Here is a 115,343-nt window from a genome sequence, read left to right on the forward strand (position 1 = left end):
ACTTTATCAATTTAGTTCCTGATTTTCCTACAAAAGATTTTGGCAATACATCAATAACTATTTTAAAGAAAATAGATAATCAATGGACATGTGAACTGCATAACTGTACAAAACATCTTGAGGATAATATCAAAGAAGGCTGATCCATCTGATAACACCATATTCAAGCTTCGGGGCATTCGCCCCTCGGTCCGGCAGAAGTTAGAAGTATATTCGGGGATGGATTTTCAGTAGCGAGGAAGCGGAATCAGCCGGACACATCCAATCGACTAAGTGCGCTGACGCGCACCCGGCAGCTTCGCTGCCTTAAGTCGATAGGACGTCGTGAATACCTGAACGTTATACGACAGATTTAACAATCCATTTATTGAGGGATGGTTCAATGAAGAAGAATAAAATTAGAGATTTAATTTACGTAAGTAGAGTAGATAATGATATACCTTGTTTTTATTCCTATGGTATAGAATTTTTTGAATTTTTGAATGCTATTCCTAATAGATTGGAGAACTTAATATTACTCAACCATCAGTTTGATTATGCTCGTAGGAATCATCATTCCAATTTCGAATATGTTACCAGGTTAGAAATTGATAAATTACTTGAAGATGATGTTTATGGATACGGTAACTTCTGCTGGGTGGATTTCGCTAAAGAGGAAGACTTGAATAGGTTGAGTGATGGTCAGATAGCTGAATTATTATTTTTTTCACATATGGCTAAACCTATAAGAGCCATACCAATGAATCGATTTGCTTATTATGCTCATGATGATGGTTGGTTTAATAAGCTTTATGTGACTGACTTGAGGGATTATGAATCCCTACTATCAAATGTAATTATTGATAAGTTGAGTTTGATAACAGGTAAATCATTTGCAAAGTTGCCTAGTGATATTTCCTTAGTACTATTAGAATGTACTAGGGATGGTTTGTTTATTGATCTATCAAGAATTATAAGGACAAGAAGTGAATTGGCAATACCAGTAACAACAATAGGTCATTATATAGATATGGATAAAGTCTATGATTTCAGAGATAAAATTAATGAATATAAAGTTACTATACAATATACAACTACCAAGAAATCTTGGGAGCTGATCAGAGAAGATTAAATCCATCGTATAACAATACATTCCTGCATCGTCGCATTCGCTCCTCGGCCGCCAAGGGGATTTTCAGAGAAGTGGATTCATGCGACACATTCAATCAGCTAAGTCTGACGACCCGTTCCCTACGGTCACTTAAGCTGCTTGAACGTCAGGAATGCCAAACGTTATATGAAACTTACGGAATAAACAAAAGATGGAAGGTCAATTTCAATGAAGATATGTAGACGATGTGGACAACCTCTTCATGTATATGAGAATGAATATGATTTGTTTGAAGAAATGCATTGGAATTGCTTTCACTATGAGTTCGAACATGGACAATTTGATCCTGATGAGCCATGTGATGATCCTAGTTGTCCATGGAACAGAATTAATGGAAAAAGCAATTTTATTATTAATCACGACACCAGTTATATACTTCATAAAGACAAACAATATATTGCATTCAATTTCAGAGAGATCCAAAAAGAATTTTTACCAAGCATTCAATTTCATATAGTTGTTGAGTCATATGGAAATTTCGTCAGCAATGAGTCTGTATGGGTTGAGAGAGAAGAATTAGATAGATTCCTAGTTCAACTGGTACATATTGAAATGCAGAAAGACATAGAAATTTCGTTTTTTTCTATGTCACCAGATGAATTTTTAATAACATTATCAAAAGATAAATTAGGCCGATACAGAATAAAGTATAGGTTACAGAAATGTAGTGGATCCGAATTTAAAGCAGAAATCGTTGGAATGCAGGAATTAGAACATGAGCCAATTAAGAGAATGTGTAAGTATTTCAAGGAAGTCGTAAGCTTCATATAACATCATATCCACGCTTCGGATCCTGCCGGATCCTCGGTCCGCTGGAAGCAATCGGCAAAGAAGTGAATTCAGCGGACACATCCGCACCGACTAACCGCATCGCGGCCGGGTCCTGGCGGAGCCTTAAGTCGGTGGGATGTCGTGGATACTGTGACGTTAGACGAAAGATCACTAGAAAAGCAAAAATAAAAAGTTACAGGAGATCGAATGAAAAAAGAAATTATGGAATACCTTAATGATAATTTTCCGAATTTAGGTAGTGAAATACATATAAGATTTGAACTTGGAGAACCATTTCGAAATGGATCAAATCGAAGAATTAAACAAGTGAACAAAAGGGTTGTAACTATATTTGAAGAGATTTTTGACCAAAATGATTCTATTTTTGTATATATCAAAGATTGGGGGATTATAGAAGATTCTATGTTTGGGAATACAACACCCGAATATATCTACGAGTTACTAAATGGAAAGACAATAGAAGAGGAAACATTATTTGATTTGGATGAAGACGAAGATGAAGAAGGAAATACAATTGAATTAAAGCATGAATATCAGGTCAAGATCTTGAATGGGCTTGTTTCTTCAATACCATATAGACAAATTCTTGAAGGGATTAGTCATTACGAGCAGGGAAGAGAGCCATCGATATGTCAAAGTGTCTTTTTTATTAGTAAGGATAAGGACATTGTATTTAATATGTATGATGATAGAGGTTGTATTATTAATGCAAGATCTAAAGAAAAATTAAAGCACCTATATGTGAAATATAATGATTGGATAGTGAATTATTGGAGAGATTATTTCGACAGATTGTTCAAGGAAGAGTGATCCATCGTCTAACAAAACATTCCTGCTGCGTCGCTAACGCTCATTGGTCGCCAAGAGGTATGCCATAGAAGTGGAATCAGGCGACACATTCAACCGGCTAAGTCTGACGACCCGTTCCCTTCGGTCACTTAAGCCGCTTGAACGTCAGAAATGCGGATACGTTATGTGAAATCTCGGAAAAACGTGTTTAAACCCAATTATTGCATGCCAAGGAGAGTTTAATGGATAAAGATCAATATTTTAAGAATCTTGAAGAAATCAAATCAGATCCAATCTTCATAGGGAACTCCATGGGAGATTTAGAAGAAGAGATTAACAATAATATGTGGCGTATAACCTTAGAACAGCAGTTAGCGTGTGAAATAAGTATAGATGATTTTATCCAATTCTTTAGTGCTGTTATACAGGATAGACAAGCCCAAGTGACAAACTCAAGTGAAAAGAACGGAATGATATTTTATCTCTGGTTTGACTGGATGGCTAGTCAACTGAGATTTAATCTAGTTTCTAATGTTAATGAGCATTTACCATCATTTCAATGTGAAATTGAGATATTGGATAGTATGGAAGAGATTATTAATGAATTCTTGGAATATCCTTTTCTAAACGGGTTACCTATTGAAGGATATTCTGGTAGATCGGAAGAAAAACCATATATACTAAAGGTCTTCAAGACCATCTTAAATAAAAGCTAATAAATACAATTTTTGGGTGCTCAAAGATGTCCGAGACATCACATAACAATGTTTTTCGGCATCGTCGCTGACGCTCCTTGGTCGCCAAGAGGGGTTTCGGAGAAGTGGAATCAGGCGACACATCCAATCAGCTAAGTGGCAGAGCCACCCGGACCTACGGTTCTTAAGCCGCTTGGACGTCAGAAATACGCAACGTTATAGGAAATCAGCGTAAATACGAAAAACAAATGTAAGTCCTTATAGATTAAGATAAAGGGCGGTTATCGTTTTATTAAAAGGAGTCGATTTAATGCTATATATATTTAGCGGGTTACCAGGCACCGGTAAAACCACGTTATCATCAGCGTTAGCTAGAGAACTAAAGGCTACGTATCTCCGAGCCGATGTCGTTGAGCAGGCTATGAGGAATTCTGGCCAAAATATCGAAGGACCTGAAGGTTACATCGTATGTTATGCAATTGCTTCGCAGAATCTCCAGTTAGGTTTAGACGTAATTGCAGATACAGTTAATCCCATCCAAATAACGCGCCAGGCTTGGCGTAACGTGGCGGAATCTCTTGAAACTCCATATGTTGAAATTGAAGTGGTCTGTTCTGACGATCGCGAACATAGACGTCGAGTCGAAACGCGTGCTGCAGATATTCCCGGCTTTGTTCTACCAACGTGGGAACAGGTCAGGAATCGACAGTACGATTTATGGGACCGAGATCATATTGTCATCGACACAGCTGATCAAACTGTGGAAGAAAGTTTGTTGACATTATGTGAACAGTTGGAACGAGATCGTAGAAGATAGTCAGATTTATTAATAAGAAATGATAGAAGAAACTTGGAAGTATTTCGTAGAAGTCGCTGACATCCTATAACAATGTGTTCACGATTCGGCGGACAAGCCGCCTTGGTCCCGGAAGATAAGTCGAGGAAGTAGAAGCCGGGACACATCCGCACCACCCAACCGCATCGCGGCCGGACCTAAAGGTCCTTAGGGTGGTGGGACGTCGTGAACATGTTACGTTAGGTGAAATCCCGGAATGTTCTTAAAAGAAATAGAGGTGAATTTTTTATGGCTTATGATATTCATATAACGAAAGCTAAACATTGGACCTTAAGTATTCAAAATCCGATTACTAGTGATGAAATTAACTTTATTGAAGAATATGTTAAACTACTTCCTTTTACTTTTGTCGCAGGTCGTCTTACATTGAGTAGAGCAGATGAAAGAGTAATTGGACTGTTAGTTGAAATAGCAAACAGGATTGGAGCACGAGTTCAGGGGGATGACGGTGAACTTTACGAAAGCAGATATTTTGATTTAAAATTTTTAGAAGAACTAAGGAATCATAAAGAGTTTTTAAGTTCTAATAAAGATACAACGCACTTAGACAATTATATCGAATCACTTTCAGAGGGAACTATTCTTCTACATAGAAAATTTGGACAAGGATCAATACTAGAACTAAATGGAGAAGGTATTGATAAAGAATTTGTTATATATTTTGAATCAATAAAAAAATCAAAAAGGATTTTCTAGCATATCATTCTTCAATAATAAAGCCGGACAATAACCTCTTGTGATTCAATGAAGTCCGGGACTCCACATAAACCAGCTAATCAAAGTCAACTCTAACATTAATATTATATTTAAACCTACCCAGTAGGGGAGATTTTTTTAGAAGTTAATTTTCAATTGTGAACTTAAGCAGATTTAAAAGCTTGACCAGACGTCCACATTCCAAAAACAATGCGTAGAAGCTTATGAGAAGTAGCAATATTTCGACTTTTGCCGGTTTGCCTTCATTGCGTTTTTGCTGATAAAATTGAAAGAGAGTCGAATTTCTTGGACTATAAATTTGCTTTGAAATCGCACACACGGTAGCCTGGTAAAGAGCTGTTCGGAGGTACGAAGATCCCCGTTTAGTTATTCGATTTTTTTAGATTTGAAGGTTCCTGATTGTGAACAGCTGAGTCTAGCCCGGCAAAAGCTGTTAGCTGTTTCACGGATGGGAACCTTTTTATATCCCCAATTTCAGCGATTAGCATGGCAGCTGTTAAGGGTCCTACCCCTGGAGTCGTTCGTAGAAGGTGGTAGGTAATTCAGGAGGATTGACAATGTATATTTCCAACAAAAATATATGCATTAATGATATTGTATCTTTTATTTCGAAATACAATTCCCAGAATCAACACCATATTGGTTATATAGGAGATAAAGAGCATGAAATAAAAGATTCAATTGAACATGAATTTGCGGGTCAGGACAACTTGGACAAGTTATTTTCGCTAGCTTACGATCAGGATAAGTTAATTGGTCTGCTAGGGTTTAATGCTGATTTCACGACAAAGACGGCCGAAATATGGGGTCCATATGTCGTAGATGGCCATGAGGATTACTCGCTAATAGCTGGTCAATTATGGGATGCAGGGGTAAACAAATTAAATGGTGAAATAAGAGAGTTTCATGGGTTTTACAATCAAGAGAATATTAATGGAACTAAATTTATGATTAGTTTAGGCGCTCATAAAACGAACGAGCATATAATTTTGAAACGTTACAAACCAGAATTACCATTTCAGCTAAATCATTCGGTTTATGAAATTACTCCTGAGTATTTCGCCAGCTTTATCGAACTTCATCAACGTACATTTCCTGATACTTACTATAACGGTCAAGAAATTATCGATATGTTAAATGAGGAATTCAAGTTATATTTCCCGTCAACGATAAAGATATTGCAGGTTTTTGTTACATAGAAGGTAACCCGATATTCAAGGAAGGAAATATAGAATTTATTTCAGTTGCAGAAGAATTTAGAAAACAAGGCATTGGAGTTTCGTTATTATATAGTGGACTAAATGAATTGTTTTTTGATCTTCATGTTGAGGAGATATCTATATGTGTTAATTATAGTAATGAAATTGCTCTGAGATTGTATGAGTCTGCCGGATTCATTAGAGAAGATATACTCAATTTATATAAAATCAAATGAACGTAAAGTATAAGCTTAATTAATTGAATGTGATGCATAGCAGAGCGTAAATTGGTATGCTCTAGCTAGTCAGTACTGGAACAAAAATATTAATTCAGAAGCAACATTATGGATACTAGAATGATATAGATTCTGTCAGGGAACATAGGACAATGCCTGCCATTCTCGCACAGGTTAAGGCTTCGGAAATCACTGTTCTGAAGAAATTCACCTATCATGTGGGCATTGCATTTCAAATTAAGGATGATTTGCTTGATTTGGAAGAGGATATTCTCTTACTCGGTAAGAGGGTTTGGTTGTTGCGAAAATTGCTGTAATGAACAAAAAGAAATGGATAGAATTCAGATCTATTCTGAAAACTCTATCCATTCATCAATAACATTTAAATTTCCTGTTAACTTGAACTGCGTCTTCTGGATTTATAATAGTCCTGACCCATGCGACCATTCCTTCGTTTGTAATCTGAAGATGATCTCATAGGACGTGCGTACTGGTGACTACTGCTTTGTCGTTTTCTATAATGTCTTGAAGAACTGCTATAATGTCTTCGTTGACTATGAGATGCAGAGTGAAGAAGCTTATTGATTAATTTTCTTAGCATGTGATATAACCACCTTTCTTGAATGTAATTATTACAATATATTGTATTCAAATATTAACATAAAAGAGACCACGCTATCAATTTTGGAGGTGCGCCAGATCCCGCAGGTCAGCCATGAATTGCGCAGAAGTCGAATAGGACTCTCGAAGCTCCAACAAGCGCTCAATCATTTCTTTTAACTCTCTAGAGAGTTCCAACTCTTCCTGCCAGCCAAGTTTCACGGCATCCTTGTGTTTTTCATTCGGTTTATAGGTAGAATAGAGGAGAAATAACATGAAATGGCCAATGTCCAGGAGGTCTGCCTTTTCCTCCGAGTCCTTAAATTGTCCTGTGGATACACTGCCATTTTTGAACTTCTTCTGTGCTGGATTCATGAATGGGTGGGGCTCACCCATTTCTCTCGCCAAGCCGAAATCGATAAGATATAATTCTTCATTTTTAAAAAGCACGTTGGGAATACGTAAATCGAGATGAACAAAACCTTTTATGTGAATGTATCCGACAAGCTCGAGAAGCTGCAGTGTAATACGCACGCAATCTTGTTCCCCGTATTGCCTGCCTTGATCGAAAATCATATTTTCAAGTGTATCTCCACTAATAAAAGACATGACCAGATAGGTGTTGCGTCCTTCCGTGAATAAATCCTTAAATGCAGGAATATGTGAATGACGAAGCGCTTTTAATATCCTTGCTTCCCTTTGTAATAGGTGCTTAGCATAAGCCCCCTTGCTGGGTCTTGATTGTTTGACAGCTACCAAGCTTCCGTTGGTCTGATCTAAGCATTTATAGGTTATGCCATAGCTTCCTTCGCCAATCATTTCATAGACTGTATATCGATTCCCAAGCACCGTGTTCATTTCACTCGGATAATCCCGCCATGCGGTCCAAAATGAGCTCAGGAATGAAAAAAATCGCATATCAGTACGTATCTCTCCTTCCGGACAAATTCTAGACTTAGGTCCAGATAGAAAAACAGACCATAGCAGTATTAAAACAAAAGTTTATACTATTATATACAATAAACCACATTCAACAGAATATAAACTGCACCTCCAATAGTTAGACACCATCTAACTATTGGAGGTGCAGTTTTTTTTGTCAGTCCCCAGTGTGATTGCCTCATCAGTAGCTGAATATCTTGTAAAGAATATCCTAATGTTTTTAATCCTCGGAAGAATCAACTGTATTTTTTTAAATTCTTTGGGTATTCTCTGAACAGTATATATTACAAGCATGAAAGAAAATCGTTGGTGGAAATTCTGTTGAAGGTAGTCTCAGGATGACACAGACATCCGATAAACCAGCTAATCAAAGTAACGCAGACAGAGCCAGATAGAGAGGAAAGTGCCCGAAAACTCATTGTGACACATCGAATACTACAATAAAGAGCGATTCCAGAAAAAATTAGGCGACCTCTCCCCGGTAAAATACCGTGAAGAGATCGCCGCTTACTTTTTATTACTGTCTACTTGACGGGGCTATGACCAGATTTACTCTTTTTATATTTAAACTTATAGTTCTATTTGTTTAATCATTTTTGCAGGTTTACCGCCCACCCTTTTCTACGTCGTACCATAAAATCACCGGCTTACTAGCTCCCCGTCTTCCTCCTCAATAGGGGATTGCTCCCCTTGCCAGAGCAATTGCATCTCTATGCTGGTTGTCAGCAATTCGCTCAAGGTGCCTTCGGCTTCGATTCTGCCATCCTTCATGACGATGATATGATCTGCTTGTGACAGCGCCGCTCTACGATGGGAGACTGCGATGCAAGTGACGTCCTTCTCTTGAAAAAGTCGCTCCCATAGCAGCTTTTCTGTCTCAACATCAAGTGCACTGGACAAATCATCAAACAAGTACAAGTCAGAAGCCGTCATCATCATCCTTGCTGTAGCTGCACGTTGGATCTGACCACCGGATAGCATCACACCTCTTGGTCCTACCATCGTGTCGAGTCCATACTCCAAGTCTTCAATATCTCTTTCCATGACGGCCAAGTGAATGGCGCGTGCAAGGGATTCCTCGGAGCAATCTGGATTGCCTTGCATAATATTTTCACGGAGTGGATCACTAAACAAACGTGGCACTTGTGGCGTATAAGCTGCTTTAGGGGGAATGAGGAAGGTAGCGGGATCAATCTCCTTACCGTTCCATTGGATAGAGCCGTTCGTCTGTTCCAACAATCCTAGAAGCGTCCGCATAAATGTGGATTTCCCAGAGCCAATCCGTCCAGTAATAACGAGAAACTTACTGCTGTCCAAGCGAAAGCTAATATCTGAGATGCCAATATCCGAATTAGGATACGTATAGGACAAATTTTTTACTTCTAATGTTTGCAATGCATCCTTCGGATCTCGTGCTGCAGCTGGAACATCTGGTGGAGGACCGTCCAGGTGTATTTCATTTGGCGCTATGATCTGATCTTCTTCGCCAGGCCGAAACAGTATGCTCATACGATCAAGGGAAACCTTCAATCGTTTATGCTGAAAGACCATATAGCCGAATAGGGAGATACTGAAACCCAAATTGACTAAGTAAGATGTGAATAGGGCGAAATCCCCTACAGAAAATCGACCTGCTTGCATCTCCGATGCACACATAAGTAGAATAACCCCTGTGCAGATCGAGATAATATGCTGATTGAGCGACCTCATCCATTGTTTAAAAAGATTATCTTTAAGCGCAGCTTTTCGCCTTGCTTCACTGAGGGCGGAGAATCGTTTTAAGACGTGATCTTCTGCTTGACCTAGCTTTAACGCTTGCACCGAGCCGAAGGTCTCGGCGATAAAACCAGTGATGCGCCCTGTTGCTTCGCGGTTAAGCTGTCCATAACGTCTTGCACGGTTGCCGGACAGATTGCTTAACAAGGTAACAATCAGTAAGGGGAGAACAGCGACGGTTGTGATCAACCAATTGACATTCATCATGATCACAACGGATATAATGGCGAAAGCCAGTCGGCCCCAGAAATCCACCCAGGATTCCACATACTCGACAACCTCATCTACATCCTCTCGAAAGCGACTCATCGCTTCACCAGGGGAGGCAGGCAGATTTCTACCCGGCCAACGCATGATGCCAGTAAGCATATTCGTGCGTAAGATCGCTTGTAGATGATAGGTATAAGTGATCCACTTGTAAAAGGCAATAAAGAATGTGCCCACACGTGTTATTCTCAACAGAGCCACTACGATTAATGGAATAGCTAACATGAGATAGTTCGTCTCGTGACTAATGGTGACTCTGTTGAAGAACCATTGCATGCCAAGCCCAACGGCAATTGGAATCGAATGAAAGATACACCATAGCAACCCATTTACAATAAAAAGAGAGAGTCGATAGCGAAACAGCCGCCCTATAAATTGAGTTACTGTCATACAAGCTCCTCCTCTCTGCCGGTGCGGAGCAGTCCCGCATAATGAGAAGATGGATACGCAGCCAAAGATTCTCTGGCACCATATTCAAGGATGCAGCCATCACCTAGCACCATGATGGTGTCCACCGTTTCTAAGGTAGCTAATCGATGGGCAATAATAATTCCTGTGCAATGGGCCATGAGCTGGTCCACGGCGGATTGCAGCATCGCTTCGGTTGCTCCATCAAGCCTTGAAGAAGGCTCATCCAGAATAACTAAGCTAGGTTGTGTAAGAAATACACGCGTGAGTGCAAATAATTGAGCTTCACCTGCGGATAGAGATGAACCCCCCGATGAGAGGTGGGTATCTAATCCTTGAGGCAATGCATCAATCCATGGGCGTAAACCAAGTCGATCTGTAGTTTCGATTATGTACTGATCCGTTACCTGACTGTCGAACAAAGTTAAATTGTCTCGAAGCGATCCATCAAATAACTGCACATCCTGTGTAACCAACCCTACTCGACGGTATAGCGCATCTAGACGCATTTCCTTGATGTTGATACCACCTACCCGGATCATACCGCTGTCGATGTTGTATAGCCGGAGTAACAGACGGCTTAGACTTGATTTTCCACTTCCTGTTCGGCCAATGAGTCCTAGCTTTTCTCCAGGTTTTAAAGAGAAATGGATATCATGGAGCACCTTTTTATCTTTGGTGTAGCAGAAGTTGACATGATCAAATTCCAGACCGAGAGCACCATCAGGTAGGATAGACTTAGTTCCATCTATGATTTCACTCTGCATAGCTAACAGCTCACGTGAGCGGAGCATGCCGGACTTCGCTTTTTGAAACTCCTGGACTTGGTCACCAAGCTGTTCAATGGGGTCGTTCAGCATTTGAGTATACTGATAGATGAGGAATAGTGTACCTAAGGAGACTCTTCCCGTCAGGTAATAATGAACGCCCATAAGTAGCACGACGGTAACGGAAAGGGTAAAGAGAAGGACGGTTGTGTTCCATGGAACCACTCGGAGCATCCATGCCCTTCTGCCCTTAAGAAACACAGTTCGCATAGCACGGTGGAAACGATTCATGACATAAGGAACGCTCCCGTTCGTCTGCACATCTTCAATACCCGCAATACGCTCCTCGATAAAACCGTACAAGGAAGCACTGGCTTCACGTTCAGATTTCGAGCTATTGACTCCCAAATCGCGGACAAAGACCATTAGTCCAATGGCAGCACAGGTGAACACGGTCATGACGATGGCGATGGGCCAATTCGTGGCGAACATAAAGCCTAATATCCCTGCTAGCAAGACAAAGCTGCCAATGACCTGCACGATAAACATCGCGAAAAAATTCGACATACTGGTTACGTCACCATCAACACGCTCAATCATTTCACCAGGTGTTTTCAGATTATGAAAACGCATATCAAGCCTAAGGCAATGCTTGAGCAGATCGCCTCGCAGCTGATTCGTAGCACGCCAAGAAACATCATTTCCTAGGTAACTAACGGTTACGGTAACGAGTTGGTTCATAATCGCAACAGCGAGGTACAATCCAGCAAGGACAACCAGACCTGTAACGACCCCATCCTTAGCGGCTGTATCAATAAAGCGTTGAATAATTTGCGGATTAATCAGCTGCAAGCCGGTTGAAGTTAGTAATAATAGAAGTAAGACGATCAATCTTCCTTTGACTGGACGAAGATAGCGGAATAACCAAGACATTGAAGTCTTCTTATTTAGTGACATCGAATAACCTCCAGATAGTCCAATATGAAATATACCTATAAAACCCATAATATCCATCATACACTAAATAAAGGGGAGCTGAAGGTAAAGATTAATTATAATAAAAAGGGTAGCACAACCCCTTTAAAGAGAAGGTGGAATCATATATATGTGAAGTTGCAGCGGAGTGAAGTATGAAAAAAATAGGCCCATGCAAATGTGCATGGGCCTAAGGAGTCTTCGCTCCTTGGTTGTCTGAAGTATTTCCGTAGAAGAAGAGTCAGGCAACACATGACCCGGTCTAAGATAAGAGCTATCTATGACCGGGTTTATCCGGTTATGATTCTAAACTTGGGTTTACTCTTGGTCATGTCCGAACGGGGTGTAAGAGTCTGCGCGCAGTTTGGCAATATACTCCTTAGGTTTGCAGCCCGTATATCTTTTGAATAGATCGTAAAAATGCGCCATATTCTCGATTCCGATTGCCTCAGCAATTTCCGTCACCCTCATGTCTTTTGTAATCAGAAGACGCTCCGCTTCTTGGATCTTTCTGCGGTTTACATAATCGGTAAAGGAGATTCCTATCATTTTTTTGAAATATTTGGAGAAGTAGGAATAGCTCATATTGGCCAGCTTGCACACTTCCTTGAGCTCAATTTTTTCCCCGATATGTGAGTTTATGTAAGAGATGACCTCTTTTAGCAGCGGGATATCGATAGAAATTTCTTGATTCAGTGTTCTGCGGTCATCGTTTCGAAACAATGTGAGCAGAATTTTAATGACCAGCATGCTGGTCGCAATCTCAAAACCGCTCTTCTTGCCCTGCATCTCCTCATGTATTTCTTGCAAAATGCCCGCGATTTCCCGTTTGGCATGTTCATTCTCTTCTATGATATAGTTCAGTCGGTCCAACGGTTGATCAATCTCCGTAAATTGACGGTAATACATCTGAATAGCTGGATTAAAATAGGCATTCAGGTCGATATGAAGAACCATGTACACCAATGCATCCGTGCCGATCTTGCGTCCAAAATGAAGCTGGGATGAGCCGATTAGACAGCTGTCTCCCGCTTTCAGCCTGTAGACTTTATCCGATATATGTACATCAAGTGTCCCTTGCTCAACAGTAAGAACCTCAACCTCCTTGTGGTAATGCCATATCCACTCGATGGGATACTCCAGGCCTTCATTGACTAGTTTCCATATCTTAATACATAGTAGTGGATCCTGATATTCTATCGGCTCTTTAAAAACTTGCATGTAGTCAAAGCCTCCTAAATAACTCATGATGTCTAAAATGGATACAAACAGGATAAATGTCGTCATATACACCGTGTATGAAAATCAGTAAGGTTATACTATACTCATTAAACAAGAAGGAAGAAAACAAGGGTTATGCGGGACTCTGTCTGGAGAAAGATGTCTTTAGAGATTTCATACGTTGATATAAAGTGAAGTATGCCACTTAGCTATTAATTATTAAGTAAGATTCACTCTAAAGTCAAAGGTTTTATTGAAATAAAATGAAGGACCCGTACCCAGAACAAATTCGCTCGCGTTTAACCCACCTTATTTTGAAAGGGCTTTCATCTTGTGGGGATTCTAGTCTAGATCGAAATTAAAGGGAGGCGTTTGTTCTGAAAAAATCTAAAAGTATGATCGTTTTACTGCTCACGTGCACGATGCTTGTGACGTCAGCCTGCTCGAGCGGAGGGGGAGATGCAGCAAAGTCCGAAACTTCTTCAGAAATCACGTTTTGGACGATCTCGCTGAGCCCAACTTTTGATGATTACATCAAAGGCATGGTCGATACGTTTGAGAAAGCAAACCCAGGAGTGAATGTGACATGGGAGGATATTCCGATCGATGCGGTTGAGCAAAAGACGTTGACAAGTAGCGCTTCAGGTAATTTAGCGGATGTCGTTAACTTGAACACCGAATTTCTAAAGAAGCTTGCTTCACTCGGCGCACTGGCTAATTTGGACGAGCTTGCTGCTGATGTAAAAGATGACTTTTACGAGGGTGTATGGACAGCAGGAGAATACAAAGGATCAACGTACGCGCTTCCTTGGTATTTGGCTAACGATATTGTGCTCTACAACAAGGATATGCTGAAAAAAGCAGGATTTGATGCTCCTCCAACAACGGTGGATGAAGCCTGGGAAATGACGAAAGCCATTAAGGAAAAGACAGGCGCTTATGGATATTCGCTGCTAACGGTCCGAGATGAGTTGCTGTTCAGCGATATTCCAATTCTGAATGAAGATTTGACAAAGGCTGCATTTAATGTGCCAGAAACTGTTGAAATCTTCGCAAAGTATAAGGAGCGTTATAAAGAAGGGTTAATTCCAGAAGAGATTTTGCTGGAACAGGCAAAGCCGCAAGAATGGTATGCGCAGGAGAAGCTTGCTTGGTGGCAATCTGGACCTAACCTGTTCGGTCAAGTCAATGATCTGTCTCCAGAAGTTTATGGAAAATCGGAAGTGACAAAGGCATTTGCGTTCAGCTCCGGTCATATTCCTGTAAATTCAATGAACATCGGCGTATCGGAGAAGAGCAAGAATAAGGACGCAGCGGTTAAGTTTGCGAAATTTGTGACGAATGCCGAAAATCAACTTCAGCTCAGCAAGCTTTCCTCCGTTCTTCCTTCCGCTAAGAAAGCTGCAGAGGATGCCTTCTTCGCAGAAGGCAAGGACTCAACGGATCCAGTTGAGAAGGGCCGTTATTTGGCTGTAAACCAACTTGAGACATCATTGGATCTAATGCCTCCGGTTGAGAATCTGGCTGATATCAACAGAGCTATTAATGATGAATTAAAACGTATGTTTTTTGACGATTTAAATCCTGCCGACGCTGTAGCAGCTGCGGAAGTTGCTGTCAATAAATTACTTCAATAAAAAATGGTTTGGAACAATCACCTTCAGCCTTACGAGCATAAGGCTGAAGGAGATTTATTGGCATCGACTATACTATAAGAAGGAGGTTTGCATCTATGTATAAAAGGTCACATGCCTGGTCGTTTCTAGCCCCGGCAGGTTTGCTACTGCTCGTTTTTAGCATAATTCCCGCCTTTGCGGCCTTATTTTTGAGTTTTACGAAGTATGATGTGATCAATCCTGCCGAATGGGTTGGTCTTGCTAATTACAAGGATTTGATGAGTAACAGTCTATTCTGGCAAGCGATGCGCAACACGATTTATTACTGGATTTTAGTCACACCTGCTTTGGTCGTTCTGCCCGTGTTATTGGCTGTGCTTGTAAATCGGGGGTTAGCAGGGGTTAAGGTATTTCGGCTTATTTATTATTTTCCGACTCTTGTCTCTGTTGTTGTTACGGCCTTTTTGTGGAGCTGGATGTTTCAGAGCGACGGAGTGCTTAACTACATCCTGAGTCTGTTTGGAGCGGAACCGCTAAAATGGCTGACAAACAAACACATGGTTCTTCCGAGTCTTGCGTTAGTAACCATATGGCAAGGTCTTGGTTATTACATGCTGTTCTACTTATCGGGACTTCAATCTGTGCCGGAAGATTTATATGAAGCGGCTGACTTGGATGGTGCCGGATTCTGGCGCAAGCAGATGGTCATCACATTCCCGATGCTGCGTCCGGTTATATTCTTTGTAGCTGTCGTATCCACAATGGGTGCGTTTAAAGAATTTACCCTCATGATGAACATGACTAAGGGTGGACCGCTGAATGCATCAACTACGGTCGTATATATGGTCTTTGACGAGGCGTTCACCAAGCTGCATATGGGTGGCGCGAGCGCAATGTCCTTTGTGCTGTTTCTGGCGATCATGTTGCTGACGTTCATTAATAAACGATACTTGGACAGAGAGTGAGGGATGAATGATGGCAGATCAAGCATTAGGTGCTCAAGCAAAACATTCGTCCGAAATGAAACGATGGAATAAACAAAAAGTCATCAGCAATACGTTTTCATACGTTTTACTGATATTTATCGCTTTAATCATGATTCTACCCTTTCTATGGACGCTTTCAACATCATTAAAGGGACAGAATGAGGCCATTTACACCATGCCTCCGAGCTTTATTCCAGAGCAGTGGACGTTTGAAAATTATACAACCGTATGGAGTTCGCTTCCGATACCGGTTTATTTCTGGAATAGTCTTATTTTATCCTTTTTTGGCGTGGCACTACCATTAATATTGGCATCCCTCGCTGCATTTCCACTCGCAAGGATGGAGTTTAAAGGTAAACAATTCGTTTTCCTTCTGATTATGGCTACGATGATGATCCCGGCGGAAGTAACCATGATTCCGATCTATTTGATTCTAAATAAAATAAATCTTCTGGGCACCTTGACCGGTGTTATCTTACCCGGTGCTGTTTCCGCGTATGCTATCTTTCTGATGAGGCAAGGCATGATTACCATTCCCAAGGAAATTGAGGAATCGGCGGTCATTGATGGTGCGGGTGTATGGCGGATATGGCTGAACATTGTGATGCCGTTGGTGAAGCCGACACTTGCCACGCTCGGTATTTTGAGTTTTATCGGAGCATGGAATAACTTTCTATGGCCGTTCCTCATACTTGATGATAGCGCCAAATACCCACTAACGGTGGGGCTTTACAAGCTGAAAGGGACGTTTGTATCCAACACGCGCCTGGTTGCGGCCGGATCCATGATCGCGCTCATTCCGATTGCGATTGTATTCATCTCATTCCAGAAATACTTCATCAATGGCGTGAACGCTGGCGCCGTGAAAGGATAACATACTATGAATGGAACGTTCTCTAAGGAGAAAATCATATACCTGCCGCTCGACGAGCGGCCTTGTAACTACAACTACCCGGTACAGCTTGCTTCCATGACTGACCTGACACTTACTGTTCCGCCACTTTCCTTGCTGGGGGTAAAGAAGCAACCAGCTGAGTATGAGGCACTGAAGCAATGGCTGGAGAAGGAAGTCGCAGATGCCACCCGGCTGATTATTTCGCTCGATTTGCTCATATACGGAGGGATCGTGCCGTCTAGATTGCATCATCTAACAGATAAGGAATGTGCAGGCCGACTTGAATTGCTGAAGCATCTTAAAGTTATCAATCCTTCCCTGAAAATTTACGCCAATAACCTGATTATGCGGGTTCCGTCTTATGACAGCGATGATGAAGAACCGTCTTATTATGCCCAGCATGGCCGAAAGCTGTATGAATATGGATGGATACTGGATAAGGGGGAGCGGGAAACCCTTTCTGAATCCGAAGTGAAGATTCTTACAGAGCTGACAATGAAAATTCCTTCTACGGTGTTGGTTGATTTCACAGGCCGTAGAGCTACCAATGCTTACGTTAACCGGATGGCGATTCGCTATGTGGAAGAGGGAATCATCGATAAATTGGTCATTCCACTGGATGACAATGCGAAGTATGGATTCTCTGCTAAAGAACAGCGGGAGCTGTTGATTCTAGTGGACAAGAGCAATCTGACAGATCGCGTTACGATCTATCCAGGGGCAGACGAAATAGGTTGTACGCTTCTAGCCGGAGTTTTTTGTGAGATCAAGAATTACTTTCCGGAAGCATATGTCCGCTATTCGTCGACTCAAGGACCCTATGTTATTCCGAAATATGAGGATAGGAGCTTGAATGAAAGCATTAAATCGCACATGACGACTGCGGGTGTATTTATAGCTGATTCTTCTATAGAATCGAATTTTGTGCTCATGGTAAATGCTCCGCCTGTCGGTCAGTCAGAGGCTGCTGAATCCTCCCAAACCTACCAGGAACGCAATCGCTCCTACTATTCCGAGAGTCATCTGAATGAGTTCAGACAGGCACTTCGGGCGTATTACAAAAAGGGAGTGTTCATCGCTCTTGCTGACGTGGCGGTTAGTAATGGTGCGGATCACGTGCTGATGAAGCTGCTCAGTAAAGGCAATGACCTGAATTCACTGGATGCTTATGCCGCATGGAACACTTCCGGCAATACGCTGGGGACTGTTATCGCTCACGCCGTAATCGCCTCTTATTACAGCAAGGAGACCTCGAAAGAAACCGCTGCAGTCTGGAAGGATCGAAGCAAGTCCTTTATGATGCGCAGACTGGTTGAGGATTGGGGCTATCAAACGTTGGTCCGCAACGAAGTCATATCGGATGTTCTACCAGAGCTTGGCATGACGCCTATGGATCTCGGTTCAAGAGAAGACGAGCTTCGTGAGGTAATCAAGGACGGGCTGAATGAGTTCTGTGACACTTATTTAATGGATATGACAGGTGGGAGGCCGCAGGTTGCAGATGTTATACTCCCTTGGCACCGGACGTTTGAGGTGGACTTTACACTGGTTGGTAATTAATCAAGAGAACATGGACATGGAATCTTAACGGGCACTTCGACTTGGGTGCCGTTAAGGAGGTGATCGTAGAGCGTTTACTATTATACATTTCGTTACATATCCGCATTTGTTGGCACGGAAAAATCAATAGTAGAACTTAATCCGGAGGTGTGTTGATGAATTTTAGAAAATGGTATTCAGCGCTTATGTGTTGTGCCCTAATTTTTTCGCTCATGTCTGTCTCTACTGAGAAAGCTCAGGCCCAGGAAGGGGAAACAAGTCCGTCCATTACACTGCCTGACGGCACTAAACTTGCAGTTGACGCTGTGAACGCCGTACGTGGCGAAAACGGGATTACCGTGTATACTGGGGATTATAGCGATCCATTTACAGCACCGTTTGAGCTCGATACGGTCGTCGAATTCATTGTTTCGGGAGGAATCGTACTGGAGAAAAATACGAACGGTTCCAAAGGGACCTATATCCCTATGCATAATGTTGTGATATCGGCTTCCGGTACTGCCAAGGAAGAGATGGAAGCGATTACGACGGGGGATGCGCTGACACTGAATGGGATTACGATCTCGGAACAGATTAACCGGTCTGCCGTTGTGAAGGATGACGAAATAGCGATTAACAAAATTAATGCATATCGTGATGAGAATGATGTCGTGCTGTATGATACCGGTTATGGATCCTCGACCAATACGAATCAATGGGGACTCGAGCTTATCATTGAGAACGGCATCATTACTGGCATGGCCAAGCCGGATGGTACAACGTATAACAATTCCCGCATTCCAAGCCAAGGCCATGTATTATCTGTGCAAGCTGGATCTTCATATTACAATGATCTGTATGCGAAGATTGCGAGCGGAGAGATCAAAACAGGTGACCCTGTGGAGATTATCGTACATGAGGAGACACATCTAGCGAGTCGTATTGCTTATGATGCTATGGATCCGAAGACGGAGGAAGATAATCCAGGAGGCTGGGATTCAGCTAACAACAAGCCGTTCGACGGATTCCGCGGGGGTGACCAGCTAATTGCATATACCAGCGATTATGGAAAAGAAACGACAGGTACCAACGCCTGGGGTTATGAGGTCGTCGTTGATGAGAATCATAGAGTCATATCCGTTGGAGGTAACAACTCTCCGATTCCGGACAGAGGATATGTCCTGTCTGGACACGGCGTGAAGGCAGACTGGCTCAAGAACTACGCTAAGCTAAGTGCGACCGTAAGTATGAACCACACCACTAAAGAAATGGTGATTATGCTGACACCGCAATCCTCTCTGGATCGGGCTGATTACCGTATCAAGACTTCGATAGCATTGCTGCAGAAGTCGAAGGATATGTTTATGGATGTTCCTTATGCAAAGATCGAACAGAAAATTGCTGAGGCCAAGACCATTCGCGGAGAGATTGCCAAGCTGATTGAGCAGCAGGCATATGATCAGATGACTTTGAAATCAGCAGCGCTCGATAGCCTGATGGATGAGGTCATTAACTTGAATATGGAGTCTCGCAAGGTCGACCATCGTGCGATCTGGATTCGCCCATTAGAGACGAATATGGAAGAAGTTCGTCAGCATCTGAAGCTTATTGCGGACGCAAACCTGAACCAGGTGTATGTGGAAACTTGGTGGGATGGATACACGATTTACCCGTCGGACAATCCGCTTGCGCCTCACAATCCGATGTACAAAGGCTTTGACGTCCTTCAATCGTATATGGATGTAGCTGATGAATTCGGTCTGGAGATACATGTATGGGTGGAAAATGCATTTCTTGAAGGAAACAAAATGGAGCAAAAACCGGAATGGTCGATGATCCGGCGCGATGGAGCCGACTATTGGGAAGTAGACGGTCATACTTTTTACTGGCTGAATCCTGCACTGCCGGAAGTCCGGAAATTCATTACTGACCTCTATGTTGATCTAGTGACTAGATATCCGGTTGCCGGGCTACATCTGGATTACATCCGGTATCCGGATAACTACGGGACGGAAATCGATTATGGTTATGACGCTTATACCCGTGAGCAGTTTATGAAGACATTTAAAACAGACATAGATCCGGTGGATTTGTATCCAGGTGATAAGCTGTGGCCGGAATGGCAGCAGTTCCGCATGGATATCATTACGGGATTTGTTGAAGAGCTTGTACCGCAATTGAAAGAGGTTTCACCGAAGCTGTCGATCAGCGCAGCGGTTTATTCCGATTTCTACAGTAATCCGTATTACAAGCTGCAGGAAGCAGGGCTGTGGCTGCAAAAAGGTTATCTGGACAATGTATTCCCAATGTCCTATAAGTTAGATGCCCAAGCGGTTGTCTATGATGCGGAAGAGACACTGAAGCTTGCTGGTGACCTCTCTTATGTGACAATGGGGCTCGGACCACAGGCCAATGTACCTCTGCCGGTGCTCGTCGAACAGGCCAATGAGACACAGAAAATAGGAACATCAGGCAGTGCATACTTCGAATTCCTGTCTTACTTCGGTAATCAATATAACGTGCCGCTTAAGCAGGGGATTTACCGGAATAAAGCCATCGTTCCATTCAGTAATCTTGGACTGTCTGTGAAGACCATCTTGATGGAAATGGATCGGAAAATGGATGAGATTTATGTGCCGAATAAAGGAATGACGGATGCCAAGAGTTATAAAAAAGACCTAAAGGTGCTAATCAACAAATTGAACGAAAATAAGACAATCGACAAGAGAGCAGCTAAGCTCGGTGGAGATTTAGAACAGCTTATGAACAAGTTGAGTAAGGATTCCTCCGTAAATGCTCAGGTGAAGGAGCGGATGATGTTCGATCTGAAGTACGCGGATCATATCATCAAAATTTACAACAACAAAAACTAAAGCAACTTTATACTTTCTTATTTTTCAAAAAGTAAGAACGCCCGCATCCCTAATAAGGTGCGGGCGTTCATTAACCTTTTGCCAATGGACAAATGGGCTTAACTCAGTTTTCGACTTTTGAGAACTTCCAGAACAGGCTGGCGAAATCGCCTCTTAACTGCGGTAGGCTGAGTCCAACGTTCATCAGCTCATCGCCTCCGAATACAGCGCCGGTCTCTTCGTGCTTATAAAGAGAATCTGGGTCAAGACCCTTGCATCTAATATTGTGGAATGCATCATTTGGCTGGGAGAGGATACGGAAGTATCCCAGGATCGCTTCGGACTTATCTGGTGCAACGAACATCCATGCCGCATCATTCCGCTCAAATGGATTGAGGATACGGTAGAAATCACCGAATTGGATTAACGGCCGGATCAGTTTATAGTCAGCTACTTGTTTCCGTACGATCTCTTTTTCAGCCTCAGTCAGCTTGGTCAGGTCCAGCTCATAGCCGAGGTTCCCAGACATGGCTACATGACCGCGAATATCGAGGGACGTTATACGCTCTACCTGATGGTTTGGAACGGTAGATACGTGCGCTCCCATCGAGCTGACGGGATAGAGAAGGCTTGTTCCGTACTGGATCTTCAGACGGCAAACGGCATCCGTGTTGTCGCTTGTCCAGGTTTGCGGCATGTAATAAAGCATGCCTGGGTCAAAGCGGCCACCGCCGCCGGAGCAACTTTCGAATAGAGTATCTGGGAATCTGGATGTGATTTCTTCCATCACACGGTATAGCCCCAGCATATATCGATGGGCGGTTTCACGCTGTCTTTCCGGAGGAAGAACGGCTGAGCCGATTTCGGTCATATGGCGGTTCATATCCCATTTCACGTAACTGATCGGCGCGCTTGCGAGAATATCCGAGACGGATTGAATGATATAATCGCACACATCCTCACGTGACAGATCCAGCACAAGTTGATTGCGACTTGTTGTGAAAGGGCGATTCGGTACATGCAGACACCAATCCGGATGCTGGCGGAACAAGTCGCTGTTCTCGGATACCATTTCAGGCTCAAACCAGAGACCAAATTTCATGCCCATGCTGTTCACGCGCTCGGCAAGATCCTTCAGCCCGTTAGGAAGCTTGCGGGTGTCAACGGTCCAATCACCAAGTGATGTGTTGTCGTCATCTCTCTTGCCGAACCAGCCATCATCAAGAACAAACAGTTCGATCCCTAGCTCGCTGCCTGTTTTAGCGATCTGCTCGATTTTATCAGCGTTAAAATCAAAGTAAGTGGCTTCCCAGTTGTTGATCAGAATCGGGCGTTCTCGATCACGGTAATTGCCGCGGCAAAGACGGGTTCGGTATAGCTTGTTGTAAGTCAGAGACATTTCACCAAGGCCGAAGGAAGAGTAGGCTAAGACCGCTTCCGGGGTCTGGAATTGTTCACCCGGCTCAAGCAGCCAGGAGAATCCGAATGGATTGATCCCGATAGATGCACGGCTGGTCTGGAACTGATCTACTTCAACTTGTGCTGTGAAGTTGCCGCTGTACACAAGACTGAATCCATATACATCCCCATGATCTTCATCCGCTCCTTTACGGAGGAGGGCCATATATGGATGCTGCTGCGCGCTACTCGCGCCTCGGCGGCTTTCGACTCCTTGTTGCCCTGGAACGAGCGGACGTGTGGATATATTCCGTTCATTAATATGGGAACCGTAAAGCGTCATCAGGTCAAACTCGCTGTCACGGAAGTCTATGCTTGCGCTGAGTGCGCGCAGAAGTTTCACCGGCTCATTTCCTGCATTATGAAAACGCACGGAGCGTGTAATAACATCAAAGTCACGGAATACGGTGTAGAAAAGCGTGGCGGATAGGCCGATGATAGGATCTTCAAGCATAATTTCAAGCGTCATCGCTTCCTCATCCTGCTCCGTGTAGGTCGAGGGTAGGCCCTCTAATGCGGGCTTACCTTGAAAGATGCGGTGGCTCTTATAGCGGAAATCAGAAATGGCAGAGCCATTCCCAAGTTCCACCTGGTAGGCAGGTGTTCTGAAATCGCCGTTGCCGTATGCCGGATACTCATGAGGCAGTGCGTCAAGCGAGAAAGCCCGGTCTGCAGGATCTACGCTTGGGGAGAATCCGCGGTCTGTAAAGAGAACCGGATTGCTTTGGCGGTAGGTGCTAATTTTTTTGCCCCAATATAGATGAGCGAGATAGCCGTGACGTAGCACCTGTATAATATAGCTGGTACCTGGCCCTTGCAGATGAAAGGTCTGACGTTGTTCATCGAATTGAATGTTCATAGTTGCGCCTCCTAATCTTTAATAACCATTACATGAATAAGGATAGGCACATTAACCGTCTGGTTCAAGAGTAAATAACATATCATGGAGGGTAAAATCTTGCTGACATCAGAGTTGCGAACATCCGTCGTATTTCAATTTGTTACCCCTTTGCCGATGCTCATGCTGCAGGGAATCGGGTGGGAGAACATTAGCTCCGAGAACTATAAATGGGACGGGCAAAGAAGAACGGACGAGCACTGCCTGTTTCAATATACGGTTAGCGGCAGTGGGGAAATCGAAATACAGGGGGTCAAGTATTCACTGAAGCAAGGGGATGTGTTTATTGTTGATATTCCGGGCGACCATTGCTACCGACTGCCGCCGTCATCCCCAGAGTGGGAAGTACTGTATGTGGAATTGTCCAAGGAGGCGCTGCCTTTCCTCAGACAGGCCATGGCCTTGTCGGGTCCGGTATTCGAGCTGCATGATTCTTCTCCCGTGGTAGAGCTAGCATGGGACATTTACGATAAAGCCATTCATAACAAAATTCAGGACGCTTATGAAAACTCGGCGCTAGCTTATCTATGGCTGATGGAATTGACGAGACATGTATCAAGAAATCATGTCCTGCCCGTATCCATGAAGATTGAGCAGTGCAAACAGTTCATAGAGCAGAACTATATGGAGCCAATCGGCCTGAAGGAAATGGCAGACGTGGCAGGCCAGTCCAAATTTCATTTCAGTCGGGAATATGAACGGAGGCTGGGCATTACGCCCGTACGTCACTTGACGGAGGTTCGGCTTGCCCATGCCGTTAAGCTTATGGTGTCTACTGATTGTAATTTGGAGGAGGTTGCACGAAAATCTGGTTTCTCTAACGCTAATTATTTTGGCAAGGTGTTCCGCAAGCATATGGGGATGTCTCCCGGAGTATTCCGCCAAAACAACACCTACGCCATCCAGCACATGTTTCACCGGTCGTAAATAAGGCCATTCGCTGTGTATTACAGACATAAAAAGAAAGATAATGGAGGGATTTCTATGAATATAGCTATTATCGGTTGCGGAGCCATGGGCATGACTTATGCTCATAACTTGGGGGAAATGCCAGAAGTTCAGGTATCCGGAGTTGTAGACTTGATTCAAGAGCGTGCCGATCAGGCTGCAGCAGCAAGTGGCGCCGCTTCGTATACGAATTGGGAGGAGATGCTGGAGAAGGAGCAGCCGGAGACGGTGGTCGTGTGCTTACCGACGTACCTACACAAAACATTTGTACTGAACCTCGCGCAGCGTGGGCTGCATGTGATTTGCGAAAAGCCTGCAGCACTTACACTGGAGGATGCCATAGAAATGGAAGCTGCTTGCAGCAAGCAAGGCGTCCGGCTGTTTATCGGCCACGTTGTTCGCTTCTTTCCGAATTACCGGAATGCGATGGATCAGGTACGGTCGGGTAAAATTGGCGAGGCCAAAATGGCGCAATTCAAGCGTTTCAGTTCGTATCCGCAAGGGGTGGATCTTTGGTACCATGACCGTGCCAAGAGCGGCGGGGTTATTATGGATCTGATGATTCATGACATCGATTTTGCCTGCTGGGTGTTTGGAGACTTGGAGTCCGTGTATGCTTCTGTTACGAAGCCAACTCTATCAGAAATGGAATACGCCCAGGTGACCCTGAAATTTAGTAGCGGAGCCATTGCCAACCTAACCGGCTTCTGGGGATACCCAGGACCGTTCACTACACAGTTTGAAATATCCGGCAACGAGGGTATCATCCGCTTTGACAGCAACCAGGTGCAATCACTTGACCTGAAGGTATTGTCCGGCGTCAACGTGCAACAAGATGCCGTGCAGGTACCGTCCAGTCCAATGCTGCATGACGCTTATTACAATGAAGTGAAACATTTTATTGAATGCATTCGTGAGGGTAACGAGCCAATTGTCAGTGTGGCTGACGCCTGCCGGGCTGTTGAAATCGCTCTAGCTTGCGAGCGTTCGGCTCGGACAGGGCTACCCGTCTACATGGGAGGGATTTCGTCATGAGAAAGATTAAAGTAGGGTTTATTAGCTTTGCCCATATGCATGCCGCTAGTTATCTGCATGCTATGCTCCAGAGAAGTGACGTGGAAGTGATCGGTATCGCTGATGAGAATGCCGAACGTGTTGCTCCATTCACCACAGAGCAAGGGATTCCATACTATGCAGATTATAATATGCTGCTTGCGGAGGACGTCGATGCGGTTGTGATCTGCTCGGAAAACGTCAGGCATGCGGAGCTTACCCGCAAGGCAGCCGAAGCAGGCAAACATGTGCTCTGCGAGAAGCCGCTAGGATTATCCGAAGAGGAAATGCTAGATATGATCCAGGTGTGCAGGTCTCAAGGGGTTCAGCTGATGACAGCTTTCCCATGCCGTTTCCTGCAATCGGTCCGCCAGGCGAAACAGGCGATCGATGACGGTCAACTCGGAGATATTGTAGCCATGAAGGGTACGAATCGCGGGACGATGCCCGGAGGATGGTTCCTTAACAAGGAGCAGTCCGGTGGTGGCGCGGTTCTTGATCATACGGTCCATGTAATGGACCTGATGCACTGGTTTACGGGTAGTGTAGTTGAGGAAGTATACGCCCACGTCGAGACGTTGTTTCATGACACGGATATCGATGACGCAGGCATGGTGCATGTGAAGTTCGCGAACGGTGTGTTTGCCGTGCTCGATCCGAGCTGGTCCCGTTCCCGCAGTTTCCCGACATGGGGCGACGTGACACTTGAGATCATTGGGACCAAGGGGACACTCTTTATTGATGCCTTTGCACAGAAAAATGATCTGTACAGTGATGCAGATCAAACAGCCAACTGGAGCTATTGGGGAGACGATATGGATACCGGGCTGGTTAACAGTTTTGTAGATAGTATTATTGAAGGGAAGCCGGTTCTCGTTTCGGGCGAGGATGGTTATCTGTCCGCTCGTGTAGGGCTTGCCGCTTATGAGTCGGCCCGAATTGGAAAACCGGTCAAACTGCAGCCGCAAGGCTAAGGCTCAAAGCTCTTATATAGCGTAAAGAGGAACATCAGTGGAGCTGCAAATTCTGATGTTCCTCTTTATTTTGTTAAATTTGAAATGTCATGATATAGCTATCTCTCATTGATTGCTTATAACCCAACTGCTAAAGTTATAAAAAGGGCGATACACACATCTTTGCTAAGAAGAAGTCATGAAAGTAATTCATACATGCAGATAACATCTGGTTTATTCCTCTTCATGAGATTCTAGTAGATTTAAATGCAACACAAGCGGTATGGGAGGCTGAAGGTAAACAATTCAACCAGGCTAAATGTAGTAACTGAAGAAGATGCTGATCAAATAAGAGATTTAATGATCAAGGTAGAAGAGGATGAGACTTCTAAGTGGAAATTGGTTCTGACGTTCTTCAGCTAATCGAAGAATTCAATCCAGAAATAAAAATATGGACATTGGACACAACACAAAAAAGTCCAAGGAATCATTACTTTTATGAAAAAAATGGGTATAAGTTGGTTGGCGAAGATAAATATGAAAGATTTTATCGTAAAGAAACTAACTGTGTTGATAATGATCAGAGTAAATTTAGTACAAGTATAGATTTTTCTGAACAAAATTTTAGAGGGTGCAATTTGCAGGATACTGATTATTACGATGTTAATCTAAATAATGCGTGTTTTTCAAATGCTAATATGGGGAATGTAAGGTTGCAAAACGTTAATTTATCAAATACTCATATAACAAACACAAATATGAGTGACTCTATATTGGGTGATTCAAACCTGAGTAATGTTGAGATATGCCATGCTTCATTAGGAGGTGTTTATTTACATGACACCAACGAGGAGTCCATAGCTATACCAATTAAGCCAAAGGGATACTCTGAATTAGCAAAAAAAGGTTATAAGCGGTGAACTATCTGATAAGGAAGAGCTTTATCAGCTTTGTGAAAACTTATGGATAGGTATAAATTAATTACTAGAAGATTTGGGTACAGATTATCGAAGTAACGATGTATTAAAATTGTGATGGCAAGAGACAGTCATTACTAAACGAACGTGAAAAGATAAAGAAATAATGACATCAGGAATAATGTGCAAACGTTATAATAAATTGGCGCAAAACTTAATAAAACAATATACACAACTGATTATAGAGGGGGAACAGTTTGTTCAAATCATTAATAATTGGTATAGGTGTTTATATTCTTGGTTTTGTCATTGTATCTTTTAGTGGGGGATTATTTAATAGTGGAAATCCTGAATTTTCTTATTACTATGCAATAATTTTTTCAATTCTCTTTCTTTCTGCTATTGTTGGAGTTTCGACTTCATTAGTTTTGCAAGAATTAAGAATAATGAAAATGAAAAAAGATGGACTGACAGATTCAGAAATATAAGAAACAATGGTCGAAGACGGCGATAACATCTTATAACACCATATCTACGCAACGCTCACCCTAATGCTATTAATAATTAACGCTGTAAGTTATTCAGTCGAAACGCCCTGTTGCTCGATATAAAAACATATTGATATTATAACTAACGGCTGTGTAGAAACGATTTTTGGAAGGATGAAGATTATGATGGATAAACGATTAACATTTAATGAGGATATAGAGAATTACGAAAAATGGAGACCGACGTACTGCGATGAATTATTCAAAGATATTATTGCGTATTCTCAAATTGAGCAAGGCAAAAAAGCAATTGAAATTGGTATTGGAACAGGTCAGGCGACAAGGCCCTTTTTGGAAACAGGCTGTAAATTAACGGCAATTGAATTAGGAAAAGACCTTGCAGAATATTCTGAATTGAAATTTCAAGAATATAAAAACTTCACAGTATGCAATACTGCATTTGAAGAATATGATTGTCCAGAAGGCAGTATTGAATTAATTTATTCTGCTACTGCATTTCATTGGATTCCAGAAGAAGCTGGGTATACTAAAGTCTCCAAATTATTAAAAACCAATGGAACACTAGCATTATTCTGGAACCGTCCATTTGTATCACGAGATAATGATGAATTACATCAGAATATTCAAAGCATATATCAAAAGTATCGACCGTCTAACTCCAAAATTAGGGAGCATGATACGGAAAGATATGAATATCTAAAGAAAACAATTCAGGCATATGGATTTAGAGAAATTGAGTTCAAATTATATCATTTAACAAGAACATTTTCTTCGTCTGACTATATTGCCTTATTAAATACATATTCAGATCATAGAGCAATGCCATCAACGACAAGAGTATTATTTGAGAACGAGATTAGAGAAGCGATTTTACGTTTTGGAGATGTATTATATGTTTATGATACTATCGATTTGTATTTAGCGAGAAAGGAATAAATGTATATGATTGATTATCCTATTATAGAAACCAAAAGATTACTACTTAGAGAACTTAGTTTACAGATTCAGGTAATTATGCCTCTAATCTCTTAGCCGCAAAATTAGGCTTTAATAAAGTTGGAGAAGTGCCTAGTTTATGGTGGCTTGAAAACAAGCAAGTAATTTAGTAACGTATAACTACCAATCTGATATCCAAGAGATTTGAATGTAACTTAATTGAGATGTAATTCATATAAAAAAACAGCCTTTGGAATGACTCCAAAGGCTGTTTTGTATGACTATTTTTTTCAAGACCTTATTCGACATCATAACAGAACCTAAAGAAACAGTCTATATTTTTTTATGGAATTATAATACAGTTGGGTTGCCGGCAATAAAAGAAGAAATGGAGTGTTGTTCCTTGAAATTTTATTGTCACCTTGATCCTGCTAGTCTACAGGAGTATATAGAGAAAGTCTTCGGTACAAGTTATTTAGTCGCAAATGTTACGAAAATGCATGGTGGTGCAAAAAGGTAGTCTATAAGGTGGATTGTACTAATGGATTTTCCTGCGTTTTGTATGTGTGGGACCTAACTATGAATTATTTTCAAGAGGAAATTGCCAATAACGACGTGAATGCACAATCCTTCGGCAGTGATTTATTTGAATTAAACAACAAGTATTTAATCGAACATTCCATTCGAACTCCTGCTCTTTATGATTTGAATAAGGAAAGGAATCGTTACACTTTTGATTATGCTCTCGTTGAGTATGTAGCGGGCCAAAATGCTGAATTCTATTTTAAACATTCCGATTCACGGGTTACAGATAAAGTATTTGAACAGCTGGGGGAACTGATTACTGGCATGCATGCTAACGAAAGAGAAGTATACGGGAAGCCAGTTCACAATGAGAATAATACACGGCAATGTCATCTTATACAATTTGAAAATGCAAAACTACAGTTATCTTATGCCTGTGAGCATATCAACGATATTAGAACAAATCAAAGCAAGCTGCTTGAGATGTTGTATGAACTTGAATCAAGAATAGAACCTAGAAGTCGTTATGGATTCATACACGGGGAACTAGGTCCTAATCATGTATTGGTTACTGATCTTCTGGAACCCTATTTAATTGATATTGAAGGAGCCGAGTTCTTTGATATTGAGCACGAACACAGTTTTTTAGAGTTCCGTTTTGGGGATTTCTACCGGTATCTGAAGAATGATAAACTCGATTTTAACAGGAAGTTATTTTATCAATATCATCATCATCTTTCATTAATCTCGGCTGGTTTAAAACTAATTCATAGAGGTTATCCAGATCAACAAACGGCAAGGGATATCTCCGATTATCATACCAAGTGTGCTTTGCAATTTATTGAAGGTTGAAATAACAGTCTGTGGATCACCTATTTATATAAAAGGTTCACGAAATCAGCAGTAAAAAATGTGTTAAGAAACCAGTTGACTTTGACGTCGTGTCGCACTCTGTGCTGGTTCTTGAAAGGAGGAGCTATGGAACTGCAGACGATTAGTGAGAAAGAAATCCAGAGAGTCTTGCAAAAGGAAGAGTCTTGAGTAGCACTAGCCGTTTTTCGCTACAGCTTCAACAATTCATGATTCAGACGAACCTCGCAAGTATAAAGCCTGATTTGCGTCATTATGGATTTCATCATCCGAATGGGGTTCAACTTGATGGGTCTAATCATGGGTACGAGAGATGGGTCACCCCAAACTGGGGCGATGCCGATTGCATGCATGGGTCCTTGGATGAACATTTAAATTACATTAATCAATACCATTTAAGTAATGAAGAAATGGATAAAGTTGTGCAATTGGATCTTCTTCTTCCCGTTAAGTCAAAGTTGAAGTGAACTGCTATGAATATTATTGTAGAGGTACTCTTGAAGAGAGTGCCTTTTTTTAGTACAAAGTTCCTGACACTTCATAAGCCAATTATGTTGTTCATCAATTCGTAAGTTAAACTATTGGCGGTAGCGTAAATATCCAAGGGAACTCGATTCAGATCAAGGTGCCGGAGATTGAAATAATAATTGGACCAACGACTGTATCATTGAATGTAATACCAGAAGCCACTACGGGGAATGGATATACCACGGAGGCTAGTGAATACTATTAAATAAGTGGTTCCCAGACATTAATTATGAAGGGAAGACTGTTGATGCTTATCTTGGAAGTAACAATGATGACTCAGATTATGCAGTTATTGTAACTCTTTCAGATCTTAAGGAAGCCCAGAAAGTCTTAGATTGATTTTGCATCAGATGATGAACAATCCATTATAAAATGCTACAAGGTATTGCTGACAAAGTACATACTGAATTTAGAAAAGAAGAGTTCACTATTTTATTCATACAGAATATAAATTCAATCACCGATCCATCTAATGCCTTCAATGCTAATGATACAACTGAAATAACTCAACTGCCAGAAGGCACTTACAATGTGGTCTCTGCTATGTTTGCTGTTAATTACGACTTCAATGATGGCACATATTTCACTATAACTTTTACTGGAGACAAAGCTATGGAATTGGATAGTGGGGAACTTAAGTAAACAATCTTACAGAACCAAAGGCTTTCATCAAGCTCTATCTCTGTTTTGTACAAAACTAAAGAGTCCTCAATACTAAACTAGAAAAATTTATAGTTGTTACATCTGTAATAGATGTTCAGGTAAACTTAACAGGAGTGAAACGGTTAAGACCCGTTCACTCCTGTTTTTATTACTAGCCTTGTTTTCTCTGAGAATATGGAAATTCAGTCTTCGTCAAAAGTAAGATAGATTTACACTCGAAGTAGCGGCCAGACTCGCACGTCGACGCCTTGTGAATAGTGAAGCACTGGCGGCACCTGCTCTACGATAATGCCTTGGGCTGATAGAATCGTGTTTGTACGGATTTCGGCTTCTGCGCGTTGCAGAGGCCAAGGCCGGTGTAAAATGTCGCAACGTAGAGCATTGCCTTTGGCATTAGTCGAGTAGAGGCAATACCGCTCGGTGAGCCACTCATCGAAAGAGCCTTTTGTAGCCAAAAAGGGTTCGGAGGTAGCGCGATAGGTGCAACTCAAGGAGACTTCAGTATGCTTGTTAGTGTTTAATTAAGCTTCTTTGATAATTGGCAATCCGAGTATAATCCTCTTCTAATACTCTAGAAATGTTAATGAAGATCGGAAGTAAGTGCCTATATTCTTTCGTTGCTTCTTGGTTGGGTGTGTGTTTGTAGGTACTGCCAACCATTTCAGAAACGACTTCAAATGAGTTGATCTTTCCTGTCGCATATAAGCCTAAGATACAAGCACCTAGACAAGAACTTTCGTAGCTTTCTGGAATAATTACTTCAGAATCGAATATATCGGACATCATTTGCCGCCAAACATCTGATCTTGCAAAGCCTCCGGTAGCTTGGATTCGAGTCACAGGACCGTCCATGCATTCGATTAATGCTAAGAACACGGTGTATAAATTGTAAATGATACCTTCTAGGGCTGCGCGAATCATATGTTCCTTCTTATGTGACATCGTTAAACCGAAGAATGAGCCACGTACATCTGGATTCCATAATGGTGCACGTTCACCAGAGAGGTACGGATGGAACAACAATCCGTCTGATCCTGGTCTTACACGTTCAGCAATCTTGGTTAGTACTTCATATGGATCAATTCCTAATCTTTTTGCTGTTTCTACTTCTGATGAGGCTAGTTCATCACGGATCCAGCGAAGGACCATCCCACCATTGTTTACTGGCCCACCAATGACCCAGTGCTTTTCCGTTAAGGCATAACAGAATATTCTTTCCTTTTCATCGGTTTGTGGCTTGTCAATTATGGTGCGAATGGCACCGCTTGTTCCAATGGTAATGGCAATTTCGCCTTTGCGTATCGCATTTACACCTAGATTAGAAAGGACGCCGTCGCTTGCACCAATGACAAACGATGTTTGTGGATCGATCCCCATTTTTTGTGCCAAATCTGAATCACAGTTAGTAAATATCTTGGTTGTTGGTACGAGCTCAGATAATTGAGTAGGTGTTATGCCAGCAATTTGTAATGCTTCTTCATCCCAATCTAGTGTGTTGAGATTCATCATACCCATGGCTGAAGCTATGGAATGATCGACAACATATTGATCAAAGAACTTTTTGAAAATATATTCTTTAATTCCGATATATTTGTTAACCTTAGTAGCGATTTCAGGAAGGTCATTCACAATCCAAGCTATTTTAGTTAATGGTGACATTGGGTGAATCGGTGTTCCCGTGCGTTTATAGATTTCATGGCCATTCAACTCATCTTTTATTGTGTGTGACCATGTTTCACTTCGGTTATCTGCCCAAGTAATACAAGGCGTCAGCGGCTGATCATTGTAACCCATAGCAATGACACTATGCATGGCACTGCTAAATGAAACAAATGATATCCTTTTGTGTGAATGATTTTTCATTATCTTCGAAATGGTTTGTAGGACAGCCTGGAAAATTTCTTCTGGGTCTTGTTCAGCTGTCGACATATCGGGTGTATAAAGCGGGTACCCTATATTTTCTTGTTGAATGACTTCGCCTTTTTCACTAAATAAAACGCCTTTTGTACTTGTGGTTCCGATATCTATACCTAACATATAGTTAGTCATTGTGCTGCACAACTCCTTTCGAGAGCATTTGTTGTGATATCCATAGGTCTTCTACTTTGCCTTGAACATCATCAAAATTGTCATGTAAGGACTTACTCATGAGTTCTCTATCTTTTGTTCGGATCGCCTCAATGTAAAGCTCATGATTGTTTATAATGCGGGTGAAATCTTGATAGTTTTCTTCGAAGCGCCTACGCATCGACAAAAGAATAAAGCTCTCCATAACGGGCTTTAAATTATTCCAGATCAACAGGATGTATGAATGATTAGCTGACCGAATAATCGTTTCATGAAACAAGACATCTTGATAGGAAAACTCATCAGCATCACTATATTTGATTGCGACGTTCATCATTTCTAGTATTTTACTAAGTTCCTTTATTAATTCATTCGTATCTATTCTTACAAGGCGTTCAAATACAAATGATTCTATAAGTAAACGCATATCGTAAATTTCTTCTATTTCTTTATTTGATAAACCAATAACAACGGCACCCATTCTTTCTAATCGGATGATATTTTCGGATGCTAATATTTTTAACGCTTCACGTATGGGTGAGCGACTTACAGCGAAATCTATAGCTAATTTATTTTCAGAAAGTATGGTACCGCTTTCGATGTGGCCAGAAATAATACGCATTCTAAGCTCGTATGTTACACGGTTACCAGCAGAGGATTTCGAAAGCCATTTGGATGGATATAGGAATCCATTTGATTCGGTCATAAATTCGCCTCTTTATTCATCTTGTATGCTAGTATACAAGTATTATATTCTTGGATTTTTGATTTCGCAAGCGGTTTCACTAAAAGTACGTCCTCGTCATGATATTTGAAAAGAAGGGATGGGGAATATTTCGAATGGAGAATCGCCAGCGATGGTAAATACAAAGGCATATATCCCTAATAACCTATGAAAACGTCTCTAATTATTAGGGTAGCCATAAGTAGACAATCTTCGTTAAAATAACGCAATAGGCAACTGACAAAGGGAGGTTCATCATGTCTGAAACAAACAATTATCCATTCCAGAACACTTCTCTTCCACTAGAGGAACGCGTAAACGACCTCGTTTCACGCTTCACGTTGGAGGAAAAAGTGGGACTTATGATTCAATATCAAACGGCCGTTGAACGGCTTGGTGTGAAAGCGTATAAACATGGTACGGAAGCAGCTCATGGTATGGCTTGGCTTGGCGAAGCGACAGGATATCCGCAACCGATTGGCCTAGGATGCACTTGGGATACCGAACTTATGCAACGAATTGGTAGCGCTATCGGTGATGAGGCACGTGGCTTCTATAAACAAAATCCAGAGATTAACGGATTGACGCTCTGGGCGCCAACTGTTGATATGGAACGCGACCCACGTTGGGGTCGGACTGAGGAAGCATACGGGGAAGATCCGATCCTTGCAGGTAAGCTTGCATCATCACTTGTTCAAGGGATACAAGGCGATCATCCGAAATATTTGAAAGCGATTGCTACACTGAAACATTTTATTGCAAATAATAATGAAGTAGGACGCGGAGACCAATCGGTTAGTATTGATCCACGTAATATGCGCGAATATTATTTGAAAGCATTTGAGATTCCGTTTAAGGAAGGCGGCGCCCAGTCCATGATGACGGCCTATAATGCCGTTAATGGAGTGCCTGCGAATCTGATGCCAGAAGTGAATGAGATTGTTAAGCAAGAGTGGGGCATGGATGGTTTTGTGGTCAGCGATGCGTTCGACGTGTCTGGTACGGTGCGCGACCATGGTTATTTGGAGACACATAAGGAAGCCGTTGCCCGTTCTGTGAAAGAAGGCGGCATCGATAGTATCACTGACAATGGAGATTTAATGAAGCAATCGCTACGCGAAGCGTTGGATGAAGGAATGCTTACAGAGGGCGATTTAGATGTGGCCTTACGTAATACGTTCCGCGTTCGTTTCCGTTTAGGTGAGTTCGATCCTGAGGAAGACAATCCGTATGCTGCTATTGATGAGTCTATTATTATGCAACCAGAGCATGCGAAGCTGTCACGTGAAGCTACAGAAAAGGCTGTTGTTCTTCTGAAAAATGAAGGAGGCATGCTACCGCTACAGGCAGATAAGCTGAAAAAAGTCGCTGTTATTGGACCCCTTGGTGGTACCGTATATCGAGACTGGTACAGCGGTTCCATGCCTTATGCAATTACGCCTTTGCAAGGTATTCAAGAAAAGCTGAAGGCACATGGAGGACAAACGACATTCTCCGGTGGTACAGATAGAGTGAAGCTGAAGTCGAAGCGCAATGGACGTTATGTTCAAGTACAAGATGGTGAACACGCAGCTCTAGCTGCAAGCGGCAATGCTGGCGAACAAGCTTCTGTATTTGAATTAACGGATTGGGGCTGGGACAGTCATACAATTATCGCTGAGAATAACGGACTTTACCTAACGACGGATGATCGGATCGTAAAAGCCTCAGCTGATAAAATCTGGGAGTGGTTCACGAAGGAAGTATTCCTTGTTCGTCCTTCAGAAGAAGGAACGGATCAAGTAACCTTCTCAACATGGAACGATACACCGGTTACGGTCAACTCGGATAACGGAGAATTGCTTGTAGGTAGCGGTAGCGCTGAAGAAACGGCTAACGAGATCAATGTGGCGGGTGCGGCATCTGTAGCAAACAGCGAAGAAGATAAGATTACTGCCGATGTTTTTGAAATGGAGAAAGTAACGGATAAATTCCAGGCGGCAAAAGAAGTGGCTAGCGATGCAGATCTTGCTGTTGTATTCGTCGGCAATCATCCGCTCATTAATGGTAAAGAGACGGTCGACCGTCCAGACATCACACTTCCTGAATCGCAGGAGCAACTGATTAGAGAAGTTATGTCTGTGAACCGGAACACGATTGTGGTCGTTGTGGGTAGTTATCCATTTGCTCTGAATTGGGTAGACGAGAACGTTCCAGCTATTCTGTACACCTCTCATGCAGGTCAAGAGTTGGGTAATGCCGTTACTGATGTGCTCTTCGGTGATGTGAACCCGGCAGGACGTCTGAACATGACTTGGTATAAATCTGTTGATCAGCTACCAGAGTTTATGGATTATGACATTATTAAGGGTGATAGAACCTATCGTTATTTCAAAGGAGATGTACTCTATCCGTTCGGACATGGGTTGTCCTATAGCACATTCCGTTATGATAATTTGATTCTTGATCGTAAGCAGGTTTCTGTGGATCAAGATCGTGAGATCAGCATGACAGTTCGGGTGACCAATACTAGTGACTGTACAGGAGAAGAAGTGGTGCAGCTGTATGGACATGCGGAGACCTCTCGTGTAAAACGTCCCTTGAAGCAGTTACTTGCATTCCGTCGGGTACTGTTACAGCCTGGTGAATCAGTAGATGTGAGCTTCAAGCTACCAATGACCGAGCTAGCGATGTGGGATGTTACTCGTGAGCGTTATGCAATCGAGAACGGCACGTTCCTCTTCATGGCTGGTTCTTCATCAGCAAACTTGCCGCTACATGCTGCGCTTGATGTACAGGGCGAAGTGATTCCACCACGTGATTTGAAGCAGTCTGTGAAGGCAATGAACTATGATGCTTACGAAGGCGTGTTGATCGGTGAATGTTGTGAAGGCGGTAGTGCTACTGAAGTGAAGGAGCAATCCGGATGGATTTCCTTTGAAGACGCTGAATTCGGCGAGGGAGTAAACACGGTGAATCTTCGCGTTGCTTGCCAGTCGGCAGCATCAGTCGAGGTTCGTCTGAATAGCCCTGAAGGTCCTCTTGCTGGACGAGTGGAACTATCGGAAGGTGGCGCTCAAGAATGGCGTAACTATACTGCTGAGGTGAGCGGAGTAAGTGGACGTCAGGACGTGTTCATTGTTCTCAACGGTAAAGTGTCGCTGAAGACGGTTCAATTTGTGTAATCATCGTCAAGCAATATAACAAATCATGTAGAAGACTGAGTTCCCTTTTGGGGCTCGGTCTTTTTTTTGACTGAATCATTGCTAGAAAGAGAGTTGGATACAAATTCATAGACAAAAAGGAAAATGTTGGTATATTATGTGTGGAAGTATAAGAAGTGAGTATGAATAGACAGCATTACGATACCACTCCTTACGGTCACTTAAGCTTGTTATCGTGATAATCGAAATGAGGTGAAATTATGAAAAATATATCAAAAAAGATGATATCTATAATGTTATTAGCAATAGTAATCATTGGTTTAGCTCTTAGTCTTCTTATCTATTATAATCTGAGGATGTATTTGCCAGAATTACCAGTCGAGGGAGTATCCAAACAGCAAGCGTATGCAAAGATATCCAACAGCTACGATACGATCGAATTTCTTAGTCATAGGGATAATTATAATTGGTATATCTATCAAGGGAATACGAAGGATGGTATGGATGAACTAATTCAACGATTTAACACAATAGGATTACAATTCAAAGAACAAATTGGGGCTGGGTATTTTTTTACTGATGATAATAAAACGGATGTAATCATTGTTGAATCACAGATGTGGACAAGTAAATATATTATTTATAAAGTGACTGATGAAGTGAAGTTCTAGATATTACTTTTAGATATGAACCTTTGAAAGGATGATTACTTATGCCACATATCGTTGGAGACAGAATTGTACTTAGAGAATACCGAGACTCAGATTTAGATTATATAAGAGAATGGGTTAATGACCCGGAAATAACCAACACGTTATCTGATAATTTCCTATATCCGCACACCAAGTATGAGACAGAGTCGTTCTTTAGGTTGGTAGTTGAAGGTAAGTCTAGAAACAAAAGTTTTATTATAGCAGCCAAAGACTCTTTAGAATACATCGGTCAAATTGATTTATACAGAATGGACTGGAGGAATCGATTCGCTCTACTGGCTATTGTTATAGGAAGAAAAGAATATTTAGGCAAAGGCTATGGGAGTGAAGCAATTCAACTACTCCAGAAGTTTGCTTTCGAGGAACTCAATTTAAATAGAATAGAGCTTGAAGTATACGAATACAACAAAAGAGCGTATAAATGTTATCTGAAATGTGGATTCATAGAAGAAGGGAGATATAGAAAAAAGATGTACAAGCAAGGTCAATACTGGGATAGCATATGTATGAGTATTTTAAAAAGTGATTATGAGCATACCAGCTCTTTGAAATAAAGAAAGTTAGGATATGAGAATTGCTCGAATAAAAAATGATAGGAGAGTGTGAAAAATGGAAGAAAGATCCGATATAAAGAAGGAGTTATCATAAGTTGCTAAAAGGGGAGTTCATAATTGCGTACATCATTCGTTAAAAAGTTAGTTGTCTTTTGCATGGCCCTTCTATTCATTCCAATATTACCTACTTGGGCAGATTCCATTATTCCGGATCCGGTCTTAGCGAAGGCCATTCGGACAGAATTACATTTGCCTTCTGGTAAAGAACTAACGTCATCGGATTTGAAGAAGCTAGAATCCTTGTACCCAGCGGAATCAAAAGAGAAAATCACCCGCCTACAAGGAATTGAAAATGCCGTGAATATGGAGGATTTTTTTCTAACTAACCACAGTATCAAGGATATTACACCAATTGCGAAGTTGAAGAAGTTGACATTCTTGGCTCTCGACGGGAATCAGATTACGGACCTCACGCCTCTATCTGGGTTAAGTTCGCTGGAGAATCTGGTCATTGTAGAGAACAAGGTCAGTAACCTGAAGCCATTACAGAATTTAAGCATGCTGACTGATCTACTGGCCAGTAACAATCTGGTGATAGACCTGAATCCGATTAAGACGATGAAGTTACAGTGGCTCTTTCTGGATAACAATAAGATCCAAGATCTTACACCGCTGAAAAACCATCCAACAATCGAACATCTTTATCTTGGGGGCAACCTCATTGCAGATATTCGTGTCCTTGAAACGATACCGAATTTACAAGAGGTATCACTTATCAACAACCCATTGAATGAACAATCGCTTAAGGTAATAGAAAATTTAGAGAAAAAAGGCGTTGCTGTTGAATATAGCTCGACAAAGGCAGGCAATGCAAATAAACAAATTCAAGTTCTCCTAGACGCCGAACTGGTTACTTTCGATGTTCCACCTTTTATGAAGAATGGAAGCGTAATGGTTCCTTTCCGGCCCCTGTTCGAACAACTTGGCTTGAAGGTTACATGGAACAAGGATGAGCAGACCATCATCGGTGAAAAAGAAGGTACGACAATCAAGATGCAGGTGGGCTTGTCTAACGCTGAAGTGAATGGGAAGACCATCTCACTTGCTGTTGCGCCGACGATCGTGTCGGGCAATACGTTTGTTCCGCTACGATTCATAGCCGAATCCCTGAACGCGAAGGTAGATTGGGAAGCTGGCTCTAAGATAGCCGTTATCCAAAGCAAGCAGCAGATCCTATCTTCGGACCGCTCCGTGAAAGTCACGGCTTATGGAAAGTGGAGTGTTATAGAAGATGCTTCAAAATATGCGAAGCTAGCAATCAAATCTTACAATAAGAGCACGCTGATCGTAAATGAAATTCCAAAGAAAGATCTGACCTCGAACACAGATCTAGCTGCTTTCTATCAGAATACGAAAAAGGAGATCATTGCTAACTCCGATATCGAGATTGTGGAAGAAACGGAGGGGTCATTCCTGGGGCATCCTGCGAAAAACATGGCTTACTACAAGATGGAAAACAAAGAATGGGAATCCTTTATTTGCGTAGCGATTTTCTTCGAAGCGAATGATCATTTCTACCAGGTAACGGTTTCTGCGAATGACGACCTATCGAAAGAGGAAATAAATTCATTGGATGAGATGGTTGCCTCTTTGAAGTTGAATCCATAGTAAAAGAGTGCCTTAGAGATGCTCCATGGGGGCAACTCTGAGGTATTTTTTTGTGATATGGTATTTAGAAAAAGGAGAATGATTATGAATTCAGAGTTTGCATTTATTGATTTCCCTCGGTTAAAGACAGAACGGTTTACATTAAGGAAAGCGGAAGAGAACGATCGCTATGATATATTTCAGCTTTATTCACAAGAGGCCGTGGTGAAATATATGCCATTCACACCTTTCACATCAGTCGAGGATGCGATAGATGAAATGAAATGGTATCACAAAATTTTCAAAGAACAATCGGGTTTACGTTGGATGATTGAAAATAGTGAGTCCCAAAAGGTGATTGGAACATGCGGATTCCTGAACTATGAGAAGGAACATCATCGTGTTGAGATTGGATATGATTTAACCCCTGAATTTTGGGGAAAGGGGATCATGATAGAGGTAGTGAACTGTGTTATGGAGTTTGGATTCTTGACCATGGATCTAAATAAAATTGAAGCGAAAGTCGAACCGGCGAATGAGGCTTCGATCCAATTGATACATAAGCTAGGCTTCCACAAAGAAGGAGTCTTGAGGCAACATGAGTTCGAAAAAGGGAAATATGTTGATCTTGCTATCTTCTCAAAGTTGAAAAGTGAGTATTAACCTCTTAGCTTCATTATGTATAAGCAACTCAGAAGGAGTGGATAAATTGAAAGATAATCGATTATTAAAGATCCATAATCACGAAATTGAAGACCAATTACAAAGGATAACTGACACGGAGATCTTACTGAATTTTCAAGAGGCAATTACCGATTTATACTCGCGATTAATAACAATCCATGCCTTTTGTTATGATAGCTGGGACGCAATAGTTGAGCATTTATTCAATAAGATGGTATGGCAGACCTTTTCATGGAAGTATGGAGTAGCTACATCTCGCGATTATTCACATCAATATGCGTTTGAATGCCCTGACCAAAATAAAAGCTATATTGAATGCAAACCAACAAAAAACAAAATAAGAATATTGAGAAATTTTGAATGGTCTGATTATCAATATTCAAAGAATCAAAGGATATTATTTAAAGAATTTGCTGATGGAGTACACTTCTTGACCGGTACATTAACAGTGGAAGAAGCAAAGAATGTTACATTTCACTTAGTCAGAGCGGATATATTTACATTGGATAATAGCGGATTGAAGGAAGAGATATATTTAGAAGTGAAAGATTTAGAATTTGAGGTTGTATTCGTAGATGTATAACGTAGATGTCTGATTGGAATTTTGATGGTTATATGGATATTATTTTGTGGAAGGAGGCAGGTGGTACTTCGCTTAATTCACTATAAAGACTGATATACTGGGTTTAGATCAACAGAAATATTAAGGCGGTGTAGGAATGTCAGATAATTGGAATACTTACTTTACTTTCATCGATGATAAACCAGCTTCAATCTTGTTGGATCTGGAACCATGGGAAAATGGTGAAAATGAGGGGGTAGTCCGTTTATATCAACTCAGGGTTGCATTAAATGAACCAAATGAAGATGGACTTACCAGCGATAAAGAAGCAACAGTTTTGTATGCTATCGAGGATTCAATCCATGATTCTTTGGATACTAATTATATGTTTGTCGGAAGGATCACCACGGATGGTAGGAGAGATTTTTTTTACTATACGGATTCTATGGATGGAAGCGAATTGGAGTGTCTTGCCGACAAGTCTCTTGAAAATTATAAGTACAGCATTAACCTCATGGATGAACAGAAGCCTGGGGCCTTCTATTATGAGTATCTATATCCCAATCAATTGGATTGGCATCGAATGGGTAACAGACAGTTGGTAGACAAGCTTATTGAGCTTGGAGACATTTTAGATAAATCGCGAACAGTGAATCACTGGATATATTTCAATTCAGCAGAGTCACGTAATCTGTTCAATGAGAAAGTTCAAAAAGACGGTTATCATATCGAAGATCAAGGTACTCAAGATAAACAAGATAATAAGTATTCGATAAAAATTTCTAGAAATGACTATGTTCATCTTCAATCCATCGGTGACGTAACGGACTATTTAGTGAGTGCAGCACAAGAATTTAATGGAGATTATGATGGCTGGGAAACTAAAGTAATGAAAGATCAGGAAGGTTTTGAGAATAGGTTGAAAAGAATGTTTAAGTCTAAAAAATAGCCTGAAGGATCAGCTCACATTTGGTTTACCTATTTAATTATGTTGGTTTTTGGTTCCCCATTCACATAACCCTTCCAGAACAGGTAGTAGTGTATTCGCCTTTTCTGTGAGACTGTACTCGACTTTTGGGGGGATTTGGGGATACTCTTTTCGGTTAACCATACCATCAGCTTCCAACTCTTTGAGTTGTGAACTTAACATTTTGTACGTAATAACTCCAATCTGTCTTTTTAGATCATTAAAGCGAACTGTTTGGTTTTCTGCTAGGAGATAAAGAATAACCATCTTCCATTTACCACCAATAACTGACAATGTATAACCAAAAGGAGTATCTTCAATATTTACAACTTTGCCTTTATATTCTGCCATACTCATCATCTACACTATCCTTTCTGATAGTACATATCATTAAAGTGCGTACTATTTTTTAATGTATATTCATTTTATACTAACCTTACGTTGAACTAAAGGAGAGAATAAAATGACAAATGTTAAAACTTATAATCACGATCTTTGGGATCACGGCATTACCCAAGGATACAGCGTAAATGGCACGATCTACATTTCGGGACAATTTTCCCACGATACCGAGGGTGCGTTCGTTGGTGAGGGCGATATCGAGGCACAGACCCGGCAGACGCTGGAGAATCTCGATCGGGTGCTAGCGGAATTTGGTGTCACGAAGTCGAACCTCGCTTATGTGGAGGTCTATCTGACAAACGCGCAAGAACATTTCGAGCCATGTATTAAGCTGTTCAAGGAATACGTGGGAGAACATCGACCAGCCGGCAGCTGCATTGGCGTGAATTATCTGGCGTCCCCTGTGCAACTGATCGAAATCAGCGCCGTAGCCCATACGGATTAAGGTTGTCATGGTGCCGGACGTCTTCTATTTTAAACGGCACCGCCAAGTAGATGGGAAAGTTTTTTGATAAAAATATATACATCTTATAACAACGAATTAACGCAATATATATCATCCCTTGTATGTATTATGTTAAAGTTTAGACAACAGACAACCCCAGCCTAAGATCGATTATCTATGGCTGGGGCGTTTCGCTAATACTCAAACATGAGCCAATAAGAAGGAAGAGAATAGATGAAAATATATTTTGGAATCAAATACTATGAAGATTGTTCAAATCAAGAAAATATCGACGAAATATTGAGTTTATTAGAGCCTAAAGGATATGAAACCTACTGTGTCGTGCGAGATATGGAGGCTTGGGGAGATTATCAGTATCAACCAGAACAATTAATGAAGGAAACCTTCGGACAGATTGATAAAGCAGATATATTATTGATTGAATTCTCCGAGAGGGGAACAGGATTAGGTATAGAAGTAGGTTATGGATAAGCTAAGTCGAAACCAATTATTATAATCGCTAAAAAAGGGGCTGAAATCTCAAAAACATTGGAAGGAATATCAACCAAGATTATAGCCTATAGAGACATTAATGATTTAGAATCACAGTTACATAAAGTTGTCGAACAACAGATACGGATTGAGCAAAATAATATATAAAATGAGAGGTTACAAATTCATGATTAAGATTATAAAAGTACTTAGAGTTCTTTTATTTTTACTGGGCATTATACTCATTGCATCATCGATGCCAGTATTTGCTGCAGTTGTATTATTGATAATATTAGGGCTCTCAAAATTATTGAAAAGATTCCAAGGAATTAATGGAACTAAGTCAGTTTGAAGATAAGAAAGATACGAAGAGCATTTGTAGAATTTAGCGGTCGTTTATTATCACGTATTTTAGAAAGGTGTATGCAGCAACAGAAGGTCACTTTGCATAAAAAACATTAAATGACCGCACCCTATACAGAAATATATGCTGTTAAAGGAGATGCGCGACCTATGGATCAACAGTCAAAACAACAAACAAGCGACAAAGAAGCTAAGAAGATACAGAAATTAAACACGACCCTCACTGGGGAGAATGATACCGAGTTTGCAGATGAGCTTACCAACAAAGATATCAAATCTGCATTTAAGAATCCGATCACCGGCGAGGAGCGCTTGTATTAGTCCCTAATACGAGTGATTTTACGAGTGTGCAGATGCTAAGCCCTTGAGTTTAAGGGCTTTTTTTCGTGCTTAGGCGTATCATTATGTGGGAAGGGGCTGATATAATCGAATCAGGTAATATGAGGATATATTGGAAGAGGTGAGGCGAATTGAATTATCTAGAACTAATTGATGTATACAAGATCGATCTCAAGCGTTATTCTATGAACCAATTAAGATATGCACCCAAGCAAGGCGTGTGGTCTCTTGGCCAAATGTATGATCATGTAATACTCACAGCACTCGATTATCTCGACCAAGTGGAATGTTGTGCTTCAGCAAGTGAGGAGCAAAGGGCAGGGAAAACGGAGGCTGGGGTTCAATTATTTAACGCTGGTTCATTCCCTCCGATAAAAATTAAATTACCAGAGGGACCTGCAAATACCCCGAATAATTCAAAAACTGTCGATGATCTAATGTCCGGACTGGATATGGTGGTTAAGAGAATGTCTGATTGGGAAGAGAAGGTAGATACGATAAATCCAAATTATAAAGTTAGACATGGAGGCTTTGGGTGGCTCACTGCACGGGAGTGGTACGACTTAGTCAGTATGCATTTTCGCCATCACTTGCGCCAGAAGGAAGAACTGGAACAAAGTCTTGATTTTAATATGGATGTGAACGGCTGACAAGTAGGAATAGATTATAGGGTAATGAATGAATGTAAATAGATGCCTAATACTACGTAAATGAGGTGAAGAAATGAAGAAAAAAACAATAAACACTGTTGGTTTTATTGCAGGGGGGATTCTTTTACTGCTGTATCCCTTTGTTTTAATGGCAAACATAATGCAATTAGCAGGCGTTTCTAATAATGAGAATGTTTTTTTGAAAATAATAGTTAACCTATTTATATTTTCAAGCAGCACTTATTTATTAACATATATTGGATGCTTGATCACTTATATCATAAAAAGAAATAAAAATAATCTAATATCCTTGATACCTTTAGCTCAAATAGTCGTAACAGTTATACTATTTTTCATTTGGATGGTTATAGATAATTCGTAGATTCATAATGAAGAAGGTTCAATCATCCTTACCCATTTTCCCCTCAATACATATTAATAAACAATATGAAATTAATAATTGAGTGATTTATTTTAGAAAAAGGGGGGGTGGTATTATAATGAAAAAAAAGATAAAAATACTAATAGTAATCGTTATAATGATTCTCGTAATAACACCATTTGTTTATGTACAAGCGAATAAAATGATATATAAAAATAGGGTGACGAACTACCTATTAGAAACGCAAAATTATAGTGAAGAAGAGATAGAGGTTGTTAAAGGGATATGGGGTATCAAGTTACCCTCATTTTTCGCAGTGGTCATCTTTAAAGATGAACCCAACGTTGAATATGTATATTTTGCGCATAATGAAGTATTACAGTTCGATTATAGGTTAACAAAAGAAGGGACAAAAAGGGGTATCACTGTATCGGATTTAAAGCATTATGTTCCACTTGATTCGTATTGAAGAGGTAGCTAGAGTAAATGAATTTATCTAGAGGCTATGAATTAAAAAACTTGGAGGAAATTCTGTGAAGTTAATCGGTATAATGGCTGCTTGGGAGCCTGAATTACAATATCTACATCATAAGTTTCCTCTGACATCTCAAGTGAAAATAGGGGCATGGACATTTTATCATTATCAAAACTCTGATTTGACGATTATTTCAGTGGTATCGGGTGTTGGTAAAGTTAAGGCTGCGAGTTGTGCTCAATTGTTAATAACACAATATAATCCGAGTGAGATTTACATGATTGGAATTTGCGGTGGTTTATCTGAAGAAGTGTGTGGTGGTGACATCATTGTAGCTGAACAAAGCTTGCAGCATGATGTAACTGATGCTAATTCCACAAGTGATCCTAGAAATACATACCTTGGAAGAAGTAGTGTGGTAGATTCATCTGAGAGACTTATTCAAATGTTCAAATCATATCTAGGCGATGCATATCCTAATGTCCATTTCGGTAGATTTATCTCAGGAGATCAACGAATCAGAGATGATGCTGTTAGTCATAAATTAAAGGATGACTTCAATGCAATAGCAGTTGATCAAGAGCTTGCGGCGTTTGCTCACGTAAGTTATTTAAATGGTATTGATTTTCTTGGGCTTAAATCTGTATCGGACAAAGCAAATAATAATACAGTAAACGATCAACTTGAATATAAGAATACTGCATGTAGTAATGCATGTGAGTTATTAATAGCATTTTTAGAGTATAGACAGAGAAGTGGATCCTTCCTATAACCATATACTCGTGCTACTGAATATTATCGCCATGTTCACCTAAGAGCCATAGTACGTCGTAAACATACTTTATAAAAAAAGGAATGAGAGTGTTGACCCATGTATCTTTTGAAGTGATCAATCAACAACACCTAAATGAAATTAAAGATATTTACAATTACTATGCCAATACAACAATTTCATTCCACACCGTAGAACTAGACATTGACGAGATAAAAGCATCTGTAATGAACAAGAATCCTAGGTATACATCATACGTAATCCAACAGGAGCATGAGATAAAGGGATATGTATTGATCACTCAATATAAAAGTAAACAAGCCTATGACGTTTGTGCCGAGGTAACCATATATTTAAAACCCGATTGTTTAGGACAAGGGCTTGGAAGACAGGCACTTCATTTTATCGAGGAAGTTGCCAGGGAACAAGGATTTCACACGTTAATCGCAACCATTTGTATGGAGAATAGTAGAAGCAAGTTTTTATTTGAACAAAATGGATATGAACAATGCGCATTATTTAAGGAAATAGGCTATAAATTTGATAGAAAATTAGACATCGGAAGCTTTCAGAAGATGTTATGAGTGAATCATAAATGAGCTGAACATCATCTAACAACAGTCGGAAGGTCTTTTAGAATACGATAAGGAGATGAAAGGCGGAAATGATGGAAATGATACTCTTTTTACCGGTTTGCATTGTCTTATACCTAATTATTCTGTTTGCTATTGATCATTCGGATGCGTCAAAGTACTTAAAGAGAAATAACCAATTATTAAGAGAAATTAATATAGCATTAAAGCAAGGAAGAATTGAAGAAGATAAAGAGTTACAGGATAAGATCGGACTAATTATAGATAAAAAACACTAATAATAATCGAGATAACCGTTATCGTTATTGTTCTCTATGAATATAAATCCTTCAACTGCGGATACTTCTCCATCAATGCGGCGTTCGCTTCTTCCAGGTTTTTGGTATAGGCAAGATAAGAAGGACTAAGAATTTTGAAGTTCGGCAGAAAAACGTCAGTATAACCGCTACTTTTCTGAAATTCTATTAAAAGTTGTTGCATTCTATAGGCTTCCGATTCTTTATACGCGCTAGATGTGCGAAATGCTAGGTAAGTCTCAAAAGTCTCTTTATTCTCATTCATATAGTTCTCCAAATCTGAAACGGCATGGACCAAAGAAGTACTTGTTTTCTCCATGTTTCCTTGCTGCATCATGGGGAATGACTTCTCTACATATTCCTGCAACTCAGTGGGTATTTCAACATGATCAAGGAAAGAAACGATTGTGTCATACGCCATCTCCTGCTCTACAGAATCGATCCGATCATTTAAAAATTGTCCAAAATGGATGCTAACATATATGCCATAACTACCAGGAAAAGCTTGCACTAATTTATCCTTAATCGTAAAATATTCCTCCAAATTAGACTGTAGGTATGCAAATTCATGGTCAATATCATAATGGTGGATCAAATGCTCCATGCGTTCAAGCCTAGTCTTTTCCTTTTGCTGTTGTAGCTCCATCCGATACTTACATTTAGAGAGTGCTGCTGATTTATGATTACTGTTTAGAATGGTTTGAATATCAGGGATGGAAATGCCTAACTTTCTTAGAACAGCTATTTCCTTTAGCGTTGCTATATCCTGTTCATAATAATGACGATAGCCGTTCTCACCAATCTCCGGTTTAATTAAGCCCTGTTTCTCATAATATTCAATGGCCTTCTTGGTCAGATGACATCGATCGCATACCTCTTTAATTAACATACTAATCACCTCTCAACTATCATGAACGATACCCTAGGGGACTAGTCAATGATTTTTATATATGAGCAATAAAAAGAGAAATTTTCAACTAACAGATACCGTGTTATACTGGGTAAAACTTTTAAGGGGGAGATTTATTCATGTCCAATCGACCATCAAAAGATGAATATAATGTTCATTTTGAGACGTATGTGAAGTTAGTCCCAGAAGGAGATATCGATGATATTCTAATCCAGTCTCTTAAGAACACAACTGAGTTACTCTCAAGCGTTACGGAAGATCAGGCGAATTACCGTTATGCACCGGGAAAGTGGAGCTTGAAAGAAGTATTGGGACATATTACGGATAACGAACGGATCATGGGTTATCGGTTACTTCGTATTGCTAGAGGCGACAAGACGCCACTATCTGGTTATGATCAAGACGTTATGATGAGCGAATCTCCATTTGAAAGTTATGACATGGCAGATCTCATAGAAGATTATACAGCAGTACGGCGTGCAACCCTTACGTTGCTTTGTGGACTATCTACAGAAGCGTGGTCCAGAATTGGTATTGTCAATGACAGTGAGTCAACCGTAAGAGCGTGGGCCTATATTATCGCTGGTCATGAGATGCATCATATGAACATCATTAAAGACAAATATTTAGTTTAAAAAGCTAAGAGGAGCATATGTGGTCAATCGCTATGCTCCTTAAATATATGACAAAAAAACGTACTAGAACGGAGAAACGAATTTGAAAATAGGCTTATTAATTATCGATATGCAAAAAAACTTGTTAGAAGGTCAGCTTGAACAACGAGATATTGACAGTGCGTCTGAATATATAAATCACGTGGCCAACCTACTCCGCCTAAACAATCATCATGTCATACATATCAAAGATGTTGAAGGGTCAGAAGAGATTAGCAGTGAAATGCTAGAGTTTATCCCTGAGATCACAGTAGAACCCGACGATATTCAAATGACAAAGGAATATTCCAATGCATTCTGGAAAACAGAACTAGAAATGGTGTTGAGAGAAAAAGAAATTGGATTAGTCATTGTTGCTGGATTCGCAGCAGAGCATTGTGTGCTTTTCACATATAACGGTGCCATTGAACGAGGGTTTAAAACGGTAATCTTACACAAAGGGATACTAAGTACTCAAAATGAAGCAATACACAACACATATAGCGAGAGACATATGATTTCCTATCCTGTGATCGAGTTCTTACTTCAAAAAGCATAGACGGTGGGAATAGCTGATTTATGGCATCTATATATATTCATATTTAAATATGAATTGAACCTAGGCTCTAATAAAGATGAACCTATAGTCTGTATAAATTGTAAATTTCACCTTGTGCTTCCGCCTAAGTATCAAGTATAGTAAATGAAACTTTCAATTGAGGTGAAATGGGATGGATCTCCACTTTGTTCGAAGTAATTAGTTCACGGGCTGGGTAAAACGCGTACCAGCTGTTAAGGGGGACGTTTGCCCTTTTGACCGAAGAGAACAATTACTTTTGATAAGGTGTTGGGGCACATTTTTCTGTAAGCCAGGACACGACACAGGGACGTATTGTCTCTTTCGATCCTGGCTTTTATGTACTCATTTTAACGATTTGAAAGGTGGATATTAGATATGAAGCAATTTGATTATAAGAAATTCTATGATGAAGTCGGACAATTAAATGGTTGGGATTTCAGTAAAGTAAAGATGACAGCTGAAGGTGTAGAGTGGGAATTCTATGATGAAGTAACCCAAAGATGTCTCCCGTCTGATCGATTACTCGATATTGGTACAGGTGGAGGGGAAACGTTATTATCCATTGCTCATGCCGCTTCACATTTAGTGGGAATTGATATCTCATCGGGAATGATGCACACTGCGAATCATAATTTAGAAAATTCCAATCAAACCAATGTACAATTTTTGCAAATGGATGCTGATAATCTTGACTTTCCTCGGAATTTTTTCCACGTGGTATCTTGTAGGCACTCACCCTTTCATGCCAAAGAAGTAGTGAGGGTCCTAGTGAATAATGGCATATTCCTCACTCAACAAGTAAGTGAAGATGATAAGCTTAACATGAAACAGGCGTTTGGAAGAGGACAGGCTAGTGGTGTGGTGGATGGAACATTAAAGAATAAATACATTGAGGAATTGAATGAAGCTGGTTTTAAGGATATCCAGTCCTTTGAATATGATGCAACTGAATATTTCGAAACGTACGAAGATTTAGTATTTCTACTGAAACACACGCCCATTATTCCGAACTTCGGGAAATATAATCGTGATTTTGAGATACTCCAAACATTTATTGATGATAATATAACTGAAAGAGGAATTAGGACAAGTTCCAAACGATTTATGATTATTGCGAAAAAAGAATAGTCAGAAGTTATACGAATGAAGTAATAGGATCAATAGGGAGGGCTGCCAAGTGCAGCTTTTCGCTGTATTAGGAGAAATCGGGATAAATGATGAATTAGAGGAAGGAGATGAGTCATATAAAAATCCGTATTATTGGTTCTTGTGGGAGTGGGAAATCATATTTAGCCAAAGAAATATCTAAGTTGCTAGAGGTTCCTTATTATGAACTTGATAACATAGTTTGGGATAGAAGTGTAGAAAACAGGAGATTTCCACAAGAAATAAGAGATGCAGAATTGTATAGAATAGTCAGCTTAGAATCATGGATTATTGAAGGAGTTCAATTTGAATGGACGAGTGAAAGTTTTGAAAAGGCAGATCTCATTTATATTTTAAATCCAAGTGTCTATTTACGAGATTACAGAATTATTAGGAGATTTGTTAGATCGAGAACAGGCATCGAACGAGGGAATTACAAACAATCTGTGAAGAATCTAATGAAAATGTTGATAGAATGGAACCATGGATACAATGTGGAAGAGGTATTGGAAATCACAAATCCTTATTCAGATAAGAGGTTCGAAGTGACTTCTACGAAGGAAGCACTAGAACATGTCCAGGAGAATAAAGGGTAACTCAGGAACGTTATGAATTGCGAACGGATTATAAAAACAAGAACCATTATGCTGTAAACACACTAGAGATCATCCGCATCTTAGAAGAAGGAAAAGAGGGAAGGGTGTTCTCGAGAACTTTACATACATAGATATACGATGTATAGTGATGCTAGGTATTGATCATTATAAATAAAGGAATAATTAGCGGCCGATTCCGTTATTTATTCTATTTAAGAAAAAGGAATGAACATCATATGAAGAAATTAATTAAGATTGTTTTAAGCATTAGTTTTATATTTTACTTACTTGTATTGGCTATTATTTTATTCTTAGGATCAAGAGGGAATATATGGACAGACCTTTCGCTTTGGCAATACATAAAGAGCTCTTCAAATTTTGTTCCATTTAAATCGATAAGTACTTATATCAATGCGATTCTTAACGGAACTATGAATATCGATATACCAATAAAAAATCTTTTTGGTAATTTAATTTTATTTTTACCGATGGGTATTTATCTGCCTTACCTTATAAATAAGCTAAACAAGTTAGGTTCATTTTCAATTTTAATGATTATATTGTTATTCGTTGTTGAAGTCATTCAATTAGTTACAAGAAAAGGAAGTTTCGACATTGATGATTTCATTCTTAATATGTTCGGTGCTTTGATGGGATATGGAATTTGGAAGATAAAATTCATTCAAAAGTTACTAAGATAACATTTTAAAGGAAATGGATCGGCCACAACCGATCGTTGCACCTTTTCAGAAAAGGTAGATTTGAAGATACTCAAAAATCACGAAATGACAAAATCAGGAGGTGCAGAGCATTGAAAGTAAGCAAAGAAATGCTTAAGGGCAGCACGGGAACTTTGATCCTGACTCTTTTATTAGAGAAGCCGTTATATGGCTATGAGCTAATTAAGGAGCTGGAACAGAGATCGCAAGGTATATTTTCATTAAAAGAAGGAACACTCTATCCCATTCTCCATGCAATGGAAAGCGAGCGCTGGGTGGAAGCGTACTGGGTGAAAGTAGAAGGACGAAAACGTAAGTATTACAGGATACTGGAGGAAGGTAAAGAGAAACTCAAGGAGAAAAAAGCGGAATGGTTTATTTTTAAAGGAGCGGTTGACTCGGTTCTGGGATAGGAAATAAATAAGCAATTGCTCCAACATAGTTATAATCAATCTTTCCATGTCATTGAGACAGAGAAATATGGTAAGTTAATTAGGAATGCCACAACCATATTTTACTAGAGGAGTGACTTAAGTGGATATGATGCTCGAAGAATGGATTATTGAAGCAGATATCATGAGTATGCAAACAGCTATGGAATCAGGTTCCATAAGTTCTGAGGACTTAGTACGGAGTTACCTAGAAAGAATACATAAGTACGACTCGAAGATTAACGCTATACTAGAAATCAATCCGGATGCGATTGAAATCGCGATAGAATTAGATAAAGAACGTAAGCTAACAGGAAGTCGCGGGAAGTTACACGGTATTCCTATTTTATTAAAAGATAATCTGGATACAGGGGATAAGATGCATACCAGTGCCGGTTCAGTTGCGCTAGCGGAATCATTTGCAGCAACGGATTCATTCGTAGCGTCGAAGCTGCGTAGTGCAGGTGCCGTCATACTAGGGAAAGCAAATATGTCTGAATGGTCTAATTTTATGTCCAGTAAGATGCCAGCGGGATACAGCTCCAGAGGAGGACTCGTGCTTAATCCATATGGACCAGGTGAGATATTCATTAGTGGTTCGAGTTCTGGGCCTGCAGCAGCGATTGCCTCAAATTTTGCGGCGGGAGCTATAGGAACGGAAACAGCAGGATCTATTGTAGGTCCAGCTTGTCAGAATTCTCTTGTAGGTATCAAACCTACGGTTGGACTCGTTAGCCGAGCAGGAGTTATTCCGATTTCAGTGAGTCAAGACACACCGGGACCTATAGCTAGAACTGTTACGGATGCGGTTATTATGTTAGGTGCATTAACTGGAATTGACGACAATGATGATGGTACACTTTTGAGTAGGGAACGTTCCTTTGCGGATTACACACCATTCTTGGATACTGATTTTATACAACACGCAAGAATAGGTATTCCAAGACATTATTATATGCACCTAGACAAAGAAAGACTTGCTATTATGGAGGCAGCGATCTCAACATTGCAAGCCGCAGGCGCCACGATCGTAGATCATGTTAGTCTTCACGTTGAACATAACAATTGGAATAATGATGTCATCTGCTATGAATTTAAAAAAGGACTAGATCAATACTTATCACAATTATCGGATACCGTACCGGTTCACTCTTTGCAAGAATTAATAGATTATGATGAGAATCATGCCGAGGTTGCTCTAAAGTATGGGCAAGACACGTTGATCAGGTCGGTAGAGACAACATTAAATGAGCAAACCTATCATGAGAAGAAACAACAATATGATGCATTAGCGCGTAACCAGGGAATTGATTACGTGTTAGAAGAGCATGGTTTAGATGCATTACTGTTACCTGGGGATGTGGATGGAATGTATATTGCCGCGCGATTGGGATATCCCTTGATTACCGTTCCGGCAGGATATTCCTCAATAGGGGTCGTGGACTCCGATGGTGATTCTACAAAAGGCCCTTTTGGAGTTGTTTTTTCCGGCAAAGCCTTTAGTGAACCTACCTTAATAAAAATAGCCTATGCTTTTGAACAAGCGACGAATTATCGTGTTCCACCCCAGTTTGGTTAGACTTGATTAACTAATTAGCTCAGTATTATAACAAGATTGCGCGATAGCATGGTGACCCGACCCTATGATAGGAGTTATGGCCTGGTCACATTCATTTGGAGGTAGGCGATGGAATGAATCTTAGATGCATGATGATATTTCCGAAGTTCCACAATATGAGTATGATCGATAATATCAGAGAAAAGTATGATCCATTATATAAGCATGTTCAACCTCATCTCACGATTGTTTTTCCTTTTGAAAGTGATATAACGGGTGAACAATTACAAGATCATATCAAGCATGCGTTACTGGGGATGAGATCCTTTAAACTTAGACTCAGTGGCATAAGTGGCGAAGAAGGTGGATACATTTTTCTGAACGTATTAGAAGGAAGAGACCAAATAGTTGAATTACATAGGCGATTATACACAGGAATAATCTCAGAATATCATCAACCCCATATTCCATATAAGCCCCATATGACCATAGGAAGAATAGAAAATCAAAAAGAAGTGATAAGAGATTTGGAGAAACACGAAATAATAAATGAAGTTTTTGAGGATATCGTGTTGGAGATCGTAGTAGAAATCATAGATAAGAATGAAGATTCAAACATAGAAATGACAATAGGGTTTTAAGTTGCGATACAGTGCTGAACGTTAGGAGAAGTGAGTATGGGGAATAAATCGTCTGGAAAAGCCATCAAGTATTCTTTGATTATTTTATCTATTGTGATTGTAGTGATTGCTTGTTTTATATTGAAAAAGGAGTTGCTAATCAAAACCTTGGACTCTACGGATTTGTCTAGTTTGAAGATTAATAATATTAAACTGAAGCAAAATATCCATAATATTGATTTGACTAAGTATAATAAGAATAACGATTTTGAAGATAGGAGTACGAAAGACTCACATTATCAATATTTTGAAGACTTTTATATCGTATACGACAACAATGGTAATATTTCTAGACTACAGACTTTGTCTGATAATGGATTACTAGATTTCTATGGTGGTGTTAACGATTTGAACGATGTTGAGGACAAACTTGGCAAGAGTTATATTGTCCAAGTTTATGACTCAGACCAAGGCCTTACCTCAAGGATTTAATATGATAAGGTTAATCGAACCAAGGCTATTTTCGTATATCCTAAAGCAGACCAAGCATATAACCAATACAAATTAGTGTGGGTAATTTTAGAGCTATATTAGCAAGATTAATTAAAATTCGTCAAACAAGCGATACCTCAGCTTGATTAGAATTAGCTACTAAAAGGGTAAATACCATAATAATGGAGGGGAAGTTATGAAACTTGCAGAAGCGTTGGTTCTAAGAGCAGATTGTCAGCGGAAGGTTGCACAACTGAGACAAAGACTAGAAAGATTGCGCTATAGTATGTAATTATGGAGTATTTATTAATGTAACTACTACGTACTGATTTATGGACTAGGGTGAGGGTGGGTAAGGGGACTTGTGGTTAATACTTCTAAAAAAATACATGACCCGACCTACGATAGTTGTGCTATCTCAGGTTGGGTCATGTTTTTATTTCTCAATAGATGCGATAGTAGCAAAAATTCGTGTGTATACATCCTTAAAGTTGGATTCGTTTACTTTGTCATTGTATAGTCCGTAACCCCAATGTTTAAATCCATCATCGTCTGTATGGAAATAGCCCGTTGCATATTCTAGATTACTTATTTCTGACACCTGATCGTAGGATAATTCTTCAGTAACAAAGGGTACAAATGATTTCGTAGATTCTATAAAGAAATATGGAATGTTTGAACTCTTATATACTTGAGCATATTTACTCTCAGCAGAATCAGATAGATGTTCCTTCATAATCATAACAGCATCAAATTCAGCCGATAGATGGTTGCCTTCCTCTAATTGTTTGAAGGTTATTTGTCTAAACTCCACGTTATCTTCGCGTACTTCTGGAGAGTCACCAATCACGCCAATGACTAAAGGTTTTCCGTCATAAAGAGGTGTGTCAATTGTATTGGCGTCAACATTAGTACACCCTGCAAGAATCAATAATATAAAGAGCGTGAATGGAAATAGCCTTTTCATTACTTAAATTCCCCTCCTCAATATACACTGTAACTTCATAAATCCATATTTAATATAACATAAATTTCCATATATAATGATTTTAAGCTATAGTGTAATTTTCGAATCATAGAATCGATAAATATAAAGGAGATAATTATGGGAATTCAAATTGTTAATCTTGCAGATACGATGGAATATTATGAAACCGTATGTCAGTGGCTTTGGAAACAATGGGCTAGTGACAAAGCAATCGAATATGTTAGATATGCCGTGCTACATAATTCTCAGACCGATCGTGTGCCCATGACATTCGTAGCGCTAGAAGGAGAAGAAGCTGTAGGAACAGTATCTTTCTGGATGAATGATCTAACTTGTAGACAGGATCTGTGTCCTTGGTTGGCATGCTTGTATGTCGCTGAAGAGCATAGAGGTAAAGGTATAGCGAGAGAACTACAGAATACTGTAATAGAAGAAGCGAAGAAATTGGGGTATAACAATTTGTACTTAATAACGACTCATGACAACTACTATGAAAGATTTGGTTGGAATTATATAGAGAGAGCATTTAAGCCGAATGGCGACATTACCAAAATATATAGTAAAGATTTAAACCTAGATTAAGTATTCAAATTATATAACCCAGAAGAAGTTGTTCAATTCGTATCTGGTACAGGATTCCATAAAATGAGTCTAGAGTCATCTCAAGATAAATCGATGGATGTAAATTGTGTAATTGCTCGAAAGGCATAGTTGCGAACTTACGGTCATCATCAGGTGAAATAACATTATGTGAACTATTTAGCCGATACGTTCTATTGTATCGGCTTTGTCATCTCTTCCATAGAGAATCCTTCATCGTTACTTGTTACTTCGGTAATTTGGTTTCTGCTGTCAGGATGGTCTGAGATATTTGCTTCTCCCAGTCGTATATTTTTTGTTGAGAGGTGTGAATGATCTGCATTTGATCATACATAATCGTGAGTTCTTCATCGGCGGTAACTGCGTTACCCTGCTTTACACTAGCTTTATAACGCTTTTCGGTTGCTGAATATATTTGTTTTGCGGCAGTAATGGTTTTATTCTCTGCTGTGATCTGTTTTTTTAAATTCTGTACAGGAGTCAGTAAATCCTTCATCGTCTTTATCTTGCTTGTACGCTGTTTTTTAGCCGCAGAGAGGGCTTCTTTTTTAGCTTTAACATCGGTACGAGCAGCTAACACTGAAGCTAGTAGCTTGTTGCGCTTTAGATCCAGCAGATCAGCCAGTTTCTTATCCTTATTCTTTCTAGCTGCAGTAGCCTGTTTGCTTAATGCTGTGTATTGTTCTAATAGCGGAGAATGTTTCTGTAAGGTCTGATCATACCTAATTTGTAGTGTGTTGATCCATTCTAAGTCTATGGCATTGATCTTTATGTTCAACGACTTCAATGCAACATTATTCTTCTTGCGTTGGTCTTGAATATGCTGAGTTTCTGATTGTGTGATTGCTTTTAATGATGTTAAGTTATCGTAAACTTGATCGATGTGCTCCAGTGCAGTATCCCACCGATCCGCTGCATTTACAGGAAGTGCATCTACTTGTAGTACAGTAAATATACAGAGAATCACAATTAATCTACTCCAAATCCGTCTTCTACGTATGTCATTCATAGTTACTTCAACCTCACTCTCTAGAGTATTAACGACAAAAAGCACCTCCAAGAAAGGCTAAATTGCCTGTTCTTGCGAGGTGCTTCTCTCGCTAACCATGTATAATTTACGTTTAATATACCCCTTAATATGGAATGTGTCAATCATTTATAGAACATATGTTTTCATATATTATTTATGTGCAATTCTTTCTAGATAATTATTGGTGGCGAATGTATGTATTATTTGATGATGTTAATAACATCATGCTTTCGATCATAGATGTCGTATAATGAAACACAGGTAGGCTAAACGAAGTGAAATGATATAAAGAAAGGAAGATGAATAATGTCAAAGCTATTCCTAGAATTAGCTAAACCAGAAGGTGGAATACTTCGTTCTGAAATACTTGAGCAGATAAAGATTACCTCCGGACAAGTTGTTGCTTGTGATCCGCTTGTTTCTCATAATCATCCATTCGAACGGCTGCTCCAGCCGGGTACATATCCAGTGGTCGCATGGTGGCATGAGGAAGAAGAACGAATTGCAGCAGCCGAACTGAAATTGTATGATGCACTTCCTATTCGTTGGGAGATGGCTACAAGAGCAGGACAGAATCTGAGCGAACTAAAAGAGGGAACGATATATGGCTATCCGGTGGATACCGGGCTAGGTTGTTTTGCTGATGTGGATGCGATCGATAAGTTAAATGAACTGGATGCCAGATTACAACGAGAGCTCGGTGATGATTTTATCAGCCTCTACGATAATCTTATAGACGATGTACTAGCTGAACACGACGATAACTGGGGTAATGTGATCGTATGTGAGGATACGGAACTCAATGTGGTATTGTTCAGTTCTGGTTATGGCGATGGCTTCTATGCTTCTTATTGGGGTTTTGATGAAGAGAACAGAATCGTCTCATTGATCACAGACTTTAATATCATTGCTACCGATCAGTAAAGATTAATTATAGTCTTTCTTTACTTAGTAGATTGAATCCATACGTGTTACCTTTATTGGTAGTAATAGTAAAAGGTACAATTATTATGGATGAGTCATGGGTATCGAGAGGGGAATTTTATGGGGAATTTAGATCAGTTGTTGAAGAGAATAGAAGTCCGCAATTTCCAACAGATTGACATGCCTTTACTTGGTGAATTATATAACTCCGTTAACTCAAGAGAGAATGCGACATTTTGGTGGGTAGGCGATTCGGATAACTGGGTGAATGTATTTTGTGCTTTTGAAGATGGGGAAATGGTAGCGAAAGGACAAGTTGAAGTATTCAATATTGTTCCAGCGGGTCGCTCGGCAGAAAGTAGGCATGCGATCTATCTCAATGTAAAAACCGTGCCAGAACGAGAATTCGATCTCAGCTTATTAGAGCTACTCTATTCATATATTTTTTCACGTGCCATGGAGTTAAAAGAGTCACTATCCCAGAAATACGCTACATTACTGTGTGTAGGTAACGATGCCTCGGAGACAGTCAATAGTCAATTCTTCATTCAGGAGAAGGGCTTTCGTCATATGAGTAGTTTATTTACAATGAGACGGGACCTTAAGGAGCCGATTCCAGATTTGCCATTAAGTGATGAGTTTCAATTGACGCATTGGAAAATGGAGTCGTCTCATGAAGAAAGCGAGTATTTGGAGTTGGATGCCGAGGTATGGCCTGATACGCCACTAGGGGTAGAGCGACTTTCTCAACACAAACAGAATCCACTGTGGACAGCGATAGTTGTTCGCGAGGCAGATACGATTGTAGGTAGCTTAATGGCATGGCGGGAAGAGGATAAAGGAATTATAGAACCTGTCTTCGTACGTGCCCCATGGAGAAATCGTGGTATTGCAAAATATATGCTGACTCAAGCGCTGACCTATTTAAAAACGAATGGGCTAGAGTCTGCAGAATTGATGGTATTAACTACGAATGAGTCCGCTTTATCCCTGTATGAATTGGTTGGATTTAATAGGATGAAAGAGGAAATACGATATGCTATAGAGCTTAATTAAATAAAAGATTAATTCCAAGGACGGCCATCCCTACATGGATGGTCATTTTTGTTCAGATCATTCGAAGGGAGTTAATTATGATGATGAAATTAAAATACATATGTTCATTATATTTATTAGTAGTCGTGCTAACAGGGTGTAGTCAGGAGCCCGCAAACATGAGTAAAGAACAGATAACAATCGAACAATATTTTTATTCTGAAAGTGAAGAGAACTTAAAGAGATTATCTGAGAAACTTCAAGATGAGGGATACGGAATCCATAATTTTAATTCGTATGAATTAGAAGGTCGAATTGAATGGCATTTCTATTCCAGTAAAGATATCCATCTAAATGAAATAGCTAACGAAGATTCGAAAAGTGAAACATATGCATATGAATATAATGTTGAATATGATGGAAATGGAATTCCATTGGAATGATATAAATCAATAATCTATGGGATACTGGTTCCATGCTGAGGAGGGTTAATCATGATCACAGAGCTAAATAAGCAAGACTTTTCTACGATAAGTCATATTACTGATCTATGTAATAATATTGAAGTAAGGGCTATTGTGAGTGGGAATAATCCGGGATGGGTCTTTGTAGATCATCCAATAGAACCTACAGCTGCTTTAGTGTGGATACAGGGTCAGAAAGGGTTTCACATGGTTGGTGATGTGCAAAGTGAATCTTTTCGGACAGGGTTGGAATCCTATATAACTCAACATATTGAACCCAGGCTAAGGAAAATGAATGTGAACTGGGTCGAAATCAGCGGGGAGACGAAACCATGGGATGAGAGGATTCAGGAGATATTCCATACCCGTAACATGTCTAGCGAGATGCAATATGTATTTAGCCTAAGGGAAAATAAAGATATAGACAGTAGTGAGGTCAGAGAAGAACAGGTATTGATTCGAAGAATGGATAGAAATCTATTGGATTCGAATAAATTAGATAACCAGTCAATATTAGAAGAGAAGATTCTGGATTTTTGGGATTCCATAGACGAGTTCTTAGAACAGGGGTTTGGCTATATTGCGGTGGATAACAATAACGTGGTGAGCTCATGTTTCTCGGCATTTGTAGCTGACCAGACACATGCTATCGATATTGAGACATTAGAAGGATATAAAAGAAAACATTATGGCACAGCAGTAGCTAGAGCATTTATGGATGAATGTAAGCTAAAAGGAATCTATCCTTATTGGGATTGTTCTCCGGACAATACGGGTTCTATCCGCATTGCTACGAGTATAGGATTGTCACCTTACTTTGAATATAGAATATTTTGGTATAAGTTTAAGTGATTTCTATTATACGTATATAACGTGTAGTGTGTATGTGTCACTCGATCTTGTTAATATAAATACAGCTAAGAGGGATGGGCTATGAAACAGGAGGCAGGATTCTGGATTAGGTTGGGGGCTTCATTGTTGGATGTACTAATTGTAGGAATCCCGTTAGGTATCATAGCAATGATATTAACAGCTGGTGATGATACTTCAAATTTATTCACAAAAACAATCTCGTTCTTGTATACATTATTACTACCTATATTCTGGAACGGACAGACGATTGGGAAACGTATCTGTGGAATAAGCATAAGAAGCGTGGATGATCATTCAGGACCAGGTCTCGGGACGATGCTTCTACGTGATGTTGTAGCTGGAGTTGTGTACGGATTGACCCTCGGAATAGGCTTTCTTGTGAGTGTCTGCATGGTTATTTTTAGAGAAGATAAGCGCTCTCTCCATGATTTTATTGCGGGAACGGAAGTCATTCATGATTAAATAGAGGCTTCTACTGTCGTGTTGCCTTCAAACATACAGGAGTTCTGACATTAGCCCAAGCTCATTCCGCATATGGTTTAATAAGCAATAATGTGTAGGAGGGGAAAGAATGTCAGACCCATTTGTCGCTCAGTCTTTAGATGAAGTTAGCTTTTGGTCCAGAATAATGAAGGAACATTCATTTTTTTTGGGCTTGGGTTTTCGGTGTGAGGATACCGTGCTTAAAAAAGAAGCAGATCATTTTTATCGTGTCTTTGAAGATATTGAAAGGCGTATTCACAGTTTTACCCTTGATGTTGATCCTAATACGATTAAACAATTTAATACAGAGGTACATTCTGCGGTGTGTCACATTTGGGTATTTAAAAGGAAAGTACTTGGCTTAATACTTAGTTGTAAACTGCCTGGTCAGACCAATTTCCCACTTCTGGTCGATCATGTGAGTAGGGAAGCCAATTACTTTCGGAATCGATTAGAAGAGCTAAATCGAGGTCAGTTAGAACCATTATATGATGCAATTATTGATGAAAATGTATTCTTTTTAAGAATTATGGGCGAACATGCTCAGTTTATTGGACATTTATTAGATCCGTCAGAACGCAAGCTTGCTGAGCAAGCCCGAGAATTTAGTAACGATTTTGATCAGTTGTTAGTTCAAGCTAGGGATGTCGAATCGATGAGACCTCAATCTCAAACCGTTCCATTATTAAATCAGTTCCTGGATCAAAATAGAGTGTCTGTAAAATCGCTGCGAGATTTCAAGAAAACAGCCCGCGATCTCATAGATCAATGTAAAATTAAAAGTATTATTCATCCCTTGCTTGCGGATCATGTGTTCCGTGAGGCAGAAAGATTCCTGGAGATTATTGATATGTTTGAGAATTCCCTCAAAGGAAAAGGAAGAACGAATGAGATTATTCATCATTAAGACTCTATAACCATTGTGTCAGTGAGATCGTTTCATCTCGAATGTTTGTTTATAACAAACATCCGAAATGAAACGATCTATTTTATTTATATTTTCATGAGAAGAACAAATGCCACTTGATAAATGAAGTAAATGCTGTTATCGTACTTATTAACTAGTTGATATTATCAAAAAGATAATAAGTAAGGAGCTTATCATGGAACCGGTAAATAAAGAGGGGTTAACTGAAGCGGAATTTCTGTTGCAATACAATGCGGGAGATTATGAACGTCCATCCATTGCGACGGACATGGTGGTGTTTACCGTTTCAAGTGAAGATAAAGATAATTATCGGAAGTTACCTGAGAAGAGTCTAAAGATTCTCATGATTAAGCGTGGGGAGCATCCTTTCCTTGGACAATGGGCATTGGCAGGGGGATTTGTGAGACCTCACGAAACAACGGAACAAACGGCACAACGTGAACTCGCAGAAGAGACAGGTGTTACAGACGTATATTTAGAACAGCTGTATACGTTCAGCGATCCTAGTCGTGATCCTAGAACTTGGGTAGTCTCCTGTTCTTATTTAGCTCTTGTGGATAGTGATAAGCTCTCGATTCAAGCGGGTGATGATGCATCGGATGTAGCATGGTTTCATGTGGAATATAAGCTTTTGCGAGAAGTAAAGGATATTCTATCAGCAGGAAGTATAAAACAATCCACTTGGCAATTAACCCTTTCATGCGACGACGCAATTCTTGAAGAGGAAATTACATGCACGACAACCGCTACGGAATATACAGTTACGAAGGAGTATAACGTGATTTCTTCGAATCATATTGCTTTTGACCATGCCAAAATCATTGCTTTTGCAATCGAAAGACTTCGAGGAAAGGTTGAATATACGAATATTGCATTTAATTTAATGCCTAGGTTATTTACCCTAACTGAGATTCAAACCGTATATGAAGTCATATTGGATAAAGAGTTGTTGAAGGCTAACTTTAGAAGAAAGACCGCTGATCTTGTGATTGAGACTGATCAATTTACTCAACATGCAGGACATCGACCTTCGCGATTATTTAGACGGAATTTGGAGGGAATCTAAATGTATTTATTAAATGAATTAATACAAGATTATAAAAAGGGGAAAAAACTAACGTATTTATTCTTCTGGGGACATCAAAAATCTGCAGATGGAAGTATAACAGCAAGTTGCTTTAGCCAGTGGTGGAAAATCAAATTTAATATCGATGGAATCACATACAACAGTGCAGAACAATATATGATGGCTGAAAAGGCAAGGTTGTTTCAGGATGACGAAATATTACAACAAATATTAGCTTCAAACGATCCTAAACAAGCAAAAGCATTGGGGAGAAAGGTCAGAAGATTTGACCAGAATATCTGGGAACAAAGCTGTTATGACATTGTGGTACGTGGCAATTTTGCGAAATTCACTCAAAACAGTAAGCTTGCGAGCTTCTTAATACTTACGCAGAATCAGGTATTAGTTGAAGCGAGTCCCGTCGATAAAATATGGGGAATTGGCATGGCTAAAGACCATCCTGCGATCGAGAATCCAATGGGTTGGAAGGGTCAGAATCTATTAGGATTTGCATTGATGGAAGTAAGGCAACAGCTGACAGACGCAGAGAACAAAGGATCACTATAGTAACATAGGTTAGAAAGCTACAAGGAGATGAGAAAGAATGAATCGAGATGAACGAAAAAGAGCCGTAGAACAGACAGTAGAATACATAAAACAAGGATATTATGTTATGAATGGGAATAAGATTGATATTAAAAAACTGCATCAAACATCGGTATAAGGTAGTATTTTAGTAACTCCGAATTAGAGTAATGAGTGGTTAAACAGGTTCATATTCCTCAAAGTTATACAAAGGCGTAGCTAAGTATAGTAAATGAAATCTTAGCTCTCTTTGCTGCTAAAGGAGACAAGAACATTATTTAGGCGCTTTCAGGTGCGGTGTATTTAAGAATAGCGCAGATACCGTAGTAAATTATTGGCACGAGTTATTATACGATGAGAAATATGTGAGTTTATTCGACCATATTATTTTTGCTATATTGGATCGTTCTAGAGATCAGGAAACGATGAAGGAATTTGTGCAACGATTAGGATAAAAGATCTAGAAATCGCCCCTTGAAATGGTGGATAGTACTTCCACATCCCAAGGGGCGATTTCTTTGTGTCTTTTTATACATAAAGGGGTTGGATCCGTTTAAGCCTTAAATATCTGATTGATATGCTCAATTTCTGTCGAGGTCAATTGCACATCCAAAGTCTTCAAGTTGTTAAGTACTTGATCTGGTTTTTTGGCGCCAGGGATTAAGGCATCGATCGAATCTTGGGTGAGATACCATGCGAGTACAATATGGGCAATTTCGGCGTCTTTGCTATTAGCAATCTCACGTAGAAGTTCAACCTTCTGAAGATTCTGGATGAATGCATCTCCTTGAAAAAGGGGATTCCTAGCTCGACCGTCCTCAAACGTTGTATCTTTGGTATATTTGCCACCGAGTAATCCTGCAGCTAGCGGGAAATAGGGAACAAACGAGATCCCATGCTCCTTGGTGTAAGGTAATAGATCTTGTTCAGCACTACGTTTGAAGAGATTATATTCAGACTGTAGTACATCCACGCATCCGTCCCGATTCGCTTCTTGTAGTTGTTCAATAGAGAAGTTAGATACGCCAATCGCTCGAATGGTGCCTTCCTTTTTCAAACGTTGAAGGGCATCAACCGCTTCATCCTTCGGTGTACGTTCATCAGGAAAGTGGATATAGAACAGATCGATGTAGTCTGTTTTTAAACGTTTCAAGCTATCCTCCACGGATTGCTTCAGGAAGGAAGGAGAGTTGTCCACAACCATTGTATTATCTACGAATTTATGGGCACCTTTTGTAGCAATAATAGTATCTTGTCTGCGTCCTGTTTCTTTGAGAACCTCACCAATGAGTTGTTCAGAACGTTCCGGCCCATAGATATAAGCTGTATCTAGAAAATTAACCCCTTGTTTCAGAGCAGTCCGGATCACGTCTTTGCCAGTCTCTTCATTCAGGTTCGGGTAAATATTGTGTCCACCCACGGCATTCGTACCTAATCCAATGGGATTGACTAGTAAATCGGTTTTTCCTAGACGCGTAAGTTCAGTCATTCATCTCCAACTCCTTAAAAATAGTTATGTGTACCGAATAATCAATTCTTGGAAACCCTCTTACCATTAGTTACCTCCTATTATAGCGTAAGCCCATAGAGAACTGCCAATTTCAAGAAATTTACAGCATGAATAACCGACAAAGGCTACAATGGAAGACAGTACATGCAACAACATTATGATAGGATATAGATATAGTTACTTCTATAGAGGAGCACGATCTGAATGAAACGAATTACAATTTTAATAGCAGATGATGAGGCTGAGATTGCAGATCTCATTGCGTTGCATTTAGAAAAAGAGGGCTATCATATTATTAAAGTATCTGACGGGAGAGAAGCTGTTCATACGATTCAATCGTATTCGATTGATTTAGCCATTCTAGATATTATGATGCCAGAACTAGATGGTTATGAAGTGACTCGTCAGATTCGAGAAAAGTATCATATGCCTATTATCTTTTTGAGTGCTAAAACATCTGATTTGGATAAGATTACAGGCCTCGTTATGGGAGCCGATGATTATATGACCAAGCCGTTTAATCCTATGGAATTGGTTGCTAGAGTTAATGCGCAGTTACGACGATCTATGCAGTTGAATTCATCAACAACAGGGGAACATTCTGTACTAGAAGCGGGTGGATTAACCATTGATTCTGAACAACGAACCGTTATCTTATATGGAGAGAGCATCGTTTTAACACCGAAGGAATTTGATATTCTATATCTACTAGCAAGACATCCAAGGAAAGTGTTCAGCGCCGAGAATATATTTCAACAGGTGTGGGGCGAAGAGTATTTTGAAAGTGGGAACACCGTCATGGTCCATATTCGAACCCTAAGAAAGAAACTTGGTGAGGATAAGAGTAAGAACAAATGGATCAAGACCATCTGGGGGGTAGGATACACATTCCATGGCTAACATGATACGAAGCTTTCGATCTAAAATGATCGTGTTATTAGGTTTGAGTATGCTGTTCTCAGGGGTCATCACGTATATTATCTATAAAGCTCTTCAACTGTATTATGTGAAGGTTCGGGCGGAAGACCCATTAGCTCAACTTCGTAAAATTATTAATAATTTTGGGGATCTTAATTTCTTTTTAATACTTTTCATTCCACTTGCCATTTTGTTTTTCTTTCTTCTCACGAAGCCCTATGCCACTTACTTCAAGGAGATCTCTTCGGGAATCCATTGTCTTGCGAATGGTGACTTCAACCATCATGTTCATATATCATCTAATGATGAGTTCAGGGATATTGCGGAAGATATTAATCTAGCGAGCGAGAAACTCCAAGAGGCGGTCATAAGAGGGGATTTCGCAGAGAGTAGTAAGGACCAGCTGGTCTTGAATTTAGCACATGATTTGCGCACACCACTGACCTCCGTTCTAGGTTATTTAGATTTAATTCTTCAGGATGATCAATTAACTGCAGAACAGACTAAACATTATACGACGATTGCTTTCACCAAATCTCAACGATTAGAGAAGCTTATCGATGGACTATTTGAGATTACTAGGATGAACTACGGCATGATTACGATTGATAAACAATCTATCGATCTAAGTGAGCTACTTAATCAATTAAACGAAGAGTTATATCCTATCTTTGAGAAGAACAATCTTGTTGCTAGACTAGATATAACTCCGAATGTCACGATTTCAGCGGATGGCGAGTTATTGGCACGGGTATTTGAGAATCTTCTAACCAATGCCACTCGTTATGGTAGAGACGGACATTATATTGATATTAACTGCCACTTTGATGCTGGTCATGTCGTGGTTCAAGTGATTAATTACGGAGATTGTATTCCGGAGAAGGATTTACCTCATATTTTCGATATGTTTTATACGGGAGACTCAGCTAGAACACACCAAGAAGGCGGTACGGGTCTGGGCTTACTTATTGCGAAGAATATCGTGGAGCAACATAACGGAACGATATCCGTCCAAAGTAGTGTGATCCGTACGATCTTTGAAGTGCGGTTACCTAAATGAGGGTATAAATTTAAGAAAAATTTTAGTTTTGGCCGACTTCTTTTTAAACAATCTCCTCTATTCTTAAGAAAGTGAAAGGTTAAGGAGGGAATTGTGAATGAAGAAGTGGGTTTTTTGGCTATTTATTATTATCTTGCTATTTGGATTTGAAGCCATGAGAGATGAGCCAGAAGTTACAAACGAGGATTTACATAGCGACGATTATCAAGTTGCAGAGGTAGGATTACAAGGTAAAGATCAGATGGATCAGAGTGATCATACCGTTGAAGTAGGAAGCGAACAGATTTATCAAGGAGATCTCCTATTAGTGAATAAGGAGTATCCTGTACATCCAGTGGGTGTAACATCCGATGTGGTCAAGCTATTTCAGAACAAGGAGCTTGTACAAGGATATGGATTGTTGGATAGTTCGATCCAATTATCACAGGGTGTTGCTCAGCAATTCAGAACGATGATCCAGGCAGCGAAGAAAGATGGTGTTCGCCATTTTTTGATAAGCAGTGGTTATCGAAGTGAGGATGATCAGAATCGGCTATATGAGGAAAAGGGCGCGGATTATGCCTTACCAGCAGGTTATAGCGAACATAACTTAGGATTATCTCTTGATATTGGGTCTTCTGAAAAGGCGATGGAGCAAGCGGATGAAGGAAAGTGGCTGAAGAAGAATGCCTCTAAGTATGGATTTATTTTGAGATATCCCAAGGACAAATCAGACATTACAGGTATTCAATATGAGCCGTGGCATTATCGTTATGTTGGATTGCCGCACAGTGTCATTATGCAGGAGAAGAATCTTACGTTGGAACAATATTTAGATTTCCTCAAAGCGCAGAAGACCTATACAACGACTATCAATCATAAAGAATACGAAATCTCTTATTACCCTATTGTCAAAAATACGATGATTCTCGTGCCAAAAGATCGTCACTATGAAGTGTCTGGTAACAATATGGATGGTGTCATTATGACTTTGCATCCGTAAATACATAATATTTAAGAAGGTGAGGATGCGGTATGAAACTAACCAAATTTATGAATGGTATTATCGTGCCGATACTGTTCGCCGTATATATATATCTATTAATTAAGGTCATTTTATTTAAATTCGGAACAATGAATGTGAGCTTTCTTGGGCATCAACTCCAGAAGAATGTAGTGGATCCAAAGAATATGATAGAACGACTACGATCAGGTAATTTGAGCCCGTTTCAGGAGATATCTAGAAACATTCAGAGTTCAACGAGCCTTGATTTTATCAACTTGGTTGGAAATATAGCGTTATTTATACCATTTGGCATATTTCTTCTACTCATGTCGCGTAATAAGCAAATATCATTTATAAGCGTATTTATTCTATCTTTTGGCTTAAGTTTAAGCTTGGAATGCGCACAGGTTATTTTTTCGATCGGAACTTTTGATGTGGATGATCTCATCCTAAATGTATCTGGGGCAATGTTAGGCTTCGTTATTTTTAAGGTGTTCATGTTGTGTATAGGGAATAAATCGAAGGTGACTCAAGATAGTAAACCTAAGGCATAAGATTAGAATAGAACAACTCGGTACCGTCTTAATTACGATGGCACCGAGTTTTTTGTGTATTAAGTTCTTCTAGATGAAATATAACCCATACAAATAAGGCAGGGCGAGAGTTGGGATCTTGTTATCGTCTGGTTGTTCAATAGAAGAGTGGGGATCGAATAAGAGTGAACATAGCTCTGCGTTTCCACCAATAATGGAAGATTTCTGTGGTGTATGTAACTTATAGCGACCATCAGGGAGTCCTGAGATGGATAGTTGATTGGAATCAGAACCTTTATATCCTGCTTGAGTAATCAAGGCATCTCCATCGATAACAAGAACAGTACCCGCATTATCTTGTAACTCTACGGGAACATCGGCAGCTTGTAGACGATTCGCCAGTTCTACATCTTGCCACGGTATGATCACGGACAACGATTGGAGTTCAAATTGACGGATGGAGTGCAAGAGAAGCTCGATCACTGCAGCATCATTGCCAGCATATTCAATCAGCATCCCAGCCCCCTCACAAGATTGGTTCCTCGGTACAGCAACTATAGCTACAGCAACGATCTCCTGTGCTTCTGTTCTTGCTACGAAGATATGCTGGTCCATCTTATGAATATTAGCCATCGGACTTGCACCGATGAATTGACCAAGGTCAGTAATACTCCATTGAATGGTAGCAGATTGTTGCATCATCAAGTCATGAACGGCAAACAGATCCTTTGTTTCCATTTCAGATATTGTCCACGGTGAGGGTTGAATTTCAAGTCGTTCTGCGACATGGGAGTCGATAATATACTTTCCAGCTTTACCAAATGCCACACTACCTGCACGGGTATATAAAGAACGATCTCCAGATATAAACATCAACGAAGCACCAGCTTCTTTGGCATGTTGTTGGCAAAGGGTGAATAACTTTCCTGCAATTCTCTGTCCTCGATACGCCGGATCAGTACATACTGCACCGATTGAATAGGCATTTAGTAACGCATCACCCGATCGAACGATGAAGGGAACCATCCCGATGAAGGATACGAGCTTACCTTGATCATTAAAGGCCGCATACGATTGACTCATACCTGGTTGAAAAATAGTAGGAAATGAGTGCTCCATATAACGCTCCCCGTTTTCACAAAATACGTCTTCTGCTAATAGCGCTGCCTCTGTAAGTTCTGTTTCTTTAATGAGTCTAAATTCCATGTGAAATCCTCCTGATCCAATTAAATGTATCCTATACCTTTTGTGGAACCCGATATGACTCTAGTATAGTGCTTAATTCGTATTTTGGGTATGACAGCAGATAGATAATCGGGGAGTCTAATATCCCTATGAATTTTAGTTATAGTAGAATATACATAAATAAGAGGTTATTTGATATAAAAGATGGAATATGAATGAATAGTTAATATAATTCAATTATTTATATATAAAACAAAAAAAGGATATAATAACTACTTTTGGAGGATGTGATTTTTCCTGCTCAATTTCATCAAGCTCCTGTGTGTTCCATTGATTTCATCATTCGTTATTATATCCACTGTACTTCTCGACAAACCCACAAATATTATGGTTATGATACCTATAGCGATGTTGTTAATCTTAAGTGTAGCTTTGGACCGTAGATTCACTTGGTTGAAATATATTCAATTTATTTTCTTAGGTGCATTTCATTATTCGAGTCAATTAAATTGGTGTATGTTATTGTATTATATTATTATTTCTACCACGACAGAGCATAAGACAAGGTTGAGAGATGCGATCCCAATCTCCCTACTGTTCATCCTTCAGTATACACTCATACGGTTCACCTACTTACCTATGACAACTTATAATATGCTAGTTTCTGTTCTTGATGTGATGTCTGCGATTATCGTCGTTCTAATATTCCAAATTGGGTTACGCATTCAATTGGAGAAAAAAGAATTGGCGAAACAAAATGATTATCTGGCAAACTACGATCAGTTAACCGGGTTCTATAATTATCTTGGATATGTCAAAAAGGTCCAATCTCATATTGATATGAATAAAGAATTCTTGTTTGTATTGTTTGATATTAATAATTTCAAATCTATAAATGCCACGAGCAATATTCCTGGTAAGGACATCTTATATGACTTCTCTCGTACTTTACTGGAACGGTTTCCGCATCACTTGGCTGCAAGTCGATATGCGGGAGACCGCTTCTCACTTCTTCTATCATCCACAGAGGAAATGGAAGATCTATATATCTTCGAGAAATCAGACTTCCAGGTAACTGTAAGCATCACTCGTTCACCGCAGGAAGGTGTTGACTTTCTACAGTTAATGCAAATAGGTGAAGAGCGAATCTTTCAAATGAGAAGGGAGTATTGGCTCAATAGACAGGAAGAACAATTGCGTTCAGATAAAATGAAGATGGTCGGAGAATTAGCAGCGGGTATGGCACATGAAATACGTAATCCATTAACAGCTATTCAGGGATTTATTCAATTATCCAAAAAAAGGGGATATAATATTGAGCCCTGGTATGATGTGATTATGGGTGAAATTTCAAGGGTTGGTGATCTTACTGTAGAATTCTTGCAATTCTCGAAGACGCGTGCGAGTCACATGCAGGTTGAGAAGATAGCCCCTTGTATGGCGAGAGTGTATTCACTATGTGAATCCGAGGCAGCATCATGTGGGCACACAATTGAAATGGATGTGACGGATCGAAGTATCATGGTGTTGATGGATTCAGATAAGATCATTCAAGTATTAATTAATCTTATTCGTAATGGATTCCAAGCGATGGAACAATCGGGTCATGTGTATTTTCAACTCAGCAGAGAAGGAGCGATGGCGGTAATCAAGGTTCGCGATCATGGGAAGGGAATTCCAGCAAGTGAAATGAACAAGATATTTGATCCATTTTATACAACGAAAGAAGAAGGAACTGGATTAGGACTGTCGTTATGTCAAAAAATCATCACAGATCATGAGGGTTACATTAAAGTGGAAAGTGAAGTTGGCTCGGGTACGCTGTTCACCGTTAGGCTCCCCATACATATTGAAGATAGTACCTGATATCGTAGAAAAGAGGGTTTGAAATATGAGGAGTATTATTATATGGTCTCAGCAGTCTACTAATTTTGGAGGTGTTTAGATGAATAGAAGTTACTTATCATTTCCTTCTTTGTGGGGGAGAGAAGTTAAACATCGGTATATATCGAATGGTTCGTCTTCACTAGTTGTTATTTTTCCGGGTAAGAATTATCCGTGCCAGTTACCAGTACTGTATTACGCGAGCCAAAGTGCTATTGAGAACAACCATGATGTATTACAATTGGAGTATGGTTACCAAAGTGCGAGAGTAGAATTGGAATTTGATGATATACATGTACTTGTGGAGGAGTGCACGCAAGCCATTCATCAAATCATGGAAAAGTATGAAAGCTTGATATTTGTTAGTAAAAGCTTAGGAACGATTGTAGCGGGTCAAGTGGCTGAAGCAATAGAGGATAAAGACATAAGACACATGTATTTAACACCAGTAGATCGAACTGTTCCCTATATTCAAAGCTCCAGAGGTATGGTCATCTACGGGACAAATGATTCACAATTCAATAACAAGAGTACGCAAGCAATAGAATATCTGAATGACATGGAAGTTTATCCTATTCAAGATGCAACACATTCGTTAGAAGTAGAGACGATAAGTGATTCTCTAGTCATTATGAATGAGATCGTGACCATATATCAGACTTTTTTTAAGAGCATATGAGATAAAGGGTGATCACGATGAATAAATATACTCATTTAGGGGTCTACGGTGTTCTTATGAAGAACAATCAAATATTACTTATCAAGAAATCTAGAGGGCCTCATAAAGGGAAATGGGATTTACCAGGTGGTACCATAGAGTGGGAGTATTGTTATAGCGACAATGGAAGTTGATCATAAACAGCATATAACAACTGTTTGTCTCAACTTCCATTGATGTAAGGGGGCTGTGAACTAGAGGATGATTAGAAGACCTAAACATCGTGCGTTGACCATATGCATATTGTTAGCGATAATCCTAAGCGCTGCTTTTGTCTATGCCAACATCTATAGTAAGACGCTCATCATATCCCAGTCTTATTCAGGCATAAGCTATGCGGAGAACAGCGAACATGACATCAACATCTCATTTAATATTACGTTGGAAAAAAGATTGTTTTATGATGACTTAATCGACGGAACGATAGGTTTAAATGGCAAGACGTATGAGATTTCTAACCATAATGCCTTTTTTACGGGTGTAGGGTTAGGCGAACATCATTATGATTCAGGCATAAGACCCTTATTAACACGACTAAAAGATCGAATCAACCATACACCCTATAATGTGGAGCGTATCGTTATTCATCTAGAGGGACCGAATCACAGCAAAATTTATCAGGTTACACTCCATGTGACAAGAGACTTTGAAGCGATTGCTGGAACAGTCCTTGAAGATAGTGGAAAATCTAATTTCGCTGCACCAGCTCAGAGTATGGACGATGTAAGGAAAGTAGAATCCGTCATATTTAACCCATAACTGTAACTATAAATGAGAAGGCTCGTGATTGGTATTGTGATGTTCTGGGTTTAGCGAACGATGGGGACATCTTATCTGAGCACTTGTATGTAGTACCGATGATTGGTACTGGGGTTATATTGGATAGTAAGTCTTTCAGAAGATAAGGTGTTTAGAGGCTAATCACAGAGATTGAGCATGATCTTTGGTTTAATTTTAAAGACCCTGATGGGACTGTGCACGAGTATGACTATAGAAACGGATACCGTCCTTATAAGGATGGTATCCGTTTCTATTTGGTGAGGCGATATGCAGTCACTTCGTGCTTGCTTCATCGTAATACATGAGTGATTCCTCAGGGTTGAGTCTGTTGAATGTGCTATATATAAATGTTTCGTAAACTTTCGTTTCTGACAACAACGAATAACAACTGTTAAATCGGGCATTTACAAAGGTAATTTAATGAGTAATAATAATCGTATCGAAACACTTTCGAATATTATTTGTTTAGTTTTCGTAAAATACGAAAGTTTTTTTGAGAGTCCTAAAGAATGAATCATGATGAAATTAGGAGGATGAGAAGATGAAACAGAAGAATAACGGATGGAGGTACATGGGGGATAAGGGGCATTTCATGCTGGAAAACCCGGATCATACGAGCTATTTGTATTTTCCCCTTGTGAACGAAGAAGGGATGATGTCAACGATTACGCCTTCCCTACATGGACAGGTAACAAGTGGACACAACACGTTCTTGATGGCTCCTATATCAGTAGAAGACCTACATAATTCGAAAGCTTCCCGAAACTTCTGGGTTCATATTAAGGGGAAAGGGGTGTGGTCGGCGGCGGGTAATTCACCTCAACAGAATGCACAGCGCTTCACAGATGGAGAAGATCGAACTTCACTTGAGGCTGGATTTCTGTGGCACAAGGTTACTAGAGAGAATGCTACACTAGGCATCACAGCAGAAGTAACTGTCTTCGTACCTGTGACGGATGATAAAGTTGAATTGATGAGAGTTACATTAACCAATAGTGGCGAGGATTCGCTTACACTCACGCCTACAGGGGTGATCCCGATGTTTGCACGTTCTGCTGATGACCTTCGGGATCACCGACATGTCACTTCATTGCTACATCGTATCTATACTTCTGATCACGGTATTGAGGTACAGCCAGCACTTTCCTTTGATGAAAGAGGTCATCGAATCAATAAGACATCGTATGGTGTACTAGGAGCGGATCATGAAGGCAATGTACCCACAGGCTTCTTCCCTATCACAGAGTCCTTTATTGGAGAAGGAGGCAGCCTAGAGTGGCCCGAAGCTATTGTGCGGAACTCCCCACCTGAAGCTGCTGCAGGGGAAATATTCGAAGGCTATGAATCCGTTGCTGCACTGCGTTTTGGTGACGTAATTCTTCAGCCTGGAGAATCCACATCCTACGTTTTGGCTCTTATTATCGATGAAGATCGGATCAATACGGAACGTTATGCAACGGAATACTTATGCGCAGGTCGATTTGAGTATCTGTTAGAGCAGAATGAAGCGTACTGGAGAAGTAAGTTGGATGTACTGGATTTCCGTTCAGCTGATACAGACTTTGACCAGTGGATGACATGGGTTACGTTACAGCCGGTACTAAGACGTATGTATGGAAACTCTTTTCTCCCTTATCATGACTATGGCCGTGGAGGCCGCGGTTGGCGAGATTTGTGGCAGGACTGCTTGGCATTAATGGTGATGGAGCCCCACGAAGTTCGGGAGTTGTTGTTCAATAACTTTGCAGGTGTAAGGATCGATGGAAGTAATGCGACGATTATTGGTTCGAAGCCGGGTGAATTCATCGCTGACCGCAACAATATTCCGCGCGTATGGATGGATCATGGGGCTTGGCCCTTCCTGACCACACTTTTATATATCCATCAAAGCGGAGATTTGGAGTTCCTACTGCAAGAGCAAGTTTATTTTAAAGACAATTTCATCAAGCGTTGTAAGGAAAGAGACACGGCATGGAATCCGATAGACGGAAGTCTTCTTGAGACACAAGAAGGAACGACCTATACAGGAAGTATTCTAGAGCATATTATTCTGCAAAATATCGTGCCATTCTTTAACGTAGGAGAACACAATAATTGCCGACTGGAAGGCGCGGATTGGAACGATGGATTAGATATGGGGACCAGCCGAGGCGAAAGTGTGGCCTTCACTGCTTTTTATGCAAGCAATTTGATGGAGATTAGCCAACTGCTCCTAACCCTCAAAGAGCGGATGAAGCAGGAGACCATCGAGATGAATGAGGAAATGCTTATCTTATTTGATTCCCTAACGAACCCACTGGACTATGAAGATCCAGCGGCAAAGCAGGCTCTTCTAAATTCCTATGACGAGCGAGTGAGAACGACCGTTAGTGGTAAAAAGGTTGTTGCTAATGTGGAGGATATTGCAAGGGATCTCGTGCGAAAATCAGAGTGGATGATTCATCACTTGCACAAGAATGAGTGGATCAGCACGATAGAAGGTTACGAATGGTTTAATGGCTATTACAATAATGATGGTGAACAGGTCGAAGGAGATCATCCGAATGGCGTTCGAATGACTCTTACGGGGCAGGTATTCAGCATCATGGGCGGTATCGCAACAGATGAACAAGTCTCTAAAATCACCCATTCAGTAGACCATTATTTGAAGGACTCACGTATCGGGTATCGGCTGAACTCTAATTTCGGTGGCGTTCAACAGAACTTAGGAAGAGCTTTTGGGTTTGCGTTCGGGCACAAAGAGAATGGAGCCATGTTCAGTCATATGACGGTTATGTATGCCAATGCTCTATACAAACGTGGGTTTATTGTTGAGGGTCGTGAAGTGTTGGATTCGGTCTACAATCTGAGCAGTGATTTCGAAGATAGTCGGATGTATCCGGGTATACCAGAGTATATCAACGAGAAAGGCAGAGGGATGTATCCTTATTTAACAGGATCTGCAAGTTGGCTACTCTTGACCTTATTGACGGAAGTATATGGCGTTAGAGGGGAGTTCGGTGACCTCAGACTTGAACCGAAGCTCTTGAAGGATCAGTTCGATGCGGGAAATCAGGTATCGGTCAGAACGATGTTTGCGGATAGAATGCTACATATTGTGTACACGAACTCAGATCAATCTGATTATGGCGATTATGAGATTAAGACATTAGCTGTTAACGGAGAATCGGTAACGGTCCATCATGTTGACGGAGGTTGTCTACTACCAAGAGAACGAATTGAGGCGTTGTCTAGTGAAGGCGTGCATACTATTGAAGTAGTATTGGTCTCTAAGAAGCTGTTGTCCTAAACAGTAACTAATCATTGTCCGTTATCCAGGAGAAGGGTGATTCTGATTAAATATATTCTAGAGAATGATGTACTTGAAATAGAAGTCGCGAACATCGATGACTATCGCGGTTCCCGGTTCGACCGAACGGGTATGATTACGCAGGTACGGTTAAAGGACGGCAATCATACCTTTTGTACCACAGAATCACTACATCACGGGCAAGGTACAGGGGGTATAGGGATTTGTAGTGAATTTGGGTTATTCACGCCAATCGGTTACGATAGTGCAGGAATCGGAGAATGTTTCCCGAAATTGGGTGTAGGATTGCTGACCAAGCAAGATAAGACGCCCTACGATTTCAGGTTACCTTATTCGGTCATGCCCTACGATAGACAGGTAGTAACGGCAATGGAACGCGGGGTTATAGAATTCCACACGGCACCGTTGGTGTGTCAAGGGTTCGCTGCTAGCTTAAAGAAGCGAATCTCATTGAATGGCGGTGGCCTAACCATCAGATATGAACTCTTGAACACAGGGAATAAACGAATTGTTACAGAAGAGTATAGCCACAACTTCATGCGGATCGACGGACATCATTATGGACCTAATTATAGGTTGGCGTTCTCGGTTCCGATAGAGATAGAGAACATAGAGCCAGACTATACACCACAGGTTTTGCAGGTGACAAGCCATGAGGTTCGGATGAAGGATATTCCTAAGCAAGACGTTTATTTCAATCCGTCCGTTCCGACGATGGGTGGTAAGTTCTACTGGGAGTTGATCCACGAGCCCAGTCAAGTAGGTGTTAGGGAGACGTGTACGTTTCCAGTAGAGAAGTTAGCTATATGGGGAGCAGCCCATGTCGTATCACCCGAAGTATTTGCTACCATTGACATCAATCCAGGTGAATCTCAAACATGGCAAAGGACATTCGACTTTTATATAAATCCTTCTAAAGATAGCTAATTACGAAAGTTTTCGTAAGAATAAGTCGTTGAGCAGACATTATTAGGGTAATGATTTAATAGTAGGTATCATGAGGTGATTCACTTCAAATGCTATTATGATATAGTATTATGATTGCGATCTGTGAGGGCAGTATGAAATGAGGAGTGGAGGGGTGCAGCATATGAAAGTCACCATAAAGGCGATTGCCGAAAAGGCAGGAGTATCAATTTCCACTGTTTCGAAAATTCTAAATGATTACGAAGATGTTAGTGCACAGACCAAAGAGCGGGTTATGAAGATTATACAGGAGACAGGTTATAAGATGAAGCAAGAAACCAATATCTCCTTACCTGCGTCTAAGGGTACGAATCTAATTGGTGTATTGTTTGCAGGGAAACTGAATGTCGAACTGAATGATCATTTTTTTGTTGATGTCATTAACTCTTTTAAGAAAAAAATCGGATTTCTTGGGTATGATTTATTACTCTTTTCTAATGAAAAATTTCATGCTTCAGGCAAGGATTACCTAGAGCGGTGCAGATATTATCACGTGGATGGATGTTTGATTATCGCGGGAGACGATGTTGAACCTAGCATTACAGAGCTTGATCGGAGCAATATCCCTTGCATTGGTGTTGATATCACCATGTCTGGGCAAGCGTCAGGCTATATTATGTCCGATAACAGTAAAATTTCACAAAAAGTTGTCGAGCATTTCTACCTCCAAGGGTACAAAGAGGTTGCCTATATCGGAGGTGCTGAAGATAGCTACGTATCCCAGTTGCGTAAAGAATCGTTCCTTACAGCGCTTTCTAACTATGGATTAACGAGTGTCGATGAGTGGGTCATGGATAGTGCGGATTTCTTCGAGGATAGTGGTTACATAGCGATGCAGCATATGATTCATTCGGGTCGGATGCCTAGAGCTGTGTTTGCTGCTTCTGATCAACTGGCTTTCGGTGCGATTAAAGCGCTCAAAGAAAACAATTATCGGGTTCCAGAGGATGTCGCAGTCATTGGTTGTGATGATATTGATGCTTGTAGATATATGGATCCTCCACTTACAACCACGAAGCAAGATAAAGAGAAAATTGGTCGGCTTGCGGCCATGATGCTATATGATCTCATCCATAACCAACTATCTTCATCTTCCGTTCTGGTGGAGCCTGAGCTTGTCGTGAGACAAAGTTGTGGGGCTAATCCAGCATAACGAGAACGTGCAAAAAAAAGCACCCTTTAGGGTGCTTTTATCATTGAAACCAGACTTAATCTTTACTGACGGGATCCATATGAAGATAAGATTGCTCAACATAGTTCAAAGCATCGATATGTTTGATCACGTTATTCGTAAGAGTTGTAAGAACAAATACGAGAATGATGCCAACTAATATGTTCTTTATACGCTTATCTTTAATCTGCATGGTGTATTTAGCACTAAGTAGGAAAAAGGCAAATAGGTAATGACCTGCATACAAATATAAGTCATAGTTAAACGTTGCAAGCCCATAACCAACAACAATATGAAGTGCGAAAGCGAACAGAATGTACATTGCCAATACCCAGTTTTCTCGAGTCTTGACACCTTTAACGAATCCGAGGATAGCCAACACAATGATAGAAAAACCGATAATATGTACATAGAATGGATATGGACGAGCAAGATCTGTGACAAACGCCACAATACCTGGATCAACCAGCGTAATATCCGGTGTTAATATCGGACTAATGACTAGCATATAAATGGCCTTCCAGTGATGGCTGAATGAGAATGCAGACACATAGCTGAATCCACCGGCGTTAACCGTATGTAACCAATTGCTAATCCATGACTTACCATCGAACAAGATGTACTGCAACCAAGTAAATATACCGACAAGTAGGAGAAAGATGAGGAAGATACGTAGAAATTTCTTGAACGTATTCTTATTATTTCTGTCGATGATACTGATGAACAAAGAGCTCATAAAAGTTGCAATATTCGTAGATGTGATGCCGAAATTGAGTAGTGATAAGGTTGATAATGAAGCTACATTGGTTCTAGCTTGAACCCGACTGTATTGTAAATACAGAACGGACAGTATGATGAAGAACTGAGCATAGGCATAGGAATCGGGGATCAGAGCAGTAAATATACTATAAGAACTTATCCCGAAAAAGATTGCAAATAATAACGGAACCATATTACCCGTGTTTTTTGTCCGTAAATAATAAAATATCATGACGATGCTAGTTGCATTCACGGCGGATTGAAAGACTAAGTAAAATAGATGATGACCAAAAGCCTTCGAAATGAAGATAAATGATCCAGACACAAAACTCATGAAAGGATGAATAATCGTAGAATTACTGAAACCATAGTACATAGAGGGATCGAAATTAAAAAGATTGAGTGTAAAAGGCGCTTCATAAAAAGGGCTATGTGTGGAAAGAATATCTGAATTTTCTTTGATATACGTAATAAACGGATAATTCATCCCAAGAAAGAACAGGAGAAAGACAATAAACAAACCCAATGCTTTATAATTGTCTTTCTTGTTGTAGAACAAATAGTTCAGAAAGTTCATGACTATCCTCCATTCCATGTTATTGAAATAATGATTACAAGACTAATAGAATTAATCCCATGATGATCACGAAGACACCCAAGATTTTATGGATACCGATCCGCTCTTTAAATAGCCATTTGGCAAATATTAATGTCCAGATAAATGTCAGTGCATTGGCGGGAACAACAATCGTATAAGGGAGCTGACCCAACAGGTATATATTCAACAATGCTCCCATCCCGTAGAACATCATGCCACTCAATAGATACCATTTCTTCTTGTTCATCGCATAGGCTTTGAATAGAACACTCCCCAAGGAGCCAAATAACGTCATGATTAGGAGTAAAAAGAAAGATAGATTATCGTTCATAGGATGTTAATGTCACTCCTATGCCTAATAGAGCAATGGCTGCCCCTTTTTGTAAGGTGATCGCCTCACCAAGAAAGATGCTTCCATAGACCAAAGCAACAATATAGCTAATCGACATAAGTGGGTAAGCGACAGATAGCTTCTCTAGAGAGAAGGACTTTAACATGAATAAGGCTCCCACACCGTAACATACGAATCCAATACCCATATAGATAAGATTCACATGGCCCCATTTCCAGAATAGCTGCCCCGTCGCGGTTAGAAAGGCAGATAAGATCATGAATAACTTGCCGATATGGCGGTGATTTAGGATCTCCATCTGAGTTCCTCCATATCTGGATTACGCAGGTTAATCAAATATCTGTTTTTTACTAAGTTAAAGATAGGCATATCGCATAAGGAGTCAGAGTAAGCACGGGAATGTTCATAATCAATATGAAAGCCGACGGTTTGTAAATACGCATGAATACGTGCAACCTTTTCTTCACCTTTGCAGTTGTTACCTTGAATATGATTCGTATACTGACCATCCTGCCTCACAAGTTCAGTTCCAATGACTTCGTCTACGAACGGAAGTTTCTTCATATATTTCACGTAAGCATGGGGAGAAGCAGTCACGACGATATTGTGATACCCCTGTTGTTTATTTGACTGTAACTCGGATAACGCTTCTTGATAAAAATGGGGTGATAGCATCGTATTATAAAACTGTTCTAAATCGGACTCCTTCATATGACGAATGGCATAAAAGTACGATGACTTAACACGTTCCACCTGAATCAGCTTGAGCTTGTACAATACGGTATTCCAAAGGATTCGGATGAGATGGAAGATGGTCATCGGCTGTCTCTTGACGCGATACCACACGAACAGAAACATAGAGTCTTTACTAATGATAGTTTTATCGAAATCAAAGATAGCGATTTTCTTCTTCTGCATAATTATTTCCTCTATTTATCCTAATGATAGTTACTCGAAATACGCTAATATACACACTACACTCACGACATATAGAATAACGGTAATAAGAATATGCTTATCCTCAAATAATACTCGGTCAGGAGATCCTCCCTTATTCTCGATGTGAATGAGATATAGGTATCTAAACATGCCATAAATGACAAGCGGAATAGTCCACATGAGATGTACAGTACGTCCAGAAGTGAAAGTGAATAAAGAATAGCTGATGATCGTAGCTGTCGTTACAATCGTATTAAGCTGATCCAATAGGACAAAGGAGTACTTGTCTAATACTTTACGGTGCGAACCTTTGTCGTTCTCTAACAAGAATAATTCATGTCTACGTTTGCCTATGGCAAGAAATAAAGATAATAGCAGGGTACAGATTAGAAACCAAGGTGTAAGTGGCACCCGAATAACAAGTCCACCAGCGATGGCGCGTAATACGAATCCAGCTGCAATGATCATGATATCAATAATAACAACATGTTTAAGCGCGAAGGAATAAGACACATTGAGTACGAAATACACGATTAATAACACGGTAAAAAGAGGATTAAGCTGATAGGAAGCCAGTAGTGAAGTGATCAGCAGAACTCCGCCGAATATTAACGCCAGTTGAGGATGTAAAGCCCCAGAAGCCATTGGGCGATGTTGTTTCTCAGGGTGGTTACGATCTGCCTCACGGTCTACATAATCATTGAGAATATAGACGCACCCAGATACCAGACAAAAGAGTATAAATCCTAATATCGTATGTAACACCGTGTTAGCATTAATCATTTCGAAGGAAAAGAGAAGTGCTGCGAAAATCAAGAAGTTTTTGCTCCACTGTTTGGGTCTTAATTGAATAAATAGAAGCTCTATGACTCTATGTTTTTTTAAGCGAGCGGTTGGATTTGCTAAGTTGACCTTGGTAGATTGCATGGTTATCACCTCCTCAAGAAACATATAGATAATATAAGTCCTAAATTTTAACTTACCATTTACAATATCTAGAGTCAATAATTGTATTTCGTATAGACCCGCAACATTTCCCTGCTCATCCCGTCTGAAGTGACAGGAGGTGTTGTATGTGAAAAAAGCTACGGTACTCATCTTGTTGTCTATCTTCCTTGTATTGTTCATTAGCCCAACAACGACGAATGCGCTGTCTTGTGCTGAAATACCGACCGGTGAGCAGGGTTATGCGGAATATGATGGAGTAATAATCGGTCAGGTGGAAGATGTTGTTCGAGAGAAAGATAACAATGTCATCAAATTGAAGGTTATTAAGAGTTTCAAAAAAATTGACGTTGAACAGATATCCGTGAGAGAAAATATGACGTGGGGATCGCTGTGGGGCCCTAGTGAAGTTGGTAAGGAATATCTCTATTATCTAAAATTAGGCATTATGGGGTGGGAAAATCCACTATGTTCCCCAACGATGCATGTGGTGGATGCTACAGGGGAAATGGCTTTTTTGGAAGATAAAGAAGTTCCAATTAAAGGGGTCTCAGATCCATCAGAATCACCCTCTGAAACCAGCGAGGTTCCAAGGATAAGTGCTGATGATGAGACCAATCAGGTCATTAAGACTAACGAGTCCATACCTAAATCAACTTCTATGAATTGGATGGGGATCGTTGTGGTCGTTGTAGTCTTAGTGGTAGGAGTCTTGTTCGTTCTATGGCGTCTGTTGAGTGCAAGGAGATAGGCTCTTTCGTTTATAAGTGGGACGTTAAGAGGTTTGTATCCATAGTGAATAATAGAACAGTGAGATACGGTGGTGAATACTAGCACTAGTATAATGAAACCGCTTATTTTTAATTGACGTCTATAAACGAAACGATTAGAATGCAAGTTAAAGAACGCGCAATAGGCTATGTGCAACAGGAGTGAATTCGAAGAATGACCACCATTTATGATATTGCTAAGAAGACGGGTTATTCGCCCACCACAGTCTCCAAAGTATTCAATAACTACACGGATGTAAGAGCACAGACACGTCAGACCATTTTGCAAGCAGCCAAAGAAATGGGTTACTTGCCTAATGCGCATGCACGTACATTAACAACGAAGAAATCTTGGACCATTGGTGTATTATTTGTTGAATCCTCAGGCATTGGTATGCAGCATCCTTTCTTCAGTGCAGTCATCGAGAGCTTTAAACAAGTGGCCGTATCCAAAGGGTATGCATTGATGTTTATTTCTAAAGATGTAGGTGGCAAGCAAAGTGGGTATTTGGAGAATTGCAAAATTCGAGGTGTGGACGGAGTAGTCGTTATTTTATCGGATTATGAGGATCCTTATTTCAAAGAACTTCTAGATAGTGACATCCCGTGCGTCATTTTGGATTATGAAACTTCACAAGCGCATACCGTGTACTCAGATAACCTTGAAGGTAGCCTTCTAGCAGTGGAACATTTATATTCCCTAGGACACCGCAAGATAGCTCATATTTCTGGGGGGATGAATACATTTGCTGGCTCTAACCGCGTTCGTGGATATGAATTGGCAATGGCAAGTCTGGATCTAGAAAGACAAGAGTCGTATATCATCGATAGTGCTTATTATTCCATTGAGAGCGGATATACCGCGATGATGAAGCTCTTGAACCTAAAGGATCGGCCTACTGCCGTGTTTGTCGCAGGGGACCATTTAGCATTGGGGGCAATGAGGGCTGCTAAGGAGCGGGGACTCGAAATACCAGAAGATATGTCTATTGTAGGATTTGATAATATTGAGTTATCTCAATATATTACACCTGCTTTAACAACCATTGCACAAGATACAACGCTTATGGGAACTGAGGCTGCAGAGATGCTGATTCAATCTATTGACGACCCGTTGCACATTCTAGAAGCATTGGTGTTACCTGTAAAATTGATGGTTAGAGACTCATGTAGTTCTGTTACTATCGTAGAGTAAGACGAGAGAAAAGACTTATAAAGTTCTTTTTTTTATAAAGTTTCGAAACCGGTGTCGTATACTGTAAAATAAGGAGTTGTCCAAAAATGAAGTATATTAAAATGATCGTAACTGCTAAGGATTCAGGAGAACGTTTAAGTGAAAAAGAGGATCTTTCTTTACTCTCCCGTGCGCTTGGAGAAGTAGCAGATCTGGAGCTTGATCCAAGCATTACGTATCAAAGTATTGTGGGATTTGGAGGCGCATTCACGGAAGCTGCTGCGTATACCTTATCTCGCGTAAGCGATGAGAAACGAGCAGAGGTCATTCGTAGTTATTTCGATCCAATGGAGGGGTTGGGCTATTCCATAGGGAGAGTACATATTCATAGCTGTGATTTCGCCCTTGGTAACTATACCTATGTGGAAGATCACGATACAGAATTAGCAACCTTTGATATATCGCATGATCATCAATGGGTGTTACCACTCATTAAGGATGCCATGAAGGTGAAGGGTGGCGAGTTCACCATGCTGGCTTCTCCTTGGAGTCCTCCAGCTTGGATGAAAACGAACGGGGAAATGAATAACGGTGGCCAATTGAAACCAGAATACGCGGAAGTGTGGGCACGTTATTACACCAAATTCATTGAAGCTTATGGCAAGGAAGGTGTTCCAATCTGGGGGATTACTGTACAGAATGAGCCAGCTGCCGTACAAGTATGGGATTCCTGTATTTATAGTGCTGAAGAAGAACGTGATTTTATTAAGGATCACTTAGGTCCAATCATGCACCAAGAGGGTCATGAAGATGTAAAAATCCTGATCTGGGATCATAACCGTGACATCATCGTAGAGAGAGCAACTATTGTTCTATCTGATCCAGAAGCAGCTAAGTACGTGTGGGGGACAGGTGTGCACTGGTATGTAAGTGAAGAATTTGAGAAGGTGGGACAGGTGCATGAGTTGTTCCCGGATAAACATCTACTATTTACAGAAGGCTGCCAAGAGGGTGGCGTTAAATTGGGTGAGTGGTACACAGGTGAAAGGTACGGTAGGAATATGATTGGTGATTTGAACAACTGGATCGAGGGGTACTTGGATTGGAATATCGTACTGGACGAGACAGGTGGACCTAACCATGTAGGCAACTTTTGCGATGCCCCAATCATAGCAGATACGAAGACGGACACGATTCATTACAATAGCTCTTATTATTATATTGGACATTTCAGTAAGTATATCGCGCCAGGTGCCGTAAGGATTGGACAGAACTCCAAAGTAGACAGCTTACTTTCTACAGCGTTCTTAAATCCAGACAGTACGATCGTGGTAGTTGTTCAGAATGAGAGTGATGAGGTGCAAAAGGCAACGATGGGGCTAGGAGATCATATGTTAGCCGTTGAATTACAACCACATTCCATTGTTACATACATCATTTCTAAATAGATTGAACGAAAAGAATAATATAACTTTTGTTCATTCTATCTAAATAGATTGAACTGCTAGGGGGAATCGCGATGTCTAAATACTATTATGATAAAAATACGTTTGTTATTGAGCAGTTTGACCAAGTTAAACCCTTCTCAAGTTTTCTACCAGGTATGGCAGGATTAAAGGGGATTCCGATGTGGACTTTTTATGTGAATCGCGGCCAAGGGGTGTGTAGCTTCGGAATCCGTGACAAGAATTCAGCCATTATGGAGTTCTCCCCGGCTAGTATTACTTACAAGAATGTTGCAGCCAATGGGTTTCGGACGTTTATCAAAATCCAAGGACAAGATACCATCTATGAGCCTTTTCAATCAGCTCGTCCTGATGCACAAGCTTCTCGCGTGATGAGGATTTCACCCAATGGGCTCACGATCGAAGAGACGCATGTAGCATATGGATTAAAGACCATAGTGAACTACTTCAATCTACCTAATGATGATTATGCGGCTTTGGTCCGTCAGGTCGAAATTATAAATATTGGTGATACACCTATTCAATTAGAATTGCTAGATGGGATGCCAGAAATTCTTCCATATGGCGTGGAGAATGGCGGATTCAAAGAAGTCGGTAACCTGCTACGCAGTTGGATGGAAGTCTATAATTTAGAGAATGGCATTCCATTCTATCATGTACGCTCTAGTACTGCGGATGAGGCGCAAGTTAGCAAAGTTACGAGTGGACATTTCTACTTATCCTTTACTGGAGAAGGAAAGAGAATCGCCCCGATTGTAGATTTCGAAATTGTATTTGGTGGCAATACCTCTCTGATGTATCCGGATAACTTTGCTACGGCTTCACTTGCTGAACTTGTTCAACAGCCGCAATATCCAGTCAATAAAGTGCCATGTGGATTCAGTGGGGTAGCACAACGTATCGCTCCAGGTGAGAGCCTATGTGTTAACACCATTATTGGTCACATAAACGATATTGAGAGAATCAATGAGAAGGCAGATCTCATATGTACGGCAGATTATATTTCTCGTAAGCAAGAAGAAGCGAGTAGCATAATTGAAGAGTTGACATCAGACATTGCGACACATACGTCATCTGAACTATTTGATGCTTATGCGAAGCAGTCTTATATGGATAATTTCCTCCGTGGAGGGTACCCGTTTATTTTTGATAATGAGCATGAAGGCTTTGTTGTACATCTCTATTCCCGTAAGCATGGAGACTTGGAGCGGGATTACAATTTCTTCTCATTGGCTCCGGAATATTACTCGCAAGGCAATGGTAACTTTCGGGATATGAATCAGAACCGTCGTAATGATGTGTTCTTTAATCCGAAGGTTGGTACATTTAATATCAAAATGTTCTTCAGTCTGATGCAAGCGGATGGATATAATCCACTCAGCGTACAGGGATGTAGCTTTAATGTCATTTCAGAGAATGACATTAAGCTTAAAGAATGGCTCAATAGCGCTATTGCTGACCATCATGAGGAATTAAGAGCAATGTGTAGCGGGAAATTCACGCCAGGGAAGATCATCAACTTCCTAGCGGATCATCACGTACAGCTCCATGTAAGCGAAGAACGTTTGCTAGGAGGCATATTGGCTCTTTCGCAGCAGAATATCGAAGCCGGTTTCGGTGAAGGGTTCTGGTCCGACCATTGGACGTACAATATGGACTTAGTGGACAGCTATCTGGATATATTCCCAGACAAGAAGGAAGATCTTCTCTTCGCAGATGAGACTTTTGCTTTTTATGATAGTGCTGCTTATGTTCAACCTCGCTCCAAGAAATATGTCGTGGTAAATGACCAAGTTAGGCAGTATGGTGCCTTGATCGAGGATGAGGAGAAGTTAGAGCGTCTTGGACGGAGAATGAATGATACGAACTGGCTACAGACAGAAGGTGGTACAGGCAAGATTTATCAGACCAATCTTTTTAGTAAAATCGTAACATTAGCGTTAAATAAATTCTCTACATTAGATCCGTATGGGATGGGTGTGGAAATGGAAGCGAACAAGCCAGGATGGAATGATGCGATGAATGGACTTCCTGGGTTATTCGGTTCAGGGATGAGCGAGACATTTGAATTGAAGCGGTTGGTAACTTTCTTGTTAGAAAGTGCGAAGGAATTTAACGAGAAGTCTATTAGCGTACTAGAAGAAGTGGCCGATTTGTTTCATACGGTACATCGAACGGTTGTCCTTTATCAAGAAGGTCACCTAGATTCATTCACCTATTGGGATATCGTAGCTTCTGCCCGTGAAGTTTATCGTGATCGCGTTCGGTATGGCATTACCGGAGTGGAACATAAAGTATTTTTGAAAGAGATCGAGGAAGGATTCTCTGCATTTTTAGTTAAAATAGATGAGGGAATAGCGAGAGCTATAGAATTAGGGGATGGAATCACACCGACGTACTTCCGTTTTGAAGCTACGGAATTTGAAAGAATAGTAGGCGAGAATGGACAACTAGATTTGAATAGGGGTGGGCTTCCTAGAGCTAGAGTAACCCAATTTCAGGTGAGCGCTTTGCCTTACTTCCTCGAAGGTCCGACCCGTTGGATGAAGACGTTGAACGATCCGCAGCAAGCTCAAGATCTATATGATCGGATTAAGAAGACGGAGTTATATGATCAGAAGACCCAAATGTATCAAACATCCGTTAATCTAGAATCGGAAGGTCATGAGATTGGACGTATGCGTGCTTTTACACCAGGTTGGTTAGAAAGAGAATCGAATTTCCTTCACATGACTTATAAATATTTGTTAGGGCTATTGAAATCGGGTCTTTACGAACAGTATTTCGGGGAATTGAAGACATCGCTTGTTCCGTTCTTAGATCCTGATGTGTATGGACGTAGCACGTTAGAGAATTCTTCCTTTATTGCGACGGGTGGAAATCCCGATCCTGCGGTACATGGAAGAGGATTCGTAGCTAGATTGAGTGGATCTACTGCGGAGTTCCTGAGTATGTGGAGAGTGATGATGGCAGGTTCGCACATCTTTACGATGAGTGAGGGAGAGTTGACTCTTACGCTTTCACCAGCATTACCAAGTTGGTTATTTGATGAGTCAGGAAAGGTGTCTTTCACATTCCTTGGAAGTACACAAGTGACCTACAACAATGCGCGCAGAGCAGATACATTTGGTGTAAATGCCGCCAAGATCAGTCGAATGAATCTTCTGAAGCGCGACGGGACTGTCGTTGAGAATGATGGACCTATTATTCAAGGTTCAGAAGCGATGGCTGTACGTAACGGTGAAGTCGCAGCGATAGACGTAATTATGGAATAGTATTAGTCATAAAATAGTTCACTAAGAGACATGGCGGATGAAGGCCAATGTAAAACCTCGGTTCTAATCTTAGTGAACATATGTTTGATGAACAAGGCGACTTTTCGTTCGATTATGAACGGAGGGTCGTCTAGGCTGTTTTATACCCATAAGTAGCGAAGGAAACGAATTGTCCTGAAGAAGCAAAAGAGACAGACCCGAAAAATGAGACCCTAAATACGAAATATGAAGCCTTATGTCTATAAGAAAAAGGACGTACTATTAAAGTAGTAAATGTAAGTGTTTTCAATAGAGAGATAAGAATCAGCATGGAGGTCGAAGTCATGGAAATGAAACCTACTATAAACAGAGAGACGCCAGTAAATGAGCCCTCAACACGACGTAAATGGTTGAAGAAATTATACTCCCAGAGACATCTCCAGACCATGGCTCTACTTGGTGTGGTATGGATGATTATATTCAACTACATTCCAATGTCGAGTGTAATCATTGCATTTAAAGAGTTTGACATTATACGCACGATATCCGAAGCACCTTGGGTGGGGTTAGAGCATTTCAGAGAATTCCTTGAGGATGATATTCTAGTGGACGTCATCAAGAATACGCTGGGAATCAGTTTTTTTAAGTTATTAATTGGCTTCCCACTACCGATTATATTTGCTCTTTTCCTTAATGAAATACGATCCATTAGATTCAAAAAATTTGTTCAGACGATTTCTTATCTGCCTCACTTTCTCTCATGGGTTGTATTAGGAGGCATTCTAGCAACTTGGCTAGCAGACGTTGGAATTATCAATAATATATTACTCACACTTCATGTTATTAAAGAGCCAATTACATATCTGGCTGAACCAAGTTATTTCTGGACGATCATTATTTCATCAGATTTGTGGAAGGAATTAGGGTGGTCTGCGATCATTTATCTGGCAGCGATCTCGAGTGTATCGCCTGAAATGTATGAGGCAGCAACAATTGATGGTGCAGGACGCTTTCAGAAAATGTGGTATATTACACTGCCGTCAATTAAATCTACGATTAGTATTCTATTCATTCTGGCCGTCAGTGGTGTACTTAACACCAATTTCGATCAGGTCCTAGTCTTACGTAACTCTCTTAATGACAGTGCAAGTAATGTTATTGATTACTATGTTTATCAAACGGGAATTCTTTCCGGGCGGTATTCATATTCTACAGCTATTAACTTACTTAAGTCAGTCATTGCACTAATGCTCCTACTTATCACAAATAAAATAACTAAAAAACTCAACGATACGTCGCTGTTTTAGAATAAGGAGGCTCATACACATGTTTAATCTTCAGCGCAAAACGAAAAGTGAGGCCCTATTCGATCTTATCAACACCATCGGTATGCTTCTCATCTGTTTCGTGACCTTATACCCGATATGGTACGTATTGGTCAACGCTTTTAATAATGGTAATGATGCGATGCGTGGTGGAATCTACTGGTGGCCGAGAATGTTCAGCTTAGAGAATTTTAAAGCGGTATTTGATAGTCCAGGTATTATGACGGCCATGGGCATTACAGTAGCTAAGACGTTAATCGGTACTGTAGCGCATGTATTCTTTACGGCAATGGTGGCGTATGCTCTCTCACGCAGGGAACTCATCGGAGGAAAAATATATATTCTGATGGGGACTGTGACCTTATTCTTTGGGGGTGGACTGATTCCAACATTCCTACTGATTAAAGATCTTCATTTACTTGATAACTTTATTGTGTATATTATTCCGTTTATGTTCAGTTTCTTCGATCTTATTATCTTTATGACGTTCTTTCGTGAAATTCCGGAAGCATTGGAGGAGGCTGCTAAAATTGATGGGGCGCATGACTGGTCTATCTTTCTGAGAATCGTTATTCCGGTATCCATGCCTGCTGTTGCGACGATCGCGTTATTTCACGGTGTATTTCAGTGGAATGACTATTTTACAGGAATGATTTATATCAATAACACGGATTTACAACCGATTCAGACGTATTTATACCGAGTCGTTGCGCAATCCAGTTCTAATCAAATGATGACTGCTGTGCAGGGAACTGCGAGCACCAAGACCGTGACATCTCAATCGATCAAACTCGCAACCATGGTTGTCACAACACTTCCGATTGTCTTCGTTTATCCGTTCTTACAAAAGTACTTTGTTAAGGGTATGATGATTGGTTCAGTCAAGGGTTAATGGACAGCTTAAATGAGGTATTCCCTCTTACCGCCTAGGCGATAAGGGTTGTTATATACAATGTGATACACTAACTATCATTGAAAAGGGGTAAGAAAATGAACATGAAGCATGTAAAGCGTAGCTTGTTATCGCTTGTAGCGCTAGTTGTGGTCGTTTCTACAGCGGCTTGTTCCTCTGGTACGAATAACGAGAAGGATAAAGCTGCTAATAACAAAGCCGAAGAAACGCCAGTTGTTAAGTTAACAGCAGATCAACCGGGTTGGAAAGAAGATATTTCCCCCATTACATTTGATTGGTACTTGAACTTTTCTTGGTTTGCGAATAAATGGGGCGTAGATCCTACGTCACAATATATTACGAAGAAAACAGGCGTAGATATTAACTTTATCATTCCAGCAGGTAATGAGAAGGAGAAGTTGAATACATTAATCGCTTCTGGTAATCTTCCCGATTTCATCACGTTAGATAAAGGCGAAGATGCCATCCAAAAAATGATCGATGGTGAAATGGTACTTCCACTAAATAAACTGGCTGATGAGTATGATCCATACTTCTTTACGTCATCTGATGCAGCGAAGTTATCATGGTATACAAAGCCTGATGGTAATGTATATGCATATCCCAACGCTTCATCTTCTCCCAAAGATTATGAACAATATGGAGATGCGTATACTTCTAACCAAACGTTCCTAGTGCGTAAAGACATGTACGAAGCTCTTGGTAAACCAGATATGAGAACACCAGAAGGTTTCTTGAAAGCGCTACAAATGGCTAAAGAGAAATTTGGAACGGTTAACGGACAGCCGTTGATCCCACTTGGTTTACACGAGTTTACAGATACAGGTAACTACTCACTGGAAGGATATATTCAGAATTTGTTAGCCATTCCAAAAGCCAAAGACGGTAAGTATTATGATCGCTCTACAGATCCTGAATACGTGAAATGGCTTAAAACTATCCGTCAAGTGAATGAAGAAGGTCTACTTGCTAAAGACGTATTCATTGACAAACGTCCGCAAATGGAAGAGAAACTTGCACAAGGTCGTTATTTTGCAATGATCTATCAATATAAAGATATGGAAGCACAATTAAGTACGCTTTATGCAAACGATCCGAATTCGGTCTATATCGCTATTGATGGACCAGCTAACAGTAATCTAGATGCACCTACACTTGATGGTCCTGGTATTTCAGGGTGGACGGTAACCTTAATTTCTAAGAATGTGAAAGACAAAGCACGTGCTATTCGGTTCATGAGTTATTTGAATAGTGAAGAAGGAAATAAAGATTTATTCTTAGGTGAAAAGGGTTTCACTTATGATACTATTGATGGAGTAGATCAGTTTAAACCTGAAGCTTTAGCATTGTTGAATTCAGACCGGGCTGCATTCGATAAGCAGTATGGGGGATCACACACGTTCTGGATGCTGATGAATACGAACATGACAGATCAATGGGCACCGAAAGCAGTAGAACCGTTCAAATCTATCCAAGATTGGACGAGAGGGAAGACAGTGAGTGCATCTGAATTCGAATTATTGAATCCAACAGGAAACTCTCCAGAGGGTATCATTAATACGAAGCTTGGACAGCAGTTTGGTAAAACACTTCCTAAATTACTAATGGCAGAATCGGATGCGGAGTTTGATACTATTTGGAATGAGTATCAAGAAAAACGTAAAAAAGACGGTTTAGATCAAGTAACATCATACCAACAAGCTAAATATGAAGAAAACGTAAGTAAACTAGCAGAATTCTTGAAATAATTAAATAGGTAATAGAGCCCCGATAACCATAAATTTATGGGTATCGGGGCTGTTTCAACGAGAATGGAGAGTGCTTGCGATGATGAAGTGGACATCGAAATATCTAGAATCGCTGATGTATTGGTGGGATCGTAGATCATTACAGAGTCGCCTTATATCGGCATATATCATTATTATTTTGGTGCCCAGTTTAATTGTCTCTACTAATTCCTTTGATGCTATCAATGAAACGTATATCAAAGATACCATGAGTAAAAATGCTAATCTGCTTGAAATGGAGAAACTACAGATTCTGAATCAGGTTGAATCGATGGAGCGTTCAGCTCAGCTTGCCATGTCTGATAAAGCTGTCGAGAATTATTTAACGAGCGAAACTGAACCTCAGTTAAAGGACCTCGTGGAGTTTAATACGAATGCGTTTTTTAATCTGACACGTATACAATTTAACAATCCTAATATTGAGCACTTACGTATGTTCTCGGATAGTGAATATGTACATGAAATTTGGCCCATTATTTTTCGGGAAGATAGAATTAAGCAGGAACCATGGTATAAAGAGGCCTATAATCTCGGGACGAAGCAGATGTGGTATTTCCAAGACTATGACCTCGATGTGATGGAAGGCTCTATAGCAGAGAAAAATCCTAAAGTTTCTTTGTTTACAGAAATCAACTTCATCACCGGTGTCCATTCAGGCATTATTCAAGTGGATATGTTGTTATCTAATTTCTCACCTAGGACGTTCTCAAGCATACAGGATGAACAATCGCAATTGTTTCTTATAGATAGTCAAATGCACATATTTACAAGGCAAACGGATTCCTTACTTCAGGATAATAAAGAGATGAATAAGGCTATTCAGGATCGTTTCGCTACTCTTCGACAAGGGGGAGTATGGGACACCCAATACCAGGAGAACGGTAAATCGTTCTTGTTCATCCAAGTCCCTATTGAGCGGATGGATGCCTACTTACTAAATGTCGTCTCTATGGAGAGTGTGTTAAAGGATATATCCGTTATCCGTAATAAAACGATTGGAACAAACATTTTATTTGTCGTGTTATTCACGGTGATCGCGTATATATTAAATGCTATTATTCTGAAGGATTTAGTAAGACTCACGGAGGCGATGAAACAGGCACGTCGTGGCGAACTCTATAAAGGGGTTTCGATTCGCGGGGGTGGAGAGATTGGCGAACTGGCCCATCACTTCAATAAATTGATGTCTAAGATCAATGAACTTGTTGCAGTTGCTGTTCGTAAGCAGGCGCTGACCAAAGAAGCAGAGCTACGTACGTTACATAATCAAATTGATTCACACTTTCTTTATAATACGTTAGAGAATATTAAAATGCTGGCGGAAATAGATAACAATCGAACGATATCTGATGCACTGACATCACTGGGTGGAATGATGCGCTATAACTTCAAATGGTCGGGAGAGTATGTCAAATTAAAGGATGAAATTAGACATATTCAGAACTATATTGAAGTCATGAATATTCGTTTTGAAGAGCCGATTTCGCTAGTTATGGATATTTCAGCTCAATACATGGAATTAGAGGTATTGAAGATGTCACTTCAACCCATCGTAGAGAATTGTGTTAAGCATGGGTGGTCCGATTCAAGTGATGAAGAGACGGACAAGAAAATTCATATTTTAGTTGAGATGGTGAATGATCATTTCTGTATAACCATTATGGACAACGGAGATGGCATGAGAAGTGACCAACTGATTGAGCTTAATAAAAGAATTCAAGGGGATAAATTCAATAATTGGAATGCCTCAGATCGAGACCGACAAGGTGATGTTAGAGCTGTTGTAGGGATAGGATTACACAATGTACATCAGAGGATCCAACTTTTCTATGGAAAGGAATATGGATTGGAGATATCAAGTGTAGAGGGCGTTTTTACCAAGGTACTAATTACTTTACCTAGAGTATTATTGACAGGAGGAAGTACTGATGAAGCGAACACTACTGATCGTAGATGATGAGAAGAATATTCGCTATGGATTGAAGACGATGATTGAGCGAGAATTCCCAGAGATGTATTGTATTCACATGGCGAGTAACGGTCAGACTGCACTGGATCATTATCGGGAGACAGGTGCTGATATCGTGATCACGGATATAAGAATGCCTGTTATGGACGGGATCCGTCTTATTGAAGAATTAGCAACGGGGACGCAAGGCGAAGGAACGGCTGTTGTTATTCTCAGTGGTTTTGATGATTTCGAATATGCGAAGACAGCGATTAAATATAAGGTGAAAGATTACTTGTTGAAGCCTATCCGTCGTGAGGAATTGTTCGATTTATTGAAACGTATTGAGAAGGATTTAACGACACAAGAAGCAATTGATCGGCAACGCGAAGAGATCAGTGAAGTGGTCCACAAGGGAATTCGTTCTAACCGCATACAGCAATTAGCGCTTCATCAGAGTCAATTATCTGAAGATGAGTTGGAGAAATACAGTGGTGAGATTGGATTCCAACATTTCAAGAAGCCATTTACAGTTGCCGTTGTGAATTTTCAATATGATGATGGGTCTAGGATGTCTCTAAGTGAGCTACAGAGTCTAGTAGAACGTCTGTCTGGTTCTTTGGAAGGCAAATTAGAAGCTATGACATCCGACTATGAAGGCAAACTAGTTCTAATTGGGAGTCCGAAAAGTTGGTTTCAAGAGTTAGCACGACAGGCTGAAGACAAGGGCTGGCATGGTTTTCGCATGGGCATTAGCATGGCTTGCGATCAGTTATCGAATATTAGCCAGCAATATGAGGAAGCACTACGAGCTTTACAATATACATTTCTCTATCCACAAACGTATTTCATTGAATATGAAGCCGTTCGGGAGGAACGTCGAAATTTCCCGCTGCCCTCGGAAGAGATCCGTAAATTGGCTAATATGCTAGGTACAGATCGTGAGAGAGAAATGCTACTTCTCTTAGGCTCTATATTTCATATTGAACAGCTGCAACAAATGGATATCTCCTATTTAGAGCGAGTTAGTAGACTTGTGAATGAGCAAGTACTGGATGAGGTATTCCTTGTATACGGAGAGTCTTCTGTAGAAGTACTTAAGTTATACAAGAAGGTAGGTAATATGTTTAACTTCCAGAGCTTCCATGATTACTATCGTAAATTGGAACATTTACTCCGTAGTGTGAGTGACTATGTTGCACAAGTTCGATCGGCCTATACAGAACATGGGGATATGAAAGAAGCCGTTGCCTATATAGAAGAACACTATTTCCGTTCATTGAATATGGCAAGTGTAAGCAATCATGTATCTTTAAGTTACTCTTATTTTAGTGAGGCTTTTAAAGCATATACCGGTGAGAACTTTGTTCTATATTTGAAAAAAGTACGGATTCGAAAAGCTAAGGAGTTATTGCTGAAGAGTCCAATTAAATTAGCCATGATCGGGGAGTCCGTTGGATTTGAGAACAGTAAGCAATTCTCTCGTGTATTTAAAGAACTAGAAGGAGTCTCTCCTCATGAGTATCGTCTAAAGATACAAGCCGACGAGCGATACAGGGATGAGTCTAGCGGTACTAATTAGAGGATCTATGCTCTAATCATACAAATAAAGCCGAGATGAATAGCTCATCTCGGCTTTTTCTTAGAATATAAGAATTTCTGCTTATAAATAGGCTTATATTTCAACGCTAAACGTTTCTTCGCCGCTAAAGGACGGCGAAGAAACGTTTAGGCTTGGTGTACCTTGACAGTAGGCAACACAAGGATTAACATACAACCGGGTACTCTCAAAAGAAATTCAATATATGATTTAACGATTTTCGGAAGAGTCGTAAATAATTTTAACGCCAAGGGAATGGTAGGTTTCTTCTTTATAGTGTCCTTGGGGACAAGTTTTTATCAAGCATATGCTAGTATTCTCGTTGGATAGCAATTCATTACACTTGGGGCATCTGCTTTGAAAAAAGCCCTTCAACTTATCTAGCACATTAACCACCTAATTCACATTAATTTACTTGGTTTTATTATACCTTCACGGTTGCCTGATGTATAGGGGGTAATCAGATTATATTGCGATGCTCCATGGAATTAAGGCGCCATTCATTTGAGCTAGCTGACGTAAGGGTGATTACAATGGATGTTGTTCTTTCAATGATTATGGTTATTCTTGGTTTTGTCGGATCTTTCTTCTCAGGATTATTAGGAATCGGTGGGGCCATCATTAATTACCCCATGTTACTTTTTATTCCTTCAAGCCTTGGTGCCGCTGACTTTACGGCACAAGAGGTATCTGGGATAAGTATGTTTCAAGTATTCTTTGCGTCATTATCAGGTGTTCTAGCCTATAAAGCGAAGAGTAAGAAAAGCAATAATCCTTCATTAATTCATAAAGGACTTGTCCTAAATATGGGGATAAGTATTATGTTGGGTAGTCTAATAGGAGCGCATGTTTCTAGGTTTCTAGTTGGAGATACGATTAATGTCCTCTACGGTGTATTAGCAGTTATTGCTGTTGTGCTTATGGTCATTCCGAATAAAGGCAAACAACAAGAGGATTCGAGTGAAATCATCTTTAATAGAATGATTGCGATCATTGCTGCCTTTTTGACCGGGATCGTATCTGGAATTGTGGGTGCTGGTGGAGGTTTTATTCTCATTCCAATCATGTTAAAGGTTTTAAAAATTCCAACAAGAACAACCATTGCCTCATCTCTAGCTATCGTATTTATTTCCGCCATAGGTGGCGTTGTTGGAAAAATAACGGGAGGGCCTATTCCCATTATGCCGACCCTTTTTACGGTTATAGGTAGTGTATTAGGAGCCCCACTGGGATCGCGTATCAGTGGTAAAATGAATGTGAAGTATTTACGATATGCGTTGGTTATTTTAATATCATTGACGGCTGTGAAAGTATGGATGTCTATTCTATAAGTTATAAAGAGGATTAGGGAAAGGAGAGCTTGTATGAATGACAAACAGGACAACGAACAACTACTTACAAAGAGTGGCTCAACGTATCACGAGGCTGAGCTTGTACTTGAAGGATATACAGAAGTAAGAAACGGTGTAGGTCAAGCCTATGCCATTCCTGTATTAACGGTAGAATCTAAACGCCTTAAAGCTGCTGAAGTCTCACGGAGTGTCAAGTCAGACAGTTCCCTTGTACCTGTTCTTGATGGTTATATATCTGTTGATACATTGAGACAAGCCGGTGTTGGACCTATGGGGCGAACCATACATGGCGCGGTGTTAGATAGACCCTATCAACTCACTCCATTAGAGATTATATCTCGTGGAAGCGAGAGGATGCAGGGAGCATGGAATCGGATCGCATTTCCTGAACTAGATTGGCCCTATGGAGGGACTTATCCTGTTTACGAGCATTTGAAGTTTCTAGCTAAGTGGGGCTTGAACGGTGGGGCTCGGGGTGGAGCTCTCAATTATGCAGAGGAAATACGGTTATTTATGAATGATATGCTAAAGAGTTATCCAGAAACGAAGATTCTTGTGATAGGTAAGAAGGTTTTATTGGACAAGCTAAAAGAGAGTTGGATTCAACTGGATGCTATGTGGCTTACCGCAGGTGGGAAGCAACAGATGTTCCAGGAGATTCTTCAAAGTGGGATCATGATTGCAACGCCTAATGTAGCTAAGCAACACCAGATGCAGACGATGTCGTTTGATATTATCATCATGCTTGAACCCGACGACTTAACGAAGAGTAGCACAACTCAAATATTTAAACAATTGAAGAAAATGAAGTCGCGGCTAAAGCTCGCAATCTATGCGGAAGAAGACTATATTGCACAAGCCTATGTCTCTACGACTCATATGAATTTGCTGAAAATAAATGATTATACCGTCTCTCAATATGTGATCTATCATCCCAAGAATCCTAAAAAAGAATTACCACGGCCCTATAGGAGGATGGTACGGCCTCCAATGGTTGCGGAATCACCATCTCTTCATATGACAGAGATGGAGCTAGAGGGAGAACGTGGAGAGATAGGGACTCCAATACCCCGTAGAGAATTGCGCGAACAATCCGATTCTAAGGGATTCACTCCATCACCATTACCTGAGCAGGATTCATATGATCATGCTATGCAATCACAAGGAACATCATTAGCTCCGAATGGTGAGAGCATCCCTACAAACGGAAGCGCAGGGGACGCCTCTTCAGAGGATAAGCGTCATGCTGAAATAGAGTCTCTTTTTCCACGAGAACCAAGGTCGTCCATTATGAACGTCTCTTCTATAACGACAATTCCCACTTGGGAATCCAATACGTCGTATGAACATCGCTTCACGAAAAGAGCGAAATTGTTTGAGGAGAAAATAGAACCATCCGCTACGTTTGTACCTTTTATGAACTACTGGCCTACGTATGATAGCATGACAGGTTCGCAATCTCGATGGTATTTCTATTGGAGAGGTGAAGTGAGAGAGCAACGGTATCCTGATACAAGTCTTTCGTATATTTTTCTATACGTATATGAATTGATTAACGGAATCGGTTGGAAGGAACCGCTAGAAGGTTATCAACGTATGGTTGATCTGTGGATGGCCTATCGTGAGCGTTATAGTAAACTTACACCTTACATGTTAGATTGGATTACGGATTTTGCTCTAGTGAATCAGTTATCCGTGTCCCTTCATGAAGTATTCCGTCATGCACCTAATGAGCTAACAGGGGACGTATTGGAGTTGGAATTAATGTACCGGTTCCGAACAGAACCATTAGATATTCCGTTTCCTCTATTGATGCAATTATCAGATGTGGATGTGTCGAAGAGCAAGTTCTACATGGAGGGTGGAGATAAGTCTCTTATGGAATATGCCCCCAAAGTGTTTGCACTGGTAGATGCCTATCTGACGAAACAACAAGGGTTACGCCTAATTGAGATGTTCTATCCCGGACCACCAACGGAGAGGGAAAGACCTCTTTTCCAAAGCGCGACGTATGATGATTCCCAATATGGGAGATCCATTCTAATAACGGTATCGAGAATCAGTAAGCATACCCCTCTGAGAGAGTTCTCAACACAATTGCTTCGATTAACGGAGAATAAACTTCGAGAGAAATTAAACTTCAAAGGAAGACTTCGAGGCATTGAACTTGAGCCTGAGATTGAGACACTCATATCTCGCTATATCGATCGTATGTTCAATACAACGCCTGTACAACAACGGACAGGTCCGGCTGTTGTCATCGATGAAGACAGACTAGCACAATTGCAACAAGATTCGGATTTCGTTCGAGATATTCTTACCGTAAATATTGATGAAGAGACCGCTCTTGAAGATAAGGCTGTACACGACGAATATGAGGAAGAACACCAAGTGACTCTCTCATCGCAAGATGACATAGATGATGTAGAAGAACCTGATGATAAGCTAGCCAAGGTCCTCGTAACATGGGATGTCACAGGATTACCTGATGAGTGGGTGGAATTTGTAGGGGCACTGAGTGCACAGATGTTAGAAGCATTATATGTTCTCAAAGAAGGATTAGGTCTGTTGGGACTACAGGATATAGCTAATGAAGCGGGGACCATGCCAGAATTACTGTTAGATGACATTAACGAGATCGCGATGGATACCCTAGGCGACTTAATTATAGATGGTGATCAATTGGTCGAAGAATATATGCCTATGTTGGCGCAATTGACGAAGGTAGTTTCTTGAGAAGAGGAAAGAGGTGATAACCATGAATGAATTGAGAATTCCCAAAAGAATGACGACAGCTCTTGTGAATTCATTAACGGCAGGTGTGGTACCCAGAATTGGACTAGAGCATATTGCTGTAGGGCGTAAATATGAAATTGAAGCTATTCTACGAGATATGGATAATGTCGCTGAGGGTGGAGCAACGTTCAAGCTCATTACAGGACGATATGGTAGCGGTAAAAGCTTTTTGTTACAGATGATACGCAATTATGCTATGGATCGCGAGTTTGTTGTGGCAGACGCAGATCTTTCGCCTGAACGACGATTAGTTGGAACCAAAGGTCAAGGACTAGCGACATACCGTGAGCTTATGACACATCTCTCCACACGAACACGTCCCGATGGAGGAGCGCTTGAAGTTATTCTGCAGAAATGGATTGCGTCCATTCAACAAGCAGCTATGAAGGAGTTAGGTCTCCGACCGAATGATCTCGCTTTGAATCAGGAAGTGGAACTGCGGATTTTTGCGATCACATCTGAGATGCAGAACATGGTGCATGGGTTCGATTTCGCCAAAGTTTTGGCAGCATATTGGAACAGTTATAAGCTAGCAGACGATGATGGGAAACAGGCTGCACTTCGATGGCTACGTGGTGAGTATTCAACAAAGACGGAGGCACGAAGATCGATAGACGTCAGTGTGATTATTGATGATAGCAACTGGTATGACTATATGAAGTTATGGTCAGAATTCGTAGCTCGGATCGGATACAAAGGACTACTCCTGTTTATTGATGAAGGGGTTAACTTGTACAAAATAACCAATAGTATCTCTCGTCAAAGTAACTATGAGAAATTATTGATGATGTTTAACGATACGATGCAAGGTAAAGCAGAACACCTAGGGATATTCTTGGGTGGAACGCCTCAATTTGTGGAAGATCCACGTCGAGGATTGTTCAGCTATGAAGCACTTCGATCACGGTTGGTAGAAGGGCGGTATGGGGCTGAGGGATTGAAGAATTACACAGGTCCTATGCTTCGCTTAAACATGTTGTCACATGAAGAGATTCTAATTTTATTGCAAAAGCTTAGTCACATTCATGCGATGCACTATGGATACGAATCATCTCTGAGTGATCCACAACTCGTACAATTTATGGAGCTTGCCGTGGGTCGATTGGGAGCAGATGAACTACTGACGACACGTGAAATTGTAAGAGACTTCATGGATTTACTTAATACACTCCATCAGAATCCAGAGAAGTCATTCGGGGATCTTCTAGGTGAGCGACATGTGGCACCAGCTGCGGCGGATCCAGACGAAGTGAATGACTTTCTTGCGGAGTTCGAACTATGAGTAATAACCCCTTCTATCGATTAGCTCCGTTTATTCAGGAATTTATATATCGCAAAAGATGGGATGAATTACGTGAAGCCCAAGTAGAAACCTGTCGTGTTCTATTTGATACACAGAATCACTTACTTATTGCCTCGGGGACGGCTTCTGGGAAGACAGAAGCGGTCTTCTTTCCCGCATTGACAGAATTACACGAACGACCTTCTAAATCCGTTGGGATCTTATATATAAGTCCACTGAAAGCGCTGATTAATGATCAGTTTGAACGCTTAAATGAGTTGCTCCAAGAAGCAGGGATACCGGTATGGCATTGGCATGGAGATGTTCCCCAGGCGGAGAAGACTAAGCTCATGAAGAAGCCCTCGGGCGTGCTACAGATTACACCTGAATCGCTCGAAGGACTACTTATGAACAGACCGAATGCCATTCCAGCATTATTCCATGATCTTCGGTACATCATTATTGATGAAGTACATGCCTTCATGGGATCCGACCGTGGCATCCAGGTGTTATGTCAGCTTGCTAGAATTGAGCGGATGGCCTACTGTAAACCGCGTAGAATTGGGTTGTCGGCAACGCTTAGTGACTATGATTCCGCAACGGATTGGATTAGTGCAGGTACGGACAAGCGCACGGAGATCGTATCTCCACAAGGTGGACGGAAACTGAAGCTGAGTGTAGAACACTTCTCGTTCCCTGATGCACGTAATGAAGAAGAAGCTAAAATGTTGGAATATGCGAAACAAGCTTATCATGACTATATTTACGACCATACGCACCATAAGAAAGCACTAGTATTTACGAATAGCCGTTCCGATGCGGAATTAATGACGTTAGAGCTTCGACGGATTGCTTCGAAGCGTCATGAACCTGATGTATTCTACGTGCATCATGGAAGTATATCCGCGATGTTGCGAGAAGAAGCAGAAGCAGCATTACGTACAGGATACGGTCCTGCCGTTGCTGCCGCAACCTTGACGCTAGAACTAGGGATTGATCTTGGAGAACTGGAGCGAGTCGTTCAACTTGGAGCGCCTTACAGTAGTTCGAGCTTCGTACAAAGATTAGGGCGATCAGGACGTCGCGGGAATGCGGCATCAGAAATGCTATTTGTGTGTCCTGAAGAAGAGGATGAAGAAGCGCAACTTCCTGCACGCATGCCGTGGATGCTACTGCGGGCCATTGCTGTCATCGAATTATATGTGCGGGAGAAATGGGTTGAACCATTAGATGTTCGCCAAATGCCAGTGGGTCTGTTATATCATCAAACGATGAGTGCACTGAAGAGCCTTGGTGAAGCGGAGCCGGCTGAACTCGCAAGAGCGGTGCTTACGTTGCCTTCTTTTAAACAGATTCAGCCTGAAGACTATAAGATATTCCTGAACTATTTACTGCAGACAGATCATATTCAACGGACAGAAGAAGGTACTCTTATCATCGGCCTGATGGGTGAGCGAATCGTGAACAATTTCCGGTTCTATGCTGTGTTTAAAGATGATGAAGAACATGTGGTATATAACGGTACGGAAGAGATTGGTTCGATTACAACCGTTCCACCACCGGGCTACTGTTTCACACTTGCAGGGAAGCTATGGAAGGTAGAAGAGGTCGATACGAAACATCAAGCCGTCTATGTGAAATCTTCACGAGGGAAGGTCGATACGCTGTGGCTGGGAGCGGGAGGAGATGTTCATACCCGTGTCTTGCAGAAGATGCGAGAAGTATTGGCGGATGACGTCATATACTCCTATTTAGCACCTAATGCTGTGAATCGTCTCGAACGAGCTCGTCGCCTGGTAAGGGAAAGTGGAATGTTACGTAGCTCGGTCATACCTGCAGGCGGGGACTCTTTCTTCATTATGCCATGGGTAGGTAGCAAGCAATTCCGAACCTTAGAGCGGCTAATTAAGAATAACTTGAAGGATAAGTTGGGACTTCGATCTGTTGTCCCGATGGAACCGTATTATATGGTTGTAGCGGGTAAGACCAACGCGGAAAGTCTTCTTGAGCATATCCTAGCGGAGTCTTCCAACTGTGAGGATCCGATCACTCTTTTATCACCCGATGAAGCTCCGTATTTAGGAAAGTATGATGAGTTCGTCCCACCTGAACTGGTGCGCCGTGCCTTCGCGATAGATGGCCTTGATGTGAAGGGACTAGCTAGGGACTTAGGGACTTGTGAAGAAGGAAAAGGATATCGAAATAGTTAATAAGTAGCTGGAGTATCAGATGAGAAATTCTTTATTCACAAAAAGTGTAGAAATAAGGCAGACCAAGTCATCACGGTCTGCCTTATTTGAATATCATAATGTGGCCTCTAAATGCCTTTTTTGTGTAACTATTATGGTGTCCGTTTAGGTAACAATTGAACATATTTATCGGAGAGCTTCATTAGCGACATAATATAATCATAATCTTTACGGTAGGCACTCACATCTTGAACGGGTTGTAGCGTTTTGAGTGACGTGGCTGTTCCATCATCAAAGCCAGCACCTGGAACGAATAAGACATCATTATTAAAGAAAGAACCTGTAGGTAAGTAATAACGCATTCCGAACACATTGTGATCTGTATTCAGAAGATCGTGGCCGAACGTTGTGAACTGTTTCTCTTCCAGAGATATTCCCATAAGATTAGATATAGTAGGCATAATATCTAATTGTCCACCAGCAAGCTCGACAACCTCGCCTTTCGCTTGTTTAGGAACATGAATAAGAAAGGGGATGTTGAATCGGCTAATCTGATTATCATAAGGGACACCTAATTTTGCAGTAATCTCTGCTCCATCTGTTTCCTTGGGGTTAATACCGAAATGATCACCGTATACGACAAGCATCGTGTTATCCCACAAGCCATTCGCCTTCAATTGTTCAATCAATGTACCCAGCGCATGATCTGTATAATGTACAGCTTCCAAATAGTTGCCTAGTTGCGTTCCTTCCATATCCTTTGAAAGTGCTAGCTTCCGTTGATCTTTAGGAATAACAAAGGGAGCATGACTGGATGTCGTTACGAACTGTGCATAGAAAGGCTTACTGTCAGAAGACATCTCCTTAATCTTCTCTATACCAACACGGTACATCTCTTCATCTGAAGCCCCGAAATCATTGAAATGATCATTTTTATAGGCTGGTTTATCATAATATTGTTCGAATCCAAGCCCCGGATATAGCAAATTCCGACTCCAGAATGTGACATCATTAATATGGAACGTTGCTGTTTTATATTGTTGTTTATGTAATAACCGTGGAAGACTTGGCAACTCCCTATTTCCAAAACCCGTTGACATGGCTACAGTTCCGGTTGGGTAGATGGATGTATTCGACATAAATTCAGCATCGGATGTATTCCCTTGACCAATCTGTTGATAAAAGTAAGGGAAATAATAGCTTTCTTTTGCAAGATTGTTAAGTACAGGTGTTATCTCCTGCTGTTCAAGATTCGCATGAATTGGGAAGTTCTGAAAAGCCTCCATTTGCACAATAATGAGGTTCATTCCTTTTGCAGTACCGAAATGAGCAGGTGTTGTTGTGTTGTTGTCCTTATAAGCATAAGTGGACTGAAGTGCCTTTACATCTGCTTTCGTTTCCTGAAGATTCCCTTTGGCGATCATGTCATTCTCTTGTCTATTCTTAAGTGCAGCAGATACTTGGTAATTCAGAAATCCGACATTCTCTGCTTGAATAAGTTCGTTATCAATATGACTAGACCGATGAATAACAAGACTAGAACAACCAACAGTTACGATTAGAACTAGCGCAGCGACCCATCTCCATTTCACTCTTCCGCCCCGACGATAACGAGTTGAGCTCATCATCATCGTACCCATGGTATAGCTATAAGTATTCTGACGACGGCGACGACGGATGAAGCGGATTACTAATAAGAAGAGTCCAATGACCAGATCTACAAAGAATAAGAAATGAGTAGGGTTGATTAAAGATTGAATACTTGAGCGAATTTGTCCTACTTGTCCCATTTCTCCAAGAGTTGTATAGGTGGGGACTGAACCAAAATGTGCTTGATATATCGTTGCAGCAAAAAGGATGACAGAAAAAATAACATTAAAACTCCAAAATGCGACACGTTTGGCTTTAGTAGGCATGATAAGGTCAATTAACGAGATGAATACAAGGACAGATAAGGTATCCGCTACTAATCCATCCCCTGTAATTTCACCGAAAATGAAATATCGGAGAAGGCATAATTTGGCGACTAGTAGTAGAGTAATACTAATCAGTGTGGGTAGGTTGTTTATTTTTTGATTCCTAGACATTTTATTTCACTTCTTTTCATTTATATTATAGACGGTTGTCCAGCTTCCTATCATCTTGTTTAACCTGACAAGACGTAAGAAAAGTAATCTTCAGTGTAACGTAAAAAATGAAAAAAAACAAAGTCAGAAAGTTGTAATTTCTTCTATTTGTATGTCTTTCTAGGTGTGTAATATGGCTTTCTCACACTCCTTTAGAATCTACATCTTATCGTCCAAATACCTATCACAGCAAGGGAAACAGCCGATAGTTCAGTGTACTGGGAGCGTCAGCTTGTTTTTTATTCCATCTCAATTTGAGATCGGTTTGATAATGTGTTATCATTTTAGTAACAGTATGCGAAAGGAGACATGAACTATGATCAGAATACATCCGTTATTTCGCTTCGTCATGATGCTTGGCATGGTTATGGTCTTGTCATTCTCCTTTCCTGTGTCTTCTAATGAAGCACAGTCACATGAGAGTAAGAGTTCTCAAGGAGCTATTGAAGAAGGAATCACCTTGATGAGACCTCATATTCGACAGCATGCTCCAAACATGCTAAAGCCTATGTTGTCTACTCAATTATTATCCTTATTGTTTATGGTTTACCTCTTAGAAAGTCTGCAGTTACCCTCATATTGGCTACCCTTTAAACACTGTATCATGTTATTATTACGTCGTTTATTTCTAGACCCCATTAAGTACACCTCCACTTTCGTGAGCAAAGCTACTTTGTCTGTGCTCTAATTTAATTTACCCTTTTTGATGTTAATAACTCCCATAACACAATTTAATCATGTAATATTATCCCTGAAAAGTAGAGGCGATTACTGTTCTTTTTAAACGAACAATGTAAACGTTCTATTTAAATATATTTAGAATAATTGGAGGTATTTGAATAATGAATGTACGCGAAACAGAATTGCCAGGTATTGGTAAGAAATTCCAAATAACTACACGTAACGGGGATAAGTTGGTTGTCATTATCCATGATGATGGAAGAAGAGAAATGTATCATTTTGAATATGAGGATCCCGATGACAGCATCTCAATGATTTCTATGGATGATGATGAAGCACGTGTCATTGCTGCGATCGTAGGTGGAATGACATACGTTCCTAAGGCGTTAGAGAAAGTAGATATGGCATTCGATGAGCTTATTATAGAATGGTACAAAATGGAAAACAGTTATAAAGCCATTGGCCAAACCATTGGTAAACTTGATGTGCGTCAGAATTCGGGAGCTATGATTATTGCTGTGATTGAGAAGAATCATTCTAAACACGTAAATCCAGGTCCAGAATTCGTCATTCCTGGGGAGGCTACACTTGTTGTAGTGGGCGAACGTGAGCAACAGAAATTATTCAAACAAATTTTACTGAACGGAAGTGGTTAAATAGATGGATCATATCATTTTTGAAATAGGGCTGGCTATTGCCTTAATTGCTGCAGTAGGCCTGTTAGCGACTAAGATTAGACTTTCGGTTATACCTTTCTATATATTAATTGGAATGGCAGTAGGGCCTCATGCAATGAACTTTTGGCATTTTGATTTCAGGTTCATAGAGAGTGCCCCCTTCATTGATCTTTTAGGCCGGATTGGCGTATTGTTTCTATTATTCTACCTAGGAATTGAATTCTCAATTGGCAGGTTGATTAAGTCAGGTAAGTCCATCGTGAAGGGTGGGTCCATCTATATCGGGATCAACTTTGTTCTAGGTCTGATTCTGGGTTGGATCGCAGGATTCCCTATTGAGGAGATTCTTGTTATTGCTGGAATTACGACGATATCATCTAGTGCTATAGTGGCTAAGGTACTAGTGGATTTAAAACGTACGGCTAATGCAGAAACGGAAATGGTTCTAGGAATTACGATGTTTGAAGATGTATTCCTTGCCGTATATTTATCCATACTCTCTGGAATTGTTCTTAGTGATTCTTCAAGCGTATGGGGTGTATTACTGACCGCATCCATAGCACTCGTTTTCATGTTGATGATGATTATTGTTGGGCGGAAGGCGGTCCCACTGTTAAATAAGCTGCTCAATATTCGCTCAAATGAAATATTTGTACTTGTTGTATTTGGTTCATTATTTCTAGTAGCGGGCTTTTCAGAAACGATTCATGTGGCGGAAGCCATAGGAGCGTTACTCTTTGGACTGGTACTCGCAGATACAGAACATGCGAAACGGATTGAGCATCTTATTTTACCCTTTAGGGACTTTTTTGGAGCTATCTTCTTCTTTAGCTTTGGATTATCTATTAACCCACTGGAAATGTTCGGTGCGTTATGGTTATCACTTGCTGCCGTCCTTCTGACTTTGATTGGTAACTTCGTATCAGGGTTATTAGCTGGACGAAGTGCAGGATTGTCTACCAAGGCATCATTTAATATTGGATTCACCATTATGGGACGGGGAGAATTCTCCATTATCATGGCTAACTTAGGAAAAGCAGGGGGACTTATGCCTGTGTTACAATCCTTTACAGCATTATATGTATTAATTATGGCTATTCTAGGACCCTTATTATCTAAGGAGTCTAAACATATTTATAACTTTATGGATAATATATTTAAATTCAAAGATTCCAAGAGAAGGAATAACACGAAGGTGAAACCTGAGCTGCCAGAGGAAAGTGGAACTTAACAATCTTTAAGATCCATACCTAAATTGCTGTCCCGAACCATCTGTCATTATAGGCTGAGTCTATATTCAGAAGAGGAGGATTTGCACTGAAACTACTTAGGGCTTCATTAGAAGCGATGCATTCTTATGAGTGTATTGCCTTTAAACACTGGTTTGTTCACATATTCTTTATCGTTGTAGGAAGTGTATTAGCATCTGTGGGATTAGAATTGTTTTTAATTCCTAATCAGATTATTGTCGGTGGAATGACAGGGGTTTCCGCTATTTTTGCCCATCTAACGGAGATGAGGCTAGGATTATTTCTTTTCTTATTGAATGTGCCATTTATGGTTATGAGCTATAGACATATTCGAAAAGAGTTTGTCATCTTAACGGTATTGGGATTGATCGTATTTTCGTTGAGTGCGATCTTTCTTCATCCGATTCCTGCCTTAATCGAACATGCTTTAACTGCCGCGATGGTAGGGGGGCTATCGTTGGGACTTGGAATAGGTACAGTTATCCGATATGGAGGAGCGCTGGATACCCTTGAACTAGCTGATCGTTCTTTATGGAGAAACGGAGTGCCCGTTCCATTAGATAACATCATCATGCTGATCAACTGTATGGTGCTAACAGGCGCTGGTTTTGTATATGGATGGGATCAAGCGATGTATTCTATTATCGCCTACCTATTAGCTTATGAGATGGTGCACTTAACGATCAGAGGATTTGCCTTATATAGGACTACGTATGTTCAGAGTGCCCGACATGAAGAGATTAAGCAGATGTTATCACGAAGTCTAAGTCTTAAGGATATCTCGATATCGAATGAATGTGATACCCCTCATGTTATAGCTAAACCGTTAGTCTACAAGGTTCATATGGCAGAGAAGGCACGATTTAGAGCTTTAGTCAGGTCCATTGACCCTCAAGCTAACATTTCAAGCCATGCTACAGGAGTAACCTTTTTTGATCGTAATAGAAGATAGTTGTATACAAAAGCCGAAAGCAGGGATATATCCTTGCTTTCGGCTTCTTTTGTGAGATCTACAGTTTATTAAGTTCTCCATGCCACTTATACTAGTGACGCGAGATACATTATTTTTTATTGGCTGCTTTCTGGATCAGCTCTATAACCTGATCTATAGTACTTGCTTGATCATGTTTAGTCATAGTCTCTGTCATTTGATCTCGTCTCGAGATTAATAACTCTAGAGATTGCATAAAGGATTCATCAGTCAGATTCTCTTCCATCAGAACTTCTGCATATCCAGCTTTTCGGAATGATTCCGCATTTAATATTTGGTCTCCCCGGCTTGCTGCTCTGGATAGTGGGATTAACAGCATAGGTTTGTGAAGCGCTAAGAATTCAAAAATTGAGTTAGAGCCTGCTCTTGTCACGACAATGTCAGCAGAAGCGATGACATCTGGGAGTTCATCATGGATATATTCAAATTGTTGATACCCATCGAGATCAATGGATGGATCAATTTGGCCTTTTCCGCAGATATGTACCACTTGGTATTGAGCCAAGAGTTTAGGTAGGTTATTACGAATCGTACCGTTTATTTTTTTGGAACCTAGACTTCCTCCCATGACTAGAATGATGGGTTTATTGTTAGTGAACTGAAGTAATTCTAATCCATTAGAAGCATTACCAGATCGGAGTTCATCTCGAATAATAGCTCCAACATAAGTTGCCTTATCATTCTTGATATGGTCTAACGTCTCAGGAAAAGTTACGCAAATGTTAGTAGCTAAAGGAAGAGAGATTCGATTAGCGAGACCTGGAGTGATATCCGATTCATGAATGATAATGGGTACTTTGTTTAATTTGGCACCAATGACGACGGGAACGGATACGAATCCGCCTTTAGAGAACACGACATCAGGTTTTATTTTGCGAATTAAATTATAAGCCTCAAATACGCCCTTAACGATGCGAAAAGGATCTTTGAAATTCTCGACACTCATATAACGTCGAAGTTTGCCTGTTGAAATACCATAATAATCGACAGAATCGATATTCTTAATGAGGTCAGACTCAATACCTTTAACAGAACCTATATATGATACATCCCATCCTGATTGCACGAATCTTGGAATGAGAGCAACATTAACTGTGACATGACCTGCTGATCCGCCACCTGTAAATAAAATACGTTTGGACATTTGTTAAACCTCACATTATTCTGGTCACTTACGTGCTCCAGTTATTCTAACTTGACGTTTGTAACGAACGATATCTCGATATCTTCTATAGAAGATAAACTATCTTTTATAAGGGAATCACTTGAACCATGGCTTGTTTACCGCTGAGCTGTATCCCGGTTTGTTTACTTCCAACATCCACAAGATCCTTCAGTAATTGCTCTAGCAATTCCTTCGCTTTAGGGCCTTCTTTTCCTTGAATGCGTACCACGAGTAAGACGGCTTTGCCCGATTTCAAAAGCTTATGAGCCTGATTCTTCTTCGTATCGTAATCATGGTCTTCGATTTGAGGAGTTAGTCGAATTTCTTTCACCTTGGTGTTCTGTTCTTGTTTGCCACTCTTTGGTCTGGATTGCTGAACTTCTTGTTTAGCAGCACCAGCCTTCATTAGTTTACAGGGTGGAGGGCTACTTAAGAGAGAGGTACAGATCAGATCAACTTTTAGTTGCTTGGCCATAGATAGAGCTTCAGTAGTTGAGACGACACCCAAGTCTTCACCGTGAACGCCAGTTAGCTGAACCTCGGAGGCTTTAATTTTTTCATTTTTGATCATGTTATATACACCTAGACTTTCGCTTGGGATAATGACCCCATGTTAGCGTGTAGGAGGAGAAATATCAACCTTCCACTGTGGAAAATACGGCTTAGATCATAAATTTATCCTATCGTCCTATCCCATAAGGAAAAGCCCGAGGGAATATCCTTCTCATGCTAGAGAAAAGGAAAGTCTCACGGACACGGACAGTATTCCTAATTGATCTTTGACTCGAGACGTCGAGCGATAATAGAAAGGGTGTAATTGACAATGAAGTACAGGGTAGCTGCGAGTATAAGGGCTGGAATGACATAGTTGAAGTTTTGTCCTCCAAGAATTTGAACATTGTGCATGATCTCAGGGAGGGAAATAATGATTGCAAGTGACGTATCCTTGAGCAAGGAGATGAATTGGCTAACCATAGGTGGTGACATACGGCGTAACCCTTGAGGGAGTACAATGTGCCAGAAGGTCTGCATATAACTGAGTCCTGACGATCGTGCAGCTTCAATCTGTCCTTTATCTATTGAATTCAATCCACTTCTAACAATCTCCGAGATCATGGCTCCTTCAAATAACGTTAACCCCACAACGGTCGACCAGAAAGGGGACATGTTAATCCCTATTTGAGGAAGTACAATCTTCATAAAGAAAATAATGAGTAGTAAAGGTAGATTACGTATGATATCAACGACTATGGCAGTAAGGCGTGCTACCACTGGGAAACGGGTATATCTCACAGTTCCCAATAGAGTCCCTAATAAGAAACTTAAAATAATTGAAATAAAGGCAACTTCCAAGGTGATCAGGAAACCCTTTAGAATAAATGATAGATTTGGAATGGAGTACGCGCCTATAAAATCCATACATTACTCGCTCCCTTTCCGATGGAATAGGCATCATTTGTTGTCAGCAATGTTAAAACGTTTCTCCATATAAAGAACAGCGAAGCTGAGTGGGACCGTGAGCACTAAGTAAAAGAGTGCAACAAATGTATACACCGTTAAGGGTAAGAATGTATCCGAATTGATGAGATCCGCATAATACATGAGATCCATCCCTGCTACGACTGCTAGAATAGACGAATTTTTCACCAAATTAATGAACTGATTACCGATGGCAGGGAGAACAACTTTAATTGCTTGAGGCAGTGTGATATGGATCATCGTTTGAATATAAGATAGACCGGTGGCTCTCGCTGCTTCTGTCTGACCTGTGGGGACAGCTTGGATTCCTGCGCGTATAGCCTCTGCTATGAATGATGCCGTATATACTGTCAATCCCAATGTGCCGGATACGAATCCATCTAATTCAATTCCGAGGGAAGGTAATCCTAGATAGAAAAAGAATACAACGATCAAAAGTGGGATATTTCGTATGACTTCAACATAAGCCGTACCCAACCAATTCAGAGGTTTAACAGGAGCAATTCGGAATATAGCAATGATCGCTCCTAGAATGAAGCTTCCAATGAGAGCAAAGATGCTAATCTGAATGGTATTGATGAATCCTTCGATATAACGATCCCAATGGTCGAATACCAGCATGACATCGAAATTCCCCATGGCTGCTCTTTAGATCCTCCTTTTCCTCCTGTATATGAAAAAGAGGAGAGGCGCGGATAGCCCACTCCTCCAGTCTGTTCAGCTATTCAGGTTTAACACCCATCCATTGCTCATAGAGCTTATCGTAATTGCCGCTATCTTTCATTTCTTTCAGTAACTCGTTCACGGTAGATACAAACGCGGTATCTCCTTTACGTATAGCTATCCCGTACGGCTCATCTGTAAAAGTACCACCGACAAGTACGTAATCAGGGTCTTGTTTCTGCATCCCAAGCAGAATGGCATTGTCTGTTGTAAGAGCATCACCCTTACCTGCTTTAAGAGCCGTAAAGGCATCCTGGTAATTTTCAAATTCAAGCACTTCTGCATCAGGTGCCTTCTCGCGAATGTTAGTGGCAGAGGTGGAACCCTTCACCGCAAGCACTTTGATTCCCTTTGTCAGGCCATCTAAGCCTTGAATGGCACTTCCTTTTTTAACTAGAAGAGACTGGCCCGCTTTAAAATAGACATCACTGAAATCAACCTGTTCTTTACGTTCCTCTGTGACGGTCATTGTGGCAATGATCAGGTCAATCTCTCCATTCTGGAGTAAGGGAATACGAGTCTTGGACGTGACCTCTTTCAGCTCAACTTTCGTCTCATCACCTAATACCTTTTTGGCCAAAGCTTTGGCTATATCGATATCGAAGCCTTCAACATTCCCTGTTGCAGGGTCCTTAAGACCGAATAGTTTCGTATCATATTTAACACCTACTATGACCTTTCCACGATCCTTAATGGCTTCTAATGTAGTATCTTTCTTGTCACTACAACCTGCCAATACGACGGTAACCGCCACCACCATGAGAATAAGAAGTAAATGAGACCTCTTTAGTTTGTTCATTGTTTTCATGTTCCCCTTTCATTTCTATAGAATATTAATGATTGATCAGACGACTTAGAAAAGTACGCGCGCGTTCTTCACGTGGGTTAGAGAAGAACTCTGATGATGTTGCAATCTCTAGAATCTGACCTTCATCCATGAATACAACGACATCTGCAACTTCGCGTGCGAATCCCATTTCATGTGTAACAATAACCATGGTCATGCCCTTATGAGCTAGAGAACGCATGACATCGAGTACTTCACCAATCATTTCAGGGTCGAGAGCGGAGGTAGGTTCATCAAATAACATGATCTTAGGATTCATCGCGAGTCCGCGAGCAATAGCCACACGTTGTTGTTGTCCGCCAGAGAGTTGGGAGGGAAAGCTGTCTGCCTTATCTTCGATACCAACTCGAGTTAGATAGGACATGGCTGTTTTCTTAGCATCTTCTTTAGTAAGCCGTTGAACTTTCATAGGAGCGAGAATAATATTATCGATTACTCTCTTATGGGG

The 115,343-nt window shown here is 40.5% G+C and carries 112 protein-coding genes and 3 pseudogenes (1 of these 115 running past the window's edge); 87 read left to right on the plus strand and 28 right to left on the minus strand.

Features of this window, described 5'->3' with window-relative positions; translation table 11 throughout:
- Positions 1–382 precede the first annotated feature (382 nt).
- The 6 genes from AC1D7X_RS05085 to AC1D7X_RS05110 all read left to right on the plus strand — a co-directional run bounded on the left by AC1D7X_RS05085 (position 383) and on the right by AC1D7X_RS05110 (position 4,978).
- Positions 383–1,111: a hypothetical protein gene (locus tag AC1D7X_RS05085; protein WP_495474776.1), complete on the plus strand. Its 729-nt coding sequence runs from the start codon at positions 383–385 to the stop codon at positions 1,109–1,111.
- 207 nt (positions 1,112–1,318) lie between these two features.
- Entirely contained in the window at positions 1,319–1,921 is a 603-nt protein-coding gene (locus tag AC1D7X_RS05090; protein WP_495474777.1) for a hypothetical protein, read from the plus strand.
- 207 nt (positions 1,922–2,128) lie between these two features.
- On the plus strand, positions 2,129–2,752 hold the full coding sequence (locus AC1D7X_RS05095) for a DUF3885 domain-containing protein (protein ID WP_495474778.1): 624 nt from the start codon (positions 2,129–2,131) through the stop codon (positions 2,750–2,752).
- A 221-nt stretch (positions 2,753–2,973) separates the two neighbouring features.
- Positions 2,974–3,447 (plus strand): hypothetical protein, encoded by a 474-nt coding sequence (locus AC1D7X_RS05100; protein ID WP_495474779.1) that lies wholly within the window; start codon positions 2,974–2,976, stop codon positions 3,445–3,447.
- Positions 3,448–3,736: 289 nt separating this feature from the next.
- A complete protein-coding gene (locus AC1D7X_RS05105) occupies positions 3,737–4,243 on the plus strand; it encodes a P-loop nucleotide/nucleoside kinase family protein (RefSeq protein ID WP_495455720.1) in 507 nt (168 codons plus the stop codon).
- A gap of 267 nt (positions 4,244–4,510) precedes the next feature.
- A complete protein-coding gene (locus tag AC1D7X_RS05110; RefSeq protein ID WP_495455721.1) occupies positions 4,511–4,978 on the plus strand; it encodes a hypothetical protein in 468 nt (155 codons plus the stop codon).
- Between the two features lie 145 nt (positions 4,979–5,123).
- On the opposite strand, the gene AC1D7X_RS05115 is transcribed toward AC1D7X_RS05110, so the two are convergent.
- Positions 5,124–5,369: a hypothetical protein gene (locus AC1D7X_RS05115; RefSeq protein WP_495456049.1), complete on the minus strand. Its 246-nt coding sequence runs from the start codon at positions 5,367–5,369 to the stop codon at positions 5,124–5,126.
- Complete coding sequence (locus AC1D7X_RS05120; RefSeq protein WP_495456050.1) at positions 5,362–5,541, minus strand: IS110 family transposase; 180 nt, start codon at positions 5,539–5,541, stop codon at positions 5,362–5,364. The genes AC1D7X_RS05115 and AC1D7X_RS05120 overlap by 8 nt, the downstream gene beginning before the upstream one ends.
- Positions 5,542–5,556: 15 nt before the next feature.
- On the opposite strand from AC1D7X_RS05120, the gene AC1D7X_RS05125 reads away from it, so the two are divergent.
- From AC1D7X_RS05125 to AC1D7X_RS05135, 3 genes and pseudogenes are all read left to right on the plus strand, one after another.
- Positions 5,557–6,198, plus strand: a complete 642-nt coding sequence (locus tag AC1D7X_RS05125; protein WP_495455722.1) for a hypothetical protein — start codon at positions 5,557–5,559, stop codon at positions 6,196–6,198.
- Positions 6,199–6,209: 11 nt separating this feature from the next.
- Positions 6,210–6,434 (plus strand): GNAT family N-acetyltransferase, encoded by a 225-nt coding sequence (locus tag AC1D7X_RS05130; RefSeq protein WP_495456051.1) that lies wholly within the window; start codon positions 6,210–6,212, stop codon positions 6,432–6,434.
- Positions 6,435–6,586: 152 nt separating this feature from the next.
- Positions 6,587–6,727, plus strand: a pseudogene (locus AC1D7X_RS05135) (polyprenyl synthetase family protein); the annotation flags it as partial.
- 385 nt (positions 6,728–7,112) lie between these two features.
- On the opposite strand, the gene AC1D7X_RS05140 reads toward AC1D7X_RS05135, so the two are convergent.
- The gene (locus tag AC1D7X_RS05140; protein WP_495455723.1) at positions 7,113–7,952 is read right to left on the minus strand and encodes a serine/threonine protein kinase; all 840 of its coding nucleotides are present in this window, start codon (positions 7,950–7,952) and stop codon (positions 7,113–7,115) included.
- A 451-nt stretch (positions 7,953–8,403) separates the two neighbouring features.
- Between AC1D7X_RS05140 and AC1D7X_RS05145 the strand changes: the two genes are divergently transcribed.
- Complete coding sequence (locus AC1D7X_RS05145; protein ID WP_495456052.1) at positions 8,404–8,508, plus strand: hypothetical protein; 105 nt, start codon at positions 8,404–8,406, stop codon at positions 8,506–8,508.
- A 107-nt stretch (positions 8,509–8,615) separates the two neighbouring features.
- On the opposite strand, the gene AC1D7X_RS05150 is transcribed toward AC1D7X_RS05145, so the two are convergent.
- The 3 genes from AC1D7X_RS05150 to AC1D7X_RS05160 all read right to left on the minus strand — a co-directional run bounded on the left by AC1D7X_RS05150 (position 8,616) and on the right by AC1D7X_RS05160 (position 13,390).
- Positions 8,616–10,409, minus strand: coding sequence for an ABC transporter ATP-binding protein (locus tag AC1D7X_RS05150; protein WP_495474780.1), 1,794 nt, complete (start codon positions 10,407–10,409; stop codon positions 8,616–8,618).
- Complete coding sequence (locus AC1D7X_RS05155) at positions 10,406–12,151, minus strand: ABC transporter ATP-binding protein (protein ID WP_495455725.1); 1,746 nt, start codon at positions 12,149–12,151, stop codon at positions 10,406–10,408. The genes AC1D7X_RS05150 and AC1D7X_RS05155 overlap by 4 nt, the downstream gene beginning before the upstream one ends.
- A gap of 336 nt (positions 12,152–12,487) precedes the next feature.
- Positions 12,488–13,390, minus strand: coding sequence for an AraC family transcriptional regulator (locus AC1D7X_RS05160; RefSeq protein ID WP_495474781.1), 903 nt, complete (start codon positions 13,388–13,390; stop codon positions 12,488–12,490).
- Positions 13,391–13,785: 395 nt separating this feature from the next.
- Between AC1D7X_RS05160 and AC1D7X_RS05165 the strand changes: the two genes are divergently transcribed.
- From AC1D7X_RS05165 to AC1D7X_RS05185, 5 genes are all read left to right on the plus strand, one after another.
- Entirely contained in the window at positions 13,786–15,027 is a 1,242-nt protein-coding gene (locus AC1D7X_RS05165; protein ID WP_495474782.1) for an ABC transporter substrate-binding protein, read from the plus strand.
- 188 nt (positions 15,028–15,215) lie between these two features.
- On the plus strand, positions 15,216–15,971 hold the full coding sequence (locus tag AC1D7X_RS05170) for a carbohydrate ABC transporter permease (protein WP_495455728.1): 756 nt from the start codon (positions 15,216–15,218) through the stop codon (positions 15,969–15,971).
- Between the two features lie 7 nt (positions 15,972–15,978).
- Positions 15,979–16,866 (plus strand): carbohydrate ABC transporter permease, encoded by an 888-nt coding sequence (locus AC1D7X_RS05175; RefSeq protein ID WP_495455729.1) that lies wholly within the window; start codon positions 15,979–15,981, stop codon positions 16,864–16,866.
- Between the two features lie 6 nt (positions 16,867–16,872).
- Positions 16,873–18,447 (plus strand): DUF4127 family protein, encoded by a 1,575-nt coding sequence (locus AC1D7X_RS05180; RefSeq protein WP_495474783.1) that lies wholly within the window; start codon positions 16,873–16,875, stop codon positions 18,445–18,447.
- A 155-nt stretch (positions 18,448–18,602) separates the two neighbouring features.
- Positions 18,603–21,299: a glycoside hydrolase family 10-like protein gene (locus AC1D7X_RS05185; RefSeq protein ID WP_495474784.1), complete on the plus strand. Its 2,697-nt coding sequence runs from the start codon at positions 18,603–18,605 to the stop codon at positions 21,297–21,299.
- Positions 21,300–21,402: 103 nt separating this feature from the next.
- Here the strand turns inward: AC1D7X_RS05185 and AC1D7X_RS05190 are convergent, their stop codons facing one another.
- Positions 21,403–23,595: an alpha-galactosidase gene (locus tag AC1D7X_RS05190; RefSeq protein WP_495474785.1), complete on the minus strand. Its 2,193-nt coding sequence runs from the start codon at positions 23,593–23,595 to the stop codon at positions 21,403–21,405.
- Between the two features lie 99 nt (positions 23,596–23,694).
- Between AC1D7X_RS05190 and AC1D7X_RS05195 the strand changes: the two genes are divergently transcribed.
- The 9 genes and pseudogenes from AC1D7X_RS05195 to AC1D7X_RS05235 all read left to right on the plus strand — a co-directional run bounded on the left by AC1D7X_RS05195 (position 23,695) and on the right by AC1D7X_RS05235 (position 31,515).
- Complete coding sequence (locus tag AC1D7X_RS05195; RefSeq protein ID WP_495455733.1) at positions 23,695–24,561, plus strand: helix-turn-helix domain-containing protein; 867 nt, start codon at positions 23,695–23,697, stop codon at positions 24,559–24,561.
- A 57-nt stretch (positions 24,562–24,618) separates the two neighbouring features.
- A complete protein-coding gene (locus AC1D7X_RS05200; protein ID WP_495474786.1) occupies positions 24,619–25,617 on the plus strand; it encodes a Gfo/Idh/MocA family protein in 999 nt (332 codons plus the stop codon).
- Positions 25,614–26,609, plus strand: coding sequence for a Gfo/Idh/MocA family protein (locus AC1D7X_RS05205; RefSeq protein ID WP_495474787.1), 996 nt, complete (start codon positions 25,614–25,616; stop codon positions 26,607–26,609). Before AC1D7X_RS05200 ends, AC1D7X_RS05205 begins: the two co-directional genes overlap by 4 nt.
- A gap of 371 nt (positions 26,610–26,980) precedes the next feature.
- On the plus strand, positions 26,981–27,508 hold the full coding sequence (locus tag AC1D7X_RS05210; protein WP_495474788.1) for a pentapeptide repeat-containing protein: 528 nt from the start codon (positions 26,981–26,983) through the stop codon (positions 27,506–27,508).
- Positions 27,509–27,762: 254 nt separating this feature from the next.
- Positions 27,763–27,993: a hypothetical protein gene (locus AC1D7X_RS05215; RefSeq protein WP_495455737.1), complete on the plus strand. Its 231-nt coding sequence runs from the start codon at positions 27,763–27,765 to the stop codon at positions 27,991–27,993.
- A 183-nt stretch (positions 27,994–28,176) separates the two neighbouring features.
- Entirely contained in the window at positions 28,177–28,950 is a 774-nt protein-coding gene (locus AC1D7X_RS05220; protein ID WP_495474789.1) for a class I SAM-dependent methyltransferase, read from the plus strand.
- A gap of 448 nt (positions 28,951–29,398) precedes the next feature.
- Positions 29,399–30,327, plus strand: a pseudogene (locus AC1D7X_RS05225) (phosphotransferase).
- Positions 30,328–30,512: 185 nt separating this feature from the next.
- On the plus strand, positions 30,513–30,812 hold the full coding sequence (locus tag AC1D7X_RS05230) for a hypothetical protein (RefSeq protein WP_495455739.1): 300 nt from the start codon (positions 30,513–30,515) through the stop codon (positions 30,810–30,812).
- A gap of 433 nt (positions 30,813–31,245) precedes the next feature.
- Entirely contained in the window at positions 31,246–31,515 is a 270-nt protein-coding gene (locus tag AC1D7X_RS05235) for a hypothetical protein (protein ID WP_495474790.1), read from the plus strand.
- A 230-nt stretch (positions 31,516–31,745) separates the two neighbouring features.
- Here the strand turns inward: AC1D7X_RS05235 and AC1D7X_RS05240 are convergent, their stop codons facing one another.
- Genes AC1D7X_RS05240 through AC1D7X_RS05250 form a run of 3 tightly spaced genes read right to left on the minus strand, consistent with a single transcriptional unit; the run spans position 31,746 to position 34,309 of the window.
- Complete coding sequence (locus AC1D7X_RS05240; RefSeq protein ID WP_495474791.1) at positions 31,746–32,027, minus strand: DUF2071 domain-containing protein; 282 nt, start codon at positions 32,025–32,027, stop codon at positions 31,746–31,748.
- Between the two features lie 19 nt (positions 32,028–32,046).
- Entirely contained in the window at positions 32,047–33,585 is a 1,539-nt protein-coding gene (gntK, locus tag AC1D7X_RS05245) for a gluconokinase (RefSeq protein WP_495455742.1), read from the minus strand.
- Complete coding sequence (locus AC1D7X_RS05250; protein WP_495455743.1) at positions 33,578–34,309, minus strand: GntR family transcriptional regulator; 732 nt, start codon at positions 34,307–34,309, stop codon at positions 33,578–33,580. The genes gntK and AC1D7X_RS05250 overlap by 8 nt, the downstream gene beginning before the upstream one ends.
- 275 nt (positions 34,310–34,584) lie before the next feature.
- Here AC1D7X_RS05250 and AC1D7X_RS05255 point away from each other — a divergent pair, with 275 nt between their 5' ends.
- The 7 genes from AC1D7X_RS05255 (at position 34,585) to AC1D7X_RS05285 (ending at position 42,579) form a co-directional block, all read left to right on the plus strand.
- Positions 34,585–37,491 carry a glycoside hydrolase family 3 C-terminal domain-containing protein gene (locus AC1D7X_RS05255; protein WP_495455744.1) on the plus strand — a complete coding sequence of 969 codons (2,907 nt, stop codon included), beginning with the start codon at positions 34,585–34,587 and terminating at the stop codon, positions 37,489–37,491.
- A gap of 239 nt (positions 37,492–37,730) precedes the next feature.
- Positions 37,731–38,141, plus strand: a complete 411-nt coding sequence (locus AC1D7X_RS05260; RefSeq protein ID WP_495474792.1) for a hypothetical protein — start codon at positions 37,731–37,733, stop codon at positions 38,139–38,141.
- A gap of 41 nt (positions 38,142–38,182) precedes the next feature.
- Positions 38,183–38,737, plus strand: coding sequence for a GNAT family N-acetyltransferase (locus AC1D7X_RS05265; protein WP_495455746.1), 555 nt, complete (start codon positions 38,183–38,185; stop codon positions 38,735–38,737).
- Positions 38,738–38,854: 117 nt separating this feature from the next.
- Positions 38,855–40,405: a stalk domain-containing protein gene (locus AC1D7X_RS05270; RefSeq protein WP_495474793.1), complete on the plus strand. Its 1,551-nt coding sequence runs from the start codon at positions 38,855–38,857 to the stop codon at positions 40,403–40,405.
- Between the two features lie 84 nt (positions 40,406–40,489).
- Complete coding sequence (locus AC1D7X_RS05275) at positions 40,490–41,047, plus strand: GNAT family N-acetyltransferase (RefSeq protein WP_495455748.1); 558 nt, start codon at positions 40,490–40,492, stop codon at positions 41,045–41,047.
- Positions 41,048–41,093: 46 nt separating this feature from the next.
- Positions 41,094–41,651 carry a hypothetical protein gene (locus tag AC1D7X_RS05280; protein WP_495474794.1) on the plus strand — a complete coding sequence of 186 codons (558 nt, stop codon included), beginning with the start codon at positions 41,094–41,096 and terminating at the stop codon, positions 41,649–41,651.
- Between the two features lie 136 nt (positions 41,652–41,787).
- Positions 41,788–42,579 carry a DUF695 domain-containing protein gene (locus AC1D7X_RS05285; protein WP_495474795.1) on the plus strand — a complete coding sequence of 264 codons (792 nt, stop codon included), beginning with the start codon at positions 41,788–41,790 and terminating at the stop codon, positions 42,577–42,579.
- 33 nt (positions 42,580–42,612) lie between these two features.
- Here the strand turns inward: AC1D7X_RS05285 and AC1D7X_RS05290 are convergent, their stop codons facing one another.
- Positions 42,613–42,954: a winged helix-turn-helix transcriptional regulator gene (locus AC1D7X_RS05290; RefSeq protein ID WP_495474891.1), complete on the minus strand. Its 342-nt coding sequence runs from the start codon at positions 42,952–42,954 to the stop codon at positions 42,613–42,615.
- A gap of 106 nt (positions 42,955–43,060) precedes the next feature.
- On the opposite strand from AC1D7X_RS05290, the gene AC1D7X_RS05295 reads away from it, so the two are divergent.
- From AC1D7X_RS05295 to AC1D7X_RS05335, 9 genes are all read left to right on the plus strand, one after another.
- Positions 43,061–43,444: a RidA family protein gene (locus AC1D7X_RS05295; protein ID WP_495474796.1), complete on the plus strand. Its 384-nt coding sequence runs from the start codon at positions 43,061–43,063 to the stop codon at positions 43,442–43,444.
- 234 nt (positions 43,445–43,678) lie between these two features.
- Complete coding sequence (locus AC1D7X_RS05300; RefSeq protein WP_495474797.1) at positions 43,679–43,936, plus strand: hypothetical protein; 258 nt, start codon at positions 43,679–43,681, stop codon at positions 43,934–43,936.
- 513 nt (positions 43,937–44,449) lie between these two features.
- Positions 44,450–44,620 carry a hypothetical protein gene (locus tag AC1D7X_RS05305; RefSeq protein ID WP_495474798.1) on the plus strand — a complete coding sequence of 57 codons (171 nt, stop codon included), beginning with the start codon at positions 44,450–44,452 and terminating at the stop codon, positions 44,618–44,620.
- Between the two features lie 149 nt (positions 44,621–44,769).
- Positions 44,770–45,288 (plus strand): DinB family protein, encoded by a 519-nt coding sequence (locus AC1D7X_RS05310; protein WP_495474799.1) that lies wholly within the window; start codon positions 44,770–44,772, stop codon positions 45,286–45,288.
- Between the two features lie 73 nt (positions 45,289–45,361).
- Positions 45,362–45,670: a hypothetical protein gene (locus AC1D7X_RS05315; protein ID WP_495474800.1), complete on the plus strand. Its 309-nt coding sequence runs from the start codon at positions 45,362–45,364 to the stop codon at positions 45,668–45,670.
- 118 nt (positions 45,671–45,788) lie between these two features.
- On the plus strand, positions 45,789–46,139 hold the full coding sequence (locus AC1D7X_RS05320; RefSeq protein WP_495474801.1) for a DUF3139 domain-containing protein: 351 nt from the start codon (positions 45,789–45,791) through the stop codon (positions 46,137–46,139).
- Positions 46,140–46,203: 64 nt separating this feature from the next.
- Positions 46,204–46,917 (plus strand): phosphorylase family protein, encoded by a 714-nt coding sequence (locus AC1D7X_RS05325; RefSeq protein ID WP_495474802.1) that lies wholly within the window; start codon positions 46,204–46,206, stop codon positions 46,915–46,917.
- Between the two features lie 92 nt (positions 46,918–47,009).
- Positions 47,010–47,501 (plus strand): GNAT family N-acetyltransferase, encoded by a 492-nt coding sequence (locus AC1D7X_RS05330; protein WP_495474803.1) that lies wholly within the window; start codon positions 47,010–47,012, stop codon positions 47,499–47,501.
- Positions 47,502–47,581: 80 nt separating this feature from the next.
- Entirely contained in the window at positions 47,582–47,788 is a 207-nt protein-coding gene (locus tag AC1D7X_RS05335) for a hypothetical protein (RefSeq protein WP_495474804.1), read from the plus strand.
- 34 nt (positions 47,789–47,822) lie between these two features.
- On the opposite strand, the gene AC1D7X_RS05340 is transcribed toward AC1D7X_RS05335, so the two are convergent.
- Positions 47,823–48,695: a MerR family transcriptional regulator gene (locus tag AC1D7X_RS05340; RefSeq protein WP_495474805.1), complete on the minus strand. Its 873-nt coding sequence runs from the start codon at positions 48,693–48,695 to the stop codon at positions 47,823–47,825.
- A gap of 140 nt (positions 48,696–48,835) precedes the next feature.
- On the opposite strand from AC1D7X_RS05340, the gene AC1D7X_RS05345 reads away from it, so the two are divergent.
- From AC1D7X_RS05345 to AC1D7X_RS05385, 9 genes are all read left to right on the plus strand, one after another.
- Positions 48,836–49,351: a DinB family protein gene (locus AC1D7X_RS05345; protein ID WP_495474806.1), complete on the plus strand. Its 516-nt coding sequence runs from the start codon at positions 48,836–48,838 to the stop codon at positions 49,349–49,351.
- 82 nt (positions 49,352–49,433) lie between these two features.
- Positions 49,434–49,928: a cysteine hydrolase family protein gene (locus tag AC1D7X_RS05350; protein ID WP_495474807.1), complete on the plus strand. Its 495-nt coding sequence runs from the start codon at positions 49,434–49,436 to the stop codon at positions 49,926–49,928.
- Positions 49,929–50,324: 396 nt separating this feature from the next.
- Entirely contained in the window at positions 50,325–51,077 is a 753-nt protein-coding gene (locus tag AC1D7X_RS05355) for a class I SAM-dependent methyltransferase (RefSeq protein ID WP_495455763.1), read from the plus strand.
- Between the two features lie 107 nt (positions 51,078–51,184).
- Positions 51,185–51,691, plus strand: coding sequence for a P-loop NTPase family protein (locus AC1D7X_RS05360; protein ID WP_495474808.1), 507 nt, complete (start codon positions 51,185–51,187; stop codon positions 51,689–51,691).
- Between the two features lie 236 nt (positions 51,692–51,927).
- Positions 51,928–52,392 (plus strand): VanZ family protein, encoded by a 465-nt coding sequence (locus AC1D7X_RS05365; RefSeq protein WP_495455765.1) that lies wholly within the window; start codon positions 51,928–51,930, stop codon positions 52,390–52,392.
- 110 nt (positions 52,393–52,502) lie between these two features.
- Positions 52,503–52,823: a PadR family transcriptional regulator gene (locus tag AC1D7X_RS05370; protein ID WP_495455766.1), complete on the plus strand. Its 321-nt coding sequence runs from the start codon at positions 52,503–52,505 to the stop codon at positions 52,821–52,823.
- 127 nt (positions 52,824–52,950) lie between these two features.
- Positions 52,951–54,420 carry an amidase family protein gene (locus AC1D7X_RS05375; protein ID WP_495474892.1) on the plus strand — a complete coding sequence of 490 codons (1,470 nt, stop codon included), beginning with the start codon at positions 52,951–52,953 and terminating at the stop codon, positions 54,418–54,420.
- Positions 54,421–54,533: 113 nt separating this feature from the next.
- Positions 54,534–55,040 (plus strand): 2'-5' RNA ligase family protein, encoded by a 507-nt coding sequence (locus AC1D7X_RS05380; protein ID WP_495474809.1) that lies wholly within the window; start codon positions 54,534–54,536, stop codon positions 55,038–55,040.
- A 36-nt stretch (positions 55,041–55,076) separates the two neighbouring features.
- The gene (locus AC1D7X_RS05385; protein WP_495455769.1) at positions 55,077–55,511 is read left to right on the plus strand and encodes a peptidase M56; all 435 of its coding nucleotides are present in this window, start codon (positions 55,077–55,079) and stop codon (positions 55,509–55,511) included.
- A 436-nt stretch (positions 55,512–55,947) separates the two neighbouring features.
- On the opposite strand, the gene AC1D7X_RS05390 is transcribed toward AC1D7X_RS05385, so the two are convergent.
- Positions 55,948–56,478 carry a hypothetical protein gene (locus tag AC1D7X_RS05390; RefSeq protein WP_495474810.1) on the minus strand — a complete coding sequence of 177 codons (531 nt, stop codon included), beginning with the start codon at positions 56,476–56,478 and terminating at the stop codon, positions 55,948–55,950.
- Positions 56,479–56,616: 138 nt separating this feature from the next.
- Here AC1D7X_RS05390 and AC1D7X_RS05395 point away from each other — a divergent pair, with 138 nt between their 5' ends.
- Complete coding sequence (locus AC1D7X_RS05395) at positions 56,617–57,081, plus strand: GNAT family N-acetyltransferase (RefSeq protein WP_495455771.1); 465 nt, start codon at positions 56,617–56,619, stop codon at positions 57,079–57,081.
- A gap of 244 nt (positions 57,082–57,325) precedes the next feature.
- Here the strand turns inward: AC1D7X_RS05395 and AC1D7X_RS05400 are convergent, their stop codons facing one another.
- Positions 57,326–58,108: a hypothetical protein gene (locus AC1D7X_RS05400; protein ID WP_495474811.1), complete on the minus strand. Its 783-nt coding sequence runs from the start codon at positions 58,106–58,108 to the stop codon at positions 57,326–57,328.
- Between the two features lie 327 nt (positions 58,109–58,435).
- On the opposite strand from AC1D7X_RS05400, the gene AC1D7X_RS05405 reads away from it, so the two are divergent.
- From AC1D7X_RS05405 to ybiA, 8 genes are all read left to right on the plus strand, one after another.
- Positions 58,436–59,053, plus strand: coding sequence for a DUF4241 domain-containing protein (locus AC1D7X_RS05405; RefSeq protein ID WP_495455772.1), 618 nt, complete (start codon positions 58,436–58,438; stop codon positions 59,051–59,053).
- 120 nt (positions 59,054–59,173) lie between these two features.
- Complete coding sequence (locus AC1D7X_RS05410; protein ID WP_495474812.1) at positions 59,174–60,109, plus strand: GNAT family N-acetyltransferase; 936 nt, start codon at positions 59,174–59,176, stop codon at positions 60,107–60,109.
- 158 nt (positions 60,110–60,267) lie between these two features.
- Entirely contained in the window at positions 60,268–60,531 is a 264-nt protein-coding gene (locus AC1D7X_RS05415) for a ribonuclease E inhibitor RraB (RefSeq protein WP_495455774.1), read from the plus strand.
- A 51-nt stretch (positions 60,532–60,582) separates the two neighbouring features.
- Complete coding sequence (locus AC1D7X_RS05420; protein WP_495455775.1) at positions 60,583–61,404, plus strand: GNAT family N-acetyltransferase; 822 nt, start codon at positions 60,583–60,585, stop codon at positions 61,402–61,404.
- Positions 61,405–61,485: 81 nt separating this feature from the next.
- Positions 61,486–61,887 (plus strand): RDD family protein, encoded by a 402-nt coding sequence (locus AC1D7X_RS05425; RefSeq protein WP_495455776.1) that lies wholly within the window; start codon positions 61,486–61,488, stop codon positions 61,885–61,887.
- 109 nt (positions 61,888–61,996) lie between these two features.
- Positions 61,997–62,815: a DUF2935 domain-containing protein gene (locus tag AC1D7X_RS05430; RefSeq protein ID WP_495455777.1), complete on the plus strand. Its 819-nt coding sequence runs from the start codon at positions 61,997–61,999 to the stop codon at positions 62,813–62,815.
- Positions 62,816–63,011: 196 nt separating this feature from the next.
- Positions 63,012–63,902 carry an NUDIX hydrolase gene (locus tag AC1D7X_RS05435; RefSeq protein WP_495455778.1) on the plus strand — a complete coding sequence of 297 codons (891 nt, stop codon included), beginning with the start codon at positions 63,012–63,014 and terminating at the stop codon, positions 63,900–63,902.
- Positions 63,903–64,469 (plus strand): riboflavin biosynthesis intermediates N-glycosidase, encoded by a 567-nt coding sequence (gene ybiA / locus AC1D7X_RS05440; RefSeq protein ID WP_495455779.1) that lies wholly within the window; start codon positions 63,903–63,905, stop codon positions 64,467–64,469.
- Positions 64,470–65,040: 571 nt separating this feature from the next.
- Here ybiA and AC1D7X_RS05445 read toward each other — a convergent pair.
- Positions 65,041–65,976, minus strand: a complete 936-nt coding sequence (locus tag AC1D7X_RS05445) for an aldo/keto reductase (RefSeq protein ID WP_495474813.1) — start codon at positions 65,974–65,976, stop codon at positions 65,041–65,043.
- Positions 65,977–66,201: 225 nt separating this feature from the next.
- Here AC1D7X_RS05445 and AC1D7X_RS05450 point away from each other — a divergent pair, with 225 nt between their 5' ends.
- The 4 genes from AC1D7X_RS05450 to AC1D7X_RS05465 all read left to right on the plus strand — a co-directional run bounded on the left by AC1D7X_RS05450 (position 66,202) and on the right by AC1D7X_RS05465 (position 69,514).
- Complete coding sequence (locus AC1D7X_RS05450; protein ID WP_495455781.1) at positions 66,202–66,897, plus strand: response regulator transcription factor; 696 nt, start codon at positions 66,202–66,204, stop codon at positions 66,895–66,897.
- Complete coding sequence (locus AC1D7X_RS05455; RefSeq protein ID WP_495455782.1) at positions 66,890–67,975, plus strand: sensor histidine kinase; 1,086 nt, start codon at positions 66,890–66,892, stop codon at positions 67,973–67,975. Before AC1D7X_RS05450 ends, AC1D7X_RS05455 begins: the two co-directional genes overlap by 8 nt.
- A gap of 97 nt (positions 67,976–68,072) precedes the next feature.
- Positions 68,073–68,957 carry a M15 family metallopeptidase gene (locus tag AC1D7X_RS05460; RefSeq protein ID WP_495455783.1) on the plus strand — a complete coding sequence of 295 codons (885 nt, stop codon included), beginning with the start codon at positions 68,073–68,075 and terminating at the stop codon, positions 68,955–68,957.
- Positions 68,958–68,989: 32 nt separating this feature from the next.
- Positions 68,990–69,514 (plus strand): VanZ family protein, encoded by a 525-nt coding sequence (locus AC1D7X_RS05465; RefSeq protein ID WP_495455784.1) that lies wholly within the window; start codon positions 68,990–68,992, stop codon positions 69,512–69,514.
- A gap of 69 nt (positions 69,515–69,583) precedes the next feature.
- Here AC1D7X_RS05465 and AC1D7X_RS05470 read toward each other — a convergent pair whose 3' ends face one another.
- Positions 69,584–70,699, minus strand: a complete 1,116-nt coding sequence (locus AC1D7X_RS05470) for a GNAT family N-acetyltransferase (protein WP_495455785.1) — start codon at positions 70,697–70,699, stop codon at positions 69,584–69,586.
- A gap of 387 nt (positions 70,700–71,086) precedes the next feature.
- On the opposite strand from AC1D7X_RS05470, the gene AC1D7X_RS05475 reads away from it, so the two are divergent.
- The 8 genes and pseudogenes from AC1D7X_RS05475 (at position 71,087) to AC1D7X_RS05510 (ending at position 79,489) form a co-directional block, all read left to right on the plus strand.
- Positions 71,087–72,544, plus strand: coding sequence for an ATP-binding protein (locus tag AC1D7X_RS05475; protein ID WP_495474814.1), 1,458 nt, complete (start codon positions 71,087–71,089; stop codon positions 72,542–72,544).
- A 79-nt stretch (positions 72,545–72,623) separates the two neighbouring features.
- Positions 72,624–73,241 carry an alpha/beta hydrolase gene (locus tag AC1D7X_RS05480; protein ID WP_495455787.1) on the plus strand — a complete coding sequence of 206 codons (618 nt, stop codon included), beginning with the start codon at positions 72,624–72,626 and terminating at the stop codon, positions 73,239–73,241.
- 17 nt (positions 73,242–73,258) lie between these two features.
- Positions 73,259–73,414, plus strand: a complete 156-nt coding sequence (locus AC1D7X_RS05485) for an NUDIX domain-containing protein (protein ID WP_495455788.1) — start codon at positions 73,259–73,261, stop codon at positions 73,412–73,414.
- Between the two features lie 67 nt (positions 73,415–73,481).
- Complete coding sequence (locus AC1D7X_RS05490; protein ID WP_495455789.1) at positions 73,482–74,039, plus strand: hypothetical protein; 558 nt, start codon at positions 73,482–73,484, stop codon at positions 74,037–74,039.
- Positions 74,036–74,365: pseudogene (locus AC1D7X_RS05495) on the plus strand (hypothetical protein). The gene AC1D7X_RS05490 and the pseudogene AC1D7X_RS05495 overlap by 4 nt, the downstream one beginning before the upstream one ends.
- 236 nt (positions 74,366–74,601) lie before the next feature.
- Positions 74,602–77,349, plus strand: a complete 2,748-nt coding sequence (locus AC1D7X_RS05500) for a GH36-type glycosyl hydrolase domain-containing protein (RefSeq protein WP_495474815.1) — start codon at positions 74,602–74,604, stop codon at positions 77,347–77,349.
- A 36-nt stretch (positions 77,350–77,385) separates the two neighbouring features.
- A complete protein-coding gene (locus AC1D7X_RS05505; protein WP_495455791.1) occupies positions 77,386–78,297 on the plus strand; it encodes a hypothetical protein in 912 nt (303 codons plus the stop codon).
- 163 nt (positions 78,298–78,460) lie between these two features.
- Positions 78,461–79,489 carry a LacI family DNA-binding transcriptional regulator gene (locus tag AC1D7X_RS05510; protein WP_495455792.1) on the plus strand — a complete coding sequence of 343 codons (1,029 nt, stop codon included), beginning with the start codon at positions 78,461–78,463 and terminating at the stop codon, positions 79,487–79,489.
- A gap of 55 nt (positions 79,490–79,544) precedes the next feature.
- On the opposite strand, the gene AC1D7X_RS05515 is transcribed toward AC1D7X_RS05510, so the two are convergent.
- From AC1D7X_RS05515 to AC1D7X_RS05535, 5 genes are read right to left on the minus strand one after another with little or no spacing between them, the layout of a single operon-like run.
- The gene (locus tag AC1D7X_RS05515) at positions 79,545–80,843 is read right to left on the minus strand and encodes a DUF6080 domain-containing protein (RefSeq protein WP_495474816.1); all 1,299 of its coding nucleotides are present in this window, start codon (positions 80,841–80,843) and stop codon (positions 79,545–79,547) included.
- Between the two features lie 34 nt (positions 80,844–80,877).
- Positions 80,878–81,195, minus strand: a complete 318-nt coding sequence (locus tag AC1D7X_RS05520; protein WP_495455794.1) for an EamA family transporter — start codon at positions 81,193–81,195, stop codon at positions 80,878–80,880.
- Positions 81,185–81,514, minus strand: coding sequence for an EamA family transporter (locus AC1D7X_RS05525; RefSeq protein ID WP_495455795.1), 330 nt, complete (start codon positions 81,512–81,514; stop codon positions 81,185–81,187). Before AC1D7X_RS05525 ends, AC1D7X_RS05520 begins: the two co-directional genes overlap by 11 nt.
- Complete coding sequence (locus AC1D7X_RS05530; protein ID WP_495455796.1) at positions 81,502–82,134, minus strand: HAD family hydrolase; 633 nt, start codon at positions 82,132–82,134, stop codon at positions 81,502–81,504. Before AC1D7X_RS05530 ends, AC1D7X_RS05525 begins: the two co-directional genes overlap by 13 nt.
- 30 nt (positions 82,135–82,164) lie before the next feature.
- Entirely contained in the window at positions 82,165–83,082 is a 918-nt protein-coding gene (locus AC1D7X_RS05535) for a decaprenyl-phosphate phosphoribosyltransferase (RefSeq protein WP_495474817.1), read from the minus strand.
- Positions 83,083–83,230: 148 nt separating this feature from the next.
- Here AC1D7X_RS05535 and AC1D7X_RS05540 point away from each other — a divergent pair, with 148 nt between their 5' ends.
- The 13 genes from AC1D7X_RS05540 (at position 83,231) to AC1D7X_RS05600 (ending at position 104,977) form a co-directional block, all read left to right on the plus strand.
- Complete coding sequence (locus tag AC1D7X_RS05540; RefSeq protein ID WP_495474818.1) at positions 83,231–83,851, plus strand: hypothetical protein; 621 nt, start codon at positions 83,231–83,233, stop codon at positions 83,849–83,851.
- Positions 83,852–84,045: 194 nt separating this feature from the next.
- Positions 84,046–85,065 (plus strand): LacI family DNA-binding transcriptional regulator, encoded by a 1,020-nt coding sequence (locus tag AC1D7X_RS05545; RefSeq protein ID WP_495474819.1) that lies wholly within the window; start codon positions 84,046–84,048, stop codon positions 85,063–85,065.
- Between the two features lie 86 nt (positions 85,066–85,151).
- On the plus strand, positions 85,152–86,492 hold the full coding sequence (locus AC1D7X_RS05550; protein ID WP_495474820.1) for a glycoside hydrolase family 30 protein: 1,341 nt from the start codon (positions 85,152–85,154) through the stop codon (positions 86,490–86,492).
- Positions 86,493–86,563: 71 nt separating this feature from the next.
- Positions 86,564–89,785, plus strand: coding sequence for a cellobiose phosphorylase (locus AC1D7X_RS05555; protein WP_495474821.1), 3,222 nt, complete (start codon positions 86,564–86,566; stop codon positions 89,783–89,785).
- 323 nt (positions 89,786–90,108) lie between these two features.
- Positions 90,109–91,071 carry an ABC transporter permease gene (locus AC1D7X_RS05560; protein ID WP_495455802.1) on the plus strand — a complete coding sequence of 321 codons (963 nt, stop codon included), beginning with the start codon at positions 90,109–90,111 and terminating at the stop codon, positions 91,069–91,071.
- Positions 91,072–91,090: 19 nt separating this feature from the next.
- A complete protein-coding gene (locus AC1D7X_RS05565; protein ID WP_495455803.1) occupies positions 91,091–91,981 on the plus strand; it encodes a carbohydrate ABC transporter permease in 891 nt (296 codons plus the stop codon).
- Between the two features lie 98 nt (positions 91,982–92,079).
- Complete coding sequence (locus AC1D7X_RS05570) at positions 92,080–93,750, plus strand: extracellular solute-binding protein (RefSeq protein ID WP_495474822.1); 1,671 nt, start codon at positions 92,080–92,082, stop codon at positions 93,748–93,750.
- A gap of 79 nt (positions 93,751–93,829) precedes the next feature.
- Positions 93,830–95,746 carry a sensor histidine kinase gene (locus tag AC1D7X_RS05575; protein WP_495455805.1) on the plus strand — a complete coding sequence of 639 codons (1,917 nt, stop codon included), beginning with the start codon at positions 93,830–93,832 and terminating at the stop codon, positions 95,744–95,746.
- Entirely contained in the window at positions 95,718–97,319 is a 1,602-nt protein-coding gene (locus tag AC1D7X_RS05580) for a response regulator (RefSeq protein ID WP_495455806.1), read from the plus strand. Before AC1D7X_RS05575 ends, AC1D7X_RS05580 begins: the two co-directional genes overlap by 29 nt.
- A 551-nt stretch (positions 97,320–97,870) precedes the next feature.
- Complete coding sequence (locus AC1D7X_RS05585) at positions 97,871–98,668, plus strand: sulfite exporter TauE/SafE family protein (protein WP_495474823.1); 798 nt, start codon at positions 97,871–97,873, stop codon at positions 98,666–98,668.
- Positions 98,669–98,701: 33 nt separating this feature from the next.
- Positions 98,702–101,425 carry a TerB N-terminal domain-containing protein gene (locus AC1D7X_RS05590; RefSeq protein WP_495474824.1) on the plus strand — a complete coding sequence of 908 codons (2,724 nt, stop codon included), beginning with the start codon at positions 98,702–98,704 and terminating at the stop codon, positions 101,423–101,425.
- A gap of 22 nt (positions 101,426–101,447) precedes the next feature.
- Positions 101,448–102,767 (plus strand): ATP-binding protein, encoded by a 1,320-nt coding sequence (locus AC1D7X_RS05595; RefSeq protein WP_495474825.1) that lies wholly within the window; start codon positions 101,448–101,450, stop codon positions 102,765–102,767.
- Entirely contained in the window at positions 102,764–104,977 is a 2,214-nt protein-coding gene (locus tag AC1D7X_RS05600) for a DEAD/DEAH box helicase (RefSeq protein ID WP_495474826.1), read from the plus strand. The genes AC1D7X_RS05595 and AC1D7X_RS05600 overlap by 4 nt, the downstream gene beginning before the upstream one ends.
- A 131-nt stretch (positions 104,978–105,108) precedes the next feature.
- On the opposite strand, the gene AC1D7X_RS05605 is transcribed toward AC1D7X_RS05600, so the two are convergent.
- Positions 105,109–107,043, minus strand: a complete 1,935-nt coding sequence (locus AC1D7X_RS05605; protein WP_495455811.1) for an LTA synthase family protein — start codon at positions 107,041–107,043, stop codon at positions 105,109–105,111.
- A gap of 355 nt (positions 107,044–107,398) precedes the next feature.
- Between AC1D7X_RS05605 and AC1D7X_RS05610 the strand changes: the two genes are divergently transcribed.
- The 4 genes from AC1D7X_RS05610 to AC1D7X_RS05625 all read left to right on the plus strand — a co-directional run bounded on the left by AC1D7X_RS05610 (position 107,399) and on the right by AC1D7X_RS05625 (position 110,642).
- Entirely contained in the window at positions 107,399–107,770 is a 372-nt protein-coding gene (locus AC1D7X_RS05610; RefSeq protein ID WP_495455812.1) for a hypothetical protein, read from the plus strand.
- A gap of 154 nt (positions 107,771–107,924) precedes the next feature.
- Positions 107,925–108,419 carry a cation:proton antiporter regulatory subunit gene (locus AC1D7X_RS05615; protein ID WP_495455813.1) on the plus strand — a complete coding sequence of 165 codons (495 nt, stop codon included), beginning with the start codon at positions 107,925–107,927 and terminating at the stop codon, positions 108,417–108,419.
- A gap of 4 nt (positions 108,420–108,423) precedes the next feature.
- A complete protein-coding gene (locus tag AC1D7X_RS05620; protein ID WP_495455814.1) occupies positions 108,424–109,671 on the plus strand; it encodes a cation:proton antiporter in 1,248 nt (415 codons plus the stop codon).
- A 116-nt stretch (positions 109,672–109,787) separates the two neighbouring features.
- The gene (locus AC1D7X_RS05625; RefSeq protein ID WP_495455815.1) at positions 109,788–110,642 is read left to right on the plus strand and encodes a YitT family protein; all 855 of its coding nucleotides are present in this window, start codon (positions 109,788–109,790) and stop codon (positions 110,640–110,642) included.
- Positions 110,643–110,751: 109 nt separating this feature from the next.
- On the opposite strand, the gene murG is transcribed toward AC1D7X_RS05625, so the two are convergent.
- From murG to AC1D7X_RS05655, 6 genes are all read right to left on the minus strand, one after another.
- Positions 110,752–111,825 (minus strand): undecaprenyldiphospho-muramoylpentapeptide beta-N-acetylglucosaminyltransferase, encoded by a 1,074-nt coding sequence (gene murG, locus AC1D7X_RS05630; protein WP_495455816.1) that lies wholly within the window; start codon positions 111,823–111,825, stop codon positions 110,752–110,754.
- A 106-nt stretch (positions 111,826–111,931) separates the two neighbouring features.
- Positions 111,932–112,417: a translation initiation factor IF-3 gene (gene infC / locus AC1D7X_RS05635; RefSeq protein ID WP_495455817.1), complete on the minus strand. Its 486-nt coding sequence runs from the start codon at positions 112,415–112,417 to the stop codon at positions 111,932–111,934.
- Between the two features lie 197 nt (positions 112,418–112,614).
- A complete protein-coding gene (locus AC1D7X_RS05640; protein ID WP_495455818.1) occupies positions 112,615–113,265 on the minus strand; it encodes an amino acid ABC transporter permease in 651 nt (216 codons plus the stop codon).
- Positions 113,266–113,298: 33 nt separating this feature from the next.
- On the minus strand, positions 113,299–113,964 hold the full coding sequence (locus AC1D7X_RS05645; protein WP_495455819.1) for an amino acid ABC transporter permease: 666 nt from the start codon (positions 113,962–113,964) through the stop codon (positions 113,299–113,301).
- A gap of 82 nt (positions 113,965–114,046) precedes the next feature.
- Positions 114,047–114,808 carry an ABC transporter substrate-binding protein gene (locus AC1D7X_RS05650; RefSeq protein WP_495456058.1) on the minus strand — a complete coding sequence of 254 codons (762 nt, stop codon included), beginning with the start codon at positions 114,806–114,808 and terminating at the stop codon, positions 114,047–114,049.
- Positions 114,809–114,881: 73 nt separating this feature from the next.
- Positions 114,882–115,343, minus strand: the 3' portion of a protein-coding gene (locus AC1D7X_RS05655; protein WP_495456059.1) for an amino acid ABC transporter ATP-binding protein. The gene runs 267 nt beyond the window's last position; only the last 462 of its 729 coding nucleotides appear in the window; the start codon falls outside the window, past its right edge; the stop codon is at positions 114,882–114,884.

It is taken from the genome of Paenibacillus sp. Y568 (genome assembly GCF_059445545.1).

Bases quoted from the DNA above. Each gene is read 5' to 3' on its own strand.
- AC1D7X_RS05530 (WP_495455796.1), bottom strand. From the start codon at position 82,134: ATGCAGAAGAAGAAAATCGCTATCTTTGATTTCGATAAAACTATCATT.
- AC1D7X_RS05455 (WP_495455782.1), top strand. From the start codon at position 66,890: ATGGCTAACATGATACGAAGCTTTCGATCTAAAATGATCGTGTTATTA.
- AC1D7X_RS05260 (WP_495474792.1), top strand. From the start codon at position 37,731: ATGAAAAATATATCAAAAAAGATGATATCTATAATGTTATTAGCAATA.
- AC1D7X_RS05640 (WP_495455818.1), bottom strand. From the start codon at position 113,265: ATGGATTTTATAGGCGCGTACTCCATTCCAAATCTATCATTTATTCTA.
- infC (WP_495455817.1), bottom strand. From the start codon at position 112,417: ATGATCAAAAATGAAAAAATTAAAGCCTCCGAGGTTCAGCTAACTGGC.
- AC1D7X_RS05605 (WP_495455811.1), bottom strand. From the start codon at position 107,043: ATGTCTAGGAATCAAAAAATAAACAACCTACCCACACTGATTAGTATT.
- AC1D7X_RS05610 (WP_495455812.1), top strand. From the start codon at position 107,399: ATGATCAGAATACATCCGTTATTTCGCTTCGTCATGATGCTTGGCATG.
- AC1D7X_RS05515 (WP_495474816.1), bottom strand. From the start codon at position 80,843: ATGAACTTTCTGAACTATTTGTTCTACAACAAGAAAGACAATTATAAA.
- AC1D7X_RS05295 (WP_495474796.1), top strand. From the start codon at position 43,061: ATGACAAATGTTAAAACTTATAATCACGATCTTTGGGATCACGGCATT.
- AC1D7X_RS05485 (WP_495455788.1), top strand. From the start codon at position 73,259: ATGAATAAATATACTCATTTAGGGGTCTACGGTGTTCTTATGAAGAAC.
- AC1D7X_RS05460 (WP_495455783.1), top strand. From the start codon at position 68,073: ATGAAGAAGTGGGTTTTTTGGCTATTTATTATTATCTTGCTATTTGGA.
- AC1D7X_RS05475 (WP_495474814.1), top strand. From the start codon at position 71,087: ATGTTGTTAATCTTAAGTGTAGCTTTGGACCGTAGATTCACTTGGTTG.
- AC1D7X_RS05205 (WP_495474787.1), top strand. From the start codon at position 25,614: ATGAGAAAGATTAAAGTAGGGTTTATTAGCTTTGCCCATATGCATGCC.
- AC1D7X_RS05445 (WP_495474813.1), bottom strand. From the start codon at position 65,976: ATGACTGAACTTACGCGTCTAGGAAAAACCGATTTACTAGTCAATCCC.
- AC1D7X_RS05110 (WP_495455721.1), top strand. From the start codon at position 4,511: ATGGCTTATGATATTCATATAACGAAAGCTAAACATTGGACCTTAAGT.
- AC1D7X_RS05255 (WP_495455744.1), top strand. From the start codon at position 34,585: ATGTCTGAAACAAACAATTATCCATTCCAGAACACTTCTCTTCCACTA.
- AC1D7X_RS05585 (WP_495474823.1), top strand. From the start codon at position 97,871: ATGGATGTTGTTCTTTCAATGATTATGGTTATTCTTGGTTTTGTCGGA.
- AC1D7X_RS05510 (WP_495455792.1), top strand. From the start codon at position 78,461: ATGAAAGTCACCATAAAGGCGATTGCCGAAAAGGCAGGAGTATCAATT.
- AC1D7X_RS05095 (WP_495474778.1), top strand. From the start codon at position 2,129: ATGAAAAAAGAAATTATGGAATACCTTAATGATAATTTTCCGAATTTA.
- AC1D7X_RS05140 (WP_495455723.1), bottom strand. From the start codon at position 7,952: ATGCGATTTTTTTCATTCCTGAGCTCATTTTGGACCGCATGGCGGGAT.
- AC1D7X_RS05545 (WP_495474819.1), top strand. From the start codon at position 84,046: ATGACCACCATTTATGATATTGCTAAGAAGACGGGTTATTCGCCCACC.
- AC1D7X_RS05420 (WP_495455775.1), top strand. From the start codon at position 60,583: ATGATCACAGAGCTAAATAAGCAAGACTTTTCTACGATAAGTCATATT.
- AC1D7X_RS05615 (WP_495455813.1), top strand. From the start codon at position 107,925: ATGAATGTACGCGAAACAGAATTGCCAGGTATTGGTAAGAAATTCCAA.
- AC1D7X_RS05570 (WP_495474822.1), top strand. From the start codon at position 92,080: ATGAACATGAAGCATGTAAAGCGTAGCTTGTTATCGCTTGTAGCGCTA.
- AC1D7X_RS05180 (WP_495474783.1), top strand. From the start codon at position 16,873: ATGAATGGAACGTTCTCTAAGGAGAAAATCATATACCTGCCGCTCGAC.
- AC1D7X_RS05450 (WP_495455781.1), top strand. From the start codon at position 66,202: ATGAAACGAATTACAATTTTAATAGCAGATGATGAGGCTGAGATTGCA.
- AC1D7X_RS05340 (WP_495474805.1), bottom strand. From the start codon at position 48,695: ATGTTAATTAAAGAGGTATGCGATCGATGTCATCTGACCAAGAAGGCC.
- AC1D7X_RS05305 (WP_495474798.1), top strand. From the start codon at position 44,450: ATGGATCAACAGTCAAAACAACAAACAAGCGACAAAGAAGCTAAGAAG.
- AC1D7X_RS05550 (WP_495474820.1), top strand. From the start codon at position 85,152: ATGAAGTATATTAAAATGATCGTAACTGCTAAGGATTCAGGAGAACGT.
- AC1D7X_RS05200 (WP_495474786.1), top strand. From the start codon at position 24,619: ATGAATATAGCTATTATCGGTTGCGGAGCCATGGGCATGACTTATGCT.
- AC1D7X_RS05560 (WP_495455802.1), top strand. From the start codon at position 90,109: ATGGAAATGAAACCTACTATAAACAGAGAGACGCCAGTAAATGAGCCC.
- AC1D7X_RS05085 (WP_495474776.1), top strand. From the start codon at position 383: ATGAAGAAGAATAAAATTAGAGATTTAATTTACGTAAGTAGAGTAGAT.
- AC1D7X_RS05250 (WP_495455743.1), bottom strand. From the start codon at position 34,309: ATGACCGAATCAAATGGATTCCTATATCCATCCAAATGGCTTTCGAAA.
- AC1D7X_RS05365 (WP_495455765.1), top strand. From the start codon at position 51,928: ATGAAGAAATTAATTAAGATTGTTTTAAGCATTAGTTTTATATTTTAC.
- AC1D7X_RS05465 (WP_495455784.1), top strand. From the start codon at position 68,990: ATGAAACTAACCAAATTTATGAATGGTATTATCGTGCCGATACTGTTC.
- AC1D7X_RS05235 (WP_495474790.1), top strand. From the start codon at position 31,246: ATGCTACAAGGTATTGCTGACAAAGTACATACTGAATTTAGAAAAGAA.
- AC1D7X_RS05375 (WP_495474892.1), top strand. From the start codon at position 52,951: ATGATGCTCGAAGAATGGATTATTGAAGCAGATATCATGAGTATGCAA.
- AC1D7X_RS05300 (WP_495474797.1), top strand. From the start codon at position 43,679: ATGAAAATATATTTTGGAATCAAATACTATGAAGATTGTTCAAATCAA.
- AC1D7X_RS05580 (WP_495455806.1), top strand. From the start codon at position 95,718: ATGAAGCGAACACTACTGATCGTAGATGATGAGAAGAATATTCGCTAT.
- AC1D7X_RS05355 (WP_495455763.1), top strand. From the start codon at position 50,325: ATGAAGCAATTTGATTATAAGAAATTCTATGATGAAGTCGGACAATTA.
- AC1D7X_RS05555 (WP_495474821.1), top strand. From the start codon at position 86,564: ATGTCTAAATACTATTATGATAAAAATACGTTTGTTATTGAGCAGTTT.
- AC1D7X_RS05335 (WP_495474804.1), top strand. From the start codon at position 47,582: ATGATGGAAATGATACTCTTTTTACCGGTTTGCATTGTCTTATACCTA.
- AC1D7X_RS05575 (WP_495455805.1), top strand. From the start codon at position 93,830: ATGATGAAGTGGACATCGAAATATCTAGAATCGCTGATGTATTGGTGG.
- AC1D7X_RS05565 (WP_495455803.1), top strand. From the start codon at position 91,091: ATGTTTAATCTTCAGCGCAAAACGAAAAGTGAGGCCCTATTCGATCTT.
- AC1D7X_RS05125 (WP_495455722.1), top strand. From the start codon at position 5,557: ATGTATATTTCCAACAAAAATATATGCATTAATGATATTGTATCTTTT.
- ybiA (WP_495455779.1), top strand. From the start codon at position 63,903: ATGTATTTATTAAATGAATTAATACAAGATTATAAAAAGGGGAAAAAA.
- AC1D7X_RS05400 (WP_495474811.1), bottom strand. From the start codon at position 58,108: ATGAATGACATACGTAGAAGACGGATTTGGAGTAGATTAATTGTGATT.
- AC1D7X_RS05410 (WP_495474812.1), top strand. From the start codon at position 59,174: ATGGGGAATTTAGATCAGTTGTTGAAGAGAATAGAAGTCCGCAATTTC.
- AC1D7X_RS05285 (WP_495474795.1), top strand. From the start codon at position 41,788: ATGTCAGATAATTGGAATACTTACTTTACTTTCATCGATGATAAACCA.
- AC1D7X_RS05185 (WP_495474784.1), top strand. From the start codon at position 18,603: ATGAATTTTAGAAAATGGTATTCAGCGCTTATGTGTTGTGCCCTAATT.
- AC1D7X_RS05535 (WP_495474817.1), bottom strand. From the start codon at position 83,082: ATGCAATCTACCAAGGTCAACTTAGCAAATCCAACCGCTCGCTTAAAA.
- AC1D7X_RS05525 (WP_495455795.1), bottom strand. From the start codon at position 81,514: ATGGAGATCCTAAATCACCGCCATATCGGCAAGTTATTCATGATCTTA.
- AC1D7X_RS05595 (WP_495474825.1), top strand. From the start codon at position 101,448: ATGAATGAATTGAGAATTCCCAAAAGAATGACGACAGCTCTTGTGAAT.
- AC1D7X_RS05425 (WP_495455776.1), top strand. From the start codon at position 61,486: ATGAAACAGGAGGCAGGATTCTGGATTAGGTTGGGGGCTTCATTGTTG.
- AC1D7X_RS05405 (WP_495455772.1), top strand. From the start codon at position 58,436: ATGTCAAAGCTATTCCTAGAATTAGCTAAACCAGAAGGTGGAATACTT.
- AC1D7X_RS05315 (WP_495474800.1), top strand. From the start codon at position 45,362: ATGAAGAAAAAAACAATAAACACTGTTGGTTTTATTGCAGGGGGGATT.
- AC1D7X_RS05620 (WP_495455814.1), top strand. From the start codon at position 108,424: ATGGATCATATCATTTTTGAAATAGGGCTGGCTATTGCCTTAATTGCT.
- AC1D7X_RS05160 (WP_495474781.1), bottom strand. From the start codon at position 13,390: ATGCAAGTTTTTAAAGAGCCGATAGAATATCAGGATCCACTACTATGT.
- AC1D7X_RS05600 (WP_495474826.1), top strand. From the start codon at position 102,764: ATGAGTAATAACCCCTTCTATCGATTAGCTCCGTTTATTCAGGAATTT.
- AC1D7X_RS05490 (WP_495455789.1), top strand. From the start codon at position 73,482: ATGATTAGAAGACCTAAACATCGTGCGTTGACCATATGCATATTGTTA.
- AC1D7X_RS05500 (WP_495474815.1), top strand. From the start codon at position 74,602: ATGAAACAGAAGAATAACGGATGGAGGTACATGGGGGATAAGGGGCAT.
- AC1D7X_RS05590 (WP_495474824.1), top strand. From the start codon at position 98,702: ATGAATGACAAACAGGACAACGAACAACTACTTACAAAGAGTGGCTCA.
- AC1D7X_RS05415 (WP_495455774.1), top strand. From the start codon at position 60,268: ATGAGTAAAGAACAGATAACAATCGAACAATATTTTTATTCTGAAAGT.
- AC1D7X_RS05320 (WP_495474801.1), top strand. From the start codon at position 45,789: ATGAAAAAAAAGATAAAAATACTAATAGTAATCGTTATAATGATTCTC.
- AC1D7X_RS05650 (WP_495456058.1), bottom strand. From the start codon at position 114,808: ATGGTGGTGGCGGTTACCGTCGTATTGGCAGGTTGTAGTGACAAGAAA.
- AC1D7X_RS05100 (WP_495474779.1), top strand. From the start codon at position 2,974: ATGGATAAAGATCAATATTTTAAGAATCTTGAAGAAATCAAATCAGAT.
- AC1D7X_RS05435 (WP_495455778.1), top strand. From the start codon at position 63,012: ATGGAACCGGTAAATAAAGAGGGGTTAACTGAAGCGGAATTTCTGTTG.
- AC1D7X_RS05645 (WP_495455819.1), bottom strand. From the start codon at position 113,964: ATGGGGAATTTCGATGTCATGCTGGTATTCGACCATTGGGATCGTTAT.
- AC1D7X_RS05175 (WP_495455729.1), top strand. From the start codon at position 15,979: ATGATGGCAGATCAAGCATTAGGTGCTCAAGCAAAACATTCGTCCGAA.
- AC1D7X_RS05155 (WP_495455725.1), bottom strand. From the start codon at position 12,151: ATGTCACTAAATAAGAAGACTTCAATGTCTTGGTTATTCCGCTATCTT.
- AC1D7X_RS05395 (WP_495455771.1), top strand. From the start codon at position 56,617: ATGGGAATTCAAATTGTTAATCTTGCAGATACGATGGAATATTATGAA.
- AC1D7X_RS05105 (WP_495455720.1), top strand. From the start codon at position 3,737: ATGCTATATATATTTAGCGGGTTACCAGGCACCGGTAAAACCACGTTA.
- AC1D7X_RS05470 (WP_495455785.1), bottom strand. From the start codon at position 70,699: ATGGAATTTAGACTCATTAAAGAAACAGAACTTACAGAGGCAGCGCTA.
- AC1D7X_RS05520 (WP_495455794.1), bottom strand. From the start codon at position 81,195: ATGAACGATAATCTATCTTTCTTTTTACTCCTAATCATGACGTTATTT.
- AC1D7X_RS05430 (WP_495455777.1), top strand. From the start codon at position 61,997: ATGTCAGACCCATTTGTCGCTCAGTCTTTAGATGAAGTTAGCTTTTGG.
- AC1D7X_RS05265 (WP_495455746.1), top strand. From the start codon at position 38,183: ATGCCACATATCGTTGGAGACAGAATTGTACTTAGAGAATACCGAGAC.
- AC1D7X_RS05090 (WP_495474777.1), top strand. From the start codon at position 1,319: ATGAAGATATGTAGACGATGTGGACAACCTCTTCATGTATATGAGAAT.
- AC1D7X_RS05220 (WP_495474789.1), top strand. From the start codon at position 28,177: ATGATGGATAAACGATTAACATTTAATGAGGATATAGAGAATTACGAA.
- AC1D7X_RS05390 (WP_495474810.1), bottom strand. From the start codon at position 56,478: ATGAAAAGGCTATTTCCATTCACGCTCTTTATATTATTGATTCTTGCA.
- AC1D7X_RS05275 (WP_495455748.1), top strand. From the start codon at position 40,490: ATGAATTCAGAGTTTGCATTTATTGATTTCCCTCGGTTAAAGACAGAA.
- AC1D7X_RS05360 (WP_495474808.1), top strand. From the start codon at position 51,185: ATGAGTCATATAAAAATCCGTATTATTGGTTCTTGTGGGAGTGGGAAA.
- AC1D7X_RS05480 (WP_495455787.1), top strand. From the start codon at position 72,624: ATGAATAGAAGTTACTTATCATTTCCTTCTTTGTGGGGGAGAGAAGTT.
- AC1D7X_RS05165 (WP_495474782.1), top strand. From the start codon at position 13,786: ATGATCGTTTTACTGCTCACGTGCACGATGCTTGTGACGTCAGCCTGC.
- gntK (WP_495455742.1), bottom strand. From the start codon at position 33,585: ATGACTAACTATATGTTAGGTATAGATATCGGAACCACAAGTACAAAA.
- AC1D7X_RS05190 (WP_495474785.1), bottom strand. From the start codon at position 23,595: ATGAACATTCAATTCGATGAACAACGTCAGACCTTTCATCTGCAAGGG.
- AC1D7X_RS05380 (WP_495474809.1), top strand. From the start codon at position 54,534: ATGAATCTTAGATGCATGATGATATTTCCGAAGTTCCACAATATGAGT.
- murG (WP_495455816.1), bottom strand. From the start codon at position 111,825: ATGTCCAAACGTATTTTATTTACAGGTGGCGGATCAGCAGGTCATGTC.
- AC1D7X_RS05385 (WP_495455769.1), top strand. From the start codon at position 55,077: ATGGGGAATAAATCGTCTGGAAAAGCCATCAAGTATTCTTTGATTATT.
- AC1D7X_RS05345 (WP_495474806.1), top strand. From the start codon at position 48,836: ATGTCCAATCGACCATCAAAAGATGAATATAATGTTCATTTTGAGACG.
- AC1D7X_RS05290 (WP_495474891.1), bottom strand. From the start codon at position 42,954: ATGAGTATGGCAGAATATAAAGGCAAAGTTGTAAATATTGAAGATACT.
- AC1D7X_RS05150 (WP_495474780.1), bottom strand. From the start codon at position 10,409: ATGACAGTAACTCAATTTATAGGGCGGCTGTTTCGCTATCGACTCTCT.
- AC1D7X_RS05625 (WP_495455815.1), top strand. From the start codon at position 109,788: ATGCATTCTTATGAGTGTATTGCCTTTAAACACTGGTTTGTTCACATA.